The organism is Streptomyces pseudovenezuelae (genome assembly GCF_001513955.1).
In the GTDB taxonomy this organism is placed as follows: Bacteria; Actinomycetota; Actinomycetes; order Streptomycetales; family Streptomycetaceae; genus Streptomyces; species Streptomyces pseudovenezuelae.
Genome location: NZ_KQ948149.1, coordinates 670,166 through 783,848, shown reverse-complemented (window position 1 = coordinate 783,848; position 113,683 = coordinate 670,166). Strand labels below are relative to the sequence as shown.

General features: G+C 71.1%; 100 protein-coding genes and 5 pseudogenes (2 of these 105 cut by a window edge). 33 read left to right on the top strand and 72 right to left on the bottom strand.

Annotated elements, in window-relative coordinates; translation table 11 throughout:
- On the top strand, window positions 1-1,202 hold the 3' portion of the coding sequence (locus tag AQI94_RS27700) for a catalase (protein ID WP_031043278.1). Its footprint begins 898 nt before the window's first position; 1,202 of the gene's 2,100 nt are visible here — the last part of the coding sequence; its start codon lies off the left edge, out of view; its stop codon occupies window positions 1,200-1,202.
- Between the two features lie 84 nt (window positions 1,203-1,286).
- Here AQI94_RS27700 and AQI94_RS27695 read toward each other — a convergent pair whose 3' ends face one another.
- A complete protein-coding gene (locus AQI94_RS27695) occupies window positions 1,287-1,568 on the bottom strand; it encodes a DUF6158 family protein (protein ID WP_031043274.1) in 282 nt (93 codons plus the stop codon).
- Between the two features lie 65 nt (window positions 1,569-1,633).
- On the opposite strand from AQI94_RS27695, the gene AQI94_RS27690 reads away from it, so the two are divergent.
- Window positions 1,634-2,737 carry a baeRF2 domain-containing protein gene (locus AQI94_RS27690; protein ID WP_031043272.1) on the top strand — a complete coding sequence of 368 codons (1,104 nt, stop codon included), beginning with the start codon at window positions 1,634-1,636 and terminating at the stop codon, window positions 2,735-2,737.
- 30 nt (window positions 2,738-2,767) lie between these two features.
- Here the strand turns inward: AQI94_RS27690 and AQI94_RS27685 are convergent, their stop codons facing one another.
- Window positions 2,768-4,390, bottom strand: coding sequence for an ATP-binding cassette domain-containing protein (locus tag AQI94_RS27685; protein ID WP_031043270.1), 1,623 nt, complete (start codon window positions 4,388-4,390; stop codon window positions 2,768-2,770).
- 93 nt (window positions 4,391-4,483) lie between these two features.
- Here AQI94_RS27685 and AQI94_RS27680 point away from each other — a divergent pair.
- Together AQI94_RS27680 and AQI94_RS27675 are read left to right on the top strand one after the other, a co-directional pair.
- Window positions 4,484-5,123 (top strand): annotated as a pseudogene (locus AQI94_RS27680) (phosphatase PAP2 family protein); the annotation flags it as partial.
- 154 nt (window positions 5,124-5,277) lie between these two features.
- Window positions 5,278-6,123, top strand: coding sequence for a class I SAM-dependent methyltransferase (locus AQI94_RS27675; RefSeq protein WP_031043267.1), 846 nt, complete (start codon window positions 5,278-5,280; stop codon window positions 6,121-6,123).
- 34 nt (window positions 6,124-6,157) lie between these two features.
- On the opposite strand, the gene AQI94_RS27670 is transcribed toward AQI94_RS27675, so the two are convergent.
- From AQI94_RS27670 to AQI94_RS27610, 13 genes are read right to left on the bottom strand one after another with little or no spacing between them, the layout of a single operon-like run.
- A complete protein-coding gene (locus AQI94_RS27670; protein WP_031043262.1) occupies window positions 6,158-6,442 on the bottom strand; it encodes a gas vesicle protein K in 285 nt (94 codons plus the stop codon).
- Window positions 6,439-6,627 carry a gas vesicle protein gene (locus AQI94_RS27665; RefSeq protein ID WP_007385868.1) on the bottom strand — a complete coding sequence of 63 codons (189 nt, stop codon included), beginning with the start codon at window positions 6,625-6,627 and terminating at the stop codon, window positions 6,439-6,441. Before AQI94_RS27665 ends, AQI94_RS27670 begins: the two co-directional genes overlap by 4 nt.
- Window positions 6,624-7,394 carry a GvpL/GvpF family gas vesicle protein gene (locus AQI94_RS27660; protein WP_031043259.1) on the bottom strand — a complete coding sequence of 257 codons (771 nt, stop codon included), beginning with the start codon at window positions 7,392-7,394 and terminating at the stop codon, window positions 6,624-6,626. The genes AQI94_RS27665 and AQI94_RS27660 overlap by 4 nt, the downstream gene beginning before the upstream one ends.
- Window positions 7,391-7,729, bottom strand: coding sequence for a gas vesicle protein (locus AQI94_RS27655; RefSeq protein WP_007385866.1), 339 nt, complete (start codon window positions 7,727-7,729; stop codon window positions 7,391-7,393). Before AQI94_RS27655 ends, AQI94_RS27660 begins: the two co-directional genes overlap by 4 nt.
- Window positions 7,726-8,829 (bottom strand): SRPBCC family protein, encoded by a 1,104-nt coding sequence (locus AQI94_RS27650; protein WP_031043254.1) that lies wholly within the window; start codon window positions 8,827-8,829, stop codon window positions 7,726-7,728. The genes AQI94_RS27655 and AQI94_RS27650 overlap by 4 nt, the downstream gene beginning before the upstream one ends.
- Window positions 8,829-9,569, bottom strand: coding sequence for a hypothetical protein (locus tag AQI94_RS27645; protein ID WP_062229980.1), 741 nt, complete (start codon window positions 9,567-9,569; stop codon window positions 8,829-8,831). Before AQI94_RS27645 ends, AQI94_RS27650 begins: the two co-directional genes overlap by 1 nt.
- Window positions 9,566-9,829 (bottom strand): gas vesicle protein GvpG, encoded by a 264-nt coding sequence (locus tag AQI94_RS27640; protein WP_020119152.1) that lies wholly within the window; start codon window positions 9,827-9,829, stop codon window positions 9,566-9,568. Before AQI94_RS27640 ends, AQI94_RS27645 begins: the two co-directional genes overlap by 4 nt.
- Window positions 9,830-9,836: 7 nt before the next feature.
- Entirely contained in the window at window positions 9,837-10,607 is a 771-nt protein-coding gene (locus tag AQI94_RS27635) for a GvpL/GvpF family gas vesicle protein (RefSeq protein WP_031043250.1), read from the bottom strand.
- Window positions 10,604-11,032: a gas vesicle structural protein GvpA gene (locus tag AQI94_RS27630; RefSeq protein WP_031043247.1), complete on the bottom strand. Its 429-nt coding sequence runs from the start codon at window positions 11,030-11,032 to the stop codon at window positions 10,604-10,606. The genes AQI94_RS27635 and AQI94_RS27630 overlap by 4 nt, the downstream gene beginning before the upstream one ends.
- 58 nt (window positions 11,033-11,090) lie before the next feature.
- A complete protein-coding gene (locus tag AQI94_RS27625) occupies window positions 11,091-11,459 on the bottom strand; it encodes a gas vesicle protein GvpO (protein WP_031043245.1) in 369 nt (122 codons plus the stop codon).
- 44 nt (window positions 11,460-11,503) lie between these two features.
- On the bottom strand, window positions 11,504-12,436 hold the full coding sequence (ligD, locus tag AQI94_RS27620) for a non-homologous end-joining DNA ligase (protein WP_031043242.1): 933 nt from the start codon (window positions 12,434-12,436) through the stop codon (window positions 11,504-11,506).
- Window positions 12,433-14,280 carry a transketolase gene (locus AQI94_RS27615; RefSeq protein ID WP_031043239.1) on the bottom strand — a complete coding sequence of 616 codons (1,848 nt, stop codon included), beginning with the start codon at window positions 14,278-14,280 and terminating at the stop codon, window positions 12,433-12,435. Before AQI94_RS27615 ends, ligD begins: the two co-directional genes overlap by 4 nt.
- Window positions 14,277-16,082 carry an FAD-dependent oxidoreductase gene (locus tag AQI94_RS27610; RefSeq protein WP_107064237.1) on the bottom strand — a complete coding sequence of 602 codons (1,806 nt, stop codon included), beginning with the start codon at window positions 16,080-16,082 and terminating at the stop codon, window positions 14,277-14,279. Before AQI94_RS27610 ends, AQI94_RS27615 begins: the two co-directional genes overlap by 4 nt.
- A 140-nt stretch (window positions 16,083-16,222) precedes the next feature.
- Between AQI94_RS27610 and AQI94_RS27605 the strand changes: the two genes are divergently transcribed.
- Window positions 16,223-17,182 (top strand): LLM class F420-dependent oxidoreductase, encoded by a 960-nt coding sequence (locus AQI94_RS27605; protein WP_031043232.1) that lies wholly within the window; start codon window positions 16,223-16,225, stop codon window positions 17,180-17,182.
- 76 nt (window positions 17,183-17,258) lie between these two features.
- Here the strand turns inward: AQI94_RS27605 and AQI94_RS27600 are convergent, their stop codons facing one another.
- Window positions 17,259-17,759 carry a phage holin family protein gene (locus tag AQI94_RS27600; protein ID WP_062229979.1) on the bottom strand — a complete coding sequence of 167 codons (501 nt, stop codon included), beginning with the start codon at window positions 17,757-17,759 and terminating at the stop codon, window positions 17,259-17,261.
- Window positions 17,760-17,884: 125 nt separating this feature from the next.
- Here AQI94_RS27600 and AQI94_RS27595 point away from each other — a divergent pair, with 125 nt between their 5' ends.
- A complete protein-coding gene (locus AQI94_RS27595; protein WP_031050124.1) occupies window positions 17,885-18,235 on the top strand; it encodes a VOC family protein in 351 nt (116 codons plus the stop codon).
- A 6-nt stretch (window positions 18,236-18,241) separates the two neighbouring features.
- On the opposite strand, the gene AQI94_RS46265 is transcribed toward AQI94_RS27595, so the two are convergent.
- Window positions 18,242-18,364 carry a hypothetical protein gene (locus tag AQI94_RS46265; RefSeq protein ID WP_263973315.1) on the bottom strand — a complete coding sequence of 41 codons (123 nt, stop codon included), beginning with the start codon at window positions 18,362-18,364 and terminating at the stop codon, window positions 18,242-18,244.
- A gap of 82 nt (window positions 18,365-18,446) precedes the next feature.
- Here AQI94_RS46265 and AQI94_RS43145 point away from each other — a divergent pair, with 82 nt between their 5' ends.
- The gene (locus AQI94_RS43145; RefSeq protein ID WP_318658118.1) at window positions 18,447-18,749 is read left to right on the top strand and encodes a substrate-binding domain-containing protein; all 303 of its coding nucleotides are present in this window, start codon (window positions 18,447-18,449) and stop codon (window positions 18,747-18,749) included.
- A 2-nt stretch (window positions 18,750-18,751) separates the two neighbouring features.
- Window positions 18,752-19,576, top strand: coding sequence for a LacI family DNA-binding transcriptional regulator (locus AQI94_RS27585; protein WP_225890276.1), 825 nt, complete (start codon window positions 18,752-18,754; stop codon window positions 19,574-19,576).
- A gap of 49 nt (window positions 19,577-19,625) precedes the next feature.
- On the opposite strand, the gene AQI94_RS27580 is transcribed toward AQI94_RS27585, so the two are convergent.
- Together AQI94_RS27580 and AQI94_RS27575 are read right to left on the bottom strand one after the other, a co-directional pair.
- Window positions 19,626-21,548 carry a DUF5107 domain-containing protein gene (locus AQI94_RS27580; protein ID WP_031050133.1) on the bottom strand — a complete coding sequence of 641 codons (1,923 nt, stop codon included), beginning with the start codon at window positions 21,546-21,548 and terminating at the stop codon, window positions 19,626-19,628.
- Between the two features lie 40 nt (window positions 21,549-21,588).
- A complete protein-coding gene (locus AQI94_RS27575; RefSeq protein ID WP_031050136.1) occupies window positions 21,589-22,488 on the bottom strand; it encodes an arginase family protein in 900 nt (299 codons plus the stop codon).
- Window positions 22,489-22,548: 60 nt separating this feature from the next.
- Between AQI94_RS27575 and AQI94_RS27570 the strand changes: the two genes are divergently transcribed.
- Complete coding sequence (locus AQI94_RS27570; protein WP_031050139.1) at window positions 22,549-22,896, top strand: DUF6204 family protein; 348 nt, start codon at window positions 22,549-22,551, stop codon at window positions 22,894-22,896.
- On the opposite strand, the gene AQI94_RS27565 is transcribed toward AQI94_RS27570, so the two are convergent.
- Genes AQI94_RS27565 through AQI94_RS27545 form a run of 5 tightly spaced genes read right to left on the bottom strand, consistent with a single transcriptional unit; the run spans window position 22,868 to window position 28,480 of the window.
- Window positions 22,868-23,431 carry a GNAT family N-acetyltransferase gene (locus tag AQI94_RS27565; RefSeq protein ID WP_031050142.1) on the bottom strand — a complete coding sequence of 188 codons (564 nt, stop codon included), beginning with the start codon at window positions 23,429-23,431 and terminating at the stop codon, window positions 22,868-22,870. The two genes, AQI94_RS27570 and AQI94_RS27565, sit on opposite strands and share 29 nt — an antisense overlap.
- A 32-nt stretch (window positions 23,432-23,463) precedes the next feature.
- A complete protein-coding gene (locus AQI94_RS27560) occupies window positions 23,464-24,387 on the bottom strand; it encodes a S66 peptidase family protein (protein ID WP_031050144.1) in 924 nt (307 codons plus the stop codon).
- Window positions 24,384-26,333 carry a S9 family peptidase gene (locus AQI94_RS27555; RefSeq protein WP_062229995.1) on the bottom strand — a complete coding sequence of 650 codons (1,950 nt, stop codon included), beginning with the start codon at window positions 26,331-26,333 and terminating at the stop codon, window positions 24,384-24,386. Before AQI94_RS27555 ends, AQI94_RS27560 begins: the two co-directional genes overlap by 4 nt.
- A 16-nt stretch (window positions 26,334-26,349) precedes the next feature.
- Window positions 26,350-27,654: a M20/M25/M40 family metallo-hydrolase gene (locus tag AQI94_RS27550; protein WP_031051649.1), complete on the bottom strand. Its 1,305-nt coding sequence runs from the start codon at window positions 27,652-27,654 to the stop codon at window positions 26,350-26,352.
- Complete coding sequence (locus AQI94_RS27545; RefSeq protein ID WP_031051647.1) at window positions 27,647-28,480, bottom strand: M55 family metallopeptidase; 834 nt, start codon at window positions 28,478-28,480, stop codon at window positions 27,647-27,649. The genes AQI94_RS27550 and AQI94_RS27545 overlap by 8 nt, the downstream gene beginning before the upstream one ends.
- A gap of 146 nt (window positions 28,481-28,626) precedes the next feature.
- Here AQI94_RS27545 and AQI94_RS27540 point away from each other — a divergent pair, with 146 nt between their 5' ends.
- The gene (locus AQI94_RS27540) at window positions 28,627-29,742 is read left to right on the top strand and encodes an acyltransferase family protein (protein ID WP_031051645.1); all 1,116 of its coding nucleotides are present in this window, start codon (window positions 28,627-28,629) and stop codon (window positions 29,740-29,742) included.
- Between the two features lie 21 nt (window positions 29,743-29,763).
- Here AQI94_RS27540 and AQI94_RS27535 read toward each other — a convergent pair whose 3' ends face one another.
- The 4 genes from AQI94_RS27535 to AQI94_RS27520 form a co-directional block, all read right to left on the bottom strand.
- Window positions 29,764-30,489, bottom strand: coding sequence for a class I SAM-dependent methyltransferase (locus AQI94_RS27535; protein ID WP_031051644.1), 726 nt, complete (start codon window positions 30,487-30,489; stop codon window positions 29,764-29,766).
- A 145-nt stretch (window positions 30,490-30,634) separates the two neighbouring features.
- Window positions 30,635-33,103 (bottom strand): ATP-binding SpoIIE family protein phosphatase, encoded by a 2,469-nt coding sequence (locus tag AQI94_RS27530; protein WP_062229978.1) that lies wholly within the window; start codon window positions 33,101-33,103, stop codon window positions 30,635-30,637.
- 132 nt (window positions 33,104-33,235) lie between these two features.
- Complete coding sequence (locus tag AQI94_RS27525) at window positions 33,236-35,584, bottom strand: MFS transporter (protein WP_031042101.1); 2,349 nt, start codon at window positions 35,582-35,584, stop codon at window positions 33,236-33,238.
- Between the two features lie 148 nt (window positions 35,585-35,732).
- Window positions 35,733-36,176 carry an SRPBCC family protein gene (locus tag AQI94_RS27520; protein ID WP_007385839.1) on the bottom strand — a complete coding sequence of 148 codons (444 nt, stop codon included), beginning with the start codon at window positions 36,174-36,176 and terminating at the stop codon, window positions 35,733-35,735.
- Window positions 36,177-36,318: 142 nt separating this feature from the next.
- Between AQI94_RS27520 and AQI94_RS27515 the strand changes: the two genes are divergently transcribed.
- The 3 genes from AQI94_RS27515 to AQI94_RS27505 all read left to right on the top strand — a co-directional run bounded on the left by AQI94_RS27515 (window position 36,319) and on the right by AQI94_RS27505 (window position 39,702).
- The gene (locus AQI94_RS27515; RefSeq protein ID WP_031042097.1) at window positions 36,319-37,356 is read left to right on the top strand and encodes an Rv2578c family radical SAM protein; all 1,038 of its coding nucleotides are present in this window, start codon (window positions 36,319-36,321) and stop codon (window positions 37,354-37,356) included.
- Window positions 37,357-37,491: 135 nt separating this feature from the next.
- On the top strand, window positions 37,492-39,078 hold the full coding sequence (locus tag AQI94_RS27510; protein ID WP_031042094.1) for an alpha/beta hydrolase: 1,587 nt from the start codon (window positions 37,492-37,494) through the stop codon (window positions 39,076-39,078).
- A gap of 93 nt (window positions 39,079-39,171) precedes the next feature.
- Complete coding sequence (locus AQI94_RS27505; protein WP_031042092.1) at window positions 39,172-39,702, top strand: GNAT family N-acetyltransferase; 531 nt, start codon at window positions 39,172-39,174, stop codon at window positions 39,700-39,702.
- A 4-nt stretch (window positions 39,703-39,706) separates the two neighbouring features.
- Here AQI94_RS27505 and AQI94_RS27500 read toward each other — a convergent pair whose 3' ends face one another.
- Window positions 39,707-40,282 (bottom strand): adenylosuccinate lyase, encoded by a 576-nt coding sequence (locus AQI94_RS27500; protein WP_031042089.1) that lies wholly within the window; start codon window positions 40,280-40,282, stop codon window positions 39,707-39,709.
- Between the two features lie 376 nt (window positions 40,283-40,658).
- Between AQI94_RS27500 and AQI94_RS27495 the strand changes: the two genes are divergently transcribed.
- The 9 genes from AQI94_RS27495 (at window position 40,659) to pssA (ending at window position 51,582) form a co-directional block, all read left to right on the top strand.
- On the top strand, window positions 40,659-42,464 hold the full coding sequence (locus AQI94_RS27495) for a 3-hydroxyacyl-CoA dehydrogenase family protein (protein ID WP_031042086.1): 1,806 nt from the start codon (window positions 40,659-40,661) through the stop codon (window positions 42,462-42,464).
- 160 nt (window positions 42,465-42,624) lie between these two features.
- The gene (locus AQI94_RS27490) at window positions 42,625-43,440 is read left to right on the top strand and encodes a TetR family transcriptional regulator (protein ID WP_037941867.1); all 816 of its coding nucleotides are present in this window, start codon (window positions 42,625-42,627) and stop codon (window positions 43,438-43,440) included.
- Window positions 43,441-43,835: 395 nt separating this feature from the next.
- Window positions 43,836-45,173: a crotonyl-CoA carboxylase/reductase gene (gene ccrA, locus AQI94_RS27485; protein ID WP_031042082.1), complete on the top strand. Its 1,338-nt coding sequence runs from the start codon at window positions 43,836-43,838 to the stop codon at window positions 45,171-45,173.
- Window positions 45,174-45,183: 10 nt separating this feature from the next.
- Window positions 45,184-47,232, top strand: coding sequence for a protein meaA (locus tag AQI94_RS27480; RefSeq protein WP_031042079.1), 2,049 nt, complete (start codon window positions 45,184-45,186; stop codon window positions 47,230-47,232).
- Entirely contained in the window at window positions 47,229-48,194 is a 966-nt protein-coding gene (locus tag AQI94_RS27475) for an HpcH/HpaI aldolase/citrate lyase family protein (RefSeq protein ID WP_031042076.1), read from the top strand. Before AQI94_RS27480 ends, AQI94_RS27475 begins: the two co-directional genes overlap by 4 nt.
- Before the next feature lie 2 nt (window positions 48,195-48,196).
- The gene (locus AQI94_RS27470) at window positions 48,197-48,703 is read left to right on the top strand and encodes a MaoC family dehydratase (RefSeq protein ID WP_007385824.1); all 507 of its coding nucleotides are present in this window, start codon (window positions 48,197-48,199) and stop codon (window positions 48,701-48,703) included.
- Window positions 48,704-48,708: 5 nt separating this feature from the next.
- Complete coding sequence (locus AQI94_RS27465; protein WP_031042073.1) at window positions 48,709-49,914, top strand: acyl-CoA dehydrogenase family protein; 1,206 nt, start codon at window positions 48,709-48,711, stop codon at window positions 49,912-49,914.
- A gap of 170 nt (window positions 49,915-50,084) precedes the next feature.
- Complete coding sequence (locus AQI94_RS27460) at window positions 50,085-50,741, top strand: phosphatidylserine decarboxylase (RefSeq protein WP_031042072.1); 657 nt, start codon at window positions 50,085-50,087, stop codon at window positions 50,739-50,741.
- A gap of 22 nt (window positions 50,742-50,763) precedes the next feature.
- Window positions 50,764-51,582: a CDP-diacylglycerol--serine O-phosphatidyltransferase gene (gene pssA, locus AQI94_RS27455; protein ID WP_031042070.1), complete on the top strand. Its 819-nt coding sequence runs from the start codon at window positions 50,764-50,766 to the stop codon at window positions 51,580-51,582.
- Window positions 51,583-51,657: 75 nt separating this feature from the next.
- On the opposite strand, the gene AQI94_RS27450 is transcribed toward pssA, so the two are convergent.
- The 5 genes from AQI94_RS27450 to AQI94_RS27430 are packed head-to-tail and all read right to left on the bottom strand — an operon-like array spanning window position 51,658 to window position 56,449.
- A complete protein-coding gene (locus AQI94_RS27450; protein WP_031042067.1) occupies window positions 51,658-52,926 on the bottom strand; it encodes an ABC transporter substrate-binding protein in 1,269 nt (422 codons plus the stop codon).
- Window positions 52,923-54,005, bottom strand: coding sequence for a branched-chain amino acid ABC transporter permease (locus AQI94_RS27445; RefSeq protein WP_031042064.1), 1,083 nt, complete (start codon window positions 54,003-54,005; stop codon window positions 52,923-52,925). The genes AQI94_RS27450 and AQI94_RS27445 overlap by 4 nt, the downstream gene beginning before the upstream one ends.
- On the bottom strand, window positions 53,998-54,888 hold the full coding sequence (locus tag AQI94_RS27440) for a branched-chain amino acid ABC transporter permease (protein ID WP_031042061.1): 891 nt from the start codon (window positions 54,886-54,888) through the stop codon (window positions 53,998-54,000). Before AQI94_RS27440 ends, AQI94_RS27445 begins: the two co-directional genes overlap by 8 nt.
- Window positions 54,885-55,649, bottom strand: coding sequence for an ABC transporter ATP-binding protein (locus AQI94_RS27435; RefSeq protein ID WP_107064228.1), 765 nt, complete (start codon window positions 55,647-55,649; stop codon window positions 54,885-54,887). Before AQI94_RS27435 ends, AQI94_RS27440 begins: the two co-directional genes overlap by 4 nt.
- A gap of 5 nt (window positions 55,650-55,654) precedes the next feature.
- A complete protein-coding gene (locus AQI94_RS27430) occupies window positions 55,655-56,449 on the bottom strand; it encodes an ABC transporter ATP-binding protein (protein ID WP_031042056.1) in 795 nt (264 codons plus the stop codon).
- Between the two features lie 181 nt (window positions 56,450-56,630).
- On the opposite strand from AQI94_RS27430, the gene AQI94_RS27425 reads away from it, so the two are divergent.
- Window positions 56,631-57,827, top strand: a complete 1,197-nt coding sequence (locus AQI94_RS27425) for a PucR family transcriptional regulator (protein ID WP_031042054.1) — start codon at window positions 56,631-56,633, stop codon at window positions 57,825-57,827.
- Window positions 57,828-57,879: 52 nt separating this feature from the next.
- On the opposite strand, the gene AQI94_RS27420 is transcribed toward AQI94_RS27425, so the two are convergent.
- A complete protein-coding gene (locus AQI94_RS27420) occupies window positions 57,880-58,998 on the bottom strand; it encodes a glycerate kinase (RefSeq protein ID WP_062229977.1) in 1,119 nt (372 codons plus the stop codon).
- 168 nt (window positions 58,999-59,166) lie between these two features.
- On the opposite strand from AQI94_RS27420, the pseudogene AQI94_RS43140 reads away from it, so the two are divergent.
- Window positions 59,167-59,656, top strand: a pseudogene (locus tag AQI94_RS43140) (ADP-ribosylglycohydrolase family protein); the annotation flags it as partial.
- A gap of 87 nt (window positions 59,657-59,743) precedes the next feature.
- On the opposite strand, the pseudogene AQI94_RS27405 reads toward AQI94_RS43140, so the two are convergent.
- From AQI94_RS27405 to AQI94_RS27395, 4 genes and pseudogenes are all read right to left on the bottom strand, one after another.
- Window positions 59,744-60,200: pseudogene (locus AQI94_RS27405) on the bottom strand (IS5/IS1182 family transposase); the annotation flags it as partial.
- Window positions 60,194-61,342: an amidohydrolase family protein gene (locus AQI94_RS27400; protein ID WP_031038137.1), complete on the bottom strand. Its 1,149-nt coding sequence runs from the start codon at window positions 61,340-61,342 to the stop codon at window positions 60,194-60,196. The gene AQI94_RS27400 and the pseudogene AQI94_RS27405, both read right to left, overlap by 7 nt.
- 407 nt (window positions 61,343-61,749) lie before the next feature.
- Window positions 61,750-62,026, bottom strand: a pseudogene (locus tag AQI94_RS45780) (transposase); the annotation flags it as partial.
- 24 nt (window positions 62,027-62,050) lie between these two features.
- Window positions 62,051-62,944, bottom strand: a complete 894-nt coding sequence (locus tag AQI94_RS27395; protein WP_031038140.1) for a LysR family transcriptional regulator — start codon at window positions 62,942-62,944, stop codon at window positions 62,051-62,053.
- A gap of 102 nt (window positions 62,945-63,046) precedes the next feature.
- Here AQI94_RS27395 and AQI94_RS27390 point away from each other — a divergent pair, with 102 nt between their 5' ends.
- On the top strand, window positions 63,047-64,135 hold the full coding sequence (locus AQI94_RS27390) for an alcohol dehydrogenase catalytic domain-containing protein (protein ID WP_031038142.1): 1,089 nt from the start codon (window positions 63,047-63,049) through the stop codon (window positions 64,133-64,135).
- 62 nt (window positions 64,136-64,197) lie between these two features.
- On the opposite strand, the gene AQI94_RS27385 is transcribed toward AQI94_RS27390, so the two are convergent.
- The 5 genes from AQI94_RS27385 to AQI94_RS27365 form a co-directional block, all read right to left on the bottom strand.
- Window positions 64,198-64,578, bottom strand: a complete 381-nt coding sequence (locus AQI94_RS27385) for an AQJ64_40280 family protein (protein WP_031038145.1) — start codon at window positions 64,576-64,578, stop codon at window positions 64,198-64,200.
- A 169-nt stretch (window positions 64,579-64,747) separates the two neighbouring features.
- Window positions 64,748-65,419, bottom strand: coding sequence for a response regulator (locus AQI94_RS27380; protein ID WP_031038147.1), 672 nt, complete (start codon window positions 65,417-65,419; stop codon window positions 64,748-64,750).
- Window positions 65,416-66,669 carry a sensor histidine kinase gene (locus AQI94_RS27375; protein WP_225890271.1) on the bottom strand — a complete coding sequence of 418 codons (1,254 nt, stop codon included), beginning with the start codon at window positions 66,667-66,669 and terminating at the stop codon, window positions 65,416-65,418. Before AQI94_RS27375 ends, AQI94_RS27380 begins: the two co-directional genes overlap by 4 nt.
- Before the next feature lie 198 nt (window positions 66,670-66,867).
- On the bottom strand, window positions 66,868-69,042 hold the full coding sequence (locus AQI94_RS27370) for an MMPL family transporter (RefSeq protein ID WP_225890270.1): 2,175 nt from the start codon (window positions 69,040-69,042) through the stop codon (window positions 66,868-66,870).
- A 1,276-nt stretch (window positions 69,043-70,318) separates the two neighbouring features.
- The gene (locus AQI94_RS27365; RefSeq protein ID WP_225890269.1) at window positions 70,319-71,329 is read right to left on the bottom strand and encodes a LacI family DNA-binding transcriptional regulator; all 1,011 of its coding nucleotides are present in this window, start codon (window positions 71,327-71,329) and stop codon (window positions 70,319-70,321) included.
- A 428-nt stretch (window positions 71,330-71,757) separates the two neighbouring features.
- Between AQI94_RS27365 and AQI94_RS27360 the strand changes: the two genes are divergently transcribed.
- The 6 genes from AQI94_RS27360 to AQI94_RS27335 all read left to right on the top strand — a co-directional run bounded on the left by AQI94_RS27360 (window position 71,758) and on the right by AQI94_RS27335 (window position 78,881).
- Entirely contained in the window at window positions 71,758-73,125 is a 1,368-nt protein-coding gene (locus AQI94_RS27360; protein WP_063760149.1) for an amidase, read from the top strand.
- Between the two features lie 12 nt (window positions 73,126-73,137).
- Window positions 73,138-74,037, top strand: coding sequence for a nitrilase family protein (locus tag AQI94_RS27355; RefSeq protein ID WP_031038162.1), 900 nt, complete (start codon window positions 73,138-73,140; stop codon window positions 74,035-74,037).
- 11 nt (window positions 74,038-74,048) lie between these two features.
- Window positions 74,049-75,320 carry a hypothetical protein gene (locus AQI94_RS27350; protein WP_199814287.1) on the top strand — a complete coding sequence of 424 codons (1,272 nt, stop codon included), beginning with the start codon at window positions 74,049-74,051 and terminating at the stop codon, window positions 75,318-75,320.
- Window positions 75,321-75,929: 609 nt separating this feature from the next.
- Window positions 75,930-76,424 (top strand): NUDIX domain-containing protein, encoded by a 495-nt coding sequence (locus AQI94_RS27345; RefSeq protein WP_031038167.1) that lies wholly within the window; start codon window positions 75,930-75,932, stop codon window positions 76,422-76,424.
- A gap of 107 nt (window positions 76,425-76,531) precedes the next feature.
- On the top strand, window positions 76,532-77,278 hold the full coding sequence (locus AQI94_RS27340) for an SIR2 family NAD-dependent protein deacylase (protein WP_031038169.1): 747 nt from the start codon (window positions 76,532-76,534) through the stop codon (window positions 77,276-77,278).
- A gap of 205 nt (window positions 77,279-77,483) precedes the next feature.
- Entirely contained in the window at window positions 77,484-78,881 is a 1,398-nt protein-coding gene (locus tag AQI94_RS27335) for a WD40 repeat domain-containing protein (protein WP_078902611.1), read from the top strand.
- Between the two features lie 21 nt (window positions 78,882-78,902).
- Here the strand turns inward: AQI94_RS27335 and AQI94_RS27330 are convergent, their stop codons facing one another.
- The 20 genes and pseudogenes from AQI94_RS27330 to AQI94_RS27235 form a co-directional block, all read right to left on the bottom strand.
- A complete protein-coding gene (locus AQI94_RS27330) occupies window positions 78,903-79,694 on the bottom strand; it encodes a response regulator transcription factor (protein WP_051831919.1) in 792 nt (263 codons plus the stop codon).
- Window positions 79,695-80,097: 403 nt separating this feature from the next.
- On the bottom strand, window positions 80,098-80,499 hold the full coding sequence (locus AQI94_RS27325) for a hypothetical protein (protein ID WP_031038177.1): 402 nt from the start codon (window positions 80,497-80,499) through the stop codon (window positions 80,098-80,100).
- Between the two features lie 100 nt (window positions 80,500-80,599).
- Entirely contained in the window at window positions 80,600-81,082 is a 483-nt protein-coding gene (locus AQI94_RS27320) for a methylated-DNA--[protein]-cysteine S-methyltransferase (protein WP_031038178.1), read from the bottom strand.
- Window positions 81,083-81,091: 9 nt separating this feature from the next.
- Window positions 81,092-82,561: an AlkA N-terminal domain-containing protein gene (locus AQI94_RS27315; RefSeq protein WP_037941147.1), complete on the bottom strand. Its 1,470-nt coding sequence runs from the start codon at window positions 82,559-82,561 to the stop codon at window positions 81,092-81,094.
- 61 nt (window positions 82,562-82,622) lie between these two features.
- Window positions 82,623-82,838 (bottom strand): annotated as a pseudogene (locus AQI94_RS27310) (heavy metal translocating P-type ATPase); the annotation flags it as partial.
- A gap of 152 nt (window positions 82,839-82,990) precedes the next feature.
- Complete coding sequence (locus AQI94_RS27305) at window positions 82,991-86,848, bottom strand: glycoside hydrolase family 2 TIM barrel-domain containing protein (protein WP_031038188.1); 3,858 nt, start codon at window positions 86,846-86,848, stop codon at window positions 82,991-82,993.
- Between the two features lie 230 nt (window positions 86,849-87,078).
- Window positions 87,079-87,642: a hypothetical protein gene (locus AQI94_RS27300; RefSeq protein WP_031038191.1), complete on the bottom strand. Its 564-nt coding sequence runs from the start codon at window positions 87,640-87,642 to the stop codon at window positions 87,079-87,081.
- A gap of 189 nt (window positions 87,643-87,831) precedes the next feature.
- On the bottom strand, window positions 87,832-88,341 hold the full coding sequence (locus tag AQI94_RS27295) for an O-acetyl-ADP-ribose deacetylase (RefSeq protein ID WP_031038193.1): 510 nt from the start codon (window positions 88,339-88,341) through the stop codon (window positions 87,832-87,834).
- A 62-nt stretch (window positions 88,342-88,403) separates the two neighbouring features.
- On the bottom strand, window positions 88,404-89,588 hold the full coding sequence (locus tag AQI94_RS27290; protein ID WP_031038196.1) for a cytochrome P450: 1,185 nt from the start codon (window positions 89,586-89,588) through the stop codon (window positions 88,404-88,406).
- Window positions 89,585-90,982: an alkaline phosphatase family protein gene (locus AQI94_RS27285; protein ID WP_031038198.1), complete on the bottom strand. Its 1,398-nt coding sequence runs from the start codon at window positions 90,980-90,982 to the stop codon at window positions 89,585-89,587. Before AQI94_RS27285 ends, AQI94_RS27290 begins: the two co-directional genes overlap by 4 nt.
- Window positions 90,983-91,007: 25 nt before the next feature.
- The gene (eboE, locus tag AQI94_RS27280; protein ID WP_062229975.1) at window positions 91,008-92,165 is read right to left on the bottom strand and encodes a metabolite traffic protein EboE; all 1,158 of its coding nucleotides are present in this window, start codon (window positions 92,163-92,165) and stop codon (window positions 91,008-91,010) included.
- Window positions 92,166-92,172: 7 nt separating this feature from the next.
- Entirely contained in the window at window positions 92,173-93,039 is an 867-nt protein-coding gene (locus AQI94_RS27275; protein WP_031038200.1) for a TatD family hydrolase, read from the bottom strand.
- Between the two features lie 3 nt (window positions 93,040-93,042).
- Window positions 93,043-93,705 (bottom strand): EboA domain-containing protein, encoded by a 663-nt coding sequence (locus AQI94_RS27270; RefSeq protein ID WP_107064206.1) that lies wholly within the window; start codon window positions 93,703-93,705, stop codon window positions 93,043-93,045.
- 48 nt (window positions 93,706-93,753) lie between these two features.
- On the bottom strand, window positions 93,754-94,590 hold the full coding sequence (locus AQI94_RS27265; RefSeq protein ID WP_031038205.1) for a sugar phosphate isomerase/epimerase family protein: 837 nt from the start codon (window positions 94,588-94,590) through the stop codon (window positions 93,754-93,756).
- Window positions 94,591-94,622: 32 nt separating this feature from the next.
- Window positions 94,623-95,573 carry an SCO3242 family prenyltransferase gene (locus AQI94_RS27260; RefSeq protein WP_051831920.1) on the bottom strand — a complete coding sequence of 317 codons (951 nt, stop codon included), beginning with the start codon at window positions 95,571-95,573 and terminating at the stop codon, window positions 94,623-94,625.
- A 131-nt stretch (window positions 95,574-95,704) separates the two neighbouring features.
- Entirely contained in the window at window positions 95,705-97,117 is a 1,413-nt protein-coding gene (locus AQI94_RS27255; protein WP_031038210.1) for a phytoene desaturase family protein, read from the bottom strand.
- 228 nt (window positions 97,118-97,345) lie between these two features.
- Window positions 97,346-98,191 carry an inositol monophosphatase family protein gene (locus AQI94_RS27250; RefSeq protein ID WP_062229974.1) on the bottom strand — a complete coding sequence of 282 codons (846 nt, stop codon included), beginning with the start codon at window positions 98,189-98,191 and terminating at the stop codon, window positions 97,346-97,348.
- Window positions 98,192-98,319: 128 nt separating this feature from the next.
- Window positions 98,320-100,149, bottom strand: a complete 1,830-nt coding sequence (locus AQI94_RS27245; protein ID WP_031046611.1) for a gamma-glutamyltransferase family protein — start codon at window positions 100,147-100,149, stop codon at window positions 98,320-98,322.
- 83 nt (window positions 100,150-100,232) lie between these two features.
- Entirely contained in the window at window positions 100,233-100,895 is a 663-nt protein-coding gene (locus AQI94_RS27240; protein WP_031046613.1) for a response regulator, read from the bottom strand.
- Between the two features lie 232 nt (window positions 100,896-101,127).
- Window positions 101,128-102,246: a sensor histidine kinase gene (locus tag AQI94_RS27235; protein WP_031046615.1), complete on the bottom strand. Its 1,119-nt coding sequence runs from the start codon at window positions 102,244-102,246 to the stop codon at window positions 101,128-101,130.
- Between the two features lie 167 nt (window positions 102,247-102,413).
- Here AQI94_RS27235 and AQI94_RS27230 point away from each other — a divergent pair, with 167 nt between their 5' ends.
- Together AQI94_RS27230 and AQI94_RS27225 are read left to right on the top strand one after the other, a co-directional pair.
- Window positions 102,414-103,418: a carboxymuconolactone decarboxylase family protein gene (locus AQI94_RS27230; protein WP_031046618.1), complete on the top strand. Its 1,005-nt coding sequence runs from the start codon at window positions 102,414-102,416 to the stop codon at window positions 103,416-103,418.
- A 149-nt stretch (window positions 103,419-103,567) separates the two neighbouring features.
- Window positions 103,568-104,233 (top strand): hypothetical protein, encoded by a 666-nt coding sequence (locus tag AQI94_RS27225; RefSeq protein ID WP_031046620.1) that lies wholly within the window; start codon window positions 103,568-103,570, stop codon window positions 104,231-104,233.
- Window positions 104,234-104,294: 61 nt separating this feature from the next.
- On the opposite strand, the gene AQI94_RS27220 is transcribed toward AQI94_RS27225, so the two are convergent.
- From AQI94_RS27220 to AQI94_RS45775, 8 genes are all read right to left on the bottom strand, one after another.
- Complete coding sequence (locus tag AQI94_RS27220; RefSeq protein ID WP_031046621.1) at window positions 104,295-105,845, bottom strand: NCS1 family nucleobase:cation symporter-1; 1,551 nt, start codon at window positions 105,843-105,845, stop codon at window positions 104,295-104,297.
- A gap of 161 nt (window positions 105,846-106,006) precedes the next feature.
- Entirely contained in the window at window positions 106,007-107,026 is a 1,020-nt protein-coding gene (locus AQI94_RS27215) for a TIGR03842 family LLM class F420-dependent oxidoreductase (protein ID WP_031046622.1), read from the bottom strand.
- Between the two features lie 11 nt (window positions 107,027-107,037).
- Window positions 107,038-108,432, bottom strand: a complete 1,395-nt coding sequence (hydA, locus tag AQI94_RS27210) for a dihydropyrimidinase (protein ID WP_031046623.1) — start codon at window positions 108,430-108,432, stop codon at window positions 107,038-107,040.
- Between the two features lie 31 nt (window positions 108,433-108,463).
- Entirely contained in the window at window positions 108,464-109,306 is an 843-nt protein-coding gene (locus AQI94_RS27205) for a nitrilase-related carbon-nitrogen hydrolase (protein ID WP_031046625.1), read from the bottom strand.
- A 155-nt stretch (window positions 109,307-109,461) separates the two neighbouring features.
- A complete protein-coding gene (locus tag AQI94_RS27200) occupies window positions 109,462-111,054 on the bottom strand; it encodes a PucR family transcriptional regulator (RefSeq protein ID WP_031046627.1) in 1,593 nt (530 codons plus the stop codon).
- Between the two features lie 23 nt (window positions 111,055-111,077).
- Window positions 111,078-112,367 (bottom strand): aspartate aminotransferase family protein, encoded by a 1,290-nt coding sequence (locus tag AQI94_RS27195; RefSeq protein WP_031046628.1) that lies wholly within the window; start codon window positions 112,365-112,367, stop codon window positions 111,078-111,080.
- Window positions 112,364-113,206: a nitrilase-related carbon-nitrogen hydrolase gene (locus tag AQI94_RS27190; protein ID WP_031046631.1), complete on the bottom strand. Its 843-nt coding sequence runs from the start codon at window positions 113,204-113,206 to the stop codon at window positions 112,364-112,366. The genes AQI94_RS27195 and AQI94_RS27190 overlap by 4 nt, the downstream gene beginning before the upstream one ends.
- Window positions 113,207-113,387: 181 nt before the next feature.
- Window positions 113,388-113,683, bottom strand: the 3' portion of a protein-coding gene (locus tag AQI94_RS45775; RefSeq protein ID WP_225890268.1) for a hypothetical protein. Its footprint extends 2,131 nt past the window's final position; 296 of the gene's 2,427 nt are visible here — the last part of the coding sequence; its start codon lies off the right edge, out of view; its stop codon occupies window positions 113,388-113,390.

The following is a 113,683-nucleotide window of genomic DNA, read 5'->3' as shown; positions in this document are numbered from 1 at the left end:
CCACGAAGCTGATCCCTGAGGAGCAGGTGCCGGTGCGGCCGATCGGCCGGATGGTGCTGGACCGCAATCCGGAGAACTTCTTCGCCGAGACCGAGCAGGTGGCCTTCCACACGGCCAACGTGGTGCCCGGGATCGACTTCACCAACGACCCGCTCCTGCAGGCCCGCAACTTCTCCTATCTGGACACCCAGTTGATCCGGCTGGGCGGCCCGAACTTCTCGCAGCTGCCGGTGAACCGGCCGGTGGCGCCGGTGCGCAACAACCAGCGCGACGGCTACCACCAGAGCGCGATCCACCGGGGCACGAACTACTCCCCCAACTCGCTCGGCGGTGGCTGCCCGGCCCACGCCGGGGTCGACGGGAAGGCGTTCACGCACTACACGGAACGGGTGGACGGCCACAAGATCCGGCGGCGCAGCCCGAGTTTCCAGGACCACTACAGCCAGCCCGCGCTGTTCTGGAACAGCATGGCCGACTGGGAGAAGCAGCACATCGTCGAGGCGTTCCGCTTCGAGCTGGGCAAGGTGGACGCGCGGGCGGTGCGGGCCCGTACGGTCGAGCAGCTGGCGAAGGTGGACGGCGACCTGGCGGACCGGGTGGCACGCGGTGTCGGGGTCCCGGCACCGTCCGGGGGCGAGACGGCGTCCAAGCTCTCCTCCCCCGCGCTCAGCCTGGAGTCGCTGCGCGGCGACGGCTCGATCCGCACCCGGCAGATCGCGGTCCTCGTCACCGACGGGATCGACGCCGAGCAGGTGGCCTCGGTGCGGGAGCGGCTGGCCGCCGAGGGCGCGGTCGTGGAGGCGCTGGCCCCGGTGGACGGGGAGGTGCGGGGTGCCGACGGCGAGCTGTACACGGTCGACCGCGCGCTGCCGACCGTGGCCTCCGTGCTGTACGACGCCGTTCTGCTGCCCGGCGGTCCGGTGGACACCCCGCCGACGGCCGCCGACCAGGACGCGATGCGGTTCGTGCGGGACGCCTACCGGCACGGCAAGCCGATCGGCGCGCTCGGTTCGGGCGTCGGGGTGCTGTCGTCGCTGGAGCCGGAGGGGCTGCGGCTGTCCGCGGAGTTCCACCGCGTGGAGTCCGACCACGGCGTGGTGACGGAGACGTCTCCGGGCCCGGCGGGCGAGGAGTTCCTGGACGCGTTCGTGGCCGCGATCGCCGCGCACCGGCACTGGGACCGGCCGCCGACGCGCCACTGATTCCCCCGGGGCACGTCACCGGTGGCCTGCTGGTCGAGTGATCGGCAGGCCACCGCGGGCTGTCTGCGGGGGCCCAGGTGCCGGTCAGTCCAGCGCCGGAGTGGCCGACTCCCCCGGCCTGCGCTCCCGGGCGCCCTCACGGGTCCGGCCCGCGGCCACCGTCCGGCGCGGGTTGCGGCGCAGATACTCGCCCTCGAGCCGGGCCATGCGCTCGTTGTGGGCGCTGAGCGCGTCGTTCGAGCCGTGGAGCAGCGTTTCGTGCCGGGTGCGATGGATCGTCTCCAGCTCCTTCATGAGCTGGTGGTCGTCCAACCGGCTGGGGTCGACTCCGGTCATCGTGGTGTCCCGCCCGTCGTGTTCGTCCATGAGCCTCGGGTACCCGCCCCGCAAGCATTGCCGCACCGCCCCCGAGCGGCATCCGGGAGGGAACCATGGATCTCGCTTTCCTGCATCCACTCTACGAACATCCGGGCCCCTGGGCCTCCGCGTACGTCGACGCCCCTCGCCCCACGGAGGACACGTCCCACGAACGGCATCTGGCGGCGGTCGCGGTCGCCCGCGAGCTGTCCGCGCAGGGGGCCGACGAGGAGACCTGCGTGGCCGTACGAGAGGCACTGGAGGACATGCGGCACTCGTCCGAACCGCACGGCCGGGCCGTCTTCGCCCGGGCCGGCGAGGTCGTCCTGGACCCGCCGCTGACCAGGTCCCCCGAGGGCAGCCTGGTCCGCTGGGCCCCGCTGCCGCACACCGCGCCCCTGCTGGAGCTGGCCGGTGAGGACCCGCTGTGCGTGGTGGCCTACGTCGACCGCAAGGGCGCCGACTTCGAGCTGCGCGGGGCGCTGGGCCGCAAGGACGCCGGGTCGGTCACCGGCAGGCAGTGGCCCGTCCACCGGACGGGCGGCGCGGACTGGTCGGAGCGGCACTTCCGGCTGCGGGTGGAGAACACCTGGGAACACAACGCGGCCGAGATCGCCGACGCGCTCGCCGTCTGCCAGGAGGAGACCGGCGCCGACCTGCTGATCCTGGTCGGTGACGACCGGGAGAAGCGGTCGGTGCACGAGCGGCTGCCGAAGCGGCTGTACGGCCGGGTCGTGGAGGCCGAGCACGGTGCCGGGAGCCGGCTGCTCGACGAGGACGTGGAGCGGGCCCGCAGCGAGCAGGTACGGCAGCGCGCGGAGCGGGAGCTGGAACGGTTCCTCGCGGCCCGCGCGCCGGGCGACGACGGCCGTCCGGGGGCCGTGGAGGGCGTTCCCGCGCTGGTCGAGGCCGCGCGTGAGCACCGTATCGACGAACTCCTGATCCGCCCGGACGGGTCCGACGCGCACCGCGTGGTGTGGGTCGGCGAGGACCCGGACCAGCTGGCGGTGCGCCGTACGGATCTGAAGATCCTCGGTGAACAGAACTCCTGGTCGGCCCGGGCGGACGACGCGCTGCTCAGGTCGGTGGTGGCGACGGGGGCTCCGGCCCTCTCGGTGACGGCGGCGGGCGAGGAGGCCCCGGTGGGCGGCCTCGGGGCCCTGCTGCGCTGGGCCTGAGAGGCTACGGGCGGGCCCGGTGAGCCGCGGTCACCGGGCCCGTTCCACGCGTCGCTCGTCCCACACCGGCTCCGGCGTCTCGCGCACCCGGCCGTCCGAGCCGAACACCAGGAACCGGTCGAAGGAGCGTGCGAACCAGCGGTCGTGGGTGACCGCGAGGACCGTGCCGTCGAAGGCCTCCAGGCCCTCCTGGAGGGCCTCCGCGCTCTCCAGGTCCAGGTTGTCCGTGGGCTCGTCCAGGAGCAGCGCGGTGACGCCCTGGAGCTCCAGCAGGAGGATCTGGAAGCGGGCCTGCTGGCCGCCGGAGAGCCGGTCGAAGCCCTGCTCGGCCTGGCCGGTCAGTTCGTAGCGGCGCAGCCGGGACATCGCGGCACCCCGGTCCTGGGCGTGCTCCTGCCAGAGGATGTCGAGAAGGGTGCGGCCGAAGAGCTCGGGGTGGGCGTGGGTCTGCGCGAAGTGGCCGGGCACGACGCGCGCGCCCAGCTTCCACTGTCCCGTGTGCGCCACCGTGGCGTCCCCCGCCAGCAGCCGCAGGAAGTGCGACTTGCCGGAGCCGTTGGAGCCGAGGACGGCGACGCGTTCGCCGTAGAAGACCTCCAGGTCGAAGGGTTTCATCAGGCCGGTGAGTTCAAGTCCCGCGCAGGTGACGGCCCGTACGCCGGTGCGCCCGCCCTTGAGGCGCATGGTGATGTCCTGCTCGCGCGGCGGCTCGGGCGGCGGCCCGGCCTCCTCGAACTTGCGCAGGCGGGTCTGGGCCGCCTGGTAGCGGGAGGCCAGCTCATGGCTGATGCTGGCCGCCTGGCGGAGGTTGAGCACCAGCTTCTTGAGCTGTGCGTGCTTCTCGTCCCACCGCCGGCGCAACTCCTCGAAGCGGGCGAAGCGTTCGCGTCGCGCCTCGTGATAGGTGGCGAAGCCGCCGCCGTGCACCCAGGCGTCCGCGCCGGTGGGCGAGGGTTCCACGGAGACGATCTTCTCGGCGGCCCGCGAGAGCAGTTCCCGGTCGTGGGAGACGAACAGGACGGTCTTGCGGGTCTCCGCCAGCCGCTCCTCCAGCCAGCGCTTGCCGGGCACGTCGAGGTAGTTGTCCGGCTCGTCGAGCAGCAGCACCTGGTCCGTGCCGCGCAGCAGCGCCTCCAGCACGAGCCGCTTCTGCTCACCGCCGGACAGCGTCCGCACCTGCCGGAACTGCGCCTTCTCATAGGGCACCCCGAGCGCGGCCGTGGTGCACATGTCCCAGAGCGTCTCGGACTCGTACCCGCGCACCTCGGCCCAGTCGGACAGGGCCTGCGCGTACGCCAGCTGGGCGGCCTCGTCGTCGACGGTCATGATCAGGTGCTCGGCCTTGTCGACGGCCCGCGCGGCCTCCTGGATCCGGTGCGGCGCGACCGACACGAGCAGGTCCCGTACGGTCGTCTCGTCGCGTACGGACCCCACGAACTGGCGCATCACGCCCAGGCCGCCGCTCACGGTGACCGTCCCGCCGTGCGGTTTCAGCTCGCCGGAGATCAGCCGCAGCAGGGTCGTCTTGCCGGCGCCGTTGGGCCCGACGAGGGCCACCACGGCCCCCTCGCCCACCCGGAACGACACATCGCCGAGCAGCGCCCTCCCGTCGGGGAGGTAGTACTCGAGATGTGCGGCTTCCAGATGTCCCATGAGGCCGCATTGTGCAGGCGGCAGCCGGACCTGGGCAAACGCTTATCGTGCGGGCACCGGGCAAGCGCCCCTGTCGCGGGTACCCGACACACCATGAGCCCAGACGCCGACCTCACCGTCCTCCGCCCCGGCCCCCTGCGCGACCGCCTCCTGGCACTGGATTCCCGTCTCTTCGAGTTCGCGGCCGCCCGGAGCTGGCCCGCGGCCGAGCCGGTCCTGCCCCGGCTGACCAGAAGCGCGAACCACGGCGTTCTCTGGTTCGCCACCGCCGCAGCCATGGCCGCGATCCGCACCCCCCGCTCCCGCCGCGCGGCAGCCCGCGGACTCGCCTCCCTGAGCCTGGCCTCCCTCACCATCAACACCCTCGGCAAGCGCTCGGTCCGACGTACCCGTCCCGTCCTGGACCCGGTCCCCCGGGTCCGGCGGCTGAAGCGGCAGCCGATCACGACCTCGTTCCCGTCCGGCCACGCCGCGTCGGCAGCCGCGTTCGCGACCGGCGTGGCACTGGAGTCACCGGCGTGGGGCGCGGCAGTGGCCCCGCTCGCCTGGTCGGTGGCGCTCTCCCGGGTCTACACGGGTGTGCACTTCCCGAGCGACGTCCTGACCGGCGCGGCCCTCGGCGCGGGTGCCGCGTTCGCCGTACGGCGCCTGGTCCCCACGCGCGCCCGTCGTGCCGCCGACCCGGCCGCGCGCGAAGACTCCCGCGCCGGCGGACGGTGAGGGCCTGGTGCTGTGTCCGTCGGGCGGGGCGCCGCTCACCGTGCACCGGCCGCCGCCCGAAAACTGATCATCCGTCAGTCCACATCGCAATACGGGGGTCTCACCATGCGACACGCGGGCGTACGGTTCGGGGTACCGACGGACCTGTCGAGAAGGGGAGCCCCGTCATGCCGGCATCGCAGGAGACACCGCCACGGAAGCCGCGGGAGACCGCCGTCTACACGCACGGCCACCACGAGTCCGTGCTGCGCTCGCACACCTGGCGCACCGCCGCCAACTCGGCGGGCTATCTGCTCGGTTCGCTGAAGCCCCACATGCGCGTCCTGGACATCGGCTGCGGGCCGGGCACGATCACCGCCGACCTCGCGGAACTGGTCCCGGACGGCAAGGTCACCGGCGTCGACCAGGCACCGGGCGTCCTGGACCAGGCCCGCGCCACGGCCGCCGCACGAGGTCTGACGAACGTCGACTTCGCGGTGGCCGACGTGCACGCGCTGGACTTCCCCGACGACACCTTCTGTGTGGTCCACGCCCATCAGGTGCTCCAGCACGTCGGGGACCCGGTGCAGGCACTGCGCGAGATGCGGCGGGTCACCAGGCCGGGCGGCTTCATCGCGGTGCGCGACTCGGACTACGCGGCCATGACCTGGTACCCGGCGTCCGTGGGGCTGGACGACTGGCTGGACCTGTACCGCCGGGTGGCCCGGGCCAACGGCGGCGAGCCGGACGCCGGGCGGCGACTGAAGTCCTGGGCGCTGCGGGCGGGCCTGACGGACATCACCGCGAGCTCCGGCACCTGGACCTACTCCACCGCCGAGGAGCGGGAGTGGTGGAGCGGGCTCTGGGCGGACCGCACGCTGGCCTCGGCGTACGCGCAGCGGGCCACCGAGAGCGGCCACGCCACCGTGGAGCGGCTGCGGGCCGTCTCGGACGCCTGGCGGGAATGGGGCTCACAGGAAGACGGCTGGTTCTGTGTTCTGCACGGAGAAATCCTGTGCCGAAAGCGCGTCTGAGTCCTCCTGCCGGGACCCCGCCCGGGACGCCGAGTCACTCCCGGGGAAGCAGCGGTCCGAGCGGCCCGAGGTCCAGGTTCAGGTCCTCGGGCCGCAGTCCGTACCGCTCGCGCAGTTCGGTCATGCGCTCGTCCAGGAGCATGAGGGTGAGCCCGATCCGCTCCTCCTGCTCCTCGTTCAGGTCGCCCTCGTCGAACCGGCGCAGCGCCTGGCGCTCCATGAGCTGCCGCAGCAGCTCCACGACGGTCAGGACGAGCTTGACGAGGTCACGCTCGACCGTGTCGGGCTCCAGGTCCAGCCGGTTGCGTCGGGACGTCACAGCAACTCCTCCCAAGGTGAGGGGACTTGGGCGTTGACCGAGCTGATCAGCGCGTTCAGGTCGATGCGGACGAGGTCGACGTCCGCGATCCGCAGGGTGATGTCCCCGGTGATGACGACCCCGCCGGCCAGCAGCCGGTCGAGAAGGTCGACGAGGGCCACCTCACGGCGTTCGATGACGGTCACGGCTGTTGTTCCTCCCCCGCGAAGGAATAGGCCGCCCAGGGTCCTGTGAGTTCCACCCGCATTCCCGGGAGTTCACCTTTGGTGCGGTCCACCATTTCCACGAATTCCTCGGACTCGCCGCGCGGCACGAGATAGGCGGCGTTCAGAATGTTCTGTCCGGAGGCTCCGGACAGCGTGGGGTTCTGCGGGGCGTGCAGCCGCGCGTCCTCGGCGTGTCCGGACAGCGTCTCGTGCAGCCGGGTCGCGAAGGCCTCCGCCTGCTGCCACAGCTCCTCGTGCGAGCGCACCCGCTGCCGTCGCTGGCGCAGGTAGTCCCGGCCCGACACCGGCTTGGCCGGCGTCTCGACGGGCTCCTGACGGTCCGATGCCGCCGTGTCGGCGTACACCTTGACACCCCACTCCACCCGGCCCTGCAGCCGGTCGAGAGTGCGCCGGAAGCTCTCCTCACGCTCCTCGATCATCACGCGGACGCCGCTGTCGTCACGGAACACGGTGCCGAGCCGGAGCGGCAGCGGAGTGGTCACGACGGTGAGCGCGTCGATCACGCTCTGGTGCGCGCGCACCGTCCCGGTGAGCCAGTCCAGGTCCTCCAGATGCCTGCGGAGCGGTTCTTCGGCGAAGTCCCGCTCCGGCACATGGCTGACGACGGCCACCAGACCGTGGTGGTGCAGCAGTCTGGGCGGGTCACCGGCCACCCCGGCCAGTTGGGCCTGCAGCGGGGTGCCGAAGGGGCGGCAGACGGCGTACACGTACCGCAGTCCGGTCATGAACTCTCCTCCTCGGCACGGCGGCTGGGCTCCAGCTCCTCCAGGCGCGCGAGCCGTTCGCGCAACTCGCTGTTCTCGCGGGCGAGTTCGTCACGGCGGGCGCGGGAGGACAACGCCGGGTCGTCCTCCCACCAGTCGATCCCCATCTCCTTGGCCTTGTCGACCGAGGCGACGATGAGCCGCAGCTTGATGGTGAGCAGCTCGATGTCGAGCAGGTTGATGCGGATGTCGCCCGCGATGACGATGCCCTTGTCCAGCACACGCTCCAGGATGTCGGCCAGGTTGGCTCCGCTTCCCTGGCCGTAGGGATCCGGGAGCCGGCTGGGCATGCTCATCGTCGGCTCCCGCCCTCGGCGTACTCGTACTCCTCTTCCTCTTCCTCGGGCACGTCCTCCTCGGACATCTCTTCCTCGTCCTCGGGAGCCTCGTCCTCGGGCTCCTCCTCGTCGTACTCCTCGTACTCGTCCTCGGGCTCGCCCTCTTCCTCAGGCTCGTCCTCGGTCTCGTCCTCGGCGTACGGACCCTCCTGCTCCTCCTCGTCCTCTTCCTCGGTGCCCTCGGCCTCTTCCTCCTCCGCCACCGCGTCCTCGTGGGTCTTGACGACCTCGCCGTCCTCGATCTCGCCGCGCCAGCCGTCCTCCGCCTCTCCCTTGAGGGTGATGAAGCGGGCGAAGTGCTTGAGGTCCAGCCGGGCCCGGCGGCCCTGGGCGCGCCAGATGTTGCCGGTCTTCTCGAACAGGCCCGAGGGGTAGTACTCGATCACCAGCAGGACGCGGGTGAGGTTGTCGGCGAGCTTGTGGAAGGTGACGACGCCCTTGGTCGTGCCCTTGGCGCCCTCCGACGTCCACTGGATCCGTTCGTCCGGGACCTGTTCGGTGGTGGTCGCCTTCCAGCTGCGGTTGGACCAGAAGATCTTCGCCTGCCAGTCGCTGTGGGTGTCGTCGGCGCGGTTCGCGCTCTTGACGCCCTTCGCGAAGGTGGAGAAGTCCTGGTACTGCGTCCACTGGTCGTAGGCGGTGCGCAGATCCACGCCCACGTCGATGAACTCGATGATCACCGTGGGCTTCTGGCCCGCGCCGCGCTTCTTCTTGCCCTTGCCGCCGCCGAGGTTCTTGAAGGCGCCGACCACGCTGTCCTTGGCCTTGCCCGCTCCGAGCTCCAGCGCGCTGCGCAGCGGCCCCTTGCCCTCGGCGAGCTTCTTGCCGCCGTCGAGGGCGAGCTTGGCGAAGCCGGGGCTGTTGCCTTCGGCGATGTCGTTCAGCTTGCCGGTGGTCTCGCCCAGCTTGCGCCCGACACCGACCAGCATGCGCTGGGCCTGCGCGGCGACGTACTCCTGCAGCTCGCTCTTGAGCCGGTCCGCGGCCTCGCTGTGGGCCACGTCGGTGAGCGGGTTGTTCTTCGCCTTGTCGGTGGCGGATCCGAGTGTCTCGGTCATCACTCACCGCCTCCCTTCGGCAGCCGGGCCCGGGTGCTTCGGCCGGCTCCCCTGGCCGCGGTCGTCTTCTTGGCGGCCGTCTTCTTCGCCGTGGTCTTCTTGGCCGCGGTCTTCTTGCCGGCCGTGCGGCCCTGGCTCTGCGCCGCCTTCTTGGCGGGCGGCTTGCGGCCGGGCTGCTTCTTCGCGGCCGTCTTCTTGGCCGGGGCCTTCTTCGCGGTCCTCTTCGCCGGAGCCTCGTCTTCGGAGTCCTCGTCCTCGTCCGAAGGCTCCTCGTCCTCGTCCGAAGGCTCCTCGTCCTCGTCCTCGTCCGAAGGCTCCTCGTCGGCCTCGGCCTCCGTGGTCCCAGTCTGCTCTTCCTCGGACTCCTCGTCCTCTTCGGGCTCGTCGTCCTCGTCGTCGGAGAGACCCGGCACCTCCGGGGCCATGCCCGAGAGCTGGTCGCGGACCTGGGCGGTACGGCCGTGCAGCCGGTCGGCGATCGCGTCGATCTGCCGCTCCACCATCGCCCCGGAGGCCGCCTTGCCGACGCCTCGCAGGTCCTGGCGGAGCGTGTCGCCTATCTCCTTGAACTGCGGGTTCTTCAGCAGTTGCTGGGAGACCAGGTCAGCCACGGCCCGTGGGCTCAGGTGCATCCGCTTGCCGGCCACGAGCGTGCCGACGGCGAACGCCAGTTTCAGTTTCTTCGTACGCCCGAGGAGATATCCGGCCCCTACGGCGAGGCCCAGTCCTGTTCGGTTCATCGTGTCGTCCCGTCGCCAGTCCCCGCGCCGCCGCGCAGGCCGATCTCCAGTCGTTCGAGGAGCTCGTCCTCCTGTCGGTCGAATTCCTCCTCGTCGATCTCGCCCGCCTCAAGTCGCTCTTCGAGCCGGGCGAGTTCGGCCCGGACGGTGGCCGGGTCGTAGTAGAGGCGCTCCGCTTCGTTCAGCACCTGCTTGATCACCCAGCCGCTGCCGCGTACCGGGGCGAACGGCAACAGCAGCACCTCTCCGATGAGACCCACGGCCGCCTCACTCCTCCGCGTGGTCGATGCCGACCGTGGTGCCCGCGGGTTCGGCCGGGCCCGGTTCGACGAAGCTGTACGGCGGCAGCGGGCCGTTGACCCGCAGATCGAGGTGCGGATGCGCCTTGCGCAGCTCGTCCACCGCTTCCAGGAAGGACGCGGCCGAGTCGCGCTCCACGAGGAAGGACACGTTGGCCAGCCAGCCGGAGGACTCGGGGCCCACGCTGATCGCGTCGGCCAGGGGCTCCAGGGCGCGCTGCACCAGGCCGGCGTCCTCGGCCTCGCGGGCCTTGACCGCGGTCACGACCATCTCGCCGAGCCTGAGGCGATCGTCGTAACTGCCGCCGCCCGCCTGTCGGTTGGCCTCGGTCATGGCGCGGAGCTCCGGGTTGTCGGACATCACCCGGTGCAGTACGGCCTCTTCGTCGTGCGTGGCCTTGACGTTGTACTCGACCTTGCCGTCGAGGGTCCGCAGGCGCTCCTTGTAGTGCTCGGAGCGTTCCGCGAGCACCGAGGTGACGGAGTCGTCGTCGGGGGCCACACTGCCGAACCGCATGGGCAGGATGCAGCCGTCCGAGCCCGCCTCGCTGAGCACGTTCTGGTGGGCGAGGAGATCACGACGCTTGGGCCGCAGCCCTTCGGGGGCGTCACTGACGATCGCCGCCAGGTCGCCCTCCGTCAGCACCCGCACCGCCTGTGCGGGGTTGCCGACTCCGACCAGGTTCTCGGGCACCGTGGGATGGGAGGCGGCGGTGATGCCGTACACATACGTGCTCACTCCTGTTCCTCCTTCCGGCGCGAGGCGGTCGACTTGCGGGCACGCGGCCTGGACTCGCTCTGGCCGTCCCCTTCACGCGCCTGCTTGAAGGCGTCGGAGATGGTCTCGGCGGCTCCGGAGAGCGCGCCCTTGGACTTGCCGCGGGCACCGGACTCGGTGATCTCGCCGACCAGGTCGGGCAGGCCGGGGTCCTTGCGCGGGCCGGCCTCCAGGTCCAGCCGGTTGCACGCTTCGGCGAAGCGCAGGTACGTATCGACGCTGGCCACCACGACCCGTACGTCGATCTTCAGGATTTCGATGCCGACCAGGGAGACCCGTACGAACGCGTCGATGACGAGACCCCTGTCGAGGACCAGTTCCAGAACGTCGTAGAGGCCGCTGGAGCCGCCTCCGCCACCGCCCTGTTGTGCCGGGACAACGGTCATGTCGACCGCGCCTCCTTTTCTGTGTGCTGGTGAACGGATGTCTGTGCCGTGGAGCGGCCTAGCGGCCGCCCTGCCTATGTGCGTCCGCGCGCCCGCGTTCGTAACGGCGAACACGCCGATAACCGGTGAGCTGGCCTTCCGGGTCGAGTTCGACCTGGTAGCTCGCCATCAGGCTCATCGTGTCGGGCACGCGGGACAGCTCGAGGACCTCGATCTCAAGAGCCCAGCCGTCCTCCGTCTGTTCGAAGGACGACACGTTCTCGGCGGTCATGCCGGTCAGCTCGGCCAGCTGGGTGCGCGCCTCGCGCAGCACTTCCATGGGCTTGGGCCGCCGGTTCTCCGCCATGTTCTCTTCCGTGTCCTCTCCTGTCCCTTTGCGGGAGTTTCGTGAATCCTGTGATTCGGATGAGTTTTTTGTGTTCGACATGGCACCTCTCACCTCGGGTGGCCGCTCGTTCCTTCGCCAAACCTTCAAGAGGGCATCAACGCGTTCAACCTGCGCCGGGCGGGACCGAGGGCGCGCCTTTTGGCCATGACTCCGGCCCACGGGTCGGTGCGGGCCTGTTCGACCGCGTCGGCGATGGTCCAGCGGCGCGCGTCCAGGCCCGGGTCGTCCAGCTGGGCCCAGGCCATCGGGGTCGCCACGGGAGCCCCGGGTTTCGCGCGGACGGTGAACGGCGCGACGGCGGTCTGCGCGTAGGCGTTGCGCTGTATGTCGAGGTAGAGGCGGTCGCCGCGGTCCTTCTTGCGGGCGGCGGTGGTGAGCCGGTCGGGGTGGCCTGCGACCAGGGTGTCGGCCACGTCCTTGGCGAACTCCCGGACCTCGTCGACGTCGTGCCGGCCGTTGAGCGGCACGACGACATGCAGCCCGCGCGAGCCGGTGGTCATCAGCGCCGAGGGCAGGCTCAGCTCGTCGAGGAGCTCCCCGAGCAGCCCGGCCGCCTCGCGCACCAGGGCGAAGTCGTCGTCCCCGGCCGGGTCGAGGTCGAAGACCATCCGGTCGGGCCGCTCCACGCTCCCGGCCCGGGACAGCCAGCGGTGCAGGGTGAGACAGGCCTGGTCGGCGAGGTACAGGAGGGTGGCGGTGTCGTCACAGACGGTGTGGCAGACGGTGCCGCCCTCCTTCGGCACCTCGACGCGGCTGATCCACTCCGGGTAGGAGTCCGGCGTGTTCTTCTGCATGAACCGGGGGCCGTCGAGGCCGTCCGGGTGCCGTTCCAGCATCAGCGGGCGGCCCCGCAGGTGCGGCAGCATGAAGGGCGCGACGGCACGGTAGTAGTCGACGAGGTCGGCCTTGGTGTACTCCTTGGCGCCGTCGCCGCCGGGGAAGAGCACCTTGTCGGGCCGGTGCACCTCGACGGTGCGCTTGCCCGCGCGTACGGTCCGTACGTCGTCCCTGGTCACGGCACGATCGCCTGCTCCACGAGCAGTCGGACGGCGGCCCCGATCGACTCGGCGTCGATGCCCGCGGCGTGCAGCTGCTCCTCGGGCGAGGCCGAGCCGGGCATCGTACGGACGGCGAGCCGTACCGGGCGCGGTACGGGCCGGCCGTCGGTGAAGGCGTCGAGGACGGCGTCGCCGAGGCCGCCCTCCTCGCGGTGGTCCTCCACGGTCAGCAGGCAGCCGGTGTCCTCGGCGGCCTGTCGCAGGGTGTCCCGGTCGACCGGCTTGACCGAGTAGAGGTCGATGACCCGGACGCGGATGCCCTCCTGGTCCAGCGCCTCGGCGGCCTTGAGTGCCTCGTGCACGGTGACGCCCGCGGCGACGACCGTCAGCCGGTCGCTCTGCGAGAAGCGCAGCACCTTGCTGCCGCCGATCGGGAACTGCTCGTCGGCGCCGTAGATCACCGGGCTCTCACCGCGGCCCGTGCGCAGGTAGCGGATGCCGTCCAGGTCCGCCATCTCGGCGATCAGGCGGGCGGTCTGGTTGGCGTCGCACGGGTACAGCACGGTCGAGCCGTGGATCGCCCGCATCATCGCGAGGTCCTCCAGGCCCATCTGGCTGGGCCCGTCCTGGCCGATGGCGACGCCCGCGTGCGAGCCGACGAGGTTGAGGCCGGCCCCGCTGATGGAGGCCATGCGCACGAAGTCGTAGGCCCGGGTGAGGAAGGCGGCGAAGGTCCCGGCGTACGGCACCCAGCCGCGCGCGGCCAGTCCCACGGCGGCCGCGACCATCTGCTGCTCGGCGATGTAGCACTCGAAGTAGCGGTCGGCGTGTTCCTTGGCGAAGTACTCGGTGCGGGTCGAGTCGCCGACCTCGCCGTCCAGGGCGACGACGTCACCGCGTCCGGTGCCGAGGGCGGCGAGGGCCTGTCCGTAGGCGTCGCGGGTGGCCACTTCCTCGCCGGTGTCCCAGCGGGGCAGTTCGACGTGCCCGGCGCGGACGGCGTGCAGGACGCGGGCGGCCGGCGGTTCGTTCACCCGGACGCGCAGGTCGCGTACGCCGCCGAGCTCCTCGATGGCGTCGTCGGCGTTCTTGAGCGGCTTGCCGTGCAGTCCCTCGCGGTCCTCGACGTCCGCGACGCCCTTGCCCTTGAGGGTGCGGGCGAGGATCGCGGTGGGCTGGCCCTTGGTGGACTCGGCCTCGCCGTACGCGCGGTCGATCGCGTCCACGTCATGCCCGTCGACCTCGACGGTGTGCCAGCCGAAGGCCTGGAAGCGCCGGGCGTAGGCGTCGAGGTCGTGGCCGTGGCGGGTGGGGCCGCGCTGGCCCAGCCGGTTGACGTCCACGATCGCGGTGAGGTTGTCGAGGTGCTCGTGGCCCGCGTGCTCGGCGGCCTCCCAGATCGAGCCCTCGGCGAGTTCGCTGTCGCCGCACAGCACCCACACGCGGTAGTCGGCGCGGTCCAGCCGCTTCCCGGACAGCGCGATGCCGACGCCCACCGGCAGTCCCTGGCCCAGCGATCCGGTCGCCGTCTCGACCCAGGGCAGCTTGCGCGGGGTCGGGTGTCCTTCGAGGCGGCTGTCAAGCTTGCGGAAGGTCAGCAACTCCTCGTCGTCCACGACACCGGCCGCCTTGTACGCGGAGTACAGCAGCGGCGAGGCATGGCCCTTGGACAGCACGAAGCGGTCGTTGCCGGGGTGGGCGGGGCGGTCGAAGTCGTAGCGGAAGTGGTTCGCCAGGAGTACGGCCATCAGGTCCGCCGCGGACATCGAGGACGTCGGGTGCCCGGAGCCCGCGGCGGCCGAGGCGCGCACACTGTCCACGCGCAACTGCTGGGCGAGTTCGACGAGTTCACCGGTGTTCATGAGTCTCCTTCCGCGGGGTCCGCGTCAGTGCGGTTGGCGGCGCCGGGGGCTTGGCCCGGCTCACCGCCCGGTCGGTTCGTGGTGGGTTCGGGGGCGGGCTGGTTCCTGGCGGGCCCGGCGGAAGGCCGATTGTCCGCGGGTTCACCACCGCGTTGGTTCCTGGCGGGTTCACCACCGGGTTGGTTCCTGGCCGGTTCGGCGGCGGGCCGGTCCTTCGCCCGGGCGGGCGCCTTCCGCTCCGGCGGCTCCTGCTCGGACGCCCCCTGCACGGCCCCTTCGCGCGCCTTCGCCTCGGCGATCACCGCCTCGCCCGCGCTGGCCACGACACCCGGCTCCCGAGCGCCGGCCGGGTCGGCCACCGGCGCCCCCGGCTCGTCCTGCTCCACCAAGGGCTCGGACTGCTCGGCCCTCTCGGTCTCCGCCCACTCCGGCCTGGTCTCCCGCTCGGTGGCGGCCCCGGGCCCCGAGCGGGCTTCGGTCTTCTGGCGTGCCTGCGGCCGGCCGGGGGCCTGTGCCGACTCCGGCGAGGCGGTGTCCAGCGGTACCGCCCAGGACCGCACGAGGCCCAACTGGACGGCCTGGCGCGGGAGTACGGCGTCCAGCAGCCAGTCGGCGGCGACCCGGACGCGGTTGCCCGGCATCGCGGCGAGGTGGTAGCCGCGGGTGACGGCACCGGCCGCGAGGCCGGACAGCGGGACGCCCAGCGGGTTGGCCGCGGCCTTCGCCCCGCCGAGGTCCACGACGAAGCCGAGGTCCCGGTGTTCGTAGGGGCGGCGCACACCGGCCCCGAGCGAGGCGGCGACGTTGAGGGCCGCCGTACGGCCCTGCCGCCAGGCGTGCTGCGCCGTCATCGGCGTGTACTGGCCCGGGTTGTCCAGATCGGGTACCGCGGCCGCGTCGCCGCACGCGAACACCTCGGGCCTGCCCGGCACTTGGAGGTTCGGGTCGACGAGCAGCCGGCCGCGCTCCAGGGGCAGTCCGAGCGACTCGGCGAGCGGATCGGGCCGTACGCCCACGCACCACACCAGCGAGCGCGTCGGCACGAACTCGCCGTCGGTCAGCAGCACTCCGTCCGGTGTGGCCTCCTTCACGGAGGTGCCCATGCGTACCTCCACGCCCCGTTCCCTGAGCGTGCGGTCGGCGGTGCGGGACAGACGCGGATCGAGTTCGGGCAGGACCCGCTCCGCGGTGTCGAGGAGGATCCAGCGCGGCCGCATGCCCTCCCGCAGCGGGTGCCCCCGCACCTGCGCGTCGGTGAAGAGCTGCCCGTGCGCGGCGACCTCGGTGCCCGTGTAGCCGGCTCCGACCACGACGAAGGTGCACCGGGCGGCGCAGGTCTGCGGATCGTCGGCGGCCGCGGCGAGCTCCACCTGGCGGGTCACGTGGTCGCGCAGGTACAGCGCCTCGGGCAGGCCCCGGAAGCCGTGCGCGTGCTCGGCGACCCCGGGGATGGGCAGCAGCTTGTTGACGCTTCCGGCGGCCAGCACCAGCCGGTCGTAGGCGAGCGTGCCGCGGGCGCCCTCGGGGTCGGTGTAGTGGACGGTGCGGCCGTCCAGGTCGATGCCGTCGGCCTCGCCGAGCACCAGCCGCACCCGCGGCAGGGTGTCGGAGAGGGAGACGGTCACTCGCCGGGGTTCCAGGATGCCGGCGGCGACCTGGGGCAGCAGGGGCAGGTACAGGAAGTAGTCGGTCGGGTTCAGCAGGGTGATGTCGGCCTTGCCGCGGGCTTGTCGGGACAGTTCCTTGGCCGTCCGGTACCCGGCGAAGCCGGCACCGACGATCACGATGCGGGGTCGACTCACGGTTCGCCTCCGGGGCTGTCGCGTACCTCGGGAGCCTTCCGCGTCCCCCTGGCCAGGGCGCCCAAACGCCGGTTTCCGTACGGGTCGCCGGGTACTCGGACGGGGCCCCTCTCATCACGGAACCGCCGGAGGTACCCCCCATGCCCGAATACGGCTATTTCCTGTCGTGCGAGGAGTTCGGTCCCGCGGACCTGGTCGAACAGGCGCGGATGGCCGAGCAGGCGGGCTTCAGCTCGCTGTGGATCTCCGATCACTACCACCCGTGGAACGACGCGCAGGGCCAGAGCCCCTTCGTGTGGTCGGTGATCGGCGCACTGTCGGAGGCCGTGTCCCTGCCCATCGAGACGGCCGTGACCTGCCCGACCGTGCGGATCCACCCGGCGGTGGTGGCACAGGCCGCGGCGACCTCGGCCGTGATGACCAACGGCCGTTTCCGCCTCGGGGTCGGCTCCGGCGAGGCCCTGAACGAGCACGTGCTCGGCCATGTCTGGCCGCCCGCGCACATCCGCCTGGAGATGCTGGAGGAGTCGATCCAGGTGATGCGTCGTCTCTTCACGGGCGAGGAGGTCAACCACCACGGCACGCACTACACCGTGGAGAACGCCCGCCTGTACACGGTCCCCGACGAGCCCGTCCCGATCGACATCTCCGGCTTCGGTCCGGCGGCCACGGCGCTCGCGTCCCGGGTCGGGGACGGCTTCATCACGATGACGCCCGACGAGTCGATGGTGGAGCAGTTCCGCAAGGGCGGCGGGGCCGGCAAGCCGGTCATCGGCGGCACCAAGGTCTGCTACGGCATCGACCGCGCCGAGTGCGTCCGTACGGTCCGCAAGCTGTGGTTCAACCAGTTCCTGCCCGGCGAGATGGCCCAGATCCTGCCCTCGCCGCGCCACTTCGAACAGCTGGAGCCGCTGGTCACCGAGGAGATGGTGAGCGAGAAGGCGGTGTGCGGCGACGACGTCGACGAGCACGTGGCCACGCTGAGCGCGTTCGCCGACGCCGGCTTCGACCGGGTCTACGTCAACCAGATCGGCCCCGACCAGCGCGGCTTCTTCGACTTCTACCGTACGAAGGTGCTGCCCCAGCTCCAGCAGGGGTGAACGGCCTGTGACCCGCGGGCCGCTCGGTGACTTCCTCACCGAGCGGCCCGCGGGTCATCACGCCGACCTGGCCGCGTCAGGCCCGGTGGTGCGGCTGTTCGGGGTCGATGTCGTCCTGCCGCGGCGCGGTGCCCGGTTCCGGGGTGCCCGGGGTCTCGGGAGCGACGGGCGGCATGGGCGGGTACGGCGTGCCGAGCCCGCTCGGCGGGGTTGCCACCGGTGCCGCTCCGTCGGCTGCCCGGTCCGGCACGGCCGCCGCCTCCTGCCCGGCGGCGGGCCGGGACGCGGAGGGCCGGGCCGCGCCGCGCAGGGCGTAGGCCACGGCCCCCAGGATCACGGCGGTGATCAGTGCGGCCGCCCAGTCGGGCAGCCCGAGGGCGAGAGCGAGGCCCACGGCGAGTGCCAGGGCCGCTCCCGCGTACAGCGCGACGGCGCCGGACGCGGCGTACAGCATGGCCGTGCGGCGCTGCTTGCGCGTCTGTTCGCGCAGCTCTTCCCGTACGGTCTCGCGTGCCACCTGCGCCAGCTCGTCGACCAGTTGCCTGTCCAGATGCTCCAGGTGATCCAAGCGCTCCATGGCCGCCGGGTACCCGTACAGGCGTGCGCATAACGCCGGGCCGGGTGTGCGGTAGGGGCGGCCGGGTCGGGAGGATCGCGTGAAACGATCTCCGCGGCCCGGCTGCCGCAACTAGGCTCGTCCGTATGGACATTCTGGGAACCACGCTGCGTGTCTGTGTCGACGATCTGGAGGCCGCGGTCGTCTTCTACGAACGGCTCGCGGGCGCCACGGCCCTGCGTTTCGAGCGCGGCGGCGTCCAGGTGGCCGCGGTGGGCTGCTTCCTGCTGATGAGCGGCCCCGAGGCCGAGCTGGAGGTGCTGCGCAAGGTCGCGGCGACCATCGCGGTGAAGGACGTCGACGAGGCCCATCAGCTGCTCAGCGAGCTGGGCGCCCGGGTCATCGCGGGCCCGGTGCCCACGCCGGTGGGCCGCAATCTGATCGCGATGCATCCGGACGGCGTGGTCTACGAGTACGTGGACCGCAACGTCAGCTAGGGCCGGTCAGTTCACGAACACGCTGTCGTAGATCCCGGGTACGACGGTCGTCCTGGCCGTCCGGGCCAGCCTGTCGGTCATGGCCTGGTAGCGGTCGTGGACGTATGCCTGGCGGACCTGTGCGGCCACTTCGTCGCACGGCGGCGTGAGGAAGGCGTCGTAGCCGGGGTCGGCGATCAGGTGGTGCCTGTGTGCCAGCGCGAGGACGACCGTGCTCCGGGCGGCGTCGTGGCGGCCCGCTCCTGTGCCAGGTAGAGCTCTGCACGCGGTCCAGGAAGCGAACGTCAGAATCCCGGACCAGGTGGCCGTCGCTGGTTTCGACGACCTCGACGACGCACGCTTCGCCTGTCCGTCGCTCACCTCCGTCTCCCCCGGTACGGCGCAGATCGCCCGCGAGGCGCTGACCCTGCTGAACGACCGCATGAACCACACCGGCCGGCTGGTCGTCGCCGACTTCGACCTGATGGCCCGGGAATCGACTCCGGGAGGGGTGGCCGCATGGGGCACGGCGTGACGATGCGCACGGTGGCCGAACGGGCCGAGGTGTCCACGAAGACCGTCTCCCACGTCATCAACGGCACCGGCTCGTACAGCCCCGAGACGGAGCAACGCGTTCGCGCGGCGATCGACGAACTCGGCTATCGCATCAACCCCTTCGCCCGCGGCCTGCGCTCGCGCCGCACCGACACCATCGCGCTGGTCCTGCCCAACCTCTGCCAGCCGTTCTACGCGGAACTCGCCGAGCAGATCATGAGGGCACCCCAGACACAGGGACTCAAGGTGGTGCTCCACTCGACCCATGGGACGCCCGGCGGGAGCAGGCGGTCCTGTCCTCGCACCCGGAACTGGTGGACGGCGTCATCTGTCACCCGGCCCACGGTCGTACTCGGCGAACGCCCCGCCGACGCCACCGCGCTGAGCCTGGACTACGTCGAGAGCGCCGACGAACAGGGCGCCCGCGCGGTGGTGGGACATCTTCTCTCCCGGGGCCGGCGCCGCATCGCCGCCATCGGCGGACAAACCGGCCCACGGGCCGGAGCCCGCCGTCTGCGCGGCTATCGCGCAGCTCTCGCCGAAGCCGGCGTCGACTACGACGACTCCAAGGTGCCGAGCGACGTGGCCCTGGCCGGTTTCGACGACATCGAGGCAGCCCGCTTCGCCTCGCCGCCCCTGACCACCGTCGACCTACGACGCGAGTCGATCGCCCGCACGGCCGTGACACTGCTGCGCTCGCGCATGGGCATGGAGGACTTCCGGAACCTTCCCGGCCGCAGCGAGAGCATCGGGTACGACCTCCGTCCACGGGCATCGTCGGGAGCGCCCCCGTCCGGGCCTGGGTGAAACAACTGGATGATCACACCACCACACAGGCCCTGGCGGGTCCGGCTCCCTACGTCGGCGCCCGCATCCGGAAGTCGTGGTGCGGGGGCAGCGGTTCGTCGCTGATCCGGCTCCACAGGTCGCCGATCGCCTCGGCGCCCTCCCGCAGGTCGGCGACCTCGAAGCCCTCCTCGAAGACGGTCCGGGCCGCCTCGGGCCGCCCCTCGGCGAGCAGCAGTCCGGCCTCGATCAGCCGGAACCTGCCGCGGGCGCGGATCGCCGGATACAGCCGCTCCCACACGGAACGTGCCTCGGCCGTGCGCCCCGCCGCGAGCAGCGCCTCCAGCGTCTCGCGGCCGAGCGCGGCGGTGGCCGCCGTCCACGCCTCGCCGTCGTCGCGCCGCTCGTGGCACAGGTCGTCGAAGGCGTCGGCGTACCGGTCGGCGGCCCGCTCCCGGTTACCGCTCTCCTGGTCGGCGACGGCGAGACAGCGCAGCAGCGGCCAGCGGGACGGCGCCAGTTCGAGTCCCCGCTCCCAGCTGCGCACGGCCTGTGCCCGGTCCCCGGCGTGCCACTGGGCGACGCCCAGGTGGTACTCGGTGAGCGGGGTGGCGGGCGCGGTCTCCAGCATGTCCCGCCAGTGCGGGGCGACCAGGGTGTCAGCGGGCGGGCGCACCCGGCGCGGTTCGGGCAGGGACCCGCTCCGCAGCAGCTCAAGCCAGGGCGCCTGCGCCTCCCCGAGGGTGCTCTCGTCGAAGGGGGTGCCGGGCAGCTTCCAGTCGGCGCGCAGCACTTCGAGGGCGCCCCAGCCGGAGCCGGCGGCCAGGGTCTCACCGGGTTCGGTGTCGGCGTACGGCTTCCAGGCGGCGTAGGCCGCGTCGACGGCGGCGCGCGGCAGGACGGCCTCCAGGCGTGCCTCCGCCTCGGCCGTCACCGGCGCCGACTCCAGGGGCCCGTACGCCTCCAGCCATGCCATCTCGCTCCCGGCGTCCAGGCGTACGTGTTCCAGCTGGGTGCGGGCGAGTCCGGCCTGGATCTCGCAGTAGCCGCCGGTGCCGGGTTCGGTGAGCCACTCCTGCCAGCGCCGGCCGCCGCTGCCGGTCCCCCACACGAACAGCTTGCGACCGCGCAGGAGGTCGGTGGACGTCTGCGCCAGGCCGTGGCCGCCGTCGGGGTCGAGGGCGGCGATCCAGCGGCGCCGGGTGTCGGGCAGGTCGTAGAAGTAGTCGGCGGCGTAGGGGCTGTCCTGGGGGTCCGGCGGGACGGGCACCCGGCGCAGGTGGCGCTCGTAGCCGAACTGCCAGGCCTCCTCGGCCGGCGCGAGCACCGTGCGCCCCTCGGGGACGGCGGTGTTCGACCACCAGTAGGCCGGTACCGGCCGCTCGTGCGGATTGCGGATCCGCACCCCGGCGTACAGGAAGTCCGAACCGTCCGGGAGCCACAGATCCACCTGGAAGGGCAGGTCGCGCAGCCGCTCCCACTCCCACAGGCGCAGCATCTCGCCGCCGTCGGGGGCGGGCACGCGGGCGGCGTGCAAGGGGGCGCAGGAGAGGGTGGTGTGGCCGGTGGCGCCGGTGTTCCACTCGATGCCACCGGAGAACCAGGCACCGTTCAGGGCGAAGTTCGCGGGCTGGAACACCGGGTTGCGGTAGAGGAGTTCACGCCCGGTCGGCCGGTGGAGGAGGGAGGCGATCCGGCCGCCGAGTCCGGGCAGGACCGTGGCCCTGAGCCGGTCGTTCTCGATCACGATGGTGTCGATCTCGCGGGGTGCGCGGGTTCTGCCGTAGCCGTCCCGGACGCGGACCGGCAGCAGGCTGTCGAGCTGGCCGTAACCGGCCTGCCGGGCCATGTCCCGGGGCAGGTCGCCCCGGTCCCGTGCGTCCACGCGGTGCACCTCGTGCACAAGCCGCAGCGGGGGCAGGGGGTTGTCGGGGCCCAGGGGTGCGGCGGGCAGGGTGAGTACGTCTCGCCGGATCGTCGTCACGATCACCATGGAAACCGTTCGGCGGTGAGTCGGCCAGGGGAGCTGCCGGTCAGGATTGCGCAAAGGCGTCCACGACGATGTCGGTGAGCAGCGCGCCCGCCGTGCCCTCGGGGTCCAGATCGGGGTCGTAGATGGTGACGTTGAGGCCCACGCAGGCGGGGGAGGTGACCAACGGCCGCAGCAGCGCGAGGAGTTCGGCGGGCTGGAGCCCGTCCGGGTCGGGGCTGTCGACGGCGGGCATGACGGACGGGTCGAGGCAGTCGGCGTCCAGGTGCACCCAGAAGCCGTCGATCTCCGGGATCTCGAAGGCCTGGGCGGTGGCCCGGGCGACGGCGTCCGCGCCCCACTCCCGGAGGTCCCCGACGGTCACGACGGGGATCTTCAGCGCGGCGAGCTCGGCCCTGTCCTCCTCGAAGGCGTCGCGGACGCCGAAGAACCGCACGTCCTCGTCCCGCAGATAGGGCCCGCGCCCCTCCAGGTCCGTCAGGTCCCGCTGCCCGCGCCCGGTGGCCAGCGCGACCTCCTCGCCGCCCGCCGCGCCGATGCGGTCGGAGTTGCCGGGGTGCCGGAAGTCCGGCGAGGCGTCGATCGCGGCCAGGCCGTAGCGCCCGACGCGGCGCAGGGCGAGCGAGGCGCCGAGCTGGATGGAGCAGTCGCCGCCGAGGACGACGGGGAAGTCCCCGGCGCGCACATGGCGCTCGATGCGGTCGGCCAGCTTCACGGTGTACGAGGCGATCGCGGCGGCGTTGAAGACCCCGTCGCCCTCCTGCCAGTCCCCGCGGTCGTAGCGCGGCGGCACCACCACCCCGCCCTCCAGGGCGTGCAGGCGGTGCACGATCCGCTGCTCGCGAAGGGCCCCGGCGAGCTTGTGGCAGCCGGGCACGGTACCGGGGGCGGGCGGGCGCAGACCGAGGTTGGAGGGAGCGTCCAGCACGACGATATTCCGCATGCGGATCATCCTCGCCGACGTACAGTCGCCCGGTCCACGGAGATACGCGAGGGAGCGACAGTGAGTGAGCAGCACACCTACCGGGTGATCGTGCGCGGCACGTGGGAGGGACTCACCGAGCAGGCCCGTGCCCGGCTGCTCGCCGAGGCGGCGGAGCACGGCATGGCGAGCATGCGGTTCTCCGAGGAGGGCTCGCTGTCGTACGAGCCGGTGCCGTTGAAGCACTTCTCGATGCGGTACGTGGTGGTGTCGGACGCGGCGGACGGCGAGGAGATGGCGGGCGCGATCGCCGAGGACCGCGCGGAGACCGCACTGCGGGAGCTCGGCTACGGCTTCGCCGGCCTGAAGTCGACGGTCACCGACCTCGACACCATGAAGATCAACCGGAAGCCCGCATCTCGGCGGTGATCGCCCAGCGCTCGTGGTCCCGCCACTCCCCGTCGATCCAGATCATCTTCGGGGAGAACCCCTCCAGCCGGAAGCCGCAGCTGCGGGCGAGGGCGAGGGAGGCGGTGTTCCCGGGCTGGGCGTTGATCTCCAGCCGGTGCAGCCGCATCGGGCCGAAGGCGTGGTCGACCACGAGGTTCAGCCCCTCGCGCATCAGCCCGCGCCCGGCGGCGTGCGCGAACGCGCCGTAGCCGAGGGCACCGCACCGGAAGCCGCCCTGGACGATGTTGTTGATGTTGATGAACCCGGCGATGGCCCCGTCGCCCCGCTCACCGTCCTTCTCGCAGACCAGGAACCCCGCCTTGGTCCGGTCCTCGATCAGCCGCCCGGCATAGGCGAGATACGCGCTCTCGCTGTCCGGCGGGAACAGCCAGGGCTGATGCAGTTCCTTGCTCTCCCGGGCCCGCGCGGTGAACTCGGCGCCGTCCTCGTAGGTGAAGGGACGTATGCCCACGCGGGGGCCCTCGGCGAGGTAACGGGACGCGGTGTGGGGCATCCCGCCACCCTACGACGTGAGCCGCCGCCTCGTCAGCGGAGCGCGGGTTCGTCCAGGGTCAACGTGCCCGCCTCCGCGTCGAGTTCGGCGGCCACCCCGAACGGGATCGTCAGCGCCCCCTCGCCGTGCCCGAAGCCGAACTCCTCCACGACGGGCACGCCGAGGCCGCCGAGCCGGTCGAGCAGCAGCGCGCGCACCCTCTCGTACGGCTCGCACCGCTCCCACGACCCGAGGAGCACCCCGCGCACTCCGTCGAGCCAGTCGGCGCGCAGGAGCTGGGTGAGATAGCGGTCGAGGCGGTACGTCTCCTCGCCGACGTCCTCCAGGCAGAGCAGTCCGCCGCGCGCACCGGGCCGGGCGTGCGCGGAGCCCAGTTCGGAGGCGAGCAGACACAGACAGCCGCCGAGGGTGACACCGCGGGCCTTGCCGGGGACGAGGGCCGTGCCGTCGGAGGCGATCGTGCGGACCGTCTCCGGCGCGAACAGCGTGGACCTCAGATGTTCCTGGGCCCGCGCGTTCTTGATGAAGTCGATGCCGGCGGCCATCGGACCGTACAGCGTGACCAGGCCGAGCCGGGCGGCGAACGCCTCGTGCAGTGCGGTGACGTCGCTGAACCCGACCAGCACCTTCGGCCCGGCCGCGCGCAGGGCGTCCCAGTCGAGCAGGTCGACCATGCGCATCACGCCGTATCCGCCGCGGGCGCAGAGCACGGCGTCCACGGAAGGGTCGCACCAGGCGTTCTGGAGGTCGGCCGCCCGGTCGGCGTCCGTGCCCGCCAGGTAGGTGAACTCGTCGTGACGGTCGAGTACATGGGGTGCCACGACCGGATCGAGGTCCCAGCCGCGCAGGACGTCCAGGCCTGCCTGGAGGCGCTCCTCCGGCACCGGCCCGCTCGGCGCGACGACGGCCACGCGGGCTCCGGGCGCGAGCCTGGGCGGCCGTACGAGTTGCTTCACCTGGTGAGCTCCAATGTCGGGACGCCGGGCGGGTTGAGCCCGAACACCTGGGCGTACAGGGAGAGTTCGGCCTCCAGCGCGCGGACCATCGTGTCCGCCCGGCGGAAGCCGTGCCCCTCCCCCTCGAAGGCGAGGTAGGCGTGCGGCACCTGCCGGCCGTCGATCCGGGCGAGGAACCGCTCGCACTGCGCGGGCGGGCAGATCACGTCGTCCAGGCCCTGGAGCAGCAGGAAGGGCGCGGTGACCCGGTCGGCGTGCTCGACGGGCGAGCGTTCCGCGTACCGTCCGGGGACCTCGGCGAGCGGTCCGACCAGGCTCTCCAGGTACTGGGACTCGAAGTCGTGGGTCTCCCCGGTGCCCCAGCCGGCCAGGTCGAGGATCGGGTAGACGATGGTGCCGCAGGCGTAGACGTCGGTCGTGGTGAGCGAGGCGGCGGCGGTCCAGCCGCCCGCGCTGCCGCCGCGGACGGCGAGCCGGTCGCGGTCGGCGGTGCCCTCGTCGGCGAGGGCGAGCGCGACGGCCGCGCAGTCCTCGACGTCGACCACGCCCCACTGCTCGCGCAGCCGGTTGCGGTACTGACGCCCGTACCCGGTGGAGCCGCCGTAGTTGACCTCGGCGACACCGATGCCGCGCGAGGTGAAGTAGGCGATGGAGAGATCGAGCACGAGCGGCGCGTGGCCCGTGGGTCCACCGTGCGCCCAGACGACGTACGGCGGCAGCTCGTCGCCGGGCGCCCGGTACCCGGGGTGGTGCGGCGGGTAGACATGGGCGTGGATGTCGCGGCCGTCGGGGCCGGTGAAGACGCGGATCTGGGGCTCGGGGTAGTGCACGGGGTCGACGGGGTCGTCGTGCTCGGCGCCGACCACCCGGGCCCGGCCCGTGCGGGTGTCCAGTTCCACGACCTCGTAGGCGGTGCGCGGGCTGGCGCCCACGGCGAGGACCCGTTCGCCGTGCACCGCGAGGGTGGGCGCGAACTCGGTCCAGGGACCGGCCGCGTCGACGAGTTCACCCGTCTCGGGGTCCAGGATGCCGAGCGCGGTCGAGCCGGTGCCGTGCACGACGGCGATCAGTCCGCTGTCCAGCGGGGCGAACCAGCGGTGGCCGAGCTTCCACAGGGCGCCGCCGAACTCCTCCTCGCGCGGGCAGAGTTGCTCGCCGTCACGGTAGAGGTTCCACCAGCCGGTGCGGTCGCTCGCGTACAGGAGACGGCCGTCGGGCGCCCAGTCGGCCTGGGCGATGGACTCCTCCGGGCCGCCGGCCACCCTGCGGGGCTCCCGCAGCGCGCCCTCGTGGACCTCGGCGACGATCAGCTCCGTGCCGTCCCAGGGCATGCGCGGGTGGTCCCAGGCGAGCCAGGCCGCGCGCGAGCCGTCGGGAGACAGCCGCGGCCCGGTGACGAACCGGTGGCGGACGTCGGTGAGTTCACGCACCGCGTCCCGGTCCTGCACGGCCGAGCCGTCCAGCGGCACGGCGGCCAGGACCCGGCGGACGTCGGTGGGCCCGTCCCCGGTGAACTCCTCCAGGACGCACCACACTTCACCGAGCTCGGGTCTCAACTGCGGCTGTGCCCAGCGCAGTCCGCCGCCGACCGGGGAGACCGGCGTGAGCGGGACCGGCTCGCCGCCGGGCTCGAAGCGGTACAGCCGCTGGTCGGCGAAGTGCACGAACACGACGAGCGGTGCGCCGGCCACCACCTCGCCGGCCCAGGGGTGACCGCCGTACTCGATGACCCGGCTGCGCACGTTCCACGGCGCGGGCAGCACCGGCTCCTCCCGGCCGTCGGCGCGCCTGCGCACCAGGGTGCGGCGGCCGCCCTCGGCGGGCCGGGGCTCGGTCCACCACACCTCGTCCCCGACGAAGCCCAGCCATTCGGGGTGCCCGTCGTGCGCGGCCGCGAGCGCCGCGTCGATGGGCGAGGGCCAGGAACCGTATGCCGACGTCTGCACGTTCTCCCCCACTTGCTCAGGTCGTTCGCAGGAAGCGGTCGAGTACCCGTACGCCGAAGTGCAGTGCCTCGACGGGGACACGCTCGTCGACCCCGTGGAAGAGGGCCTGGTAGTCGAAGCCCTCCGGGAGCTTCAGGGGCGCGAACCCGTACCCGGTGATGCCCAGGCGGGAGAACTGCTTGGCGTCGGTGCCGCCGGACATGCAGTACGGCACCACGTGTCCCTCGGGTGCGAACTCCTCGACGGCGGCCCGCATGGTGGCGTACGTCGGTGAGTCGACCGGCGCCTGGAGGGCCACCTCGCGATGGCTGAACTCCCAGTCCACGTCCGGGCCGGTGAGCAGGTCGAGGGTCGCACGGAACTCGTCCTCGCCACCGGGCAGACAGCGGCCGTCGACGTAGGCCACGGCCTCCCCGGGGATCACGTTGAGCTTGTAACCGGCCTGCAGCATGGTCGGGTTGGCGCTGTTGCGGACGGTCGCCTCGACCAGCTTGGCCGCCGGACCCAGCTTCTCAAGCAGTCCGTCCACGTCATTCAGGTCGGCCTCGATGCCGTAGAGCGCGGCGAGTTCGGTGAGGGCCGCGCTGACGGTCGGAGTGAGCCGGAGCGGCCACTCGTGCTCGCCGATGCGGGTCACGGCGGCGGCGAGCCGGGTGACCGCGTTCTCCTTGTTGACCTTGGAGCCGTGTCCGGCGCGGCCGTTCGCGGTGAGCTTGAGCCAGCCCGTGCCGCGCTCCCCCGCCGCGATCGGGTAGATCTGCCGGCCGGCGCCGTCGTGGAAGGTGAACGCCCCCGACTCGCTGATCCCCTCCGTGCAGCCCTCGAAGAGCTCCGGGTGCTCGTCGGCGAGGAATCCGGAGCCGTCCACGGCGCTGGCCTCCTCGTCGGCGGTGAACGCGATCACGAGGTCGCGGCGCGGCCGTACGCCCTGCCGGGCCCAGGACCGCACGACGGCCAGGATCATCGCGTCCATGTTCTTCATGTCGACCGCCCCGCGGCCCCAGACGACCCCGTCGCGGACCTCCCCGGAGAAGGGGTGCACGCTCCAGTCGGCGGCCTCGGCGGGCACCACGTCCAGATGACCGTGGACGAGCAGGGCGTCGGCCGACGGGTCGGTGCCCTCGATGCGGGCGACGACGTTCGTCCGCCCCTCGGTGCGCTCCAGCATGAGGGGCTCAAGGCCCGCCCCGGCCAGCTGCTCGGCCGCGTACTCGGCGGCGGGGCGCTCCCGGCAGTCGCCGCCGCCCCGGTTTGTGGTGTCGATGCGGATGAGGTCGGAGGTGAACCGGACGACCTCGTCCAGTGCCTGCTGGTCAGCCATACTGCTCCTCCACGGCGGCCGAGACGATGGTGGTGACCGCCTTGAAGGTACGGATTCCCGCGTACATGGTCTCGCTGGTGTACGCCACCTTCCGCACTCCGATCCGCTCCACACCGGGCACCACGGTGGCGGCCATCGCGAGGTGCTCGGCGTCGAACTCGACCGCGATCGTGAACGGCCCGGCCGGTACGGGTTCCTGACGGACCGCCAACCGGGCGGCCTCCTTCGCGGCGGCCCGGATGTCGGCGGCAGTGCGGGCCGGTGTGCGGCACACGGCCGCGTACCGCGAGACATGGTCCTTGACGGCGACCTTCAGCGCCTCGGGCGCGTAGCCGAGGGCGTCCTCGCAGGCCACGTCGTCTCCGGTGACCAGGACGACGGGGACGCCGTACTCGGCGACCACGTGCGCGTTGAGGTACCCCTCGCTGGCGGGGACGTCGTCGAGCCACACCCCGGTGATGGAGTTGGCGAGGTAGGTGTGGGCGAGGACGCCCTCCTGGCCGGCGCCCGCGTGGTAGCCGAGGAAGGCGATGCCGTCGACGTCACCGTGCTGGACTCCCTCGACCATGGACAGCGACTTGTGCCGGCCGGTGAGCATCCGCACACGCTCGTCGAGGTCCTCCAGGAGCAGGTTGCGCATGGTCCAGTGGGCCTCGTTGATGAGCACCTCGTCGGCGCCCCCGTCGAAGAAGCCCAGCACGGCGGCGTTCACGTCCGAGGTGAACATCGACCGGCACCGCTCCCACTGCGGTGTGCCCGGCAGCACGTCGGCCGGCCAGGTCACGCCCGTCGCGCCCTCCATGTCGGCGCTGATCAGGATCTTCATGGTCCGCCACGTTACGCGCCGGGGAGGTTTACGTCGCCCGCAAGTGGTGAGGCGAGCCGCATGCCGCTCACCCCCGCCTCACAGGTGACTCCCAGGAGACGCGTATCCTCCCTCGCGGGTTCCACAGGAGACGGTCAGGGAGAAGAGTGAGCGACACCGCACAGTCCGTCCGGTCGGCACGGCCCACGACGGCGACCACCGCGCCGGAGAACCCGCCCGGACGCCCGAAGCAGCGCGACGCGTTCTTCGACAACGCCAAGTACCTGGCGATCGTGCTGGTGGCCATGGGCCACGCCTGGGAGCCGCTGCGCTCGGACAGCCGTGCCGTGACCGCGCTGTACACGCTCGTCTACGCGTTCCACATGCCGGCGTTCATCATCATCTCGGGCTACTTCTCCCGCTCCTTCGACGCGAGCCCGGCGAAGATCAAGCGGCTGGTCACCGGGGTCGTCGTCCCTTACGTCGTGTTCGAGACGGCATACACCTTTTTCACCCGGTGGTCGGACGGTGTCCCGGACCGCGACATCAGTCTGCTGGACCCGCTGTATCTGACCTGGTTCCTGGCCGCGCTGTTCATCTGGCGGCTGACCACGCCGATCTGGCGTGCCGTGCGGTGGCCGCTGCCGATCGCGCTCGGGCTCGCCGCGCTCGCCACGCTCAGCCCGTCCATCGGCGCCGACCTCGACCTCCAGCGCACCCTGCAGTTCCTGCCGTACTTCGTGCTCGGCCTGTGTCTGCGCCCCGAGCACTTCTCGCTGGTGCGCCAGTGGCGGGTGCGGCTGCTCGCGGTTCCGGTGTTCGGGGGCGCGGTGGTGTTCTCGTACTGGGCGGTCCCGCGCATGGACTACGCCTGGTTCTTCCACCGCGACGCCGCCGAGCACTTCGGCGTGCCCGCCTGGTACGGGCCGCTGATGACGGCGGCCCTCTTCGGCTGCTCGCTCGTGCTGGTCGCCTGCTTCCTGTCCTGGGTGCCGGGGCGCCGGATGTGGTTCACGACCCTGGGCGCGGGCACGCTCTACGGCTATCTGCTGCACGGTTTCGTCGTCCAGGCCGGCAACCACTTCGACTGGGCCGGCCATCGCTGGCCGCACACCCCGCTCGGCGAGATCGCCGCCACGCTCGTCGCCGGTGCCGTGGTGACCGTGCTGTGCACCGCTCCCGTGCGGCGGGTCTTCCGGTGCGTGATGGAGCCGCGGATGGAGTGGGCGTTCCGGAGGACCCCGCCCGTGACGGGCGGGGTGCCCGCTCAGGCACGCCGATAGGACGTGTCCGGCGCCGGACCGTCAGCCGGTGCGGCCCACCACCCACCACTTCGACGGCAGTTCGATCCGGGTGCCGTCGGCCCGGTACTCGGTGGTGACGAGCGGCAGGTCCCCGCTCGCCACGATCGTCAGCCCGGCCGCCCCCAGGTACACGGGCACCGCCTCGTCGGCGACCTCACCGGGGGCGATGCCGTGCCGGAAGATGGGTGCGAGCTTGGCGGGCGGTCCGTCGGGGCCCTGCGCGAGGCCCACCAGGACCGCCTTGGCGGCCTCGGAGAGCTCGACGAGGAAGGCCCGGCCGCGCTCTCCGACGAGCGTCGCGATCCCGTCGACCAGTTGCTGCCGGTCCTCGGGGCCGGCCTGGTGCAGCACGCCCCGCATGTAGACGTTGGCGTCCCCCAGTTCGGCGTGCAGATTCTCCGGCTCGCTCTTGTCGGAGGCGTCCAGCAGCCGATACGTCACCTGCCCGTCGGGGTCGGCGTCGCGCGCACGGTCCAGGGCGGCGGCGGACAGGTCGACGCCGATGACCTGGGTGAAGTGGGCGGCGAGAAAACGGCTCTGGGTGCCGTTCCCACAGCCCAGGTCCACGAGGGGCAGCCCGGGATCGGCCAGCAGCGGCTCGAAGTGGGCGAGGTGGACCCCCGCGGTCAACACCGGTTCCGCGTCCCAGAACACGGCCCCTTGCCGCCCCGGGGCCTCCCGCCAGAAGCCCTCCCAGGACTCCCGGTACCGACCAGTCACGCTCATGCCCAACTCCCCAGGATGTGCCACAAACCCGCCACACTTGGCGGGCCAGTACGGTGTATCGCGCCGGGGTCACGCGGACAAGCGCGTGGCGCATTCCTTCACTGCCAGTTCGAGAAACACACGCCCCCGGCGACGAACGGGACGCTCAGCGACGCGGCAGGGTCAGTTCGAACCAGACGGTCTTCCCGGCCTTCGTACGACTGGCACCCCACTCCCGGGCGAGCGTGCTGACCACCCGGAGTCCTCGTCCCCGCTCGTCGGCGGGTCCGGCGCTCAGCAGGTTCGGCAGCTCGTGGTCGTCGTCGTCCACCTCGCACAGCAGGGTGTCCTCCCGCACGAGCCGCAGCTCGACGGGCCGGCTGTGCGAGTGCCGTACGGCGTTGGTGACGAGCTCGCTCACCATGAGCTCCGCGCCGTCGGCCAGCTTCGCCAGGCCCCAGTCGTGCAGCTGCTCGCGCACCACGGCCCGGGCCCGCCCCACCTCGACCGGGTCGAGGGAGATCCGCCACTCGGCCACGTCGTCCGGCTCGATGCCGTTGAGGCGGACCATGAGCAGCGCCACGTCGTCCTTGCGTCCGCCCCGCGGGTTGAGGGCCCGGATGATCGCGTCGCAGGCGTCGTCCATGGACGCGGCCGGATGCGCGGCGGACTCGGTGAGCGTCGCGAGGCCCACCCCGATGTCCTCGCCGCGCACCTCCACCAGCCCGTCGGTGCACATCAGCAGCCGGTCACCGGGCTCCACCCGCACGCGTACCGCCTCGAAGGGCACCCCGCCCACGCCGATGGGCGCGCCGGTGGGCAGGTCGAGCAGTTCACTGCGCCCGTCCGCGGCCCGCACGATCACCGGGGGAATGTGCCCGGCGTTGGCGAGGTGGAGTTCGCTCGCGATCGGGTCGTAGACGGCGTAGAGACAGGTCGCGAGGTAGGTGTCGCCGAGCCGCTGGGCGAGGTCGTCGAGGTTGCGCAGCAGTTGGGCGGGCGGCAGGTCGAGCGCGGCCATGGTCTGTACGGCCGTGCGCAACTGGCCCATCATGGCGGCCGAGTTGAGCCCGTGGCCCATGACGTCCCCGACGACCAGGGCGGTCCGCGCGCCGGGCAGTTTCACGGAGTCGAACCAGTCGCCGCCGACGCGTCCGAGGAGCGTGCCCGGCAGATAGCGGGTGGCGATGTCGCAGCCCGCCATGCGGGGCGGGATCTGCGGCAGCATGCTGTCCTGGAGGGTCTCGGCGACGGACTCCTGGAAGGTGTACATGCGCGCGTTGTCCAGCACGAGGCCCGCGCGGGCGGCGAGTTCGGCGCCGGTGACCCGGTCCATGTCGTTGAACTCGACGCGCTCGGGGTGCCGCAGCAGGATCATGAACCCGAGGACCACATGGCGGGCCTTCAGCGGGACGACGAGCATGGAGCGGCCGGTGATCAGCGGCCTGATGTCCCGCTTCTCGAACTGCGAGGCGATCGCGTGCCCCATCTGTTCGCTGATGCGCGGCACGAGGACGGGCTCACCGGTGGTCATGCACTGGAAGAACGGGGTGTGCGCGGGGAACGGCATGGCCTCGCCGACCGGCACCACGTCGTCCCAGCGGCCGGGTTCGTCGGTGTGCTCCAGGGCCACCCGGTGCCACATGGTGGTGGTGTCCGGCACGCCGTCGGGGAACCCCTCACCGGCGACGACCTGTTCGCGCAGATAGGTGCCGGCGACATCGGTGAAGCGGGGGACGACGGCCCTGCTGACCTCGACGATCGTCCGGGACAGGTCGAGGGAGGTGCCGATCTTCCCGCTGACCTCGTTGAGGAACTCCAGGCGCTCGCGCACGGCGACGTATTCGAGGTCCTCGCCCTCGTCCGGTCCGTCCTGCGGCGACGGCAGGCCCTCGGCGGCCGCCCGGGCCGCCCGCTCGCGGCGGGCCCTGCGCTCGGCGCGCCGGGGCACACCCCAGTCGGGGGTGACGGGCACCCGGTCGTTCTGGCTGAACTCCAGGACCGGATAGCCCAGTTCGAGGACCTGCGCGACGATGCGGGCGCTCTCGCCGACGCTCATGCTGGGCAGGATCTCGGGGAGCCGCCGGGCGAGTTCGTCGGCGCCGGGGAAGTCGGTGTGCAGGGCGAAGGCGGGGGCGATCCGCTCCACGGCCGCGCCGGTCTCGTCCGGGTCGAGATCCCGGCGCAGCCCGCCGGCGTCGGCGGCCAGCACCAGCAGACGCTCCCGGCCCGGGCCCACCAGCGGGTAGGCCCACCACAGGACGTCGACGCGGTCCGCGCCGGGCACGGTGAGACGGGCACGGCCGGCGGCCGGGTAGGACAGGCCGCCGTCGAGGGAGGACTCAAGGTCCGGTCCGAGTCCGTCGTAGGCCGCGTACCCGCCGTGGGGCGGGGTCTGCGCCTCGTCGGGGAGCGCTCCGGAGACGGGCAGCAGGTCGGCCGCGGAGTGGCCGATGGCCTCGTCCTTGCCGGCGCCGAACAGCCGGCCGGCGCCCCGGCTCCAGTGGGACACCAGGCCGTCGCGGTCCACGACCACCACGGCCAGCGGGACCCGGCCGGCCGCGGCGTGTCCGTCCGCCGTGCCGCTCCCGGCTCCGCGGCTGGGAGGTGCGCCCCTCTCGGTGCCACGGTCCATGGCCCAGGCCCTCTCTCCGCAAGATCTGTGCCGCCTGTTCCACCGTACGGCGCCGGGCGGTCACGGTGTGCGGCAATGCGGGAATTGGCCCGGACCGGATCACCCCGGCGTGCGCCCCGCGCTGACACACCGTCAGTCCTCGTGTCCCAGCCGGAGATCCCGCTCCGTGCGGCCGCCTCCGGCCACCTGGAGGGCGGTGGCGACCGGCGGGTAACCGGCGGCGACGACCGTGTACTCGCCGCCGGTCAGGTCGGCGAAGCGGAAGGTGCCGTCGGGGCCGGTCGTGAGGGTGTCCACCACGTTGCCGGCGACGTCCAGGAGTGTCACGCGCGCGTCCTCGACGGATCGTCCGCCACCGGCCCGCACGGTGCCGCGCAGCACCGCGCCGCCCGCGAGTTCGACGTCCTGGCGGGTCTCCCGGGAGGCCCGGACGGTGATGGGGAGCGCGGCGGGGCGGAACGCGGGCGCGCCGGCGGCGAGGGTGTACTCCCCCGCGACCAGTTCGGTGATGACGTAGGCGCCCTCCGGTCCGCTGCGGGTGGTGGCGACGACCTCGCCGCGCGCGTCGGTGAGGGTGACGGTCGCGTCCGGCAGGGGGCCGCCGTCGGTGAGCACCCGTCCCGAGAGCCGTCCGGCGCCGCCGAGGACGAGGTCCAGTGCGACGGGGTGCTCGTCGACCGTCACGGGGACGGCCTGCGGCTGGTGACCGCTCGCGGCGGCGATGAGGACGTACGACCCCGGTCCGGGCGTCCACAGCGCGAACCGTCCGTCCCCGTCGCCGGCCCCGCGCCCGATCTGGGCTCCGGCCACGTCGATGAGGGTGAGGGCGGCCCCGGGTACGAGGGTCCCGTCGGAGTGGCGCACCGTGCCGCGCACGGGGACCGCGGAGGTGTGCGGCGACCGGGCCTGCGGGATCGGGGCGGTCTCCGTGTCGGCGGAGTGGGACACCAGCGGTTTCTCCTTGAGGAAGAAGGCGATGAGCAGACCGAGGACGAGCACCGGCACGAGGTAGAGGAAGATCCTCGGCATGGCGTCGGCGTAGGCCCGGATGTAGCCGTCGCGCAGCGCCGGGGGCAGACCGTGGACGAGCTGCGGGGTGATGGACTCGGGGTCGGGCAGCCCGTTCGCGGTGGGGAGTCGCCGCTCCAGTGCGTCCGCGAGCCGGTCGGCGAAGAGGGTGCCGAAGATCGCCGCGCCGACGCTGCCGCCGATCTGCCGGAAGTAGTTGTTGGCGCTGGTGGCGGTGCCGAGGTCGGCGGGGCGCACGGAGTTCTGCACGGCGAGGACCAGCACCGGCATCACCATGCCGATCCCGGTGCCGAGGACGGCCATCCAGATGCTGTAGTGCAGCCGGGGCGTGTCCACCTCCAGGTGGGACAGCAGCCACATGCCGACGGCGGAGAGGGCGCTGCCGAGGATCGGCCAGATCCGGTAGTGCCCGGTGTGGGTGATGAGCTGGCCGGCCACGACGGAGGCCCCGACGATGCCGGCCATCATGGGCAGCATCAGCAGGCCCGACTCGGTGGCGCTCGCGCCGTCGACCATCTGCAGGAAGGTCGGCAGATAGCTGGCGGCCCCGAAGAGCGCGACGCCGATCACCAGGCCCACCAGGCCGGTGACGTTGAAGACGGAGTCCCTGAACAGCCGGAGCGGGATGAGGGGTTCGGCCGCGAAGTGCTCGGCGACCAGGAAGAGGACGGTTGAGGCGACCGCTCCGGCCCCGAGGCCGACGATCGTCCGGGAGTCCCAGGGGTACTCGGTGCCGCCCCAACTGGTGAGCAGCACCAGGCAGGTGGAGGCCGCGGCGAGCAGCAGCGCGCCGGGCAGGTCGAGCCGGGGCCGCACCCGCGGCTTGGGAAGCTTCAGTACGGCGGTGACGACGGCCAGGGTCAGCAGCCCGAAGGGCACGTTGACGTAGAAGCACCACCGCCAGGACAGGTGGTCGGTGAACCAGCCGCCGAGCAGCGGGCCCGCGACGGAGGCGAGTCCGAAGGCGGCGCCGATCAGGCCCATGAAGCGGCCGCGCCGCCGGGGCGGCACGATGTCGGCGATGATCGCCTGCACACCGATCATGAGGCCGCCCGCACCGGCGCCCTGCACCGCGCGGAAGGCGATCAACTGGTCCATGGTCGTGGCCCGTCCGGCCATCGCGGAGCCGGCGACGAAGACGACGATCGCGAACTGGAAGACGCCCTTGCGGCCGAGCAGGTCGCCGAGCTTGCCGTAGACCGGCAGTCCGATCGTGGCGGTGAGCAGGTAGGCGGTGATCGCCCAGGACATCCGGTCCAGGCCGTGCAGTTCACCGACGATCCTGGGGAGCGCGGTGGCGACGATCATCTGCTCCAGCGCGGCGAGGAGCAGCGCGAGCATCAGCCCGAAGAAGATCAACCGCACCCGGCGCGGGCCGAGTTCGACGGCCGGGGCGGGGGCTTCCGGTGGCGCTTCGACCCGTTCCTCGTGCGTCGCAGTCGTCACGCCCACGTCCCGCTCCCCTCGTCGCGCCTGCCCCGCATTTCCCGCATAAGGCGACAACTACGAGCAAGCGCGACGAGTTACGGCACTCCGGTGGACCGTACGGAGATCCACTCGATCCGGTGATCGAGCACAACGTCCGCCCGGCGCCGGTGACTTACTTCTCGACCTCGGCGGCGAGGCGGTCGAGGAGGGAGTCGTAGATCCGGCCGAGACCCTTGGGGGCGAAGGTCTTCTCGAAGAAGCCGCCGATACCGCCGGCCCCCTGCCAGGTGGTGGTCACGACGACCCGGGACTTGCCCTCGCCCGCCGGGGTGACCCGCCAGGTGGTGACCATGGAGGAGTTGCGGTCCTTCTCGACGAGCTCGCCGTCGGTGGGCTCGGTGACCTCCAGGAGGCAGTCGCGCACGCGCTTGCTGGTGGCCTGGAGCTTCCAGTGGACGAGGGTGCCCTCGCCGTCGCCGCCCTCGCGCACCTCGTACTCGCTGAACTGCTCGGGCAGCACCTTCGACCGCGTGCCGCTGTAGTCGGCGACGGCGTCGAACACCTTCTCCGCGTCCGCCGCGACGATCCGCTCCGTAGTGGCCTCGACCTGCGCCATCGACTTCCTCCAGGACTTCGGTTTCTCGGGTTCTCGGGTTGGGGGCAAGCCAACCACCCCCGCCCACGGCCGCCCAAATCGGGGTTGCGCAGAAATTCGAACAAGTGTTTCACTCGGTGGGCAGTGCTACCGAGGAGGCCTCATGCGCTGGGAGAACCTCACCGAGTCCGCGGAACACGGACGGGCCGACGCCGCCCTCTTCGGCGCCGACGCGGTGGTCAGCCGTACCTTCGACACACCCGAGTTCGCCGGGATCACGTTCCACGAGATCCGGGCCCGTTCGATCATCAACCGGGTGCCGGGCGCCTCCCGCATGCCCTTCGAGTGGACGGTGAACCCGTACCGCGGCTGCTCCCACGCGTGTGTGTACTGCTTCGCCCGCAAGACCCACAGCTATCTCGACCTGGACACCGGTCTCGGCTTCGACTCGCAGATCGTGGTCAAGGTGAACGCCCCCGAGCTGCTGCGCCACCAGCTGGGCTCGCGCCGCTGGACCGGCGACCACATCGCGATGGGCACCAACGTCGACTGCTACCAGCGCGCGGAGGGCCGCTACCGGCTGATGCCGGGCATCATCGCCGCCCTGCGCGACCACGCGAACCCCTTCTCGATCCTGACCAAGGGCACGCTGATCCTGCGCGACCTCGACCTGCTGAGGCAGGCCGCCGCGGTGACGGACATCGGCATCTCGGTCTCGGTCGGCTTCACCGACCCGGACCTGTGGCGCACCGTGGAGCCGGGCACCCCCGCTCCGGAGCGCCGCCTGGACGTCGTACGGACGCTCGGCGAGCACAGCATCGGGTGCGGGGTGCTGATGGCGCCGGTGATCCCGTTCCTGAGCGACCGGCCGGCGCAGCTGCGGGCGACCGTGCGCGCGATCGCCGCCGCGGGGGCCACCTCGGTCACCCCGCTGGTGCTGCATCTGCGGCCCGGCGCCCGCGAGTGGTTCATGGCCTGGCTGAACCGGGAGCACCCGTATCTGGTGCGCCGTTACGAGCGGCTCTACGCGGACGGTTCGTACGCCCCGAAGTGGTACCAGCGCCGGATCACCCGTCAGGTCCATGAACTGGCCCAGGAGTACGGCATCGGTCCCGCGGGCGCGGGGATGCCCCGGCGGATCCGGGAGCCGGAGCCCGAGGCCGAGCCGGTGTCCGGGCCGACCCAACTCACGCTGATCTGAGAGCGTTCGAGCGCATCGGACTGCCCAATCGGGTCAACTATCGCCATAACACGTTCTTCCGGGCACACACTCCGGGACGATGCGGCAGGGACCGTGACCCTCGCGGTCCGGAACCCTCCGTCCTGGGAGGACCCCATGAGAAAACGCGCAGCCGTGCTGTGCGGCGCCGCAATCGTCGTGGCCGGGACCTTCACCGCGGTCCCCGCCGAGGCCGGCACCCCGCAGCACACCCAGCCCTCCTTGACCGCTCGTGCCGCGAAGCTCACCTGGAAGAAATGCGGCACCACCGACCACCCGACCCTTCAGTGCGCGTCCCTCAAGGTGCCGCTCGACCACGCGAACCCGCGCGGGCAGCAGATCACCCTCGCGCTGTCCCGGGTCCCGCACACCGCGAAGAAGTACCAGGGCCCGCTGCTGGTCAACCCCGGCGGTCCCGGCGGCAGCGGCCTGACGTTCGCCGGGTTCATCGCCTCCGGCCTGCCCAAGGCCGTCGCGGCCCAGTACGACGTCATCGGCTTCGACCCGCGCGGGGTGGGCGCGAGCAAGCCCGCCCTCGACTGCGTGCCGGGCCACTTCGCCCCGGTGCGCCCGGACTCCGTGCCGAGCACACCCGCGATCGAGAGGGCCAACCTCCAGCGCGCCCGGTCCTTCGCCGCCGCCTGCGGCCGGAAGTACGCGAGCGTGCTGCCGTACATCGACACCCTCAGCGCCGTGCGGGACATGGACGCGATCCGCCGGGCGCTCGGCGCCGAGAAGATCAACTACTTCGGCTACTCGTACGGCACCTATCTGGGCGCGGTCTACGCGAAGCTCTTCCCGCACCAGGTGCGCCGCCTGGTCCTGGACTCGATCGTGGACCCGACCGGCGTCTGGTACGACGACAACCTCACCCAGGACTACGCCTTCAACGACCGGCACCGCGCGCTGATGGCCTGGATCGCCAAGTACGACGCGACCTACAAGCTCGGCACCGACCCGGAGAGGATCGAGGCCAAGTGGTACGCGATGCGGGCGGCCCTGGCCAGGAAGCCCGCGGACGGCAAGGTCGGCGCCTCCGAACTGGAGGACACCTTCATCCCGGGCGGCTACTACAACGGCTACTGGCCCTACCTGGCCGAGGCGTTCTCGGCGTACGTGAACGGCAAGAACGCCGACCCGCTGGTCGAGGCGTACGAGAACTTCGCCGCGATCGACGCCTCCGGGGACAACGGCTACAGCGTCTACACCTCCGTGCAGTGCCGTGACGGCTCCTGGCCGCGCGACTGGCGGCAGTGGCAGCGGGACAACTGGGACGTGTACGAGAAGGCGCCGTTCATGGCCTGGAACAACGCCTGGTACAACGCCCCGTGCGCGTTCTGGCCCACGAGCTCGCTGAGCCCGGTGAACGTCGCCAACGGCAAGCTGCCTCCGGTGCTGCTCTTCCAGGCGACGAACGACGCGGCCACCCCGTACGAGGGCGGCGTCACGGTCCACCGGCTGCTGGCGGACTCCAGTCTCGTCGTCGAGGAGGGCGGCGGGAACCACGGGATCACGCTCAGCGGGAACGCGTGCCTGGACAAGTACCTGGCCGCGTACCTGACCGACGGGAAGGTGCCGCGGGGCGGCGGTGAGGCCGACGCGGTGTGCAAGGCGCTGCCCGATCCGAAGCCGCTGACCTCCAAGGCCGCCTCGACGTCCGCGCGCGGCGCGACACTGCACAGGCTGCTCGGCTCCCGCGGCTGAGCGTCCGGGGCGCCCCCGTGGCCCAGCACTCCCACGCGGTGCTGGGCCGCGGCCGGAGCGACCGTCGTCCAGGCGAGTGCCTAGAGTGCCGCCATGGACGACGATCGCCTTCTCATCCGCCCGATGGCCCTCGCCGACTGCGACCGAGTGGCGGAGATCCGGGTCCGCGGCTGGCAGAGCGCGTACCAGGGTCTGATCCCGCGGTCGTACCTCGACGCGATGAGCGTCGCGCGGGACGCCGAGCGCCACCGCGCCCGCTTCGGGCAGGGCGACGGCAGCGTGGTGAACCTCGTGGCCGAGCGGGACGGCGAGGTCATGGGCTGGGCCTGTCACGGCCCGTACCGGGACGGCGAAGTGCGCACCGCCGACGCCGAGTTGTACGCCGTCTACGTGGACCCGCGGTGCTACGGCACCGGCATCGGACACGCCCTGCTGCTCGAAGCCCTGGGAAACCGCGCGGCCCTGGGCCACGACCGCATGTACCTGTGGGTGCTCAAGGGCAACAGCCGTGCCCGCCGCTTCTACGAGCGGGCGGGCTTCGAGACGGACGGGGCCGAGGAGCCCTTCGAGGCGGACGGCGTCCCGGTGCCGGAGGTGCGGTACGCGCGGACACTCGGCCCGTGACAGCTCACCGCTGCTTCGGAATCCGCGCGAGCGCGTGCACCGCCGCCTCCGCCAGCGACGGATGCGCGAGAGCCTCGTGCAGTACGGGTCTGGCGCGGGCGTCGGCCAGGGTGCCGAGGCCCTCCACGCAGGCGAGCGCCACCCGGCGGTAGGGGTCGTGCGGGCGCAGCCGGCGCTCCAGTGTGGTGATGAGCGCGGGTACGGACTCGGGGGCGCGCAGTTCGGCCAGCAGCCGGACCGGGTGCAGGGCGTAGGCGACCCGGAGTTCGTTGGTGGCGAGGGCGGCGGCCGCGCGGGCCGTGCGCGGGTCGTCCAGCCGGGACAGGGCGTACGCGGCGGCGGCGCAGCGCGGTGGATCGCGGTGGTTGAGCAGCAGGACGAGGGACTCGAAGGCCCGGCGGTCCCCGGCGAGGCCGAGCCGGAACGCGGCCAGCTCCCGGGCCCACAACGGCTGTCCGGGTTCGGTGAGCACTCCGGCCAGCTCGTCCGGGTCCTCGGTCACCACCAGCCGGTCGAAGGCGGCCGACCCTCCTGACTCCCGCCGCAAACGCTCCGTGAGTGATCGCAACTCTTCGTCCATGAACCCGAGGTTAGGGGGCCTGCCCGGGGCGCGGGACGTACATCACAAATCCGGGGGCTGGCGCGCTCGTTACCCACCGGTTAAGCTCAGACGAGCGAGTTACCCACTCGTGGAACTCCTTGCGGTGGCCTGGTGACGCAGCCGCCGTGAGAGCAGTCGGTTCGGTACCTCGGGTACCACCAGTACGACCCGGCCTGGGACAGGGCCGGTCGGATCCACCGTTCTCCGGGCCTGTGCAAGGCCCGTGACGACGGCCCGGGCGTGTGCGCTCGCAGCCCGGCAACACCCGCATCCAGCAGTTTTCCACGCACCCGGTGCGCCCCTCGGCGTACCGGGTCGCGCTCCCAGTCGTCACCCTCATTCCTGGAGTTCCGCGATGGCCACTCCCCTGTCCGACCCCTCCCTGTCCCCGCTCAAGACGGTCGCCGTCGTCGGCCTCGGCACCATGGGCACCGGTATCGCCGAGGTCCTCGCCCGGGCCGGCCGCGAGGTCGTCGGCATCGACATCAGCGAGGCGCAGGCCGCCAAGGCCGTCGCCACCCTGGAGACCGCGACCGCCCGTGCCGTGGAGCGCGGCCGGCTCACCGAGCAGGAGCGGGCGGACGTCCTCGCCCGCATCCGCACCTCCACCGACCTGCGCACGGCGGCCGACGCCGACCTCGTCATCGAGGTCGCTCCGGAGTCGTACGAGATCAAGCACCAGATCTTCCGTGAACTGGACGGGATCGTGCGGCCCGAGACGATCCTCGCGACCGGCACCAACGCCCTGTCGGTGACCCGGCTGGCCGCCGACTCGGCGCGCCCCGAGCGGGTGCTGGGCCTGCACTTCTTCAACCCGGCGCCCGCGATGAAGCTGGTCGAGGTCGTCTCCTCGGTGCTCACCGCCCCGGCGGCCGTCACCGCGGTCACCAACCTCGCCCTCGACCTCGGCAAGGAGCCCGTCGCGGTCGGCGACCGGCCCGGTTTCGTCGCCGACGGGCTGCTGTTCGGCTACCTCAACCAGGCGGCCGCGATGTACGAGGCGAAGTACGCCTCCCGCGAGGACATCGACGCGGCGATGCGGCTCGGCTGCGGCCTGCCCATGGGCCCGCTCGCCCTGCTCGACCTGATCGGCGTCGACACCGCGCGCACGGTCCTGGAGGCCATGTACGCCGAGTCCCACGACCGGCTGCACGCTCCCGCCCCGATCCTCAAGCAGCTCAGCGAGGCGGGCCTGACCGGCCGTAAGTCGGGACGCGGCTTCTACACGTACGAGGCTCCGGGCAGCGCGGCGGTCGTGCGGGACGCGCTGACGCCCCTGGAGAGCTCCGAGAAGGCCGCGGGCCGCGAGGTGCGCTCCGTCGGTGTCGCCGGCTCCGGGACGATGGCGTCCGGGATCGCCGAGGTCTTCGCCAAGGCCGGGTACGAGGTCGTGCTCGCCGCCCGCAGCGAGGAGAAGGCGCAGACGGCCAAGGCCCGTATCGGCAAGTCTCTTTCACGCTCTGTCGACAAGGGCCGGATGACCGCCGAGGCGGCCGCGCAGACCCTGGACCGGATCACCGCGGCGGGCTCGTACGAGGCGTTCGCGGACGTCGACCTGGCCGTCGAGGCCGTCGCCGAGGACCTGGAGATCAAGCAGCAGCTGTTCCAGACGCTCGACAAGGTCTGCAAGCCCGGCGCGGTCCTGGCCACCACGACCTCCTCGCTGCCCGTCGTCGCCTGCGCCCGCGCCACCTCGCGCCCGCAGGACGTGATCGGCATGCACTTCTTCAACCCGGCGCCGGCGATGAAGCTGGTCGAGGTCGTCCGCACGGTCCTGACGGCCGAGGACGTCCACGCCACGGTCCGCGAGGTCTGCGGCAGGATCAAGAAGCACGCGGTGGACTGCGGGGACCGGGCCGGTTTCATCGTGAACGCCCTGCTGTTCCCGTACCTCAACAACGCGATCAAGATGGTCCAGGAGCACTACGCCTCCCTCGACGACATCGACGCGGCGATGAAGCTGGGCGGCGGCTACCCGATGGGCCCCTTCGAGCTGCTGGACGTCGTCGGCCTGGACGTCTCGCTCGCGATCGAGAAGGTCCTGCACCGAGAGTTCCGCGACCCGGGTCTGGCTCCGGCCCCGCTCCTGGAGCACCTGGTGGCCGCGGGCTGCCTCGGCCGCAAGACCGGCCGTGGCTTCCGCGAATATGCCCGCCGCTGAGCACGCCGGCGACTGGTTCACCGACGGCGAGGACTGGGGCGGACTGCTCGATCCGGGCAGTCCGCCCGCGCCCGCGGGACCCGGCGCCTGGCCGCCGGCCCCGGGCCGGACAAACCCCGGACACGCGCACCAACCTGCGCACATGCAGTACGTTCGGGTCATGCCCCAGCCCGCCAAGTCGTCCCGTACACCAGCCACGCCCGACGTGCCGGAGAGTGCCGCAGGCAATCGTGCGGCCGCCCAGCGGCTCAAGATGCGCCGAGAGCTGGCCGCCGCCGCGATGGAGCTGTTCTCCACCAAGGGGTACGAGGCGACGACCGTCGACGAGATCGCGGCCGCGGCCGGTGTCGCCCGCCGCACCTTCTTCCGCCACTTCCGCTCCAAGGAAGAGGCGATCTTCCCCGACCACGACGACACCCTGATCCGGGCGGAGGCCGTGCTGAACGCGGCCCCCGCGCACGAGCACCCGCTCGACACGGTGTGCCGCGGCATCAAGGAAGTCATGAAGATGTACGCGGGCCGGCCGGAGATCTCGGTCGCCCGCTACAAGCTGACGCGCGAGGTGCCGACGCTGCGGGAGGCGGAGATCGCCTCGGTGGCCCGCTACGAGCGGCTGTTCACGCGGTATCTGCTCGGGCACTTCGACGAGCACGCCCACGACGACGACGCGAACGACGATCCCCTGCTGGCGGAGGTCGCCGCGTCGGCCGTGGTCACGGCCCACAACCATGTGCTGCGTCGGTGGCTGCGGGCCGGCGGCCAGGGTGACGTGGAGGCGCAGCTGGACCACGCCTTCGCGATCGTGCGCAAGACGTTCGGGACGGGGATCGGGGCGGGGCGGGACACCACGACCGCGACGCGGCCGGCTCCCGCCGCGGTGACGTCCCAGGGCGAGGTCCTGGTGACCGTCGCCCGCACCGACGCGCCGCTCGACGAGGTGATGCGGGCCATCGAGCAGGCCCTCAAGGAGCGCTGAGCGGCTCTCGACGCTGTGATGACGGCCACCCTTCGGGGTGGCCGTTTTGGCACGTCAGAGACCCTTTTCAGGCGGCTTTCAGACCCCGTTCGATCGATCATCGCTCATTTGTTACGTAAAGATTTCATCTGAGGGCAATCTCTGGCACTCAGTGCCTTGCATGGTGGCACGCGGTGTCTTACGTTGAGGGGAGTCCGGGCGGCCGGCGTGCAGAGACCATGCGTACGCCGGCTGTCCCAGCAAGTCATCGACCTGCCCGCCCGGACGCCTGCGTCACAGGCAACCTCCCGCGCCACAAAGCGCTGCCGAACAGCAAGACCGCCGAACCGACGGCACCGACGTAACCCTCAGCGTCTCCCCTCAAGACGCCATTCGCCGGAGGCAACACCGTGACCGTGAAGGACATCCTGGACGCGATCCAGTCGCCGGACTCGACGCCGGCCGACTTCGCCGCCATGCCGCTCCCCGACTCGTACCGCGCGATCACCGTGCACAAGGACGAGACGGAGATGTTCGCGGGTCTGGAGACCCGCGACAAGGACCCGCGCAAGTCGATCCACCTCGACGACGTGCCGCTGCCCGAGCTCGGCCCGGGCGAGGCCCTGGTCGCCGTCATGGCATCGAGTGTCAACTACAACTCGGTGTGGACCTCGATCTTCGAGCCGCTGTCGACCTTCGGCTTCCTGGAGCGCTACGGCCGCACCAACGACCTGGCCAAGCGACACGACCTGCCGTACCACATCATCGGCTCCGACCTCGCGGGCGTCGTCCTGCGCACCGGCCCCGGCGTCAACGCCTGGAAGCCCGGCGACGAGGTCGTCGCGCACTGTCTGTCCGTCGAGATGGAGTCCTCCGACGGCCACAACGACACCATGCTCGACCCCGAGCAGCGCATCTGGGGCTTCGAGACCAACTTCGGCGGCCTCGCCGAGATCGCGCTCGTCAAGTCCAACCAGCTGATGCCCAAGCCCGACCACCTGTCGTGGGAGGAGGCGGCCGCCCCCGGCCTCGTCAACTCCACCGCCTACCGGCAGCTGGTCTCCCGCAACGGCGCCGGCATGAAGCAGGGCGACAACGTCCTGATCTGGGGCGCGAGCGGCGGCCTGGGCTCGTACGCCACGCAGTTCGCGCTGGCCGGTGGCGCCAACCCGATCTGTGTCGTCTCCAGCGACCAGAAGGCGGACATCTGCCGGTCCATGGGCGCCGAGGCGATCATCGACCGCAACGCCGAGGGCTACAAGTTCTGGAAGGACGAGCAGACCCAGGACCCCAAGGAGTGGAAGCGCTTCGGCAAGCGCATCCGCGAGCTCACCGGCGGCGAGGACATCGACATCGTCTTCGAACACCCGGGCCGCGAGACCTTCGGCGCCTCCGTCTTCGTCACCCGCAAGGGCGGCACCATCACCACCTGCGCCTCGACCTCGGGCTACATGCACGAGTACGACAACCGCTACCTGTGGATGTCCCTGAAGCGGATCATCGGCTCGCACTTCGCCAACTACCGCGAGGCCTGGGAGGCCAACCGGCTCATCGCGAAGGGCAAGATCCACCCCACCCTGTCGAAGGTCTACTCCCTGGAGGAGACCGGCCAGGCGGCCTACGACGTGCACCGCAACCTCCACCAGGGCAAGGTCGGCGTGCTGTGCATGTCCCCCGAGGAGGGCCTCGGCGTGCGCGACGAGGAGAAGCGCGCCCAGCACATCGACGCCATCAACCGCTTCCGGAACATCTGAGGAGCGCTGAATGACTGAGCGTCAGCCCGCCGACAGCAAGCGGGAGAAGGACCGGCCGTGGCTCATGCGGACCTACGCCGGTCACTCCACGGCCGAGGCGTCCAACGAGCTGTACCGGCGCAACCTCGCCAAGGGGCAGACAGGGCTCTCCGTGGCCTTCGACCTGCCGACGCAGACCGGCTACGACTCCGACCACATCCTCGCCCGCGGCGAGGTGGGCCGGGTCGGCGTGCCGATCGCGCACCTCGGTGACATGCGCCGGCTGTTCCAGGACATCCCCCTGGAGCAGATGAACACCTCGATGACGATCAACGCCACCGCCATGTGGCTGCTGGCGCTCTACCAGGTCGTCGCCGAGGAGCAGGGCGCGGACATCACCCAGCTCCAGGGCACGACCCAGAACGACATCGTCAAGGAGTACCTGTCCCGCGGGACGCACGTCTTCCCGCCGGAGCCGAGCCTGCGTCTGACGACCGACATGATCGCGTACACGGTCTCCCACCTCCCGAAGTGGAACCCGATCAACATCTGCAGCTACCACCTGCAGGAGGCGGGCGCCACGCCGGTCCAGGAGATCGCGTACGCGATGTCGACGGCGATCGCGGTCCTGGACGCCGTCCGGGACTCGGGGCAGGTGCCACAGGAGCGCATGGGCGACGTCGTCGGCCGGATCTCCTTCTTCGTGAACGCGGGAGTCCGGTTCATCGAGGAGATGTGCAAGATGCGCGCCTTCGGCCGCATCTGGGACCAGGTCACCCGCGAGCGCTACGGCATCGAGAACCCCAAGCACCGCCGCTTCCGGTACGGCGTCCAGGTCAACTCCCTCGGGCTGACCGAGGCGCAGCCGGAGAACAACATCCAGCGGATCGTGCTGGAGATGCTGGCCGTCACCCTCTCGAAGGACGCACGCGCCCGTGCCGTGCAGCTGCCGGCCTGGAACGAGGCCCTGGGCCTGCCCCGGCCCTGGGACCAGCAGTGGTCGCTGCGGATGCAGCAGGTGCTGGCCTACGAGAGCGACCTGCTGGAGTACGCGGACATCTTCGAGGGCTCGCACGTCGTCGAGGCGAAGGTGAGCACGCTCGTCGAGGAGTCGCTCGCGGAGATCGAGCGGATCCAGGAGATGGGCGGCGCGATGGCCGCCGTCGAGTCGGGCTATCTGAAGTCGCAGCTCGTCTCCTCGCACGCCCAGCGGCGGGCCCGGATCGAGTCCGGCCAGGAGAAGATCATCGGCGTCAACATCTTCGAGACGACCGAGCCGAACCCGCTGACGGCCGACCTGGACACCGCGATCCAGACGGTGGACCCGGCCGTCGAGGCCCGTGTGATCGCCGGGCTGCAGAACTGGCGCGACACCCGCTACCAGCCGCCCTTCAACCACCCGCGCCCGTGCAAGGCGCTGGAGAAGCTGAAGGAGGCCGCCAAGGGCACGGCCAACCTCATGGAGGCCACCCTGGAGTGCGCCCGCGCGGGTGTCACGACCGGCGAGTGGGCCGGGGCCCTTCGGGAGGTGTTCGGCGAGTTCCGGGCGCCCACGGGCGTCTCCTCGGCGCCGGTCGCGGTCCCGGCGGAGGCCGGCTCGGCCATGGCGGACGTGCGCCGCCGGGTCGAGCTGACCGCCAAGGACCTCGGCGTGGGCAAGCTGCGCTTCCTGGTCGGCAAGCCGGGCCTGGACGGGCACTCCAACGGGGCCGAGCAGATCGCGGTGCGCGCGCGTGACGCCGGCTTCGAGGTGGTCTACCAGGGCATCCGGCTGACCCCGGAGCAGATCGTGGACGCGGCCCTCGCCGAGGACGTGCACGCGGTCGGCCTGTCCATCCTGTCCGGCTCGCACGCCCAGCTGGTGCCGGACGTCCTGGAAAGGCTCCATGTGGCAGGCGCCACAGAGGTACCTGTCATCGCCGGTGGGATCATCCCCCATGGAGACGCCGAACAGCTCAGGGCTGCCGGCGTGGCCGCGGTCTTCACCCCGAAGGACTTCGACATCACCGGAATCATCGGCCGCATCGTCGACGAGATCCGGAAAGCGAACAAGCTCGACCCCCTGGAGGTCCCCGCATGACCACGCCCGTCAACCGTCTGCGTCCGCGACGCTCCTGTCTCGCGGTCCCCGGGAGCAACCCCCGCTTCCTGGAGAAGGCGCAGGGCCTCCCCGCCGACCAGGTCTTCCTCGACCTGGAGGACGCGTGCGCCCCGCTCGCCAAGCCCGAGGCGCGGCACACCATCGTCAAGTTCCTCAACGAGGGTGACTGGACCGGCAAGACGAGGGTCGTGCGCGTCAACGACTGGACGACCGAGTGGACGTACCGCGATGTCGTCACGGTCGTCGAGGGGGCCGGCCAGAACCTCGACTGCATCATGCTGCCGAAGGTGCAGACCGCCGAGCAGATCGTCGCACTCGACCTCCTGCTGACCCAGATCGAGAAGACCATGGGCTTCGAGGTCGGCAAGATCGGCATCGAGGCGCAGATCGAGAACGCCCAGGGCCTCAACAACGTCAACGAGATCGCGACCGCCTCCCAGCGTGTCGAGACGATCATCTTCGGCCCGGCCGACTTCATGGCGTCCATCAACATGAAGTCGCTGGTCGTGGGCGAGCAGCCGCCCGGCTACCCGGCGGACGCCTACCACTACATCCTGATGAAGATCCTGATGGCCGCCCGCGCCAACAACCTCCAGGCGATCGACGGTCCCTACCTGCAGATCCGCAACATCGACGGTTACCGCGAGGTCGCCCAGCGCGCCGCGGCCCTCGGTTTCGACGGCAAGTGGGTGCTGCACCCGGGCCAGGTCGAGGCGTCCAACGAGATCTTCTCGCCCTCCCAGGAGGACTACGACCACGCCGAGCTGATCCTGGACGCGTACGACTACTACACGTCCGAGGCGGGCGGCAGGAAGGGCTCGGCGATGCTCGGCGACGAGATGATCGACGAGGCCAGCCGCAAGATGGCGCTGGTCATCTCCGGCAAGGGACGCGCGGCCGGCATGCAGCGCACCTCCAAGTTCGAGATCCCGGAGGCCTGAGCATGCAGTTCGGACGCACCTACGAGGAGTTCGAGGTCGGGGCGGTCTACAAGCACTGGCCCGGGAAGACGGTCACCGAGTACGACGACCACCTCTTCTGCCTCCTGACCATGAACCACCACCCGCTCCACATGGACGTCAACTACGCCGAGAAGACGACGGACTTCGGCAAGAACGTCGTGGTCGGGAACTACATCTACTCCCTGCTGCTCGGCATGTCGGTGCCGGACGTCTCCGGCAAGGCGATCGCCAACCTGGAGATCGAGTCGCTCAAGCACGTGGCGCCGACCTTCCACGGCGACACGATCTACGGCCAGACGACCGTGCTCGACAAGTGGCCCTCCAAGTCGAAGAACGACCGCGGGATCGTCTACGTCGAGACCAAGGGCTACAAGCAGGACGGCACGCTGGTCTGCGTGTTCCGCCGCAAGGTCATGGTGCCCACCGAGACCTACATCAAGGAGCGCGGCGGCGAGCAGCCCGGCCGCCCGGAACTTCAGGAGGGCTGAGCCCGATGGCACGCCTCGCCCAGACCGCCGGTCTGACCGACATCCAGCAGGAGATCCTCTCCACCGTCCGCGACTTCGTGGACAAGGAGATCATCCCGGTCGCGACCGAGCTGGAGCACCGCGACGAGTACCCGCAGCAGATCGTCGACGGGCTCAAGGAGTTGGGCCTGTTCGGCCTGATGATCCCCGAGGAGTACGGCGGTCTGGGCGAGTCCCTCCTGACGTACGCGCTGTGCGTCGAGGAGATCGCCCGCGGCTGGATGTCGGTCTCCGGCATCATCAACACCCACTTCATCGTGGCGTACATGCTCAAGCAGCACGGCACGCAGGAGCAGAAGGACCACTACCTGCCGCGCATGGCGGCCGGCGACATCCGGGGTGCCTTCTCGATGTCGGAGCCGGGTCTCGGCTCGGACGTGTCCGCCATCACCTCCAAGGCGGTCAAGGACGGTGACGAATACGTCCTCAACGGCCAGAAGATGTGGCTGACGAACGGCGGAACGTCAAGTCTGGTCGCCGTTCTCGTCCGAAGTGATGAAGGACACCCCGAGGGCACCGCGCCCCACAAGTCGATGACGACCTTCCTGATCGAGAAGGAGCCCGGCTTCGGAGAGGTCCGCCCCGGCCTCACCATCCCCGGGAAGATCGACAAGATGGGTTACAAGGGGGTCGACACCACCGAGCTGATCATGGATGGCCTGCGACTTCCGGCCGATCGGGTGCTCGGCGGGGTCACCGGCCGAGGTTTTTACCAAATGATGGACGGAGTGGAAGTCGGGCGCGTCAATGTGGCGGCGCGTGGCTGCGGTGTCGCTCAGCGTGCCTTCGAGCTGGGCGTCCAGTACGCCCAGCAGCGTCACACTTTCGGCAAGCCGATCGCTCAGCACCAGGCGATTCAGTTCAAGCTGGCCGAGATGGCTACCAAGGTCGAGGCCGCGCATGCGATGATGGTCAACGCGGCTCGCAAAAAGGACTCCGGTGAGCGAAACGACCTTGAGGCAGGGATGGCGAAGTACCTCGCCTCCGAGTACTGCAAGGAGGTCGTGGAAGACGCCTTCCGGATCCACGGCGGCTACGGCTTCTCCAAGGAGTACGAGATCGAGCGCCTCTACCGTGAGGCTCCGATGCTGCTGATCGGTGAAGGTACCGCCGAGATCCAGAAAATGATCATCGGTCGCAGGCTGCTCGAAGAGTATCGGTTCCAGGGCTAGATGTCCGGATACGGGGTGTTTTCTTGGAGAAGAAGATCACACCCCGTCAACACGGTTCAGCCGCCGACTCGGCTTCCTGGCTTGCCCAGTTGTGGCCCGCGACCGGTACGATCCCGGAAAGCCGCCGTCCCCCGTCTAGTGCGCGGCATCATCCGCTACGAAGGTCATCCATGCCCCACAGCCAAACCTCTGCACATCGCGACAGCCTGGCAGGCGTACGCCTCGCGCGCGGAGCATCGCCGTGGCTCCTCCCGACCGTCGCCACCGCAGCACTGAGCCTGGTACGCGCGCGCAAGTCCGGCGCCGCCAAGGCCGTCGCCGTGCCCGCCACCGCGCTGGCGGCGGGCATGCTGTGGTTCTTCCGCGACCCCGAGCGCGAGATCGCCCCGGGCCGGGTCATCTCGCCCGCCGACGGTGTGGTGCAGAGCATCATGCCGTGGAAGGACGGTCGCACCCGCGTCGCGATCTTCATGAGCCCGCTCAACGTCCACGTCAACCGCGCGCCGCTCTCCGGCACGGTGACCTCGGTCGAGCACATCCCCGGCGGGTTCGTTCCGGCGTTCAACAAGGAGAGCGAGAACAACGAGCGCGTCGTCTGGCACTTCGACACCGAGCTCGGTGACATCGAGATGATCCAGATCGCCGGCGCGGTGGCCCGTCGCATCGTGCCCTACATCCCGCAGGGCACGAAGGTCGAGCAGGGTGACCGTATCGGTCTGATCCGCTTCGGCTCGCGCGTCGACATCTACCTGCCCGAGGGCGTGGACGTCGCGGTCGAGGTCGGCGAGAAGACGGTGGCTGGGGTGACTCGCATTGACCGTGATTGATCCCGAGACCCAGGCGGGCTGGGTGCCCGAGGCCGACGAGGTCGACGACGAGGAGGAGATGCCTCTTTCTCTCCGCCTCTCGATAGCGGACACCCTCACCCTCGGCAACGCCACGTGCGGCTTCATGGCGGTGTACTTCACCACCACCGGCATCCTGATCCCGCACCTCACCGACAGCCAGGAGTCCGGCATGGCGCGCAACAGCGCGGCCACGGCGGTCATCCTGATGCTGTGCGCGGCGGTCTTCGACCTCTTCGACGGCCTGGTGGCGCGCAAGCTGCGCTCCTCGCCGATGGGCGCCGAGCTGGACAACCTCTCCGACCTGATCAGCTTCGGCCTCGCGCCGGCCTACTTCGTGCTCGTCTACGGCATGGTCGCGGACGACGCCTCGCAGCGGGTGGCGGCGGTGGGGGCCGTGGTGGTGCTGCTCGCGGTGGTGCTGAGGCTGGCGAGATTCTCCTGTGTCACGCCCGCGAACGGCATGTTCCAGGGCATGCCGTCCCCGTTCGGCGCGCTGACGGTGGTCGCGATCGTGCTCCTTGAGCTGCCCTTCGTGGCGACGCTCCTGGCGATCCTGGGCACCGCGTGGCTGATGGTGAGCCGGGTGGAGTACCCGAAGCCGCGGGGGCGGCTCGCGGGGGCGATGCTCGCCTGGATCGTGCTGGCGATGGGTCTGCTCGCGGCGTGGGCGTTCGGCGCCCCCAGCGGCCAGCTCCTCCTCCAGACCGGCTGCGCCCTGCAGCTCGTCATGGGCGCGGTGATCCCGCTGTTCGCCACGGCCCGCCGGGTGAACAACTTCCGCGGCAACAGGCGCGAGGCGCGGGCGGCGCAACTGCCGTAGCGCTGAGCCGTTGTGCTCCCGAGGGGCCCGAACCGGTGACGGTTCGGGCCCCTGGTCGTGTGCCCGGCGGGCGTCTCACGCCCCCGGTGTGTAGCTTTTCGCCGCCTCCGACGCCCCGGCCTCCCGTACGACCTTCATGCCGCCGGTGACGTTCTTGTCCGGCTGGAGGATCACGCTCTCGTGGGAGGACGGGGACTTGGGGTCGGTGAAGTCCTGGGCGACGCCGAAGCCGATGTCGTAGGAGTCGATCGACAGCAGGGCCTTGTCCACGCCCTCCCTGGTGAGGTCCTTGCTCGCGCAGGCCTTCTTCAGGGCCTCCCCGAAGGCCGACACGGCGGTCCAGCCGGCCACGATGCCGTTGTCCAGGGCGTCCTTCGGGTAGGCGGCCCGGTAGTCGGCGACCAGCTTCTTCGCCTGCGGGGTGTCCGCGCCGATGGGGAGCGAGGGCGAGGCCACGTAGTAGTTCTTCATCAGGGCCGGGCCCGCCTGGGTGGCCAGGAGCTGCGGTGCGAAGGCCGAGTTGTTGCCGATGACCGGTACGGCGAAGCCGCTCGCCGCCGCGACCCCGACCAGCGAGGCCGCCTGCCGCGGGCCCGCGCTGATCACGATCGCCTTGACGCCGGCCTGCTTGAGGGCGGTGACCTGGGCGGTCATGTCGTTGTCGGTGGGCTTGATCTTCTGCTCGACGACGGTCAGCCCGGCCTGCTGCGCGATGTGCTTGGAGCCGACCAGCGCGCTCTCGCCGTAGTCCCCCTCGAAGTAGACGTGGCCGATCCTGTCGCCCTTCTTCACCCCCTTCTCCTTGATCAGGAAGTCGACCGCGTTCATCGTCTCGATGTCGTACGTGGATCCGATGACCCGGATGTACGGGCTGCCCAGCAGCGCCGCCGACCAGGCCTGCGGGAGCACCAGCCCCTTGTCCTGGCCGTCGATGCGCTGCTTGACCGCGGCGACGAACGGCGAGCCGATGAACTGCGTGAAGCCCAGCACCTTCGGTTCCAGCTCGGTGTAGCCGGAGACGGCCTTCTGCGGGTCGTAGCCGTGGTCGCGGACCGAGAGGGCCACCTTGTAGCCGCAGACGCCTCCGGCGGCGTTCAGCTGCTTCACGTACAGCTGCTGGGCCTGGGTGACGCTCTTTCCGAGGGTCGCGTAGACGCCGGTCATGTCGGTGAGCGCGCCGAGGGTGATCGTCTTGCCGGAGATACCGATCCTGGTCTTCACTCCGCCCGCGTCCGCCCGGTCGCCGTCCCCGCCGGATTCCTTGGCCTTGGAGCTGCATCCGGCCAGCACCAGCAGCGCGGCGAGCGCGCCCGCGGCGGCCCTGGCGCCGTGTGTCCTGATCATCGTTCCTCCCTTGGATGGGTGGTGCCTCGACGCCGTACGGCCGTCCCGACCAGACCGCCGGGCAGGAACAGCACCACCAGCACGACGGCGGCGCCGTAGAGGTACCGGGATGCCTCGCCCGGTGCGATACCGCCCGTGCCGGGGGCGGAGACCAGCGGCAGCGCGTCGCTGTAGCGGGTCAGCAGCTGCGGCAGCAGGGACACGAACACGGCCCCCGCCACCGCCCCGGAGACCGAGCCCAGCCCCCCGATGACGATCATCGCGAGGTACTCGAGCGAGAGCGTGATGCCGAAGTAGTCGGGTACCGTCCTCTGGAAGACCAGCGCGAGCAGGACGCCGGCGAGGCCCGCGTACATCGACGAGAGCACGAAGACGGCGGCCCGGTGGCGGGCGACCGGCACGCCGAGCACTCCGGCGGCGATGCGGTGGTCGCGGATCGCGTTCATGGCCCGCCCCGGACGGCCGCGCAGGACGCCCCGCGCAAACAGGGCGCCGGCCGCCAGCAGGACCAGACCGGCGTACCAGAGCTTCTCCGCCGACCCGAACGGCACGGCGGCGACGAGGAGTTCACGGTCGTCGAAGGTGAGGCCGAACAGGCTCAGCGGCGGGACGTCACGGCCGTTGGCGCCGCCGGTCAGGTCGTGGGCGTTGAACATGACGTGCTGGCCGATGAAGACCAGCGCGAGGGTGGCGATGCCCAGGTAGGCGCCGCTGAGCCGCCCGGAGATGGGGCTGAACAGGCCGCCCGCGACACCCGCTACGAGCACCGCGAGCACCGCCGCGAGCCAGGTCGGCAGCCCGAGCCCGGTCAGCCCGTCGCCGCCGTCCGCCGCGAACACGCAGTAGCCGTACGCGCCGACGGCGAGGAAGAAGGCGTGTCCCATGGAGAGCTGGCCGGTCGCCCCGGTCAGGAGGTTGATGCCGATCGCGCCGACCGCGGCGGCCATCGCGAACAGTCCGGCCTGGAGCCAGAACCGGTCCAGGTAGAAGGGCAGCGCCAGCAGGACCCCTGCTCCGGCGGCGCTTGCGTACGTACGTGACCGGACCGCCCGCAACGGCTTGACCAGGGCCTCAGACACGGGCGAGCTCCTTCGTGCCGAACAGTCCGGCGGGCCGTACGAGCAGGATCGCGACCATCACGAGGTAGGGCGCCAGGTCGCCCAACCCACGGCCCAGGAAGGTCAGATCGCTCTGGTAGCCGGTCGCGAGGGATTCCGTGACGCCGACCGTCAGGCCGCCCACCAGCGCACCCGTCGTCGAGTCCAGCCCGCCGAGGATGGCGGCCGGGAACGCCTTGAGCGCGGCCAGCGAGGTGGCCCGCTCCAGGCCCGGCGTCGGGAACACGGTGAGGAACAGGGCGGCCACGGCGGCGAGTCCGCCCGCCACCGCCCAGGCGCCGAGCGACACCCGCCCGAGCCGTACCCCCATCAGCGCGGCCGTCTCCGCGCTCTCCGCCGCCGCCCGCATCGCGATCCCCCACGCGGTGTACCGGAACGCCAGCAGGAACGCGGTGATGAGCAGCGCGGCGGCCACGAACGCGGCGATCCGGGTGTGGGCGAGCGAGATCGGCCCGGCCTTCAGCACGGCGTCCCCCCACGGGTCGCCGAGCGTGAGGACGTCCGTGCCGATACGGCGGGTCAGCTCGGTGGTGAGCAGGATGTCCACGCCGATGGTGACGATGGCCAGGACACTGTGGTCGCTGCCCCGGTAGCGCCGCATCACCAGGAACTCCACGGCGGCCCCGACGAGGGCGGCACCGGCGATCCCGGCGAGCAGCGCGGGCCAGAAGCCGATGTCGTCGTGCAGGACCGCGGTGACGTATCCGCCGGCCAACAGCAGGGACGCGTGGGCGAAGTTGACCACCTCGGTGGCCCGGAAGATCACCACGAAGCCGAGCGCGATGAGCGCGTAGACCGACCCCAGGGAGAGGCCGTTCAGCAGGATCTCGGCGAAGGTGCTCATGACGCGGCCCCCAGGTAGGCCTCCACGACGGCCGGATCGTTCTGTACGTCGGCGGGGGCGCCGTCGGCGATCCGGCGCCCGAAGTCCAGTACGGTCACCGCGTCCGCGAGCCGCATCACCACCCCCATGTCGTGTTCCACCAGCACGATCGAGATGCCGAGACACTCGCGCACACCGGCGATCACGGCGGCTGTCCGGCGCCGTTCGTCGGCGGTCATGCCCGCGACCGGCTCGTCGAGGAGCAGCAGGCGGGGTTCCATGCACAGCGCCCGGGCGAGTTCGGCGAGCTTCTGCTGCCCGTACGGCAGGGAGCCCGCGGGCCGTGCCAGGCAGTCCGCGATGCCGACGAACTCGGCGATCTCCCGGACGCGTTCACGGTGGAGCCGTTCCTCGCGGGCCGCCGAGGGCAGCCGGAGTCCCGCGGCGAGGAACCCGGTCCGGGTGAGCCGGTGCCGGCCGAGGAGCAGACAGTCCTCGACCGAGGCGCGGGGCGGCAGCGCGAGGTTCTGGAAGATGCGGGCGACACCGAGGGCGGCGATGCGGTGGGCGGGCATGCCGGTGAGTTCGTGCGCGCCGAAGCGGACGCTGCCCCCGGTGGCCCGGTACACCCCGGACAGGACGTTGAAGCAGGTGGACTTTCCGGCGCCGTTGGGGCCGATGAGGGCGTGGACGGTGCCGGGGCGGACGGTGAAGCCGACGTCGTCGAGGGCGGTGAGTCCGGCGAAGCGGACGGTCAGCCCGCGGACCTCCAGGGAGTCCATCGCGCTCACCCCTTCCATCTCGTGAGGGTCCGGTCCGTCGTCCGGTCCGCGTCGGACGCCGCGTCCTCGTCGACCACGCCGAGGTAGCGGCGGCGGACCTCGTCGGAGGCGGCGAGTTCGGCGGCCGGGCCCGACAGGGTGACCTCGCCGACTTCGAGGACGTACGCGCGGGTGGCGAGCCGCAGGGCGAGGGCCGCGTTCTGTTCGACGAGGAGGACCGAGGTGCCCTGGGTGTTGATCTCGCGGACGGTGTCGGCGATCCGCCGGGCCATGAGCGGGGCGAGGCCGAGGGAGGGTTCGTCGAGCAGCAGGACGCGCGGGGTGGCCATCAGGGCGCGGGCGACGGCGAGCATCTGCTGCTCGCCGCCGGAGAGGAGTCCGGCCCGCTGGTTCGCGCGTTCGGCGAGCACGGGGAACAGTTCGTGGACCCGGTCCAGGGCCGCGGAGCGTCCCGCGCGGGTGCCGCCGAGGGCACCGGCACGGAGGTTGTCGGCGACCGTCATGCGCGCGAACACCCTTCGTCCTTCCGGTACTTGGCACACCCCGGCGGCGACCACCCGGTCGGGCGGAAGCGCGTCAAGACGGCGGTCGTCCAGGGTGACCGTGCCCTCGGTGACCGCGCCGCCGTGGAAGGCGAGAGTGCGGCTGATCGCGCGCAGCAGCGTGGACTTGCCCGCGCCGTTGCCGCCCAGCACCGTCACCACGGCGCCCTCGGGCACCTCCAGGGACACCCGGCGCAGGGCGCGCACGGGGCCGTATCCGACCGACAGGTCCCGGACGACCAGTCCGGCTCCGGTCATGGGCTCCCCCTCCGTCCGCACTCGATGTGGCGCTCACCCCAGCACCGGTGCGGGCGGGCGTCCACGGCCCGCGGCGGAATCGCTGCGGGTGCCCAGCGGGTCGGTGCCACCGTTGTGCTCCCGCACAACACTGCGTGTCAGGGGCCTGTGCGCGGCCGGGCCCCGGTGGCATCCTCCGGTCATGGGAGGGCGACGGCCGCGGACCGGTCATGACTGGAAGCTGCTCGCGGAGTCCTGCACGGCTCTGCTGGATCGGGTGCCGGAACTGGTCGACGAGCACCTGCGACAACTCACCGACCACTCCCCCCTCTACGGGCAGGTGCTGGCGTACGACCAGCAGTGGCGGGAGGCGGAGGAGGCGATACGGATCGGCATCGAGACGATCTCCGCGCCGCGGGACTCACCGCGCCGCGACCTGGAGTACGCCGAGGACGCGGGCCGGCGCCGGGCCCACCAGGGGCTGCCCCTGGACCTACTGGTGCACGCCTACCGGAACGCCGGCTATCTGGTGTGGGACGCGCTCGTGGAGGGGACCGCCGGGCGGGAGCCGGAGCGGCTGGCGGCGCTGATGCGGTCGACGACGATGGTCTGGTCGGCGGTGGACGCGCAGGCGCAGGCCGCGTCGGAGGCGTACCGGGCCACCGAGGCGGAGCTCAGACGGCGTACGGACGAACAGCTCCAGGCGCTGCTCGACGCCCTGCTGGAGGGACAGGCCACTCCCGGGCTCGCGGCCCGGGCGGCGGCGGGGCTCGATCTGCCGGAGCACGGGCCGTACGCGGTGGTGGTGCTGCGGGCCGAGCGACGGGAGGCGGCCGAGCGACCGGTGCGGGGCGCCGGGTTCCGGTTCATCTGGCGGATGCGGGCGGACGGTGAGGTGGCGGTCGTGGCCCTCGCGCCCGGTCAGGGCCTGGACGGTGTGGCGCGTGCGCTGGAGGGGCGTTGTTCGGGGCCGGGCGGGATCAGCCCGGTGGTGCCGGGGCTCGCCGAGCTGGGCCGGGCCCGGCGGCTCGCCGAACTCGCGCTGCGCACGTGTGCGCCGGACGCCACCGCGGTCGTACGCCTCGATCAGCGGATGCCGACCGCGCTGGTGGTGAGCCAGCCGGAGCTGGCCGACCGGCTGGTGAAGGACGTGTTCGGCGCGCTCCTGGAGCTGGAGCCCGCCGACCGGGCCGTGCTCCTGGAGACCCTCGACGTGTGGCTGGTGTGCGAGGGTTCGGCGGGCCGGGCGGCCGGGCGCCTGTACTGCCATCGCAACACGGTCTTCAACCGGCTGCGACGGCTGGAACAGCTCACGTCCCGGTCGCTGGCCCGGCCCCGGGACCTGATCGAGATGACGCTGGCGCTGGACGCCTACCGGTTGTCGGGGGCGCGGGGGTGAGGGGGGCCGGTGCGGCGGTGAGGGGCGGGACCTGCGCCCCTCGGCACCCCGTTCAGACCAGGAAGTCCCGGCCGATCCGCTCCGCCACGTCCTCCAGGATCGGGCCCGCCTCGGCGATGCACCGCTGGATGTCGGGCTCGGCGTCGGTGAGGGGGTAGACGCGGCGGATGCCCGCCCGGCCGAGGGCCTCGGGGGGCAGGGCGAGGCGGCCGCAGACGGCGACGACCTCCTTGTCCTTCGCGCGGGCGGCCGCGGCGACGCCCGCCGGGGCCTTGCCGTGCAGGGTCTGCTCGTCGAGGGAGCCCTCGCCGGTGATCACCAGGTCCGCCCACTCCAGCGCGGGCGCGAAGCCGAGGACGTCGAGCATGACGTCGATGCCGGGGCGGAACGCGGCGCCGAGCAGGAGGGCGCCGTAGCCGATGCCGCCGGCCGCGCCCGCGCCCGGCGAGGCGGCGTACTCGGCGGCCTTGGCGCCGACGGCCCCTTCCAGCACCTTCGCGTAGTGGGCGAGGGCGTTGTCCAGGGCCTCCACGTCGTCCGGGGAGGCGCCCTTCTGCGGGCCGTAGACGGCGGGGGCGCCCTTGGGGCCGGTCAGCGGGTTGTCGACGTCGCTGGCCAGGATGAACTCGACGGAGTCGAACCGCGGGTCCAGCTCCGAAAGGTCGGCCGAGGCCAGGTCGGCGAGGCCACCGCCGCCCGGGGCCACGGGCTCGCCGTCGGCGTCCAGGAAGCGGGCGCCGAGCGCGGAGAGCATTCCGGCGCCGCCGTCGGTGGTGGCGCTGCCGCCGACCCCGAACACGATCGTGCGGGCGCCGGCGTCCAGCGCGGCGCGCAACAGCTCCCCGGAGCCGTACGTCGACGCCGTCAGCGGGGCGAAGACGCCCGCGGGCAGCCGCTGCAGGCCGCTGGCCTCGGCCATCTCGACGACGGCGGTCTCCCCGCGGACCGCGAAGGCGGCGGTGATCTCCTGCCCGAGGGGCCCGGCGACCGCCACCTCCCGGCGCTCGAAACCGGCCGCGACCGCCGCGGCGACGGTGCCGTCCCCGCCGTCGGCGACCGGCAGCGACTCGACCTCCAGGTCCGGCACGACCCGGCGCAGCCCGGCCGTCACCCGCTCGGCGACCTGTACGGCCGTCAGCGAGCCCTTGAACTTGTCCGCGGCGATGAGCACGCGCTGTGTCACGATTTCCCCTTGCTCTCCGGGCCTCTCGCACGTCAAGGCCAGTCGCGCCGCTGCGACCTTAACCGCAGACGCCCCCCGGAGTCATGCACCGCCCAGACCCTGAGAAGGCCCTGCGAACCCTCTGTGCGGTGCTGCGGAATGGGGTGAACCGGAGCTATGACCCTTGTGGGCACTGAGCCAGAGCTCGCCGACCGCATCCACGGGGGCTGGCTCGGCGGGGCGCGGGCAACATGCTCGGCAAGCCGGTCGAGCAGGGCGACCTGTGGACGCGGGACCGGATCGACCGCTACCTGCGGCAGGCCGCCGCGCTGCCCCTGACCGACTACCTCCCCGAGCCCGTCGGCGACAGCGACGGCTTCGAGCTGCGGCCCGAGTGGCGCGAGTGCGTGCGCGGCCGTATCCACGGCAGCTGCCGCGACGACGACGCCGACTACGCCGTCCTCGGCCTCCGTTCACCGCCGAGCGGGCCGCCTACCGCAACCTCGCCAACGGGCCGAAACCGCCGCTGACGGCGACGTACGACAACCCGTGCCAGGAGTGGATCGAGGCGCTGATCCACGCCGACATCCACGGCTGGACCAGCAGCACGGCGCAGGTCGCATCGAGCGTGCAGGCGACCGCGACGAGGTCGTCAACGATCACAGGACGAGTGCATCGCTCCATCTCCACGAGAGCGTCGGCCGAGATCGGGTGATCGAGCATCCGGAACGCTTAAACGGCGAAGTCACCAGGGGCGGCCGGTGCGCTGGGCGGCGTTGTCGTCTTCCTCGCCCGGCAGCAGGGGCCGGTGCGGGCGTTTGCGGTGCGGGGTGACCATCCCGCAGTTGAGGTAGGCGCCCTCGCCCAGGACGGTGACGCCCTGACAGTGCTCGGCCATGCCGGAAGCACGCCAGGCATGGGCGTCCGCGGTGGTGCCCGGCACCGGCCGGGCCGCGGCGATCACCAGACGGGTGCCAGCATCCCCGATGACCTGCACGTTTGCGGAGAACCGGTAGTTGCGTGACGAGGAGCCGACGTTTCGGTCGCGGACCGGGACCAGGGTGCCGTCCACGATCCGCAACCGGTCGGCCACCTCAGCCGCACGGGAGACCGGCTCCAGGGCCGGCAGCGGGCCGAGCCGCTGGACGACACGGCAGACCGTGGAGGACGAGACCCCGAACAGCCGGACCCACCTGCCGCATCGTCAGGTTACGGGCACTTTCATTCCGAACAGATTCTCCGCATTTCGGAATGCAATCTTCTCCTTGTCTTCGCGTGGCAAATCGACTCCGCGAAACCAGTCGGTCTGCTCCTTTATGTCCGCGAACGGGTAGTCAGTTGCGAACATCACTCGATCCACGCTTATGTACTTCAGCAGGAGATCGAGCAGTTCGGTCTGGGGAAATGCGCTGGTTGTGACCCAGAAGTTGTCCTGGAAGTATTTCCCGATGGGCTTCTCGAGCGAGTCTTTGGTCGGCTCGCCCATGTCATTCACGATCCGTTCGTAGTAGAAGGGAAGACCTTCACCCATGTGGCCGATGATGATTTTCAGCTTGGGGAATCTGTCGAAAACCCCGTACGTGATCATCCGAATACATTGGACCAACACCTCCTGGTGCCAGCCATATCCAGACCCACTGAAAATGTAGTCTTGGTACTCTTCCGTATATTTGGACCGCGTGGTGCTGTAGTAGATCTTGAAGACCTCGTCAGCTGGATAGCCGGGATGCAGGTAGATCGGCACATCGAGAGCAACGGCACGTGCCAGCACAGGCTCGAAATCGGGATGGTCGAGATACTTCTTCGCGATGTGTCCGTTGGTCAGTGCACCCAAGAAGCCATCTTCCCGAACCGAGCGTTCCAGTTCGTCCGCCGCCGCCTCCGGGCTCCGCAAGGGCAAGGTGGCGAAAGCCTTGAAGCGGTCCGGATATGTGGCGATTGGCCCGTCTACAAGTTGCCGGTTAAGACGATGGGCAAGGTCGATGCCCCTATGCCCAGGGACATTTTGCACGGAGGGCGTATGAGCAGAGAGGATTTGAACGTTGAGTCCCCCCGCATCCATATCGCTGATGCGGCGTTGGCCTAGATCCGAAAGACCGATTTCCTCAAGGAACGCTATGTGATCCTGATTGATGGAGTTCAGCTTCAACAACGTGGGAGTCGAAAAGGTCTCCTCCGTGCCGATGAAGGGCAGGTCCTGGTCCCGCCGTAAAATTTCCGAAGTCCTGTCCGAAGTCTTGTCCGAGGTCTCGTTCTCGCTCGTTTCCGAGAGAATGGCGTGCGTGGACAATCCGGCACCAATGCCAAGTGCCGTGCTGGCGGCGAGAAAGCCGCGGCGCCCCATGGGCTTCATGTCAGTCCCTCTCTTCAGGCGTTTGTGTGGTGAGGTATCCGTACGGCATCTGTCTGAGAGATGCTTCAGGGGGTCTTCGCGCGTCCGCGTGCGCGTTATGCGGGCCGGCCGCAGCGGGCCCCGCACTGTTCTCGGCGTGTGACCCTGCATGCGGCGACAGGGAATGCCGTCGCCAGCGCCCTGGTGGCCACCCCGAACCTCCGCAGTGGATTATCAGGCTCCGGCATAGCCCCAACGCTAGGCCCGATTCCGTGCTGTTTCGTCATACTGCGGTCGTCATCCTTCGGGAGACAGGCGGCACGACGTTACTTCGACGGGAGTACTCTCCGGATCGCCGTTTCCGAGTTTCGGTTGGGAGTGATCAGCCGGGCTGATCGCGGCGAACCGTGCTGGTTGGTCGCTTGCCGTCAGGCGAGCACGGCTGAGGCCCGACGCTCGGGTGGGGTGCTCCACCAGGGCCGGGTAGCGGAGATCCGCAGGTAAGGGCGGCGCCCGCCGCGGGTGATGCGGGCGGCTGCGTGCAGCGGCCGATAGCGGAGCTTCTCCGGCTCGACGGAGGCCAATTCGCCGTTCAGTAGCAGAACTTGGGTCCAGGTGAGCAGGGTTGACGGCGGTCGGAGCAAGCTCCAGCCAGGCAGCGTTGATGGCGAAGTGGCGGGAGGGGAAGCGGCCGAGACCAGTGTTCCAATCTGACGGCCGCGGCACGTGTCAGGTGGTCGAGGCAATTGCTCGGGTGACGGCCGTGATCGCCGGGGTGGGGCGGCCGGGGAGTCGCGCCACGAGAACCCGGCGGATCTCGGGAGGTGCGCCTTCGACGTGCAGCAGGCTCACCCCGGGCGGCAGGATCGGCGAGAGCCGCGAGGGTACCGTCGTCACCCCGAAGCCACCGGCGACCAGCTGAAGCTTCGTCAGCCAGTCGCGCGCGCGGTGGACGACGTCCGGCCGTCCGGGCAGGCCGGGCCAGACGCCGAGCAGTGGCTCGGCGTTCGTCGACGGGGCGGCAATCCACGGGGCGTCGATCAATTCGTCGACGTGCACCGCGGTGCGGCCGGCGAACTCTCCGGTCGAAGGCACCGCCACGACAAGTTCGGTGTCCATGACGGTCTCGGCGTGCAGGCGCGGCGACTCGCCGTCCAAAGGCCGGTGAGGCGGGCGGGACGTCAGCACGGCAAGGTCGATCGAGCCCGCTCGCAGTGCCCGGACCAGGGAGGGCGTGGTGCCCTCGGTAGTCGTGACCGTGATCTGCGGGTCGGTCGCAGCGAGGCGGGTGAGTGCGAGAGGCAGGATGGCCGCGCCCGCGCTCAGGAACAGTCCGAGCCGCACCAGTTCGGTACGCGGGACGGTGCCGGTGAGGTCGCGCTCGGCCGCCGTCAGACAGTCCAGGATCGTGCGAGCGTGGCGCAGCATAGTCAGACCCGCGGGGGTGAGCCGCACTCCGTCAGGGCGGCGTTCGAACAGGGCGGTGCCCGCGCTTCGTTCGAGGGCGGCGGCCTGGCGTGAGACCGCCGACTGTGTGTATCCGAGCCGGGTGGCTGCTGCGGTGAAGCTGCCGGACTCGGCGATCTGCCGCAGGACCCGCAGGCCTGTGCTGGAGATGTCCATGCGAGATACGCATACCACAGATGCGAGGTCGTCGCTTCCCGCATGCCCACCGGGTTCCTAGTGTCGATCCCGACGAACACGGACGAACACGGAGGTCATCACGTGCGAGCAGCAGTTCTGACGCAGTTCGGTGCCCCGCTCACGGTGCGGGAGGTCCCCGACCCCGAGGCCGGCGGCGGCGAGGTGGTGGTCGAGGTCCTCGCCGCCGGCGTGGCGCCCTACGCGGCTGAGGTCTTCAGCGGCGAGCGGAACTACCCCCTGGTCCCTCCCGTCGTGCCCGGGGTCGGCGGCGTGGGACGGGTCGTCCACGTGGGCCCCGACGCCACCCGGCTGCGCCCCGGCGACCTGGTGTGGTGCGACTCGACGGTGCGCGCGCGGGATGACGCCCTGACGCCCGACATCACGCTCCAGGGCTGGAGTTCCCGCGGCGAGGGCGGCGCGCGCCTCGCCCGGTACCTGCACGACGGGTCGTTCGCCGAGCTCATGCGGGTCCCGACGGAGAACGTCTTCCCGCTCCCCGCAGCGGCGGGGGACGACCCGGCCCGCTGGGCCGCGCTCGGCGTGCACGTCATCCCTTACGGCGGGCTGCTGGCCGGCGGGCCCGCAGCCGGTGAGACGCTGCTCGTCAGCGGGGCCACCGGCAACCTCGGCAGCAGTGCGGTCGCGGTGGCGCTTGCCATGGGCGCGGGTCGCGTGGTCGCCCCAGGCCGCAACCAGGCCGCGCTGGACCTGCTCGCCGACCGGTTCGGTCCGCTGGTGCGCCCGGTTCCGCTCACCGGGGACGAGGCCGGCGACCGCGCGGCGATGTCCGCGGCGGCCGACGGCCCGATCGACATGGTGATCGACCTGCTGCCGCCGAGCGCGCCCAGCTCGGCAGCGCGCACGGCAGCCATGACCGTGCGCGAATACGGCCGCGTCGTTCTCATGGGCGGCGTCGGCATGCTCGGCGGCGACGACCTCGCCCTCCCGTACCCATGGATCATGCGCAACTCGATCACCGTGCGCGGCCAGTGGATGTACCCGCGTACAGCGAACGTCGGCATCATCCGGCTCCTCGCCTCGGGCACCCTGGACCTCGCCACCGAGCGGGTCCGGTCGTTCGGCCTCGACGCCGTCAACGAGGCCGTCACGTACGCCGCCTCACACGGTGGCCCGTTCGACCGCACCACCCTCACCCCACCGGCTCGCTGACAAGCGCGCCTTCGCCTGGCTGCACCGGTTCAAGCGACTCCGCATCCGGAACAGGACGTGTGTCAGGTGCCAGGGCGAGCACGCCACGCATCCTGCAGCGCCGGCTGCACGTCGTCCCCGAGAACGAGGTGTGTCGTCCTGCCCGGCAGGGTGGGCAGCTCCGCCCAGTGAGTCACCGTGTCATCGTCGGCAAGACCGTAGGGCAGCCGGACACATCCGTCGGAGTCGACGAAGCAGTCCCTGTGTTCCGTTCCGTCCTCACTGAAGTGCCGAGTCGTGAAGTACATCGGCCTCACCAGCCAGAACGCCTCCCCCAGCGCGTTCTCGGACTCAGCGCTGTCAGCCGGGTACCGGCCCGTGATCGCCGCCGCCACCGGTACACCCTCCCGCGGCAGTCGTTCACGGGCGTCAATCCAGGTCGTCTGCGTGTTCAGGTGCGCCATCCCTCTCCTCGGTCGAGCGGTCGGATGCCTGTTCCGATCCCGGCATCCGGTAGGACTGCCCTGGGCTTGCGCAGGTTGAGTGAGCCGGGACGAACTCGGACCGAACACTTCCAGCTGTCTGCCCTCCCCCTGAACGCAAGCTGAACCCGCCCCGAAAGTCGGCCCGAACTCAGACAGTCCCAGGTGTCACAAGCCCTGACTCGTATGCCAGGATCACCAGTTGCGTCCGGTCCCGTGCCCCCAACTTGCCCATGATCCGGCTGACATGGGTCTTAGCGGTCAGCGGGCTGAGTCCCAACGCGTCGGCGATCTCGGGGTTGTTGAGACCGCGCGCGACCAGCGCGAGCACCTGCCGTTCCCGTTCGGACAGCCCGCTCAGCCCGCCCACCGCGGGGGTCGTCCCGGTGTTCGGCGCGCGCAGAATGCGGGCGATCAGCCGCGAGGTGGGACCGGGCGAGAGGAGGGAGTCCCCCGCGGCCACCGTGCGGATGGCGTCGAGGAGTTCGGCCGGCCCGATGTCCTTCACGAGGAAGCCGGACGCCCCGGCCCGCAGTGCCTCGACGATGTGCTCGTCGGTCTCGTACGTCGTCAGGACGAGCACCCTCACCCCCGCGAGATCCTCGTCGGCGGCGATGAGCCGGGTCGCCTCGATCCCGTCGAGGTCAGGCATGCGGATGTCCATCACGATGAGATCGGCCCGCGCCGACCGGGCCAGCGCCACGGCCTCCCGCCCGGTGCCCGCCTCGGCGACGACCTCCATGTCGCCTGCCGACGAGACGAGCATCGCGAAGGAGGCCCGTACGAGGTTCTGGTCGTCGGCCAGCAGAACGCGGATGGTCATCGAACCTCGTCCTCCCGGGACAGCGGCAGTGTGGCGGTCACCTCGAACCCCTCGGCGGGCCCCGGACCGGCGTCCAGGGTGCCGCCCACGCTACGGGCCCGCTCCCGCATTCCGACGAGCCCGAACCCCGGTGTGCCGTGGGACGGGCCCGCCCCGCCGCCCCCGCCCGTCCCGTCGTCCCTGACACTCACCCGCAGTGCGCCGTCCGCGGTCCACAGACCCACTCGCACGGTGAGGTCCTCGCGGCCGCCGTGACGTACGGCGTTGGTGAGCGCCTCCTGCACGATCCGGTACGCGGCGGCGCCCACGGAGGGCGGGATGTCGTCCGCGCGGACGGAGAGTTCGACCTTGGCCCCTGCCACCCGGCCGGTCTCCGCGAGAGCGGCCAGCCCGTCGATCCCGGGCAGCGGCCCCCGCATGTCCTCGGCCCCGGAAACAGAACCGGGCACGGAACCGGGCCCCGGATCCGCGTCCACTCCCACGACCGTGTCATGCGCCCGCAGCACCTCCAGCGTCGTACGCAGTTCCCCCCGGGCGATCCGGCAGGTCCCCGCGATGTCGTCCAGTGCCTGGGCGACGGCCTTGCGGTCGAAGCGCTCGGGGTCGGCGGTGAGGACATGGGCCGCCACGGACGTCTGCACGCCGATGAGCGTGATGCTGTGGGCGAGCAGGTCGTGCAGGTCACGGGCGACCCGCAGCCGTTCCTCGGCGACGCGGCGCCTGGCCTCCTCCTCCCGGGTGCGCTCCGCCCGTTCGGCCCGCTCGACGATGGAGGCGACGTACAAGCGGTAGTAGCGGACGGCGATACCGACGACCAGGACCGCGATGATCCAGCCGGAGATCTCCAGGGCATCCAGCGCCCCGTCCGAGTCGGTGAGGCCGTTGCTGATCAGTGTCGGGACGAGGACGGCGACACCGGTGAGCAGCGTTCGGCGTACGGTGCCGGTCGCCGCCACGGTGTAGAGCGCCAGGACGATCGCGGGGGCGGGCAGGGCGGGGTTGTAGTCGAAGGCGTAGTACGGAGCCATGCAGGCCACCACCCCGAGCAGGGCCACCGACGGACTGCGCCGCCGCCATACGAGGGGCACGTGCCCGGCGAGCAGCAGCATCGAGCTGAGATGGTCGGGCCGGGTCCCTTCGCCGCCCGTCAGGGCGATGGCCAGAGCGAGCACGGCGACGCACAGGGCGAGGACCGCGTCGTTGCGGGTGCGGTGCGGTGCGGTCAGCGGTTCGCGGTTGACGGCGGACATGATGCGCTCGACGCGACGGGACCGCCCGCCGCTACCCGCCGCCGTCTCCGCCGCCCACCGGTCGCGTACCCCTGTGGTCGTTCCCCGTTCTTCCACGGCTCCAACTTCCGGTACTCGTGCGGGAACCCGGGCGCCCCTCCGGAAGAAGAGGCGCCTGGGCGGGCCCGCCGGATCAAGGTGCACGATCAGCGTGCTCGGTCAGAGCGTTCGATCGAGGCCTTCGGTCAGCGTGCTCAGGGTGTACTGACCGTTTCCGGATGCCGGGGGGGGCTCGGTCGGTCCGCCCCTTCCGCTCGACGCGGCCGGTTCGGCCGGCCCGGGCTCCCGTGAGAGCACGCCCGGCCACCACACCTTCCGGCCCAGGGCGACGCTGGCACTGGTCACCAGATACGTCCTTACGAGGAAGGTGTCGAGCAGGACGCCGACGGCGATCACGAAGCCGAGCTGGACCAGCTGCACCAGGCCCATGTTCGTCAGCACGGCGAAGGTCGCGGCGAGGACGAGTCCGGCGGAGGCGATGACGCCGCCGGTGGTGCGCAGTGCGGTGAGTGCCGCCGTGGCCGGTTCCGCTCCCGCCAGGGACTCCTCCCTCATCCGGTGCATGAGGAAGATGCCGTAGTCGACGCCGAGGGCGACCAGGAACACGAAGGACAGCAGTCCGAGCCCCGGGTCGGTGCCCTTGAGGCCGAGGAGCGGTTCGAAGACCAGTCCGCCGATCCCGAGGGAGGCGCCCCACACCGCGACGACCGCGACCACCAGGAGCAGCGGTGCGACCAGACTCCGCAGCAGCCCGATCAGGATGAGCATCACGCAGACGAGGACGAGCGGTACGACGATCTTCGTGTCCCGGGCGTTGGTGTCCTCCAGGTCGATCTGCTGGGCGCTGTCCCCGCCGACGTAGGAGCCCTTCAGTTCGTCCCGCAGGGACTTGATGGTGGCGCTCTCCCCCGCCGACTGCGGCGCGCTCTTCGCGAAGACGGAGATCTCAGTCCAGCCGTCTCCCGTACGCCCCTTCTCCGCGCCGGCGACTCCCGGTGTGCCGCGGACGGTCGCGAGGGTGTCGTCGGCGCGGTCCTGCGGGGTGATCACGTCGATGGGCTGGCTGCCCTGCTCGGGATAGGCCTTGGCAACGGTCTCCATCGCGACGACGGACTCCGGCTTGGTGACGAAGGAGTCCTCCTGCTTGAGCGCTCCCGGCAGGTTGAACGAGCCCAGGGCGAGGGCGCCGAGCAGTACGGCACCGCTCGCCAGGACGGTCAGGGGCCTGCGTCCGGCAGAGCTGCCCATCGCCGAGAACAGGCTCCGCCGCTGCTTGGGCGTGCTCCCGAAGGCGGGCACGAGCGGCCAGAACACCCGCCGTCCGACCAGCACGAGGACGGCGGGGAGCAGGGTCAGCATCGCGATCAGCGCGCACAGCACGCCGACCGTGCCGAGCGGGCCCATACCCCGGCTGCTGTTGAGGTCGGCGGCGAGCAGGCACAGCAGTCCCGCGGCGACGGTGCCGGAGGAGGCGAGCACCGCGGGCCCGCAGCCGCGCAGGGCGGCGACCATGGCCTCGTACGGCCGCTCGATGCGCCGCAGCTCCTCCCGGTAGCGCGCGACGAGCAGCAGCGCGTAGTCCGTGCCCGCCCCGAACACGAGGATCGTCATCACACCCGAGCTCTGCCCCGAGACGGTCGTGCCGAAGGCCTGGTTGAGGCCGTAGGCGACGCCCATCGACATGTAGTCGGCGATCCCGGCGACGACGAGGGGCACGAGCCACAGCACGGGGCTGCGGTAGATCAGGATCAGCAGTACGGCGACGACGGCGACGGTGGTGTAGAGCAGCGGTCCGCCGAGCGGGTCGTAGACCGCGCCGGAGTCGGTGCCCAGCGCGCCGGTGCCGCCCACATCGACACTCAACCCGCCCTCGCCCTGGGCGACTTCACGAACATCGGTGACGAGCTTGTCCTGCTTCTCCTCGTCCGCCCCGGGCTCGTTGCTGGCGATGGGGTACATCAGGGTCGTGCCGTCCTTGGACGGAATCCCCTCGGGAGCACCGCCGATCAGCTCGTGCTGCCGGGTGATCTCCGCGACCTGCCCGGCCGCGGTCTTGCGGTCGGCGGCGCTGAGCCCGCTGTCCCGGTGGTAGACGAGCACCATCTCCGTGGTCTCGCCCCCGGGCAACTTCTCCTCGATCTTCGCCGCTTGTGTCGAGTCCGCACTCGCCGGCAGGTAGTCGGTGATCTTGTCGTGCTGCACGCTGCCGAGCTTCGCGGCGAACGGCCCGACGAGCGCGATCACGGCAATCCACAGCCCGAGCACCGCCCATGGAACGGCTCGCCCGCGCCGCGGCCCAGGCCTCGTCGTAGCGGTTGTCTCTCCGGCCCTCATTGACCGATCTCCCTCCGGGTGACGTCTGCTTCCGTCCCCAGACTTCCGGTCAGAACCACGGCTTTCGTCGGGCGGGAGGGCGAGGTGACGCGTACTGCCAGGGGCGACGGCGGTTGCGGGTTACTCCCTGGGGAGTAGGAGGTCGTTTTCTCCCGTTGTTTCATCCCGGTCCGCAGATCTGATCCGGTGCTGTCGGGTCGCGCCAGGTTCGAGCGTCGGCGTCGGGCCCTGTACTTCGCTCGTCCGGTGGACCCTGACGAACACTCAAAGCGGCAGTACGGTTTATGTGAGTAGCGACTAGCTGCAGGGGTGGCCGTGATCGCGAAAACCCGCACGAAGGTCGAATACGAACCTGTGAGGGGTTCGTGAACGGGGCTGGTCCTCAGCGGACCGAGTCCGGGCGCCGCAGGTGGGTCTGCGATCCCACCGGGCGATTCGTAACAGAGGCCGGCCCCGCGGCGGCCTTCGTGAACGGGGCTGGTCCTCAGCGGACCAAGTCCGGGCGCCGCAGGTGGGTCTGCGATCCCACCGGGCGATTCGTAACAGAGGCCGGCGGCCCCGAGGCGGCCTTCGCGACCGGGGCTGGTCCACAGCGGACCAAGTCCGGGCGCCGCAGGTGGGTCTGCGATCCCACCGGAGGGCTCGTGATGGAGCCCGGTCCCTTCGTGAAGAAGCCCGATCCTCCGCCGGCTGAGGCCCCGGGCGATCGGCTCCGCAACCCGACGAACCACTACAACCCACCGACGGACGGTGCTCCATTCGGCGCAGGGAGGCACCAACCGGACGAACACCGGACGATGGACCTCGCTGAGGGCATCGCCTATGGGCAAGTCGCTGACGACTTCCTGCGGGGAGACGTCGTGACGGGTCTCGCGAGGAGTGCGGCCGTTGGAACTGCAACAAGGGGTGGTGTTGCTGCGGGGGTCGCGAAGACGGTCCTTTTCTGTGTGCACCCCGCTTCGTTGATCGTCGCGGTGACCGACATGTTGTGCGCCCGGCCGAATGCGCCGAAACCCACCAACCCGGAAGTCGTACGCAACGCCGCGATGAACACCCTTCTCGGGGCACTGCTCGGTCACCCCGGACGGTGATCCCGGACAACTCCGCTCGTAGGACCCACCGACACACAGGCGCCCTGGCGGACCCGGATTATGAATGTCCGTCCCTGCCAACAATCGAGCGGCCATATCGAGTGGTACGAGTCGCATGGCGTCCTGCACTCGTGATTCAGCCCGTTGATGCAGGTAAGCCGCTCAGCGGGGACCAGCCCCGACCCTCAGAGGTCCGTGGCGACGGGGGAGAGCCTGGCGGGGTCGGTGGAGGCCCTCACCACCAGGTCGGGGGCCAGTCGTTCGGACTTCACCTGCTCGCCGTCGAGAAGTCGGACGAGCAGATCCACGGCGAGACCCCCCATCTCGTGCATGGGGGAACGGACAGTGGTCAGCGGGACGGGCAGCTCCCGTGCCAGTGGTGTGTCGTTGAAGCCGGCCACCGCCACATCCTTGCCAGGACGGAGTCCATGGTCGCGCAAGGTGCCCAGGACGCCGATCGCGGCGAAGTCATTGACGGCGAAGACAGCGGTCGGCCGGGTTCGCCCCCGCAGGAGCTGTTCCGCCGCCTGGCGGCCACCGGCGGCGTCGAAGTGGGAGTGGACGATACGGGAGGAGGGGAGCCGGATCCCTGCCTCGCGGTAGCGGTCGCGGAATCCCGCTGTCCGGTCGATGCCTGTGCTGGCATACGGTTCACCGGCGATAACCGCTACGCGTTCGTGTCCGAGCTCCAGGAAATGCTCCGCGACCAGTCGGCCGCCAAGATAGTCGTCGCAGGTCACCGAGGGGTGATTGCCCGCTCGCCGGTTGACGAGTGCGAAGGGGATCCGGCGTTCGGCGATCTCGTCGATGAAGCGGCCGTCGATGTGGGCGTCGCCGAAGATCAGCCCGTCCACACGACGGGAGAGTGCCACCTCGGTCCGCGCCTTCTGCTCGCGGGGTTCGTCATGGCTGTTCATGACGAACGTCGACAGGCCCAGGCGGGTGGCCGCGTCCTCGATGCCCTCGTAGATCGTCGCGAGCACGAGATCGGACAGACGCGGGACGATCACGCCGATCAACTTGGTGCGCCGGGTACGCAGGCTTGCGGCATGAGGATTGGAGCGGTAGTTCAGTTCCTCCGCGACGCGGCGGATCTCATCCGCCTTCTCGCGCGAAGCCGCCCTCCTGGCGTCCTCCGAGGTGCCGTTGAGCACCCGGGAAGCCGTGGACACATCAACCCCCGCCAGCTGCGCCACCGTACGCAAAGTGGCATGGCGCTGTCCCTCACCTTGGCCCACCGTGCCGCTCCGCCTCTCTCCGCGCCGGTTCTTCCACAAGACTATTGACAACCACCTCGCCCGGCGCCTTTCATCATAACTACAGACGCACCCAATCGATTGGGTGAACGCTCGTCGCACCTCGTTCAAACTTCGGCGGCCGCAGCTCGCCCTCCCTCACCTCCCAGTTACGCAGTCGATCGATCCACAGTTACCCAATCGATTGGGCAACGATGACTCTGCCCACCCAATCGATTGGGTCCAGAAGGGGACACATGAACCCGCGATGCAGGACCGCTGACGGCGGAGCAGTCACCCGGACGCCCCGGACGTCTCCGCCGGAGGGTGCCGGCTTCTTCGCCGGGCACACGGTCCGTGGGCTGGCCGAGCAGCTGCGCTCCGGTCGGATGTCCCCGCAGGACCTGGTCGACCAAGCCCTGCAGGAAGCCGCGAGGCTCGATCCGCAGCTCGGCGCGTTCGTGACCGTGGACACCGAAGGAGCACGGGCTTCGGCATACCGGGCCGCACGGGAACTGGCCGACGGAGTCGACCGAGGACCTCTGCACGGCGTGCCCGTCGCGATCAAGGACAACGTGGCCACCGCGGGCCTGCGCACCACCATGGGCTCCCGCCACTTCGCGGATCACGTGCCCACGCAGGATGCTGATTGCGTGGCCAGGCTTCGCTCCGCCGGTGCCATCATCCTGGGCAAGACGACGACACACGAGTTCGCCTACGGGCCGACAGGGGACCGTTCGGCGAACGGGGCCGCCCGAAACCCGTACGGCACCGAGCGCATGTCGGGCGGCTCCAGCGGTGGCTCCGCGGTGGCGGTCGCCGCCGGCATCGTGCCGCTGGCGCTGGGTACCGACACCGGCGGTTCGGTGCGTATCCCGGCGGCGTACTGCGGGATCGTCGGCCTCAAACCCACCCAGGACGCGGTCCCCACCGACGGCGTCTTCCCGTTGTCGCCGTCCCTCGACACGGTCGGAGCGCTGGCCCGTACCGTCGACGACTGCCGACTGCTGTGGGAAGCACTCGTGGGGCCCCGACCCGGCGGGCCCGGCGCTGCGAGGCAGACGCACATGACCTCACGACTGCGCATCGGATGGATCGACCCGGAGACGCTCTTCCCCACCGACAGCGCCGTGACCGGCGCGGCGCACGGGACCCTCGATCTCCTGGGGCCGGACGCGGCGCAGGTGGACGAGGTGGCCATGCCCGCCGACGCGCTCCTTCCCGTCTACTCGACGATCCAGGGCGCGGAGGCGTTTTCCGTACACGCCGACCGGATGGCCGCGGCGCCCGACCTGTACGACGAAGAAGTCCTGGCCCGGCTCCGGGACGCGGCCCGTGTCGGACGGGCGGACTACTACGAGGCGCTGCTCGTCCGGCGGCGGGCCCGCGCCTCCCTCCTGGACCTGCTGCGCCGCTACGACCTCCTGGCTCTGCCCACGGTCCCGATACCAGCCCCGTTCCTGGAAGCCCGGACGGTGCCCGCGGCCGGCGGGAACGTCGATGTCCGCACGGCCTTGCTGTCCCTGACCAGCCCCTGGAGCATCGCGGGACTCCCTGCCCTGACGACCCCTGCCGGCTTCGTCGACGGCCTACCGGTCGGACTGCAACTCGTCGCACCACCGGGAGGCGAGCACCTGCTGCTGGCTACCGCCGCGGCTCTGCACCACGCCGAATGCCGACTGCCGATCCCCCCGAATCCCGGCCTCACCGGGCCGGTGCCCCGTACCCCCCGCACCACCGCAACCACCCCGCTCTGAAGGGAGCACCCCATGCCTGACCGCCCCGCCGCGGCCACCAGCCCGGTCACCGCCGCCGCCGTCCAGTTCGACCCACAGGTGGGGGTGCAGAACAAGGAGAAGAACCTGAGCCGGACGCTCGACCTGATCAACGAGGCGGCCGACAACGGCGCCACTCTGATCGTCCTGCCCGAACTCGCCAACACGGGCTACGCCTTCAGCACACGAGAGGAAGCCTACGCACACGCGGAGGAAGTACCCTCCGGCCCTTCCTGTCAGGCATGGGCCGACCTCGCCCACAGCCGTCAGCTCTACGTGGTGGCCGGTCTCAGCGAACGTTCGGGTGAGCAACTCTTCGACACCGCCGTGCTGATTGGCCCGGACGGCTTCATCGGCAGGTACCGCAAGACCCACCTGTGGGACCGCGAGAAACTGATCTTCACTCCGGGGGACCTCGGCTACCCGGTGTTCGACACCAGGATCGGCCGCATCGGGCTGCTGGTGTGCTGGGACATCTGGTTCCCAGAGGTGCCACGCCTGCTCGCGGTCCAGGGCGCGGACGTCATCTGCAGCGTGAACAACTGGGTCTGGACCCCGCCACCCCTGTTCGACGAGTCCGGCAAATGCATGGCGGCCTACCTCACGATGACCGCTTCCCATGTCAACAACGTCTTCTTCGTCGCGGCCGACCGCGTGGGCACGGAACGCGGCGGCAAGTTCCTCGGCTGCTCACTCATCACCGGAACGAACGGCTGGCCCGTGGGAGCGATCGCCTCACCGGTCGACGAAACGATCGTCTACGGCGACCTGGACCTCGTGTCCGCGCGCTCGGCGCCGATCTGGAACCAGCACAACGATCTCCCCCGCGACCGCCGCACCGACCTCTACGACGACAGACTCGGCTACCGGCGCGGCGACGCCCAGCCGCGCTGAGGAGCGACCCCATGACTTCCTCCACCGACCTCGAACCGTCCACAGCCCCGACGGGGCGGGCCCCGATGGGGAGGCTCGCCGCCTCCCCCGGTGTCGCTCGGATCCTCGCCGGGATCGCCCTCGTGGCGATGACGGCCTCGGCGGCCTGGCTCCTCGACCGGTACACGGGCGCGCTCCCCCACTGGCTGCCCGACTACACCGCCTGGCAGGCGGGGGCCTACACACACGTCGCAGACTTCCTGCACTGGTGGATCGGCGACACCACGGAAGCGCAGTTCTACAAGAGCGGTATCGGCGGCCTGGGCATGCTGGCCGGCGGCTGGGCCGCACACGTCGCCTGGAAACGGGGCAGGCGCTGGGCGGGATTCCCCATCAGCTACGGCACCGGCCTGTGGCCCTGGATCCTCGCCTCCGCCCTGCTCGGCCTGCTGCTCTCCGACCTGGCCTGGGGCTGGACGCTGCCTGCCACCGGAGCCTGGCAGCCCACCTTCGTGCCGTTCGTCTCGGTGCCTCCGGCGGTGGTGCTCGTCTACGGAGCAGGCTGGACCGTCGCCGCGACCGGGGCGGTGCTCGGCGCAGCCCTGACGACCCCCATCGCTCTGCTCGTCGTCCACTACATCTGCGTACCCCTCGACCTCCCCTCGGTCATCGGGAACGTGACCGGCATGTGGGCAGGCGCCCTCATCGCCTTCCTCCTGTGCCGATACCTCCCGTGGATGCAACGCCCGGTGGCCTCCGGCACTCCCGACCACACGGGACAGGAAGATGCCACCGCCGCCGACGAGGAAGCCTCGGCTCCGATGCGACAGGGCCCGCTCTGGGTGGTGCGCCGCGTCCTCGCCGACTTCACCGAACCACAGTTCTACGGCAACGAGATCGCCACCATCGGCCTCATCGGCGGCACTGTCCTCACCGATCTTCTCAACCCACTCAGCCCCGTCTACGGGACCGGCCTCCTCCCTGCGGTCCTCAGCGCACAGTTCCTGACCGCGACCATCGGCGTACTGCTCTACCAGCGCCGATGGGCTGCCACCGGCTGGTATCCCACCTTCGTCCCCGTCGTCTCGGTGGCACCGGCGGTCGTCCTGACCTACGGCCCCACCGTGCCCGTCGTGATCGTCGGCGCGGTGCTCGGGGCGCTCACGGCCCCACCGCTGGCGGCATGGATCTCCAAGCGGCTCCCGGACGACTTCCACCCCTTCATCGGCAACGTGATCTCCATGGCCGTATGCAGCCTGGCCATCGTTCCCGTGCTGGGCTTCCTCCCTGGATTCACGTCCTGAACGCCACGGGGCGGGCTCTTCCGGCACACAGCCGACAGCGCCCGCCCTGAGGTGTCCCGGCCGATTGCTTGAAAGAACCGTCATGCTCACCCAGATCCTTCTGCATACCGAGCATCCACAGATCAGTGACTCCCCCTTCGCGTTCCTCGAACAGCGCCTCTCGCGACGCTGCTGAACTGATCGTCGGCGAAGAGGGCGCGTGCGGACGGAGGCTCGGCGGCGCGTGCCCTCGGGACGCGGCCCGACACCGCTGTCCTGAGGGGTTGATCTGGGAGCAGGCCGAGGCGCCCGGGGGCGAACGGAACCTGGACGGCACGGGTGGGCAACGGGTGAGCACACGCGAGGACGCCGCGTGCCGGCGGATCGGCTTCCCGGCCGGACAGTCCCGCGACCGCGTCACGAACGTACGTGATCCGGGGCGAGCGGCGCGCGTAAGGGCGCACGGTCACCGTCGACGTGCTCGTGCGTGACACCTCGCGAGCCGCCCGGTGCCACCGGTACGTCCGTCCCCTCGACCCCGGCGCCGACCAGCGACCGCGCGACCGGCGTGCCCGTACCGGCCTGCTGCGGGGCGCCTGAGCGCCGCCGGGAACTGATTACCCTTCGAGGATGACCACCACCGAGGACTACGCCGCCTACATCGCCGGTCTCCCCCGCGTCATCGCCGGAGCCGCCGCCCTCTTCCGGGACGCGGACGGCCGGGTGCTCCTCGTCGAGCCCAACTACCGTGAGGGCTGGGCGCTTCCGGGCGGCACGATCGAGTCCGACGAGGGCGAGACCCCCCGGCAGGGCGCGCGCCGAGAGACCGCGGAGGAGATCGGTCTGGACCGCACGCTCGGGCGGCTGCTGGCGGTGGACTGGGTACCCGGGACGACCCGCCCGCCGCTGGTCGCGTACCTGTACGACGGCGGGGTGCTCACCGAGGACGACTTCAAGGCGATCCGCCTCCAGGAGGAGGAACTCCTGTCCTGGCGCCTAGTCCCGCGCGAGGAACTCACCGCCCACCTCCCGGGCGCCCTCGGCCGCCGCGTCCTGGCCGCACTGGACGCGCTCACGGACGGCTCGGGGACGGTGGAGCTGGAGAACGGGCATCGGGTGGGCTGACCCGGCGGGTCATCGTGGTCGTGGTCCGGGGCCGCACGCTCCGGCCCGGATCAGGCGTTCGGATATCCGTTCGCCCGTTCCCGATCACCCGCCCTACCCTCGGTGACATGACCAAGCCCCTCGTCGCCCTCCTCAGCGGCGCCGGTGTCTCCACCGACTCCGGAATCCCCGACTACCGCGGCCCGAAAGGCCTGTGGCGCACGGATCCCGAGGCCGAGAAGCTCGTGACGTACGCCTACTACATGGGTGATCCGGAGATCCGCCGCCGCTCGTGGCAGATGCGGCGGGCGAACCGCGCGCTGACCGCCGAGCCCAACGCGGCGCATGTGGCGGTGGCCGAGCTGGAGAGGTCCGGGGTACCGGTACGGGTGATCACGCAGAACGTGGACGGGCTGCACCAGCTCGCCGGGATGCCCGCCCGCAAGGTCCTCGAACTGCACGGCACCGCACGGCAGGTGGTGTGCACGAAGTGTCACGCCCGGGGCTCGATGGAGGACGCGCTCGCCCGGGTCGATGCCGGTGAGGTGGACCCGCCGTGCCTGGACTGCGGCGGCATCCTCAAGTCGGCGACCGTGATGTTCGGCGAGCGCCTCGACCCCATGGTCCTCGGCGAGGCGGTCGCCATCACCAAGGCGTGCCAGGTCTTCATCGCCGTCGGCACCACTCTCCAGGTCCAGCCGGCGGCGGACCTCGCGGGCATCGCCGCCGACCACGGCGCCCGGCTCGTCATCGTCAACGCCGAACCGACACCGTACGACGACCGCGCCGACGAGGTGATCCGGGAGCCGATCGGCACGGCGTTGCCCCGAGTGCTACGGCGCCTCGCATCCGATGATGAGCACCGGTCCGCCTGAAAATCCGAGGAGCGTGACACTGATTCCGGTGCATGGCATACGTCATTCGCGGCACCGGGAACAGGCAAGGAACCCACTGGCGGGAAAGAGCCAGAAGAGCGTGGCTGCTTTTCCGGATGATGTTTTGCGGTACGTCGCCAAGTCTGGTTCACGGCACAGCAGAGGAGGATGCTTTCCCTTGCCACGATGACCGGACGGGGACCCGATGAACGAGACACTGGTGATGTTGGCCTGGTGCGACCCTGATTGCCGCCGGGTCAGATACACATGGTCCGGAATTTGGGTGGGAATCCTGGAGGCGAGCAAGGAACGGCTTACATTCCGAGTGAACCGGCAGGAAATAGTCTCCACCGAGATCACGGATTCTTCCTTGATCTGGCGCAGGACGACGAAGCTCTTCGCCTCGCGCTTCGACCTGCACACCGCTGACGGGACGTACCGGTTCTACCTGAGCCCTCCGGGAACCGACGCACCGCCTCCCGCACCTGACCTCCTGCACACTCTGTCGAAATCTCTGGATCACATGAGCGTGTTCGGCCTGCTGGACGGAGCAGTCGGCGCGATCGGGGACGCGGCGGGGGCAGCAGCCGACGCCCTCTCCCTCCCCGGCGCCGTCACACAACTGCGAGCCGGAAACCGGAACGAGGAAATACTGCGTGCCTTCATCGCCGGCAGCAGCGAGCCGTCGCCCCGGGCGCCGACCAGCAGCCGACCGCCGGAACACCTGTACACACGAGGCGACGAGGAAACCCTGGGCACCGCAGCCAGTTTCGGTCCTCATGGAGGAGTCGTCGCGTGCGCCCACACCGATGGAACGATCAGGCTCTGGAACTGTGGGCGCGGTACCCCGGTGCGAACCGTGAAACCCCTCCGCGGAAACCACGGAGACATCGAAGGTGTCGAATTCAGCTCGGACGGCCGCAAGCTCCTGATCTTCGACGAATCGGACACAGTCCACCTGCACGATGTGCTTTCCGGCGACGTCCTGGCATCCCTCCATCACGATGACGAGGTCGTCGGCGCGTCCATGGACAACCTGGGGGAATGGGCCGTCACCATCTGCGAAGACCTTCGGACCAGAGTCTGGAACCTGAGCCGTCGCCGGGTCGTCCGTGAGCTCGAGTCCGCGGGTGATCAGAGCGTCACATTTTCTCCGGCCACCCAACGTTTCGCCGTCGTCGGTACCGAAGGACTCTTCAGCTACTCGGGGCCGACCGATCCACAACCGGCATGGAACGAGGAAGTGGGTGAAACACCTGTGCATTCCGTGGCGATGTCACGGAAAGACCGGATAGCGGTCGGCGACATCGAGGGGAACATTCATGTGTTCGAGCCGGATCTTCATCGACGGATCGGACACGTCTCCCATGACTCCTGCGTGAAATCGATCGCATTCCATCCGGAGGGAAACCTGATCGCGGCCGGAGACAGGGAGGGAAACATCATCGGGTGGAATCTCAGCTCGGGAGGAAAGGAATTCCACATCGACATCGGACACGTGGTGTCCGGCCTGGCCTGGAGTCCGCGGGGTGACCTCATGGCCGCGGCCTGTCCGGACGGCCTGCTCGTCTGGAAGGTCCGGGACACGGGCCACGCTCACTGAAAGCCGACCACCCGCGTCTCCTCAGCGCTCCGCGATCAACCCCAGTTCACGAGCGGTGAGCACCGTCGTCAGGCGGTTGGTGGTGCCGAGTTTGCGGTAGAGGCGCTCCAGGTGCGTGTTGGCCGTGTGGACGGAGATCGACAGCCGGCCGGCTATGGACGCGGTGGTGAGGCCCTCCGCCAGCAGGGACAGGACGGTCAACTCACGAGGGGTGATGCCGTGTTCCTCGGCGCGTCGCAGGGGCTGCGGGGGGTCCGGGACCGTTGCCCGCAGACGTTGCAGTTCCCTGAGGTGGCTGTCCACGCGGATGAGCAGCGGCTGGATGCGTCGGGCGTACAGCCGGTCACGGTCGGTGACGCTCTCGCCTGTGGGGCGGCAGACGAGGAAGGACCGGACGGCGCCCGTGGGAGCGCGCAGCGGCAAGGCGATCTGGTCGTTCACCTCGAACAGGGTCTGCATGGTGCGATACGTGGTCGTCCGGGGCCAGTGACCAGGACCCGCCACGTCCCCGATACTGACCGGCGTCCGGTCCGTGCAGCCGGCGTAGTACGCGGCGATCGGGTGAGCCCCCATGTTGGCGCGCAGGAGCATGTCCCAGGAAAGACGGTCCAGCCGCGGGGTGGCCGGGGCCCACGCCCTGACATACCCGGACCGCCGCGTGAATCGGATGTCGTCGAGAAACAGGCACAGCCCCCCGTGCAGCACCTCGTTGAGTTCGGCCGTCGCGAGCGACCAGTCCGGATCGAGGCTTTCCAGGAGGGTGACCGCAAGGTCGAGCATGCGGCGGTAGTCACGAGTCTCCAGCTCCGTCATGCCAGACAGAATCGCGGCAGCCGGGCGGGACGGCACGCATCGTGCGGCCGGGCCGCATCGAGGACTGTGCGCGTGCAACAAGCACTCAGTCCGGTAGCGAGGGAGGGGGCGCCCCATCGTGCGCCGGTCACCCTGGTCACGAGGATGGTCAAGCGTGCCCGGGCGGACATCCCCGTCCCGGTGGCGGCGACCGTCGCACGGGACGGCTCGCCCTGCCGGACCACGGCTTCCGGGACGGGCGGGCCAGGCCGGGTAGCGCACCGCGGACTTGGCCCCTCAACACCTCGTCAGCCGGTCGTACACCGCTCCGCAGACCGGCTCCACTGCGGTTGGCGCACGAGAACCCCACCCGGCACCTACGGCGGTTCCGGCGTCGTGCGGACGACGGAACCGCCGGCCGGACTCAGTCCTCGGGAGCGATGACGAACGGCAGGCTGCGTGCCGCCGAGAAAATGGTGTTGATCCCGGCACGCACGCGATAGGAGGCCACCACCTCCAGTACGTCGCCGTTGTCCGCGGTCCACGGGGTGTCGAAGTCGACCCGGACCTCCAGCCTGCGCCGGGTGTCCTTCTGGGGGGCCAGGGTCTCGTTGAGGTGTCGGGCGGCGACGACGGTCGACTTGCTGAGGTTGCGCACCGAGACCCACACGTCGTGTTCGTCGACGTTGCCGTTGATCTCGTCGCCGATCTCCACGTTGGCGATGACGTCGAAGGGCGTACCGCTCGGGATGCGGTCGACCGTGAAGAACGTCCCGTCGTCGACGGGATAGACCATCTTGATCTCGGCGTCGAACGATCCAGCCATGGTGGCCTCCAGCCTTTCGGACTGCGATGTGCTTCGGTCAGCTGGAACGTACGGACACGCCACCACTTCAGGGATCGGAAGAACTCCCCATTGACGACGGCTAGAAGAGCGCCGCCCCCCGCTCGAAGTCCAGCAGCCGCTGCTTGCGCTCCAGGCCGCCGCCGTATCCCGTGAGGCTGCCGTCCGCGCCCACCACGCGGTGGCAGGGGACGATGATGCCGATCGGGTTCCGGCCGTTGGCGAGGCCGACCGCGCGGGTGGCCTTGGGGTTGCCGAGGGCGTCGGCGAGTTGGCCGTAGGTGCGGGTCTCGCCGTGCGGGATCCGGCGCAGCTGTTCCCAGACCGTGCGCTGGAACGGCGTGCCGTGCAGGCGCAGTTCCAGGGTGAACTCCTTCAACTCGCCCTGGAAGTAGGCCGTCAGCTGGTCCTCGGCCTCCTTGGACCATCCTTCGTCCGGTGCGCCGAAGGTCTCCTCCAGCGGGCGGTGGCGCTGGTCGGTCATGTAGAGGCCGCACAGGACGCCGTCGTCGGCGACCAGGGTCAAAGGGCCGTAGGGACTGTCGATCACGGTGTGCTGCTTCACTGAACGTCCTTACACGGGGAGGAAGTTGATGGGGTGACTGTCGGTCGCCCACAGGTACTGGACGGCGTAGGCCCGCCAGGGCCGCCAGGCCGCCGCGCGGGCCGTCAGCGCGGCCGGGGTCGAGGGCAGGCCCAGTTCCTGGGCGGCGCGGCGGATGCCGAGGTCGGTCGGGAGGAAGGCGTCCGGGTCGCCGAGGCCGCGCATGGCGATGACGTCGACCGTCCAGGGGCCGAAGCCGGGCAGGGCGAGGAGACGGGAGCGGGTCTCGGACCAGTCGCTCTCGACGCCCAACTGAATTCTGCCGTCCGCCAGTTGGTTTACCAGGGTGGTGAACGTCGTACGGCGGGTGCGGGGCATGGCGAGTGCGGTGGGGTCCAGTGCGGCCAGTGCCTCCGGGGTCGGGAAGAGGTGCGTCAGGCCGCCCTCGGGGTCGTCGACGGGTTCGCCGTGGGACGTGACCAGGCGGGCCGCGTGGGTGCGGGCCGCCGCCGTGGAGACCTGCTGGCCCAGCACGGCCCGTACGGCGAACTCCGCCTCGTCGACCGTGCGCGGGACCCGCCGGCCGGGCGCCTTGTCCACCAGTGGGGCCAGCAGCCGGTCCCTGCGCAGCTGGTCGTCGATCGCGACCGGGTCGGCGTCCAGGTCGAGCATCCGGCGGCAGCGGCTGATGGCGACGGTCAGGTCGCGCAGGTCGCTCAGCATCAACCGGCAGGCGATGTGGTCGGGCTGAGGTGTGAGGGCCACGATGCCGTGTCCGTACGGCAGCCTCAGCGTGCGCCGGTACGCGCCGTCCCGCCACTCCTCCACGCCCGGGACCGCGGTGGCTGCGAGGTGGCCGAAGAGGTTGTCGGGGTTGAGGGGCGCGCGGAACGGCAGGCGCAGGGACAGGAAGCCGGGGGTGTCCGGCGTGGACCGCTTCGCGGCCCGCGTGCGCAGCTCGCTCGGCGCGAGCGCGAAGACCTCGCGCACGGTGTCGTTGAAGGTGCGGATGGCGGAGAAGCCGGCCGCGAAGGCGATGTCCGCCATCGGCAGGGCGGTCGTCTCGATGAGGATCCTCGCCGTCTGAGCCCGCTGGGCGCGGGCGAGGGCGAGCGGGCCGGCGCCGAGTTCGGCGAGGAGCTGGCGTTCGACCTGCCGGGTGCTGTAGCCGAGGCGGGCGGCGAGGCCGGGCACGCCCTCGCGGTCGACCACGCCGTCGGCGATCAGCCGCATCGCGCGGGCCACGAGGTCGGCGCGCTGGTTCCACTCGGGCGAGCCCGGGCTGGTGTCGGGGCGGCAGCGCTTGCAGGCCCGGAAGCCCGCCTGCTGGCAGGCCGCCGCGCTCGGGTAGAAGGTCATGTTCCCGGGCTTGGGCGGGACGACCGGGCAGCTCGGCCGGCAGTAGATGCGGGTCGTCAGGACGGCGGTGAAGAACCAGCCGTCGAACCGCGCGTCCTTGGACTGCACGGCGCGCACACAGCGCTCGGTCTCGGTGTACATCCCCGTCTGCATGCGTCCAGCATCGGCCACCCGGCCGGGCTCGGCTGGCGGGAATCCGACATCAGCCTCGCGTGCCCTGGGACGGGACCCGGCCCGGCCGCCACGCGGACTCGCGCAGCAGCCGCAGTCCGTTGAGGCCGACGAGGACCGTCGAGCCCTCGTGCCCGGCGACCCCGAGCGGCAGCGGGAGGTGGCCGAGGAGGTCCCACAGGACGAGCCCGGTGATGAAGGTACCCGCGATCACCAGGTTCTGCAGGACCAGCCGGGGGGCGGCCCGGAGGTCTCGGCGGCCGGTGCCGGCCGCAGGGCTCCTTCGCAGGCGCGGGTGAGCCGTTCCCCGAGCCCTGAGGGGCGCGGGGAACGGCTCGACCGGCCACGACGATGCCGTCAGGTGCCCGACGGCCCGGCCCGGCACCTCCGGCGCGGCACCTATGCCGTGCCCGTCGGCCGCCGCGAAGCCGCCGTCGCCTCGCCCACGTCCTTCAGCGGCCGCAGCCGATACGTGTACGCGTAGTCCCGGTCGGCGAACAGCTTGTACTCGTCGTGGGTGTGCGCACCCCAGCTGTTGTCGCCGCCGACGCCCATCTGCCGGTGGTTGACCCGCAGGACGACCGCGTCGCGCGGGGTGAGCTGGTAGTCGTGGCGCACCCCGTTGGACAGGTCCTCCGGGGTGTAGTGCGAGGCGTTGACCTCCAGCAGGGGTTCACCGCAGACCAGCAGGCCCACGCCGTCCCGGCCGGTCAGCGCGGCCCAGCGGACGTCGGTCTTGTTGCCGTTCTCCTGCGGCCGGATGTAGGAGGTCCACTGCTCGGCGACGGTCCCGGAGTAGAGGCCCACGTCCGTACCATCGTTGCGGTCCCAGTGGTTCTCCTCGGGGCCGCGGCCGTAGTAGTGCAGCCGGTCCAGACGGCGCGGCAGGAACAGAAGGGTGCCGACCTCCGGTATGTACGGCAGTGAACCGGCGCCCGGGTGCAGGGTGTTGTCGACCTTGATCTCGCCGTTGCCGAAGACGGTGTAGGTCGTGGTGTACGTCGACTCGGTCGTCGTCGGCAGGGTGCCGCTCACCTTGATCTCGACGGCCCGGTCCCGCAGGGCCCGCACGCTCACGTCGGTCACCTTGCGGCGGGCACCGGCGTCGCGCCAGGTCTGGTTGCGGGTGTGCTGCCCGTTGCCGTGGTCGTTGTCGGTGGGCGCCCGCCAGAAGTTCGGGACGGGACCCGAGGTGATCAGGCGGGTGCCGTGCGCCTGGTACGACGTGATGGTCCCGCTGCCCTTGTCGACGGTGACGGAGAAGTCCTTGCCGGTGACGGTGACCTGGCCGGAGGCGTCCCGGTGGGCCAGGGCGGGGACCTTCGAGAGGGGTGCCGGTGTCACCGCCGGGCTGTCCGCGTCGACGGCGAGCTGCTGCTTGGCCACCTCGAAGCCGGCTCGCGCCCAGGGCGTGGACTCCCTTGTCGTGAAGGAGAGTTGGAGGAAGTACTCGGTGCCTGGCGCGGGGGCGGCCGGGAGCTTGTACGGGACGGTGACGGACTTGCTCGACAGCGGTGCGAGGTTCAGCTGATCCCGTGTCAGCTTGCCGCGCTGGATCACCTTCCCGTCGGCGGACAGTGTCCAACTGCCACTGAATTCACGCAGGTTGGTGAACAGGTACTCGTTGGTGAGCGTCACGGACCCGTCCGTGGCCCAGGACGCGTTGACCGCCTGGTAGATCTGTTTGACCTCGGCGGCCTTGCCGGTGTGGCCGCGGTCGGCGGTGACGATGCCGTCGGCGACGAAGGCGCCGTCGTTGGGGTTGTCGCCCCAGTCGCCGCCGAAGGCGAAGAAGGTCTTCTGGGCGGACCGCTTCTCGGTGAGCTTCACCGTCGCCGCGTCGAACCAGAACCGCACGCCCTCGTCCGCGGGGCTCCGGCTGTCGGAGGCCAGTTCGGCGGCGCTCAGGGCACGGGCGTACACCCGCGCCTTCCTGATCGTGCCGCTGAACTCCCTTGTGGGGTTGTCGACATCGACGGCCAGCGCCAGGGGCGCGGTGTTGACGCCGGGCCGCTGTGAGGTGGCCTTGGTCGCCCTGACCTGGCCGTCCACATGGAGGGTCAGGGTGCCCGCGGCCGCGTCGAAGACACCGGCGACATGGTGCTCCCGACCCGTCCAGTCGTCCGGGACCGCCCAACTGGCCGTGATCCACTGACCGCCGCCGTGGATGAAGAACTCCAGCGTCCTTCCGGACTGCTTGAGGGCGTAGTGGGTGTCGCCCTTGGCGATGACCGGCTGGTGGTTGCCCGTCACCTTCGGGGTGAACCAGGCCTCCACGGTCAGCGAGCCGGTGAGGTCGAGGCGGGCGTCGCGGGCGAAGACCGTGCCCCCGGAGACGCCCTTGTCACGGTCGAACCGGGCGCTCGCGGGCAGCACTTCGCCCGTCAGGGCGCCGGGTCCGCTCTCGGTCAGCAACTGGCGTACCGGGACGGGTTCGCTGAGGGACTGGTCGACGAAGTCCCAGATCCAGCCGCCCTGGAGGACGGGGTAGCGGCGGATGATGTCCCAGTACTTCTTGAAGTTGCCGTTGGAGTTGCCCATCGCGTGGCAGTACTCGATCATCACGTACGGCCGGGTGTCGGCGGTGTTCCTGGCATGCTGCTCCACCCGTGCGGGGCTGTCGTACATCTCCGAGCGGATGTCGCTGATGGTGGGCCGGTCGTCGCCCTCGTACTGGACGACACGGGTGGTGTCGTACGACTTGATCCAGTCACGCATGTTCACGAAGGTGCTGCCGCCACCCGCCTCGTTGCCCAGCGACCAGATCACCACCGAGGCGTGGTTCTTGTCGCGGTGGACCATGTTCTGGGCGCGGGCCACGCAGGCCGCGCTCCAGTCGGGGTGGTTGCCGGGGTACTGGTCGCGGATGCCGTGGGTCTCCAGGTTGGTCTCGTCGACGAGGTACAGGCCGTACTCGTCCGCGAGTTCGAGCCAGAGCGGGTTGTTGGGGTAGTGCGAGGTGCGGACGGAGTTGATGTTCATCCGCTTGATGATCGTGATGTCCTTCACGAGGTCCGCGCGGGTGAGCGCGGTGCCGCGGTCGGGATGCATCTCGTGGCGGTTGGTGCCGCGGAAGGACACCGGCCGGCCGTTGATGCGCATCAGCCCGTCCTTCAGGGCGAACTCCCGCAGGCCGACGCGGTGCGAGAGCGTCTCGATCACCTTGCCGGCGGGGTCGCGCAGCCGCAGGACGGCGGTGTAGAGGTTCGGGTGCTCGGCCGACCACAGCTTCGGGGCGGGCACGGCCTTCGCCGCCTGTACGGTCGTCTCGTCACCGGCGGCGAGGGCGACGGCCTGCTGGAGCGGGCGGGGCCAGACCGCGTGGCCGCCCGAGTCGTAGAGCTGGGTCTCGACGGTGTAGTCGCCCTGGTTGCCGCCGCCGTAGTCGCGCACGCTCGCGGTGACCGAGAGCTCGGCGGAGGTGTAGTCGTCGCCGAGCGGGGTGTCCAGCTTGAAGTCGCGCAGGTGGACGGCCGGGGTGGAGTAGAGGTAGACCGAGCGGAAGATGCCGCTCAGCCGGATCATGTCCTGGTCCTCCAGCCAGTCCCCGTCGGAGAAGCGGTAGACCTCGACCGCGATCTGGTTGGTGCCCGGCCTGAGGTGCGGGGTGATGTCGTACTCGGCGGGGGTGTAGGAGTCCTCGTGGTAGCCGACGAGTTCGCCGTTGATCCACACGTAGTGGGCGGACTTGACGCCCTCGAAGTGCAGGAAGGTGCGCCGCCCCGACCAGTCCTTCGGGACGGTGAAGGTGCGCCGGTACTGGCCGACCGGGTTGTAGCGGGTCGGCGCGGCGGGCGGTTGTGCTTCCTCGCCGAGACCGTTGGGGCCCCACCACGGGTAGGTGATGTTGACGTAGATCGGGAAGTCGTAGCCATGTACCTGCCACACCGAGGGAACGGGGATGGTGTCCCAGTCCGAGTCGTCCACGTCGGTGCGGTGGAAGTCGGTGTCGCGGTCGGCGGGGCGGTCCGCGTAGGCGAACTTCCACCTGCCGTCGAGGCTCACGCGGTACGGCGAGCGGGTGCGGTCGGCGGCGAGCGCCTGGCCGACATCGGCGTACGGCATGAGGGTGGTGTGCGGGGGCTGGGTGCCCACCCGGAAGAGGTCGATGGCGCCGTTCCACTCCGGGGCGCCCTCCGCCGCGTGACCGCGACCGGCCAGCGGTCCTGAGGAGAGGGCGAGGGCACCGAGGACGGCGGCCCCCGACTCCAGCAGACGCCTGCGGCTGAGGGGGGCAGGCAGATACGGGTGGGGCATCGGTGGAACCTTCCTCGGGACGACAGTGCGGTGTACGTACTGAGGGAGCGTCAATTCCTGTGCGCTATTGGGGACTTTGAGGCACAGGATGCGACTCAACCTAGATCCCGAAGACGGTCGAGGCAATGACCCTGTCGGACTTTGTGTGGTCCTGGGGACAAGACGACATGCGGCACCCCCGCGTGTACTCACGCGGGGGTGCCGTGGGGTGGTGCGGTGCCGCCCTCGGATCAGCCGGCGGCGGGCAAGGAGGGAAGCCCGCCGCCGAGGAGTCCGGTGACGGTCCCGACCACCGTGCCCAGGAGGCCGGTGACCGCGCCCAGCACTCCGCCCACGTCCAGCGAGGTCAGCGACTTGAGCAGGTCGTCGATCGTGGACTGGAGCGAGTCCAGGAGGTCCGAGACCGGGTCGGCCGCCGCGGCCCGCTCCGCGCCGCTCTGCTGCCGCAGCAGTTCCCGGACCTCGGTGTTCGCCGCCTCAACGGCCTTCGCGTGGGCGGCCGCCTCACTCGCGTCGAGGTGGGTGCCGTTCAGGCCGGTGAGGCCGGTGACCGCACCCAGGAGGGGCTGGAGAGGCTGGAGGAGACCGCTGTGCCCGGAGCGGTCCAGCGCGTCCAGGCGGCCCTTCAGGGTGTCCGCGTCGTCGACGCCGTACGCGACGGCCGTCCGGGATGTTCCTTGGTCCGACGCGCCGCGGCCCGAGTCGGCGGCGGCCGCGGTGCCGGCCGGGCCGAGGATCAGCGCGGCACAGACCACGGACGGCAGGAGAAGGCCGCGGGAGACGAGGGGGCGCATGCGGGGTCCTTTCGAAGAGCTTCGTAGGGCCCACCGTGAGAACCGACAGGACGCCCCGCAACCGCACACCAGGGCCGACGCCAGGAGGCTCACCACCTCAGGACGGCTCTGAACAGGCACTTTCCCCGCACACCTCCAGGCCTGAAGCGCCCGGAGGTGTTCGGCCGTCAGGGTACGGGCCCTCCGGCGTCAGACGATCCGCCCCGCGAACGCCCGGTACGCCGTCTCGTCGAACAGCACGAACCGGACCTCCTCGACCGCGGTCCTTGTCTCCCGTACGGTCTCCACCGCGATCCTGGCGGCGTCGTCCATCGGCCAGCCGTAGATGCCGGCGGACACGGCCGGGAAGGCGACCGTCCGGGCGCCCAGTTCGTCGGCGACGCGCAGGGACTCGCGGTAGCAGGAGGCCAGCAGGTGCGAACGGTCCTCCTCATGGCTGTAGCGGGGGCCGACGGTGTGGATCACCCAGCGCGCGTCCAGATCGCCCGCGGTGGTGGCCACCGCCTTTCCGGTCGGCAGGCCCTTGCCGTAGTGCGAGGCACGCAGCTTTCGGCAGTCGGCGAGGATCGCGGGGCCGCCGCGGCGGTGGATGGCCCCGTCGACCCCTCCCCCGCCGAGGAGGGAGGAGTTCGCGGCGTTGACGATCGCGTCGGCGCTCTCCCGGGTGATGTCGCCCTGGACGAGCCTGATGGTGGTCATGACCGCCACTCTCGCAGTCCGCCCCGCCGGGTGCGCGGAGACCCCCGGCGGATGTCCGGGGACTACCAGGCCACGGGCAGTGCCCGCATTCCGTGCATCGCCGACATCGGCAGGGCCAGTTCCTCCGGGTCGGCCGCCGGCCGCAGACCGGGCAGCCGCTCGAAGAGGGCGGGCAGGCCGATCTGGAGCTCGGCGCGGGCCAGGGACTGGCCGACACACTGGTGGAGTCCGTGACCGAAGGCCAGGTGCCCGGTCGCGTCCCGGCGGACGTCCAGCGTGTCGGGGTCCCGGTAACCGGCCGGATCCCGGTTCGCCGCCTGGATCGCCACCGCGACGCCCTCCCCCGCGCGGATCAGGACTCCGCCGACCTCGACGTCCTCGGTCGCGATCCGCCGCAGCCCCCAGTGCGAGACCGTCAGGAAGCGCAGCAGCTCCTCCACCGCCGCCGGCCAGAGCTCCGGTTCGGCGCGCAGGGCGGCCAGTTGCTCCGGGTTGCGGAGCAGGGCCACGACGGACAGCGGGAACATGTTCGCCGTCGTCTCGAACCCGGCCAGCAGGAGGACGAACGCCACCCCCACCGCCTCCTCGGCGGTGGCCTCCCCGGTGGCCACCCGGTCCGTCGCGAGCCGGGAGAGCAGGTCGTCGGCCGGCTCCCGGCCCCGTGCGGCCAGGAGTTCGGCGAGATAGCCGTACAGGGCGCCGCGGGCCGCGAGCACGTCGGTGGCGCCCGTGGTGAAGCTGGTGAACGCCTTCGCCTGCTCCTGGAAGAACGCGTGGTCCTCGTACGGCACTCCGAGCAACTCGCATATGACGAGCGCGGGTTGGGGCAGCGCGTAGGCCGTGACGAGGTCCGCCCGCGTGGCTCCGTCGGACGTCATCGCGTCGAGCAGGTCCTCGCAGATCCGGGCGATCGCCGGGCGGAGCGCCTCGATCCGGCGGAAGGTGAAGTCGGGGACGAGCATGCGCCGCAGCCGGGTGTGGTCGGGCGGGTCCATCAGGAAGAACTGGCCGGGACCGCGCGGTGGCGCCTGCGGACGCAGGCCCGGGAAGCCGTCCCGGGTGGCGTCGGCGCTGAACCGCGGATCGGCGAGAACGGCACGGGCGTCCTCGTGCCGGGTGATCAGCCACGGGCTGTTGTCGCCCCAGACGGTCACCCGGCGGACCGGCTCCTCGGCCCGCCACTTGGCGTATTCGGGGGCGGGGTCGAGGAGGGGACGGACGGCGGGGAGCGGGGGGTGGGTGCTCACGTGGCGGTTCCCTTCTCAGGTGCGTCGAGTCCGGCGAGGCCCAGCAGCAGGGACTTGACCTCGGTCGCCGCGTACGCCTCCCGGGCCGGCCCGGGTTCCGAGCACAGCAGTACGGGGCCGTGGCCCGGTTCGTCGGGGAGCCGGCCGTGGCTGCCGCGGACGCCCGACGGGTCCAGCGGGACCGTCCGGATCCGGTAGCGGAAGCCGAGCTTCTTGCGGGCGACCTGGCCGACGGCGCGCAGCTTCACCGACGGGACCGTCTCGTCGTAGAGGAGTTCGGCGGGGTCGTAGCCGGGCTTGCGGTGGATCTCGACCTGGCGGGCGAAGTCGGGGGCGCGCTCGTCGTCGAGCCAGTAGTAGTACGTGAACCAGGCGTCGTGGTCGGCGATCGCGACGAGCTCACCGGAGCGCTCGTGGTCGAGACCGTGTTCCCGCTTGCCCTCGGCGTCCAGCACCTGTTCCACGCCGTCGAGTTCACGGACGATCTTCGCGACCGCCTCGGTGTCGGCGGGCTTCTTGACGTACACGTGGGCGAGCTGGTGGTCGGCGACCGCGAAGGCGCGGGAGGTCCAGGGGTCGAGGTACTCCATCCCGTCCTGGGTGTGGACTTCGAGGAGTCCGGCGCGGCGCAGGGCGCGGTTGATGTCGACCGGGCGGGAGACGGGGGCGACCCCGTACTCGCTGAGCGCGACGACGGTGGCGCCCGCGGCGAGGAAGTGGTCGATCAAGGGGCCGAGCGCGTCGTCGAGTTGGCGGGCGGCGCGGATGGTGGCCGGTGAGTCGGGGCCGGAGCGCTGGGGTTCGTAGTCGAGGTGCGGGATGTAGACCAGAGTGAGGTCGGGGTGCTTCTCGTCGAAGATCTGGCGGGCGGCGGCCAGGATCCACTGGGTGGAGGGCATGCCCGCGTTCGGCCCCCAGTAGGTGAAGAGGGGGAACTGGCCCAGTCTGTCGGTCAGTTCGTCGTGGAGGGCGGGTGGCCAGGTGTAGCAGTCGGGTTCCTTGCGGCCGTCGGAGTAGTAGACGGGGCGCGGGGTGACCGTCCAGTTCACGTCGGCGCCCATGGCGTACCACCAGCAGACGTTGGCGACGGTGTAGCCGGGGTCCTGGGCGCGGGCCGTGTCCCAGATCTTCTCGCCACCGACCAGCGCGTTGTGCTGCCGCCACAGCAGGACCTCGCCGAGGTCGCGGATGTACCAGCCGTTGGCCACCGCGCCGTGCTTGGCGGGGAGTTCACCGGTCAGGACCGTGGACTGGACGGTGCAGGTGACGGCGGGGAGCACGGTGTCGAGACGGGAGCGGAAGCCGCGCTCGCCGAGGGCGGAGACGGCCGGCATGTGCTTGAGCAGGTTCGGGGTCAGCCCGACGATGTCGAGCACGACGACACGGCTGGTCACGAGAGGCGCTCCTTGAGGCCGGTGGTCATGAGGGGCCCTCCTTGAGGCCGAGGCCGGTCAACCGGGCGCGGGCCCAGTCGAGTTCGGCGGCGATACCGGCGGACAGGTCGGCGGGCGGTTCGGGGAGGACGGACCAGGTGTAGGTCTCGACCTCGATGTGGTCGCAGAGCGCCGAGGGCCCGCCGAGCAGTCCGGCGAGGACCTGGGCGAGCTGGTCGGCGGTGCCGCGCAGGGGCGGTTCGGGTGCGGTGTGCAGCGGGGCGTGGAAGTGCACGCGCCACGGTCCCGCGTCGGCCGGCAGGTCGCCGTCGAGGGCGTCGGGCAGGTCGTCGACCGCGAGGACGCCGCCGTCCGTGGCCGCCCTGGTCTGGTGCAGGAACCGGGGTTCGGCGAGCCTGCGCAGGGCCGCGCGGGCGGCCGGGTCCGCCGGGTCCGTGGCCTCGACCGCGCAGGACGCCTGGAGCTTGACCACGGGCAGCCCGGCGTCGGCGAGCCGCCGTAGGGCTTCGGCGGGTTCCTCGAACTGCACGGCCAGATGGCAGGCGTCGAGGCACACCCCGAGCCGGTCCGGGTCCAGGCCGCCCAGTTGCCGTACCGCCTGGGCGGTGGTCTCCACGACACAGCCGGGTTCCGGTTCGAAGCCGACCCGGATACGGCGGCCCGTGCGCGCCTCGATCACGGCGAGACCGTCGGTGAGCCGGTCCAGGGCGCGGCGGGCCTCGTCGGCGCGCGTGGCGGGCCAGGGGGTGCGCCAGGCCAGCGGCAGGGTGGAGACGCTGCCGCGGTCGGCGTCGTCGGGGAGCAGGGCGGCCAGGACGCGGGCGCAGTCGAGGGTGTACGTCAGACGCGCCTCGTCGGCCCAGTCCGGGAGGTAGACGTCCTTCTTGACGACCTCGCGGTGGAAACCGGCGTAGGGAAAGGCGTTGAGGGTGACGGTCTCCAGTCCGCGCAGCCGCAGTTCGTCCTTGAGCCGCTCCAAGGCCCCCTCGTCGGCGGCGAGTTCGGTGACCACCGGCCGGGCCAGCCAGAGTCCGATGCCGAGCCGGTCGACGCCGAGGTGCGCGCGCACGGGTTCGGCGTGGTCGGCGAGTTGGGCGATGACGCCGTCGAGGTCCTCGGCCTGGTGCACGTTGCTGCAGTAGCCGAGGTGGACGGCGGTACCGTCCGGGTGCCGGAAGCGCATGGGCCGCTCACGCTCCCCCGCGCCGGATGGAGTTGCCCTGGAAGCTCGACCGGTCGTCGGGCCTGGGCTCGTCGAGGGTCGAGTCGAGTTCGAGGCGGCCGCTCTGTCCGTAGAAGTCGACGGGGTTGCGCCACATCACCTGGTCCACGTCCTGCTCGGTGAACCCGGCGGCGGCCATCGCGTCGGCCGTCCTGCGGGTCTTCAGGGGGTCCGAACGTCCCCAGTCGGCCGCCGAGTTGACGAGAATGCGCTCGGTGCCCACGTCCTTGAGGATGCCGACCATGCGGTCCTCGCTCATCTTGGTCCTCGGGTAGATCGAGAACCCGGCCCAGCATCCGCTGTCGAGAACCATGCCCGCGGTGAGCTCGTTGAGGTGGTCGAGGACGACGAGCGCGGGGTCGATACCGGAGGCCCGGACGACGTCGAGGGTCCTCTTCGTGCCCGCGGCCTTGTCCCGGTGCGGGGTGTGCACGAGCGCGGGCAGACCGTGGTCCAGGGCGAGTTGGAGCTGACGGGCGAGAGCCTCGTCCTCCTCCGGGGTCATGGAGTCGTAGCCGATCTCGCCGACGGCGACGACCCGGTCCTTGGCGAGATAGCGGTCGAGCTCGTCGAGGACCGGGGTGCAGCGCGGGTCGTTCGCCTCCTTGGGATTGAGGGCGATCGTGCAGAAGTGCTGGATGCCGAACTGGGCGGCCCGGTACGGCTCCCAGCCCAGCAGTGCGTCGAAGTAGTCGTAGAAGCTCTCGGGCGAGGTGCGGGGCTGGCCCTGCCAGAAGGCGGGCTCGACGACCGCGCGCACTCCGGCGGCGTACATCGCCTCGTAGTCGTCGGTGGTGCGGGAGGACATGTGGATGTGGGGGTCGAAGATGCGCACGGGTCAGGCCACTTCCTCTTCGTCGAATGCGTGCTCAAGGGCCTCGCCGATGACATCCGGGAAGGCACGGACGACGGGCCGGATGTCGTGGGGTACGTCCCGTCCGGCGGCGATCCGTTCGTGTGCGAAGTCGGCGAGCATCCGGGCCAGTTCACGGTCGGCGCGGGTGCCGAGCCCGTGGACGCGGTCGAGCGGGATCTCGCAGAAGACGCACTTGAGTACGGCCTGCCGGTACTCGGGGTCCGGGAGGTGCCGGGCGGCGTAGGGGCCGAGGGCGGCCTCGATCAGGGTGGTGTCGTTGCCGCGCAACGCTTCGCGGACCAGCGGGAGGGCCAGCTCTCCCAGGTCGAGCAGGGGCAGTGTGCGCAGGACGGCTCGCTGCTCCGCCGGGTCGCCGTGCCGGTGCAGGGCGGCCACCTCGTCGGCGAGCGCCTGCCCGCGCAGGGGCAGCGCGGTGAGGAGGACGGCCCGGGCGGCCTCGTCCACGGTCCAGTGCTCGTTCAGACGGGAGTGGCCGCAGCGTCTTCGCGCGGCCGGGAAGAGGCGGCGGATCGCGCTCGCGTCGGCGGCGATCGCGGCGGTGGCCTCGTCCGTCCAGGCGCGGGCACTCGCGTCCAGGACCGCGGACAGGGCGGGTCGGGGGTCTGCCGGGACGATGACAGTCATGAGGAACCCTCTGGTGGGGGAAGGGCAGGGGGAAGGAGAGGAGAGGGCCTACGCGGCCGCGCGCAGGAACGCGATCGAGCGGCGGGCGACCTCAGGCGCGTCCAGCGCGCCGCCCTGGATCTCGACGGAGACCAGGCCACGGTGTCCGAGGTCGCGCAGCGCGGCCAGCACGGGCGGGAAGTCGATCTCCCCGGCCCCGAACTCCAGGTGCTGGTGGACACCGCGCCGCATGTCCTCGATCTGCACGTTGCGCAGCAGCGGGGCGGCCAGCCGGACGCAGTCGAGCAGCGGGCGCTCCTCGACGCAGTGCGCGTGACCGATGTCCAGGGTGATGCCGAACAGCTCGTGTCCGCCGACCAGTTCGGCGAGGCGCAGACAGCGCTCGACGCTGTCCACGAACATGTACGGCTCCGGCTCGAAGGCCAGCGCCACGCCGTACCGTTCCGCCGTCTGCAGGACCGTCTCGACACCGGCCGCCAGCCGCTTCCACGCGTCCCGCTCCGGCAGCCCGACCGGAGCCGGCCCGCTGCACAGGTGGACGGTGGGCGAGCCGAGGTCGGCGGCGATGCGCAGGGCGCGCTCCAGCAGGTCGACGCGGAGCGCGGAGCCGTCCGACATCAGGGTCGGCAGATGCTTGACCCAGGGGTCGAGGAAGTAGGGCGCGCCGGTCTCGACGGTGACGTCCAGACCGTGCCGGTCGAGGCCCCGGGCGAGCGTGGAGACCCGCCGGGACAGGTCGTCGGAGTACGGGTCGAGGTGGTTGTGGTCGAGGGTGAGGGCGACACCGTCGTAGCCGAGGTCGGCGAGGATCACGAGGACGTCGGTGAGTCGGTGGTGGGCGAAGCCGTTGGTGCCGAAGCCGAATCTGAGGGGGGTGGGTTTCATGGCGCCGGTTTCTGCCGATCGGGTGGCATGGCTCAGGTGGGTGATATGCGGCGGGCCAGCCGTCGCGCGAGGGGGTGCGCGACTCCCAGGACCGCGGCGACGGCGGGGGCTCCGGCGCGCGCGGTGAGGGCGGCCTGGAGGGGCAGCAGTCCGAGGATTCCGGCGCCGACGGCCCGTCGTACGTTCGCTCCCGACGGCTTCCGTACGGCACGGGCCTGGGCGGTGCCGTAGGTGGCGAGGTAGGCGAGGGCACCGGTGGCGGTGACGGCGGTACGCAAGTCCGGCCGGGACAGCGCGGCGGTCCTTGTCGTCGGGAGCACCGTCGGGAGTGCCGTGACGAGGGCCGTCGCCGTGGAGACGGCGAGGGTGGTGGCCGGTACCCGGGTGGGAGCGCCGGAGATCTCGTGCCGGCTGAGCGCGGTGAGGGTGTACGTGTGGACACCGACCAGGGCGGCGGGGACCGCGCCCCGGCGCAGGGCCGTTCCCGTGGGTGCCGTGGCGAGGGCTCCGGACAGGACGTCGACGGTACGAGCCGCCGCCATGGTCGCCGCGCCCGCCCGGGTGGACTTGAGCCCCAGGTCGTAGGCCCAGATCAGGCCCGTCAAAGGGAGCGCGCCGAGGAGCCCGCGGCGGCCGTTCGCCGCGGCGGCGAGTCCGAGGCCCGCGGCGGTCAGTCCACCGGCCACGGCGAGTGCCGTCCGTCGCGGGATGCGGCCGGACGGCACGGGACGCTGGGGGCGCTCCACGGCGTCGACGGTGGCGTCGGCGTAGTCGTTGAGGGCCATGCCCGCCCAGTAGAGGCACACGGAGGAGCCGATGGTGCCGAGGACACGGGCGTTCAGGGGGCGGCCGGCCGCGGCCGCTCCGGCGATCACGTCACCGGGGACGCTCAACGCGGCGGGTGCTCGGACGAGTTGGGCGAGATCGGCTGCGCTCACGACAGACGAGGAGCCTAAACGGAAGAACCCTTTCCGGTCTTTCATAACCGGAACTCTACTTATCGGGCTTGAAAGTTCACGCTTTCACGGCCAAGTGAAGGAAGTGACAAAGGTGACACGCATTCCTCTCAACCCTTGGCGGCGACGTGTTGCGTCTGTGGCCGACTCGTGGACTCTCAAGGCTGCTGTCGCAGCCTTCGCCATACGGCCTTCGCCGCGTTGTGTCCCGACATGCCGTGCACGCCCGGTCCCGGTGGGGTCGCCGACGAGCAGATGAAGACGGCCGGGTGCGGGGTGCCGTACGGGGACAGGGAGAGCTTGGGGCGCAGCATGGTCTGGAGTCCGCTGACCGCGCCGGAGGCGATGTCGCCGCCGACGTAGTTAGCGTTGCGGGCGGCCAGTTCGGGCGGGCCCGCGGTGGCGCGGGCGAGCACGCGGTCGCGGAACCCCGGGGCGAAACGCTCCAGTTGGCGCTCCATGGCGTCGGTGAGGTCGCCGGTCCAGCCGCTGGGGACATGGCCGTAGACCCAGAAGACGTGCTTGCCGGCGGGGGCCCGCCCGGGGTCGACGACACTGGGCTGCACGGTGATCATGAACGGCCTGTCGGGCGCGCGGCCCTCCCGGGACGCGGCGCGCAGCGCGGTGTCGATCTCCGCACTGTCCGCGCCGATCTGCACGGTGCCCGCGGCGCGCGCCTCCTTCGCGGTCCAGGGCACGGGCCCGTCGAGGGCGTAGTCGACCTTGAAGACGCCCGGGCCGTAGCGGTAGCCCTCGTAGTAGTTGCCGAAACCGGCGATGCGGGCCAGGGCGGTGGGCGACGTGTCGAAGACGTACGCGCGGGCGGGCGGCAGGTCGTCGAGCCGCTTGACCTCGTAGTCGGTGTGGACGGTGCCGCCGAGGTCCTTGAGGTAGGCGGTGAGCGCGTCGGAGATGGACTGGGAGCCGCCGCGCGCCACGGGCCAGCCGCGGGCGTGCGCCGCGAGGGCGAAGACCAGCCCGATGGCGCCGGTGGCCAGGCCGCCGAGCGGGGCCATCACGTGCGCGACGAGTCCGGCGAACAGGGTCTTCGCGCGTTCGTCGCGGAAGCGGCGCATCAGCCAGGTCGACGGGGGCAGGCCGACGAGGCCGAAGCGGGCCAGGGTGACCGGGTCGCGGGGCAGCGCGGTCGCGGGCAGGGACATGAAGTCGCGGGCCAGAGTGTCCCACCGGGGCAGGAACGGCTCGACGAGCCTTCGGTACGTCCCCGCGTCACGCGGTCCGAACGAGGCGGCCGTCTCGGCGACCGACCTCGACAGCACGGCGGCGGTGCCGTCGGTGAAGGGGTGGGCCATGGGCAGCTCGGCGTGCAGCCACTCCAGGCCGTAGCGCTCCAGGGGCAGGGCGCGGAACGCCGGGGAGTTGATGCCGAGGGGGTGGGCCGCGGAGCACGGGTCGTGCAGGAAGCCCGGGAGGGTCAGCTCCTCGGTGCGGGCGCCCCCGCCCACGGTGCCGCGCGCCTCGAAGACGGCCACGGAGAAGCCTCGCCGGGCCAGCTCCACGGCAGCCGTCAGTCCGTTCGGCCCCGCACCCACCACGACCGCATCGAGCATCGACGGCACCTTCGGACCCCTTCGTCAGCCGATGGCCAGAGGATCAGGATATGCCGGGGGACCGACAGTCCCGGGGCGCGGGGGTAAGTCGGGGAGGCGGCTTCGAGGGGCGGGGCGGAGGACGGTCCTGTCCGACCTGCGGAACTCCGGCCTCCGACCTCCGGCCCCGGTTACGCCGGACCCCACTCCCGACCCCGGCCCCGGCCCCGCCCCGGGTCGGCCGTGGCGTCAGGCCCCGCCCGCCAGCAGGCCCCGCACCCTGCGGGCCGTCGCCGCGTCGCGGGCCGCGGTGAAGGGGAGGGTGTTGCCGCCCGTGATGCGGAACGGTTCGCCGGTGAGGGTCAGATGGGCGCCGCCCGCCTCCTCGACCAGCAGCTGGCCGGCCGCGTGGTCCCAGGCCGCCTCCCAGGAGAACGCCACCGCGTCCAACTCGCCCCGGGCGACCGCGAGATACTCCAGTCCGGCCGAGCCGCACGGCCGCGGTGCGACACCGTCCGTCCACAGCCCCAGCAGGCCGCGCTTCTGGTCCTCCGTCGTGTAGTCCGGGTGGGAGGTGGCCACCCGGAGGTCGCGGCCCGGGTCGGGGGCGCCCGCGTGCAGCCGCTCGCCGTCGAGGAACGCGCCCTGGCCGCGTATCGCCGTGGCCAGCTGGTCCCGGGCCGGCGCGTAGGTCCAGGAGGCCAGCAGGACACCGCTCCGCGCCAGCGCGACCAGCATGCAGAAGCCGGGGTCGCCGTGCACGAACTGCCGGGTGCCGTCGACGGGGTCGACGATCCAGACGGGGGTGTCGCCCTGCAACGCCTCGTACGACGCCGGGTCGGCGTGGACCGCCTCCTCACCGACCACGACGGAGCCGGGCAGGAGGGCGCCGAGCACCTCGGTGAGGTACTGCTCGGCCAGCCGGTCGGCGTCCGTGACCAGGTCGTGCGGGCCGCCCTTCTGGTCGACCTCGTGCGCGGCGAGCCGCCTGAAGCGCGGCATGACCTCGGCCGCGGCGGCCTTGCGCACGGCCTCTTCCACGTCGCCCGCGTGCCGGCCGAGAAACTCGTCGATGGTTTCCGTGTCTTCGATCATGACTCCATGAGAGCACGCGGGACTGACAATCCCCACCCGTCCGGTGGAGGGCGGGTGGAATCGCCATGAACACGAGGATCCGGAGACAACAGACCTTTAATACGGGGCAAATGGCGGCATAAGGACCGTCATCGCCCCACTGCGTACCCCTGCATCCCCCGGGGGTTCGCCCCCGCCGACAGCACGCCTGTCTCCGGGTCCCGAGCCACCGCGCACAGGCGTCCCTCCGACCAGGACTCCCCCACTGTGATGTCGTGCCCGCGCCGCCGCAGCTCCTCGACCACCCGGGGGTCCGTCCGCGCCTCCACCGTGACGCTGCCGGGCCGCATGCCGCGCGGGTAGAAGGAGCCCGGGAAGCTGTCGTTGTGCCAGTTCGGGGCGTCGATCGCGCCCTGGAGGTCGAGGCCGCCGCGGACCGGGGAGCGCAGGGCGACGGCCAGGAAGAAGTGCAGCTGCCACTGGTCCTGCTGGTCCCCGCCGGGCGTGCCGAAGGCCAGGACCGGCACCCCGTCGCGCAGGGCGATCGAGGGCGTGAGGGTGGTGCGGGGGCGACGGCCCGGCGTGAGGGAGTTCGGCAGGCCCTCCTCCAGCCAGGTCATCTGGAGCCGGGTGCCGAGCGGGAAGCCCAGTTCGGGCACGACCGGGTTGGACTGGAGCCACCCGCCGCTGGGCGTGGCGGCGACCATGTTGCCCCAGCGGTCGACGACGTCGAGGTGGCAGGTGTCGCCCCGGGTGGTGCCGTCGGGGCCGGTCTCGGGTTCGCCGGGCACGGGTGACGTGGGGTTCTTCGCGACCGTCGGCTCCCCGACACCCATCGGGCTGAAGCCCGGCTCGTCGGTGAGGACCACGCGCGCGTGTGCGCTGAGCCGCGGTTCGCGCCCGCCGGGGCTGCCCGGCCGCAGCTCGTACGAGGCCTTGTCGCCGACGAGTTCACGCCGCCCCGCGTTGTACTCGGCCGACAGCAGCTCACCGAGCGGCACCTCGGCGGCGTCCCCGTACCAGGCCTCCCGGTCGGCCATGGCCAGCTTGCAGCCCTCGACCAGCAGATGGACGTACTCGGCGGACCCGTACCGCGGCAGCTCGGGCGGCAGCAGCGCGAGCTGCTGGAGGAGGACCGGGCCCTGGCTCCAGGGGCCGGCCTTGCACAGGGTCCAGCCGTTCCAGTCGTACGTCGCCGGGGCCTCGTAGGTCGCGGACCACCCGGCGAGATCGGCGGCCGTGAGCGTGCCGGTGTGCCGCGAGCCGCTGGTGTCCAGGGTGGGCCGCCGCGCCTGCCGTACGAGCGCCTCGGCGATGAATCCGGTACGCCACACCGCACGCGCCGCCTCGATCTGCGCGACCCGGTCGCCCGCCCCCGCCACCTCGTCGATCAGCCGCTTCCAGGTGGCGGCGAGGGCGGGGTTGCGGAACAGCTCACCGGGCCGCGGCGCCTTCCCGCCCGGCAGATACACCTCCGCCGACGAGCTCCACTCCGTCTCGAAGAGCTCCCGTACGCTCTCGACGGTCGCGCCGACGTTCTCCACGGGCGCGTGCCCGTCCTCGGCGTACCCGACGGCGTACTTGAGGACGTCGGCGAGGGACTTGGTGCCGTGGTCGCGGAGCAGCACCATCCAGGCGTCGAAGGCGCCGGGAACCGCGGCGGCGAGAGGGCCGGTGCCGGGGACGAGATCCAGGCCCAGCCCCCTGTAGTGGTCCACGGTCGCCCCGGCCGGTGCGACGCCCTGTCCGCACAGCACCCGTACCTCTCCCCCGGCGGGCGCGAGCAGGATCGGCACCTCGCCGGCGGGCCCGTTGAGGTGCGGCTCGACGACATGCAGCACGAACGCGGCGGCCACCGCCGCGTCGTACGCGTTGCCACCGTCCTCCAGCACCGCCATCGCCGACTGCGAGGCCAGCCAGTGGGTGGAGGACACCATGCCGAAGGTGCCCTGGAGGGTCGGCCGGGTGGTGAACGACATCTCTCACCTCACTGCTCGGGCGCGCCTCGGCCGATCCGAAGCGGTCGCGTCCACGGATCCTTTCATTCCGGGCCGCCCGGACTTCAGGCACCGCGTGCCGTCACCAACCCCGACTCATAGGCGAACACGACCAGTTGGGCCCGGTCCCGGGCGCCCAGTTTCGTCATCGCGCGGCTGATGTGTGTCTTGGCCGTGAGGGGGCTGATCACCATGTGCTCGGCGATCTCCTCGTTGCTCAGGCCGCGGGCGGCCAGGGCCGTGACCTCGCGTTCGCGGCGGGTGAGGCACTCCAGGCCGGGGGCGGTGGACCGGTCCGGGGGGCGGGAGACGAACTCGCCTATCAGGGTGCGGGTGACCGCGGGGGACAGCAGCGCCTCGCCCCGGGCCACCACCTCGATGGCCTGGAGGAGGTCGGCCGGCTCGGTGTCCTTCAGCAGAAAGCCGCTCGCGCCGGCCCTCAGCGCCTCGAAGACGTACTCGTCGACGCCGTAGTTGGTGAGGATCACCACGCGGACCCCGGCCAGCCGCGGGTCCGCGGCGATCCGCCGGGTCGCCTCGATGCCGGTCATCACCGGCATCTGCACGTCGATCAGCGCGATGTCGGGCACCTGCGCCCGCACCAGTTCGACGCCCCGCTCGCCGTCCGCCGCCTCCCCGACCACCTCGATGCCGTCCTCGGCGTCGAGCAGGGCCCGGAACCCGGCCCGCATCAGCGCCTGGTCGTCGACGAGCGCCACCCGGATCACGACCCCACCTCCACGCACACGACGAAGCCGCCCGTCGTCCCGATCACGCGCGCCCGCCGAGACCGTGACAGGGCACACCGCGAAGCGCTCCGGCGGCCGGGTTCCCGATCCCGCGCACACCGAGGAACCGCCCTCACCGTCGCGACCGTCTCTCCCCCGCCCACCCGGGAGCCACCCGTCCCCCGCTCTCGAAGCCCATCTCCCGTACGACGGGCAGCCGTTCCGCCCCCGGTCACGCCGACTCCCCCGCTCCCAAGGGCAGTTCCGCCCGCACCGAGAATCCGCCTTCGACGCGCGGTCCGGTGTGCAGCGTCCCGCCGAGGGCCGTGACGCGTTCGCGCATGCCGGTGAGGCCGTGGCCGGGCCGGGGCGGCCGCTCGGGATCCGCGGTGCCGTCGTCGTCGACGCGCACGGCCAGGACGTCCTCGCCGTAGGCCAGTTCGACCCGTACCTTGGCCGGTCCCGCGTGCCGGGCCGCGTTGGTCAGGGACTCCTGGACGATCCGGTACACGGCCCGGTCGAGCGGGGCGGGCAGGGCGCACTCCTCGCCCGTCACGCACAGTTCGGCGGCGAGGCCCGCCGCCCGCGCCCGCTCCACGAGCAGGGCCGGCGTGCCGGTCGGTTCATCGGTGCGCAGGACCTCCAGCGTGGCGCGCAGCTCCCGCATGGCCTCGCCGCCCGCCTCCTGGATGGCGAGCAGCGCGGGCGGCACCTCCTCACCCCGCTTGCGCGCCAGATGGACGGCCACGCCCGCCTGGAGCTTGACGATGGAGATGCTGTGGGTGAGCGAGTCGTGCAACTCGCGGGCTATCCGCAGGCGTTCCTCCCCGGCCCGGCGCAGGGCGGCCTCCTCCCGAGTCCGCTCGGCCTCCAGGGCACGCTGTTCGGTCTGGCGCAGATAGGCCTGCCAGTTGCGGCCGGCCAGGCCCGTCACCACCGCGCACACGAACCAGCCCGCGAGCAGCGCGGTCTTCTCGACGGCCTCGTGGGCCGTGGGGCCCGTCGCCGCGTACGCCCCGAGGAAGACCGCGCTCGCCCCCGCGGCCCAGCCCCGGTGTCCCAGCTGGGACGCCAGGTGCACGGCGGCGAAGACGGTCAGCGCGCCGAGGGGGCCCGGGTGTGCGTGCAGGGCGTACGCCGCCCCGCTGACCGTGGCCACGGCCAGCACCACCAGCGGGGCGGTGCGGTGGAACGCGAGCACGGCCGCGCTCACCGCGAGGAGCCCGTAGTCGAGGGCGGTGGTGTCCGCGTCGCGGGCCGCCAGGGCCAGGACGAGGGCGCCGACCACGCCCACGAGGGCCAGATCGGCGAGCCGCTGGGAGATGGCCGGATCGACCGGGTGCCCGCTCATGTCCCCACGCTAGACCGCGGTACCGACACCGGCGTCAGCCCGGTGGACAACTCCCCCGCTACTCCTCCCGTAGTAGTCCACGGGCCGGCCCGCGCTCCCGGGCGCAGCGCCAACTCCCTTCGGCCGTACGACGACCGGGCCCCGGGCCGGGGGGCACGCTGCTGTGCATGTCCACACCCTTCCGCTACACCCGGCCCCTGCCGCCCAAGTCCGCCACCGGCCCTGTCGCCGAGGTCTACGAGCAGCTGTCCCGCGACTTCGGCATCGACGAACCCGTCACCTTCGTGGTCCTCTCCTCCGCGCCGGAGCTCCTGGCCCCCGCGTGGGCGCTGATGCGCGAGTCGCTGATCGCCGGCCCCGGCAGCCGCACCGGCAAGGAACTGGCGGCGCTCGGGGTCTCACTGGCCAACCGGTGCCCGTTCTGCGTGGACGCGCACACCATGCTGCTGCACGCCACCGGCGACCACGCACTCGCCGAACGCGTCGCCCGAGGCGAGCGGCCGGTGAACGAGGAGCACGCGCGCGTGCTGGAGTGGGGCAGGCACACGCGCGTGCCGGGCGGTCTCGGCGCGGCACCGTACCCGTTCCCGCGCGAGCACGCCCCGGGCTATCTCGGCACCGCGTTCGCCTTCCACTTCATCAACCGGATCGTGTCCGCCCTGCTCACCGAGAGCCTGCTGCCGGGCAACGCCCAGCGCTTCCGGGCGGTGCGCAGTCTCGCGGGCCGTACGCTCGCCCGGACCGTACGCCGGCCCGCCCGTCCCGGCGCGTCCCTCGCACTGCTCGACCTGCCCGACTCCGGAGAGGCCCCCGCGTGGGCGGACGGTGCGCCCGTCGGACTCGCGTACGCGGCGCTGCTCCGGGCGGCCATGGCGGGCGCCGGTCTCCTCGGCACCGACGACCAGGACCTCGTGGAGGAGATGCTGCTGGACTGGGACGGGTCGCACCCGCCGCTCGACCTGAGCGGCTTTCCGGACCGCCGGGAGCGTCCGGGGGCGCGTCTGGTGCTGCTGGCCGCGCTCGCCCCGTACCGGATCACCGACGAGGACGTGGCGGCCTGGCGGCGGCCGGAGCACACCGACCACTGTCTGGTGCACCTTGTGGCCTACGGGGCGTTCCTGGCCGTGGACCGCATCGAATCGGCTCTCCACCGGCCCATCGCCCGGACATAAGCGGACAGATGACGCATCGGCGGCAGGGCGCTGTGACGGCACAGGTACGGAGCGAGTTCACACTTCCGCCCCACAGGGAGACATGTGAAACTGGCGTCCGTCCGCAGTGCGGACCCTCCGCACCGTCCGTCCCCCACGAAAAGTGCGCCGTGCGAAATCTTTCCCTGCCGCTCGCGCTCACCGCGCGCATCTCGCCCGTCGTCGTGCTCGCCGCGGCGGGCTGGGCGCTGTCGTCGGGCCCGGCCACGACGCCGGCCACCCAGAAGGAGTCGGCGCCGCAGTCCGCCGGCGAGTCCCCTTCGGGCGCCTCCACGGCGGCCGCCACCAAGCGGTACGCCGCCGCGCCCGCGCCGTGCGGCAGCATCGGCGCGGCGACGATCAAGTCGCTGGTGCCGGGCGCCAAGACCGCAGGCAAGGAGATCCCCTCCACGGACACCGCGCTGCGCCGCACCTGCTCCTGGAACGCGCTCAAGGGGTACGACTACCGCTGGCTGGACGTGTCGTTCGAGATCACGGAGTCCGACGCGGCGGCCGCCAAGTCGTACAAGGAGAACGTCGCCGAGAAGAGCGGCGGCGGAAGCGTGCCGGGCGTCGGCGACGCGGGGTACTCCGTGGTCAACCTCACCACCGAGAACAAGCAGCAGACCCGCGAGGGCGTGGTCATGATCCAGGCGTCCAACGCGCTGGTGACCGTGACGTACAACGGCAGCGACTTCGAGTCGAAGAAGGCGCCCAGCACGGACGAGATCAACAAGGGTGCGATCAAGGCCGCCAAGGAGGCGGTGGCGGCACTGGAGGGCGGCCAGAAGGCCTGAGCCGGCCGGCGACGGACGCCGGGCCGAGCCCGACCGCCCTCCACGCGCGCGTGGCGATCCGTCAGGCCGCGATGCCCTCCTGATCCCTGCCCTTCGGCAGCATCAGCGCGATGTACAGCAGCAGGGAAGCGCCGAGGCCGACCGCCCAGCCGTAGTCGGCCAGCGGCTTGAGGAACGGGATCAGACCGTCGGTCGGGAACGGCCCGGTCTTCTTGCCGTCCGCGCCCACGGCCGAGTAGGAGCCGCCGACCGCGAGCAGACCGCCCACCACGAAGGCGGCGATCGCCCGCCAGTTCCAGCCGTTGACGTACCAGTAGCGGCCGCCGGGCGTGTACAGGTCCGCGAGGTGCAGGACCGTGCGCCGGACGATCCAGTAGTCGGCGATGAGGATGCCCGCGACCGTGCCGAGCAGACCGCCCACGACTCCGAGCCAGGTGAAGATGTAGAACTCCGGCGTGGAGATCAGCTTCCACGGGAAGATCAGGATGCCGACGACACCGGTGATCAGCGCGCCCGTACGGAAGTTGATGAACTTCGGGGCCAGGTTGGACAGGTCGTACGCCGGTGAGACCACGTTGGCCGCGATGTTCACGGAGATGGTGGCGACCAGCACGATGACCAGCGCGAAGAGCAGCCCGAAGGCGTTGTCCGTCTTGGCGGCCAGCGCGACCGGGTCCCAGATGGCCTCGCCGTAGATGGCCTCGGACCCCGAGGTGACGAGCACCGCGAGGACCGCGAAGAGGGTCATCGTCGTGGGAAGACCGAGGGCCTGCCCCCAGGTCTGCGCCTTCTGACTGGCGCCGAACCGGGTGAAGTCCGGGATGTTCAGGGACAGAGTGGCCCAGAATCCGATCATGCCCATCAGGGACGGGAAGAAGACGGGCCAGAAGTCGGCGCCCCAGCCCAGCTTCGAGGGCTGGTCGAGCAGCGCGCCGAAGCCGTCGGCCTTCACCGCGATCCAGATCAGCAGGACGAGCGCGCCGGCGATCACGAAGGGCGCGGCCCAGTTCTCGAAGTGCCGCAGGAAGTCCATGCCGCGGTAGATGATCGCGATCTGGAGCGCCCAGAACAGCAGGAAGCACAGCCACAGGGGCCAGGGGTTGCCCGCGATCTCGGCGGCGTTCTCCCAGTGGCCGCCGGTGAGCTTGGAGCCCAGCGCGAAGATGCCGCTGCCGCCGATCCAGGTCTGGATGCCGAACCAGCCGCACGCGACGGCCGCCCGGATCAGCGCCGGGATGTTGGCGCCGCGCAGCCCGAAGGAGGCGCGGGCGAGCACCGGGAAGGGGATGCCGTACTTGGGTCCGGCGTGCCCGGTGGCCAGCATCGGCAGCAGCACGATGATGTTGGCCAGGGCGATGGTGAACACGGCCTGCTTCCAGTCCATGCCGAGCGCGACCAGGCCGGAGGCCAGGGTCCAGCTGGGGATGCAGTGCGCCATGGAGATCCACAGGGCCGCGAAGTTGTACGTCGTCCATTTGCGCTCGGACACCGGTACGGGACGCAGGTCCTCGTTGGCGAAGGGGCTGTCGGCGGGGAAGTCCTCGGGGGCGAGCTCGACGCGACCGCCGGCGGAGTGCGGTATCGGCGACGCCGGGGGGACTGTTTCGGTCATGGGCAGGCCAATCGATCAGGACGGAACGGGATAGGCCGTGCGGGGGCCTCGGGCGGGGCCGGGACGGGCGGGGAGGCCTTTCCCGGCCCCGCCACCCCTCCCCGGGACGGCGGGAAGGGGGACAAGGAGTGGGGGGTCGGTCGAGCGGTGTGTGATCCGGGTCAGGAGGTGAGGGCGGGGATGACCTGGGAGCCGTAGGCGTCGATGGTGGCTTCCTGGGCGTCGTGCATGTCGTAGACGGCGAACTGGTCGACGCCCAGCTCGCGCAGCGCGTTCAGCTTCTCGATGTGCTTCTCGACCGGTCCGATGACGCAGAACCGGTCGACGATCTCGTCGGGCACGAACGCGGTGTCCGGGTTGTCGGCGCGCCCGTGGTGCGAGTAGTCGTACCCCTCGCGCGCCTTGATGTAGTCCGTCAGCTCGTCGGGGACGGCGGCCGAGTGCTCGCCGTACTTGGAGACCAGGTCGGCGACGTGGTTGCCGACCATGCCGCCGAACCAGCGGCACTGCTCACGCGCGTGGGCGAGCGCCTCGGGCGAGTCGTCCGCGGTGACGTAGGCGGGGGCCGCGACGCAGATCTTGACCTCGTCCGCCGAGCGTCCGGCGGCGACGGCGGCGTCCTTGACCGCCTTCACCATGTACTCGGTGAGGTACAGGTCGGCCAGCTGGAGGATGAACCCGTCGGCCTCCTCGCCGGTCATCTTCAGCGCCTTCGGGCCGTACGCCGCCATCCATACGGGGAGTTCGGCGTCCTCCTTGATCCACGGGAACCTGATCACCGTGCCGCCGAGGTCGGCCTCCTGGCCCGAGCCGAGCGCCCGGATGACCTTCATGGCCTCGCTGATCCGCGCCAGCGTGTTGGGCGTACGCCCCGCGACGCGCATCGCGGAGTCCCCGCGGCCGATGCCGCACACCGTGCGATTGCCGAACATGTCGTTGAGGGTGGCGAAGGTGGAGGCGGTGACCTCCCAGGTACGGGTGCCCGGGTTGGTGACCATCGGGCCGACCTTCAACTTCGAGGTGTTCGCCAGGATCTGACTGTAGATCACGAACGGCTCCTGCCAGAGCACGGCGGAGTCGAACGTCCACCCGTAGGTGAAGCCGTTGCGTTCGGCCCGCTTCATCAGGCTGATGACCTTGGAGGCGGGTGGATCCGTCTGCAGGACGAGTCCGAAGTCCATGTGCGCAACTCCTAGTTGAGGTACTGACAGGTGGAGCGCGGGGTGTACGTGCCGTGCCCGGCGTGCCCGGTGTACTCCCGCTCGGTGATGACGAGTTCGCCGCGCGAGAGGACCGTCTCGACCCGGCCCGTGAGGCGCCTTCCCTCGTACGCCGAGTAGTCGACGTTCATGTGGTGGGTCTCGGCGGAGATGACCTGCTCGGCGCGCGGGTCGTAGATGACGACGTCCGCGTCGGCGCCCGGGGCGATGGTGCCCTTCTTCGGGTACATGCCGAACATCCGGGCCGGGGTGGCGCAGGCGATCTCGATCCAGCGGCGGCGCGAGATGTGCCCGTCGACGACGGCCTGGTGGAGCAGGTCCATGCGGTTCTCGACGCCCGGCAGGCCGTTGGGGATCTTCGAGAAGTCGCCGCGGCCCAGTTCCTTCTGGCCGACGAAGCAGAAGGGGCAGTGGTCGGTGGAGACGACCTGGAGGTCGTTGGTCCTGAGGCCCTGCCACAGCTTGGCCTGGTGTTCCTTCGGACGGAGCGGGGTGCTGCACACGTACTTCGCGCCCTCGAAATCGGGCTCCGCGAGGTTGTCCGTGGACAGGAACAGGTACTGCGGGCAGGTCTCGCCGAAGACGTTGAGCCCCTCGTCCCGGGCGCGTGCCAGCTCGGCCACCGCCTCCATGGCCGAGACGTGCACGACGTACAGGGGCGCGCCGGCGACCTGCGCGAGCTTGATGGCGCGGTGGGTGGCCTCGGCCTCCAGAAGCGCCTTGCGGACCTCGCCGTGGTAGCGGGGGTCGGTCTCGCCGCGGGCCAGTGCCTGTTCGACCAGGACGTCGATCGCGATGCCGTTCTCGGCGTGCATCATGATCAGGCCGCCGTTGTCGGCGGAGCGCTGCATGGCGCGCAGGATCTGGCCGTCGTCGGAGTAGAAGACGCCGGGGTAGGCCATGAACTGCTTGAAGGAGGTGACCCCCTCCTCCACCAGCAGGTCCATCTCCTTGAGCGTCTCCTGGTTCACATCGGAGACGATCATGTGGAAGCCGTAGTCGATGGCGCAGTTGCCCTCGGCCTTGGCGTGCCAGGCGTCCAGGCCCTCGCGCAGGGAGTGGCCGACGCTCTGCACCGCGAAGTCGACGATCGTGGTGGTACCGCCCCAGGCGGCGGCCCGGGTGCCGGTCTCGAAGGTGTCGGAGGCGAAGGTGCCGCCGAACGGCAGCTCCATGTGGGTGTGGGCGTCGACGCCACCGGGGATCACGTACTTCCCGGTGGCGTCGATCGTGCGGTCCGCGGTCCAGCTCTGTGTGCCGGGCACGGCGAGGGCGGCGATGCGGCCGTCCTCGATCAGCACGTCGGCGTGGATCTCGTCGGACGCGGTGATGACGAGGCCACCGCGGATGACGGTACGGCTGCTCATGTTCCCTCTCCTGCCAGGGTGGACGGTTCGGTCAGGGTGCGGTCAGCGGGGGGTACGCGTCCGGACGGCGGTCGCGGTAGAACTGCCAGCGGTCGCGGACCTCGCGCAGCTTGGCCATGTCCAGGTCGCGGACGACGAGTTCGGTCTCCTTGTCGGAGGCGACCTCGCCGACGAACTGGGCCTCCGGGTCGACGAAGTACGTCGTGCCGTAGAAGTCGTTGTCGCCGAGCTCCTCCACGCCCACCCGGTTGATCGCCCCGACGAAGTACTCGTTGGCGACGGCCGCCGCGGGCTGTTCCAGCTGCCACAGGTAGGCGGACAGTCCGCGCGAGGTGGCCGAGGGGTTGAAGACGATCTCGGCACCGGCCAGGCCGAGCGCCCGCCAGCCCTCCGGGAAGTGGCGGTCGTAGCAGATGTACACACCGATCCTCCCGACCTTGGTGTCGAAGACCGGCCAGCCCAGATTGCCGGGGCGGAAGTAGAACTTCTCCCAGAATCCCGGCACTTGGGGAATGTGGTGCTTGCGGTACTTGCCGAGGTACGAGCCGTCCGCGTCGATCACGGCGGCGGTGTTGTAGAGGACGCCGGGCTGCTCCTCCTCGTACATCGGCAGGATGAGGACGATGCCCAACTCCTTGGCGAGCGCCTGGAATCGCTGGACGATCGGCCCGTCCGGGATCTGCTCGGCGTACTCGTAGAACGCCTTGTCCTGGACCTGGCAGAAGTACGGCCCGTAGAACAGCTCCTGGAAGCACAGGACCTGAGCGCCCTGCGCGGCCGCGTCCCGGGCCGCCTGCTCGTGTACCTGGATCATCGACTCCTTGTCGCCCGTCCACGCGGTCTGGAAGAGGGCGGCGCGAATCACTCTGCTCATCGGGACCTCCGGTCGCTCGGTGTGCGAGAAGGCTAGGAAGTCCGAAAGCGGGCTTTGAGTTGCACGGTGTCACGTCTGCGGGCATGCGGCGTGCCACGGTGTCACCCTCTCGTGAGCCCATGTTTCACCGCCGTTTTCCCAGGTCGTGGCATGTTTCAGCTCTGTTGCGCGTCGTGTGCGAGGAGCGCGATGTGTACCGAGGCCGCCTGCTCGAAGTCGTCGAGGTCGACGCCCAGCCGGCCCTGTATCGCCTCCAGCCGGCGGTAGAGCGCGGGCCGGGAGACGTGGTGGAGCTGGGCGGTGCGGGACTTGTTGCGGCCGGTGGCGAGATAGGTGCGCAGCACCGCCAGCAGATCGTCGCCCGCCGCGCACAGCAGTCCGTCCAACTCGCGCTCGGCGAAGGACTGCACGTGCGGGTCGTCGCGCAACAGCCTGATCAGTCCGCGCAGATGGACGTCCTTGAGGCGGACGACGGCCGGGAGGTCGAGTGCCCCCGAGGCGACCGCGTCCGCGACATGCCGGGCCTCGCGCATCCCGGCGGGGACGTCGTCCCAGGCGGTTCGCGGGTCCGCGGCGGCCACGACCGTCTGGGTCAGGCGCGCCGCGAAGTTGGCGGTGAGCACGGCGGCGTCCTGGTCCCGGGCCAGGCTCAGCAGGACGGCGGTGGCCCCGTCGGCGAGTTCGGCGACGATGCCGGGCAGCCCCAACAGCCGTAGCACCCGGTCGAGTTCGGCGGGATCCCCGTCGCGTACGACGAGCGGTACGAAGGTGCGCCGGTTGACCGGCAGTCCGGCCGCCCGGGCGCGGGGCAGCAGCTGCCGCGCCGGTACGACCCCGCTGACCAGGTCGGTGAGCAGGCTCTGCGCGGACTGCTCCTCCCAGGTGTGGGCGGAGGTGCCGCCGAGCATGCGGTGCAGGACGAGGGATTCGGCGGCACGGTCGGCGAGGAGGCGTCCGGTGGCGGTGTCGCCGCGGTAGCCGCACAGCATGATCTGACCCCAGCGCTCCCCGCGCCCGCCCAGTTCGGCGCGGATCCAGCCGTCACCCACGCTGCCTCCCCCGGTGCCCGAACGGCCCGGGAGGTGCCCCCATGCCTGGCGGGCGATGCGCTCCCAGTCGCGCAGCACGTCGTCCACCGCGGACCGCTCCCCCGCCGTGGCGAGGACGCGGTGGGCGAGGTTGGTGACGACGACGGGACAGCCGCTGTGGTGGGCGATCTCGTCCAGCAGCTGCTGCAGCGGGGCGCCGGCGGTGATGAGTCCGGTGAGGGCGGTGCGGACCGCCTCCGACATGCTGACGGCGGCGAACTTCCGCCGCACGAGCCGGGCCTGCACCTCCTCCGTCAACTCCGCGAACGGGAATGGCCGGTGCAGGACGACCATGGGCAGCCCGCACCGCTCGGCGGCCCGGCGCATCACGTCCGGCGGGGCGGGGAAGGCGCGGCCGAGTCCGAGGACCACGGCCGCGGCCTCCGCGCGGTGCAGGGACCGGATGTACTCGGCCTGCTTGTCGTCGTCCCCGGCGAGCAGCACTCCGGTGGTGAGGACCATCTCGCCGCCGCTGAGCATCACACCGACGTCGGCCGCCTCGGCCACGTGCACCCAGCGCACGGCCCGGTCGAGGTGGCCGGCCCCGGCGACCACCTCGGGCTCCCCGGCCAGGACCCGTTCCAGCATGAGGACCTGCCGGACCGACAGGGCCGGCTCCAGGGACTCCAAGGACTCCAGGGGCTCCGGGGCGGTGCTCATGACGGTGTTCCCTTGCTGTGGGTCTACTGGATGGTGCTCCTCAGAGCGTGTTCGAGGATCGCGGCACCCTCTTCGGCCTCCGCGACGGTCAGGGACAGCGGCGGGGCGATCCGCAGGGCGCTGGTGTTGTGCCCGCCGCCCTTGCCGAGGAGCAGCCCTTCGGCACGGGCCGCCTCCAGCACGGCGGACGCGGCCTGCGGATCGGCCTCGTCGGTGCCGGGCTTGACCAGCTCGACGCCGAGCATGAGTCCCCGCCCGCGCACCTCGCGTACACCGGGGATCTGCGCGGCGACCGTCCGCAGCCGCTCGATGAGCAGGCCGCCGACGCGCCGGGCGTTGCCCTGGAGGTCGTGTTCCAGGAGGTACGTCAGGTTCGCGAGGCCGGCCGCCATGGTGATCTGGGTGCCGCCGAAGGTCGAAATGCTGTTGGAGTCCAGGCAGTTCATGATCTCGGCGCGGGCGACGACCCCGCCGATGGACATGCCGTTGCCGATGCCCTTGGCGAAGGTGAGGATGTCCGGCGGGCCGTTGCGGTCGTGCGCCTGCCAGCCCCAGAAGTGGTCGCCGGTGCGGCCCCAGCCGGTCTGCACCTCGTCGGCGATCCACAGGATGCCGTGCGCGTCGAGCACTTCGCGGAAGGCGGCGTAGAGGCCGTCGGGCGGGGAGGTGAAGCCGCCGACGCCCTGGATCGGCTCGGCGATCAGGGCGGCGGGCGGGCGGGTGTGGCCGAGGAGGTCCTTGAGGTCGTCGACGCAGGCCGCGATGAAGTCGTCGTCGCCGAGGGCGGAGTACGGGCCGCGGGTGCGCACGCCGCCGTGGACGTACAGCGTCTGGAGCGGGGACAGGGAGGTGGGCGACCAGCCGCGGTTGCCGGTGATGCCGACCGCGCTGAAGGAACGGCCGTGGTAGCTGTTGCGCATCGCCAGGACGGTGTTGCTGCGGCGGTAGGCGGTGGCGAGCAGCAGGGCGGTGTCGTTGGCCTCGGTGCCGGAGGTGGTGAAGAAGACGCGCGCGTCCGGGATGCCGGACAACTGGCTGATCCTCTCGGCCATTTCGACCATCGGCCGGTTGAGGTAGAGCGTGGACGAGTGGATGATCCGCCCGGCCTGTTCGCTCACCGCCTTGGTGACCTCGGGCAGGGCGTGCGCGGTCATCGTCGTGAGGATGCCGCCGAAGAAGTCGAGGTATTTGTTGCCCTCGGAGTCCCACACATGCCGGCCCTCGCCGTGCGTGATCTCCAGCGGCTCCTCGTAGTAGAGGGCGAGCCAGTCGGGCAGGACGGCCCGGTGACGTCCCAGCAGGTCCTTGGTCACGGCTGCACCAGCCCTTCGTAGGCGTCGGGGCGGCGGTCCCGGTAGAAGGCCCACTGCTGCCGCACTTCCTCGATGAGGTCGAAGTCCAGGTCGCGGACGACCAGTTCCTCCTCCTTGTCGCTCGCCGTGTCCCCCACGAACTGGCCGCGCGGGTCGACGAAGTACGAGGTGCCGTAGAAGTCGTTGTCGCCGTACTCCTCGACGCCGACCCGGTTGATGGCGGCGACGAAGTACTCGTTGGCGACGGCGGCCGCGGGCTGCTCCAGGCGCCACAGGTGGGAGGAGAGCCCTCGGTGGGTGGCGGAGGGGTTGTAGACGATCTGGGCGCCGTTCAGGCCCAGTTGACGCCAGCCCTCCGGGAAGTGCCGGTCGTAGCAGATGTAGACGCCGACCTTGCCGACGGCCGTGTCGAAGACCGGCCAGCCGAGGTTGCCGGGCTTGAAGTAGTACTTCTCCCAGAAGCCCTTGACCTGCGGGATGTGGTGCTTGCGGTACTTGCCGAGGACGCTGCCGTCGGCGTCGATCACGACCGCGGTGTTGTAGTAGAAGCCGGACTGCTCGACCTCGAACACCGGCACGACGACCACCATGCCGGTCTCGCGGGCGAGCTCCCGCATCCGGCTCGTGGTGGGGCCGTCCGGCACCGGCTCGGCCCAGCGGTAGTGCTCGGGCTCCTGGACCTGGCAGAAGTAAGGGGCGTTGAACACTTCCTGGAACCCGATGATCTTCGCGCCCTGTCGGGCCGCCTCGCGGGCGTGCTCCTCGTGTTTCGCCACCATGGACTCGGTGTCGCCGGTCCAGGTGGCCTGGACCAGAGCGGCACGTACGACGTTGGCCATGAGCTGCTCCTTCGGCGGGGACGTCAGAGCTTCTACGCCCGTAGACACGGCCGTAGAGGGATGAACGTAAGCCTCCTGGAGAGGCTTGCCAAGACCATCGTCGTTAACCGGCGAAGTCGATCACGTTTCACACTCCAGTGGAGGAGTGACGGGCCCGGTCAGCGGGGTTGTGGAGGACCTGTCAGGCGGAGAATCCGGCGACCCGCAGGGCGTGCACCAGATCCCAGTGCCGCTCGTCCGAGACGCCTCGCGCGGCCGCCAGGAGGAGTGGTACGAGGATCCCCGGACCGGGTTCGGCGCTGCGGGCGGCCTCCTCGGGGGCGCGGACGCGGACGTAGGCGTCGAGGAGCGCGGTGACCTCACGGCGGCGGCCCTCGGCGACCAGCCCGAGCACGGCGGCGCCGATCTCGCCGGCGGGCCGTGCGACGCCCTGCCGGAGGATCTGTTCCCCGTCCGCGCCCCGCCCGGCCGCGACCA

Coding starts and splice junctions, on each gene's coding strand:
- AQI94_RS27675 (WP_031043267.1), top strand. CDS start 5,278: ATGCCGGCATCGCAGGAGACACCGCCACGGAAGCCGCGGGAGACCGCC.
- AQI94_RS27235 (WP_031046615.1), bottom strand. CDS start 102,246: ATGAGCGGGCACCCGGTCGATCCGGCCATCTCCCAGCGGCTCGCCGAT.
- AQI94_RS27330 (WP_051831919.1), bottom strand. CDS start 79,694: ATGACGGAGCTGGAGACTCGTGACTACCGCCGCATGCTCGACCTTGCG.
- AQI94_RS27440 (WP_031042061.1), bottom strand. CDS start 54,888: ATGAGCACCTTCGCCGAGATCCTGCTGAACGGCCTCTCCCTGGGGTCG.
- AQI94_RS27600 (WP_062229979.1), bottom strand. CDS start 17,759: ATGGAGCGCTTGGATCACCTGGAGCATCTGGACAGGCAACTGGTCGAC.
- AQI94_RS27220 (WP_031046621.1), bottom strand. CDS start 105,845: ATGACCGAAACAGTCCCCCCGGCGTCGCCGATACCGCACTCCGCCGGC.
- AQI94_RS27605 (WP_031043232.1), top strand. CDS start 16,223: ATGCCCGAATACGGCTATTTCCTGTCGTGCGAGGAGTTCGGTCCCGCG.
- AQI94_RS27260 (WP_051831920.1), bottom strand. CDS start 95,573: ATGAAAGACCGGAAAGGGTTCTTCCGTTTAGGCTCCTCGTCTGTCGTG.
- AQI94_RS27335 (WP_078902611.1), top strand. CDS start 77,484: ATGAACGAGACACTGGTGATGTTGGCCTGGTGCGACCCTGATTGCCGC.
- AQI94_RS27500 (WP_031042089.1), bottom strand. CDS start 40,282: ATGGACGAAGAGTTGCGATCACTCACGGAGCGTTTGCGGCGGGAGTCA.
- AQI94_RS27565 (WP_031050142.1), bottom strand. CDS start 23,431: ATGCCCCACACCGCGTCCCGTTACCTCGCCGAGGGCCCCCGCGTGGGC.
- AQI94_RS27300 (WP_031038191.1), bottom strand. CDS start 87,642: ATGCGCCCCCTCGTCTCCCGCGGCCTTCTCCTGCCGTCCGTGGTCTGT.
- AQI94_RS27475 (WP_031042076.1), top strand. CDS start 47,229: ATGACCACGCCCGTCAACCGTCTGCGTCCGCGACGCTCCTGTCTCGCG.
- AQI94_RS27490 (WP_037941867.1), top strand. CDS start 42,625: ATGCCCCAGCCCGCCAAGTCGTCCCGTACACCAGCCACGCCCGACGTG.
- AQI94_RS27660 (WP_031043259.1), bottom strand. CDS start 7,394: ATGACCGGACTGCGGTACGTGTACGCCGTCTGCCGCCCCTTCGGCACC.
- AQI94_RS27295 (WP_031038193.1), bottom strand. CDS start 88,341: ATGACCACCATCAGGCTCGTCCAGGGCGACATCACCCGGGAGAGCGCC.
- AQI94_RS27650 (WP_031043254.1), bottom strand. CDS start 8,829: ATGACCGAGACACTCGGATCCGCCACCGACAAGGCGAAGAACAACCCG.
- AQI94_RS27530 (WP_062229978.1), bottom strand. CDS start 33,103: ATGGACCGTGGCACCGAGAGGGGCGCACCTCCCAGCCGCGGAGCCGGG.
- AQI94_RS27460 (WP_031042072.1), top strand. CDS start 50,085: ATGCCCCACAGCCAAACCTCTGCACATCGCGACAGCCTGGCAGGCGTA.
- AQI94_RS27305 (WP_031038188.1), bottom strand. CDS start 86,848: ATGCCCCACCCGTATCTGCCTGCCCCCCTCAGCCGCAGGCGTCTGCTG.
- AQI94_RS27200 (WP_031046627.1), bottom strand. CDS start 111,054: ATGAGCACCGCCCCGGAGCCCCTGGAGTCCTTGGAGTCCCTGGAGCCG.
- AQI94_RS27430 (WP_031042056.1), bottom strand. CDS start 56,449: ATGACCGGAGCCGGACTGGTCGTCCGGGACCTGTCGGTCGGATACGGC.
- AQI94_RS27230 (WP_031046618.1), top strand. CDS start 102,414: ATGTCCACACCCTTCCGCTACACCCGGCCCCTGCCGCCCAAGTCCGCC.
- AQI94_RS27245 (WP_031046611.1), bottom strand. CDS start 100,149: ATGTCGTTCACCACCCGGCCGACCCTCCAGGGCACCTTCGGCATGGTG.
- AQI94_RS27270 (WP_107064206.1), bottom strand. CDS start 93,705: ATGACTGTCATCGTCCCGGCAGACCCCCGACCCGCCCTGTCCGCGGTC.
- AQI94_RS27465 (WP_031042073.1), top strand. CDS start 48,709: ATGGCACGCCTCGCCCAGACCGCCGGTCTGACCGACATCCAGCAGGAG.
- AQI94_RS27350 (WP_199814287.1), top strand. CDS start 74,049: ATGACTTCCTCCACCGACCTCGAACCGTCCACAGCCCCGACGGGGCGG.
- AQI94_RS27255 (WP_031038210.1), bottom strand. CDS start 97,117: ATGCTCGATGCGGTCGTGGTGGGTGCGGGGCCGAACGGACTGACGGCT.
- AQI94_RS27545 (WP_031051647.1), bottom strand. CDS start 28,480: ATGAAGATCCTGATCAGCGCCGACATGGAGGGCGCGACGGGCGTGACC.
- AQI94_RS27450 (WP_031042067.1), bottom strand. CDS start 52,926: ATGATCAGGACACACGGCGCCAGGGCCGCCGCGGGCGCGCTCGCCGCG.
- AQI94_RS27425 (WP_031042054.1), top strand. CDS start 56,631: ATGGGAGGGCGACGGCCGCGGACCGGTCATGACTGGAAGCTGCTCGCG.
- AQI94_RS27370 (WP_225890270.1), bottom strand. CDS start 69,042: ATGAGGGCCGGAGAGACAACCGCTACGACGAGGCCTGGGCCGCGGCGC.
- AQI94_RS27695 (WP_031043274.1), bottom strand. CDS start 1,568: ATGGACGAACACGACGGGCGGGACACCACGATGACCGGAGTCGACCCC.
- AQI94_RS27510 (WP_031042094.1), top strand. CDS start 37,492: ATGAGAAAACGCGCAGCCGTGCTGTGCGGCGCCGCAATCGTCGTGGCC.
- AQI94_RS27520 (WP_007385839.1), bottom strand. CDS start 36,176: ATGGCGCAGGTCGAGGCCACTACGGAGCGGATCGTCGCGGCGGACGCG.
- AQI94_RS27505 (WP_031042092.1), top strand. CDS start 39,172: ATGGACGACGATCGCCTTCTCATCCGCCCGATGGCCCTCGCCGACTGC.
- eboE (WP_062229975.1), bottom strand. CDS start 92,165: ATGCGCTTCCGGCACCCGGACGGTACCGCCGTCCACCTCGGCTACTGC.
- AQI94_RS27595 (WP_031050124.1), top strand. CDS start 17,885: ATGGACATTCTGGGAACCACGCTGCGTGTCTGTGTCGACGATCTGGAG.
- AQI94_RS27400 (WP_031038137.1), bottom strand. CDS start 61,342: ATGAAGCCCATGGGGCGCCGCGGCTTTCTCGCCGCCAGCACGGCACTT.
- AQI94_RS27480 (WP_031042079.1), top strand. CDS start 45,184: ATGACTGAGCGTCAGCCCGCCGACAGCAAGCGGGAGAAGGACCGGCCG.
- AQI94_RS27190 (WP_031046631.1), bottom strand. CDS start 113,206: ATGGCCAACGTCGTACGTGCCGCTCTGGTCCAGGCCACCTGGACCGGC.
- AQI94_RS27435 (WP_107064228.1), bottom strand. CDS start 55,649: ATGGACTCCCTGGAGGTCCGCGGGCTGACCGTCCGCTTCGCCGGACTC.
- AQI94_RS27580 (WP_031050133.1), bottom strand. CDS start 21,548: ATGGTGATCGTGACGACGATCCGGCGAGACGTACTCACCCTGCCCGCC.
- AQI94_RS27215 (WP_031046622.1), bottom strand. CDS start 107,026: ATGGACTTCGGACTCGTCCTGCAGACGGATCCACCCGCCTCCAAGGTC.
- AQI94_RS27250 (WP_062229974.1), bottom strand. CDS start 98,191: ATGATCGAAGACACGGAAACCATCGACGAGTTTCTCGGCCGGCACGCG.
- AQI94_RS27550 (WP_031051649.1), bottom strand. CDS start 27,654: ATGGCTGACCAGCAGGCACTGGACGAGGTCGTCCGGTTCACCTCCGAC.
- AQI94_RS27645 (WP_062229980.1), bottom strand. CDS start 9,569: ATGAACCGAACAGGACTGGGCCTCGCCGTAGGGGCCGGATATCTCCTC.
- AQI94_RS27630 (WP_031043247.1), bottom strand. CDS start 11,032: ATGACCGTTGTCCCGGCACAACAGGGCGGTGGCGGAGGCGGCTCCAGC.
- AQI94_RS27535 (WP_031051644.1), bottom strand. CDS start 30,489: ATGAGCGTGACTGGTCGGTACCGGGAGTCCTGGGAGGGCTTCTGGCGG.
- AQI94_RS27385 (WP_031038145.1), bottom strand. CDS start 64,578: ATGGCGCACCTGAACACGCAGACGACCTGGATTGACGCCCGTGAACGA.
- AQI94_RS27690 (WP_031043272.1), top strand. CDS start 1,634: ATGGATCTCGCTTTCCTGCATCCACTCTACGAACATCCGGGCCCCTGG.
- AQI94_RS27340 (WP_031038169.1), top strand. CDS start 76,532: ATGACCAAGCCCCTCGTCGCCCTCCTCAGCGGCGCCGGTGTCTCCACC.
- AQI94_RS27575 (WP_031050136.1), bottom strand. CDS start 22,488: ATGCGGAATATCGTCGTGCTGGACGCTCCCTCCAACCTCGGTCTGCGC.
- AQI94_RS27265 (WP_031038205.1), bottom strand. CDS start 94,590: ATGAAACCCACCCCCCTCAGATTCGGCTTCGGCACCAACGGCTTCGCC.
- AQI94_RS27345 (WP_031038167.1), top strand. CDS start 75,930: ATGACCACCACCGAGGACTACGCCGCCTACATCGCCGGTCTCCCCCGC.
- AQI94_RS27495 (WP_031042086.1), top strand. CDS start 40,659: ATGGCCACTCCCCTGTCCGACCCCTCCCTGTCCCCGCTCAAGACGGTC.
- AQI94_RS27655 (WP_007385866.1), bottom strand. CDS start 7,729: ATGAGCATGCCCAGCCGGCTCCCGGATCCCTACGGCCAGGGAAGCGGA.
- AQI94_RS27205 (WP_031046625.1), bottom strand. CDS start 109,306: ATGAGCAGAGTGATTCGCGCCGCCCTCTTCCAGACCGCGTGGACGGGC.
- hydA (WP_031046623.1), bottom strand. CDS start 108,432: ATGAGCAGCCGTACCGTCATCCGCGGTGGCCTCGTCATCACCGCGTCC.
- AQI94_RS27625 (WP_031043245.1), bottom strand. CDS start 11,459: ATGTCGAACACAAAAAACTCATCCGAATCACAGGATTCACGAAACTCC.
- AQI94_RS27325 (WP_031038177.1), bottom strand. CDS start 80,499: ATGGCTGGATCGTTCGACGCCGAGATCAAGATGGTCTATCCCGTCGAC.
- AQI94_RS27470 (WP_007385824.1), top strand. CDS start 48,197: ATGCAGTTCGGACGCACCTACGAGGAGTTCGAGGTCGGGGCGGTCTAC.
- AQI94_RS27360 (WP_063760149.1), top strand. CDS start 71,758: ATGTCCCCGCAGGACCTGGTCGACCAAGCCCTGCAGGAAGCCGCGAGG.
- AQI94_RS27380 (WP_031038147.1), bottom strand. CDS start 65,419: ATGACCATCCGCGTTCTGCTGGCCGACGACCAGAACCTCGTACGGGCC.
- AQI94_RS27585 (WP_225890276.1), top strand. CDS start 18,752: ATGCGCACGGTGGCCGAACGGGCCGAGGTGTCCACGAAGACCGTCTCC.
- AQI94_RS27355 (WP_031038162.1), top strand. CDS start 73,138: ATGCCTGACCGCCCCGCCGCGGCCACCAGCCCGGTCACCGCCGCCGCC.
- AQI94_RS27375 (WP_225890271.1), bottom strand. CDS start 66,669: ATGTCCGCCGTCAACCGCGAACCGCTGACCGCACCGCACCGCACCCGC.
- AQI94_RS27515 (WP_031042097.1), top strand. CDS start 36,319: ATGCGCTGGGAGAACCTCACCGAGTCCGCGGAACACGGACGGGCCGAC.
- AQI94_RS27315 (WP_037941147.1), bottom strand. CDS start 82,561: ATGTACACCGAGACCGAGCGCTGTGTGCGCGCCGTGCAGTCCAAGGAC.
- AQI94_RS27395 (WP_031038140.1), bottom strand. CDS start 62,944: ATGGACATCTCCAGCACAGGCCTGCGGGTCCTGCGGCAGATCGCCGAG.
- AQI94_RS27615 (WP_031043239.1), bottom strand. CDS start 14,280: ATGAACACCGGTGAACTCGTCGAACTCGCCCAGCAGTTGCGCGTGGAC.
- AQI94_RS27685 (WP_031043270.1), bottom strand. CDS start 4,390: ATGGGACATCTGGAAGCCGCACATCTCGAGTACTACCTCCCCGACGGG.